Below are 99,029 nucleotides of genomic sequence, written 5' to 3'. Positions count from 1 at the left end.
CAATCCCATTTTCATGCGCGTCTGGGGGGCGCGTATTTTTTTATAATACACCGCTGGTGTGCCCCCCACGGGGAATTTTAAATTTATTGGGTGGCGCGGGGGTAAAACCGCCGGGCGCCTTTGCCGTTTCAAGCTTCAGGGATTTCGCCATGACCGCTTCATCAAGCCCGCAAGCCGGCCCGCTCGATTTCTTCTGGTTCATCCCGACGCATGGCGACGGCTCCTATCTCGGCTCCGAACAGCAGCAGCGGCCGCCGGAGTTCGCTTACTTCAAGGAGATCGCACAGGCCGTCGACCGGCTCGGCTTTCCCGGCGTGCTTTTGCCGACCGGGCAGAATTGCGAGGATTCCTGGATCACCGCCTCCGGCCTTGCAGCGCTGACGGAAAAGCTCAAATTCCTGGTGGCGCTACGGCCCGGCGTGACGTTGCCCACCTTCGCGGCGCGCCAGACGGCGGCGCTCGACCGGCTGAGCAATGGCCGCCTGCTGCTCAATGTCGTGGTCGGCGGCAACCCGACCGAGCTTGCCGGCGATGGCGTGTTCCTGCCGCATGATGAGCGCTATGCGCAGGCGCAAGAGTTCCTGACCATCTGGCGCGCGCTGGTGTCGGGCGAGAGCGTCAACTTCAACGGCAAATATTACCGCGTCGACAATGGCCGCCTTGACCTTCTGCCGCAACAGGAGCGGCCGCCGCTCTATTTCGGCGGCTCGTCCGATGCCGGCCAGGAGCTCGCCGCCGATCTCGTCGATATGTACCTGACCTGGGGCGAGCCGCCGGCGCAGGTGGCGGAAAAACTCAGCGCGGCGCGCAAAAAGGCTGAACGGCGCGGCCGCAAACTGCGTTTCGGCATCAGGCTTCATTTCATCGTGCGCGAGACCGAGGAAGAGGCCTGGCGCGCCGCCGACCGGCTGATCAGCCACGTCACCGATGCCCAGATCGAAAATGCCCAGGCCCGCTTCACCAAGGAGATGGACTCTGTGGGACAACGGCGCATGGCCGAACTGCATGGCGGCCGCCGCGACAGGCTGGTGGTTTCGCCCAATCTGTGGGCCGGCGTCGGCCTGGTGCGCGGCGGCGCCGGCACCGCGCTGGTCGGCTCGCCGGAGCAGATCGTCGAGCGCATCCGCGAATATCAGGCGATCGGCATCGACACCATCATCGGCTCTGGCTACCCGCATCTCGAGGAAGCCTACCGCGTCGCCGAGCTTCTGTTCCCGCGTCTCGGCCTGGGCACCAGGCGGGCACGGGCGCATGAGAACATCGCCAATGAATTCGCCGTCGGCTTCCACGGCGCCAACCGCCTTCAGGCGTCGTCATGAGCCTGGCTCAACGGGCCAAACAGAACGGCATCGGCTGGCTGCTGCCGGCGTTGGTCATAATTGGCTGGGAAGCCGCCAGCCGCGCCGGCGTGATGCCGGCCAATGTGCTGCCGGCGCCGAGCGCGGTGGCCGAGGCCTTCTGGCGGCTGACGCTATCGGGCGAGCTGATACAGAACATCGGCGTCAGCACGCTGCGCGCGCTGGCCGGCTTTGCCATCGGCGGCTCGATCGGCTTTGCACTCGGCCTTGCCAACGGGCTGTCGGCGCTCAGCCGCGGCCTGACCGACACGACGCTGCAGATGATCCGCAACATCCCGCATCTGGCGCTGATCCCGCTGGTCATCCTGTGGTTCGGCATCGACGAGGAAGCAAAACTGTTCCTGGTGGCGCTCGGCGTGTTCTTCCCGATCTACGTCAACACGCTGCTCGGCATCCAGAGCGTCGACCCGCAGCTGGTCGAGATGGGCAGGGTCTACGGCATGGACCGCCGCGCGTTGTTTTTTCAGGTGATCCTGCCCGGCGCGCTGCCGGCGATCTTCGTCGGCCTGCGCTATGCCTTAGGCATCATGTGGCTGACGCTGATCGTTGCCGAAACCATCTCGGCCAGTTCCGGCCTCGGCTACATGGCCATGCAGGCACGCGAATTCCTGCTGATCGATGTCGTCGTGCTGTCGATCCTGATCTATGCGCTGCTCGGCAAGCTTGCCGACAGCTTCGCCCGCCTGCTCGAGCGGCTGTCGCTCGGCTGGCATCCCGCCTTCCAGAACGCCTGAGGGTTCGATGCCAACCGCCAGCCTGACCGCCATCCGTTCCTTCGTCGCCGCGCCGGAACCGTCACGGCCGGAGGAGGCCGTCGAAAGGCAGCGCGCCTTTGCCTTCAAGGGCGTGGAAAAGCGCTTCGGCGACAAGGTCGTGCTCGACGGCATCGATCTCGATGTGCCCGTCGGACAGTTTGTGGCCGTCATCGGCAAGAGCGGCTGCGGCAAGAGTACGCTGTTGCGGCTGCTGGCCGGGCTCGATCGGCCAACCGCTGGATCCCTTACATTCGGGCCGGAGGCGAAGGCCGGCGCCGGGGAAGAGAGCCGCTTCATGTTCCAGGAGCCGCGGCTGTTGCCCTGGGCCAGCGTGGTGAAAAACGTCGAGGTCGGGCTGACCGGGCTTGCCACCGGTGCGGAAGCCAGGCGGCGCGCGCTCGCCATCCTGGGTGAAGTCGGCCTCGCCGACCGCGCCGACGAATGGCCCTCGGTGCTGTCGGGCGGCCAGAAGCAGCGCGTGGCGCTGGCGCGTGCACTGATCGGACAGCCAAAGATTCTGGCGCTCGACGAGCCGCTCGGCGCACTCGATGCGCTGACCCGCATCGAAATGCAGCAGCTTCTGGAACGCATCTGGCTGGAGCAAAAATTCACCGCCGTGCTGGTCACGCATGACGTCGCCGAGGCGGTTGCGCTCGCCGACCGGGTGGTGGTGATCGACGAGGGCCGCATCGCGCTCGATCTCGACGTGTCGGTGGCGCGGCCGCGCCGGCGCGGTTCGGTCGAGCTTGCCAGGCTGGAGGGCAGGATTCTGGATCAGCTGTTCGGGTAGAGCCTATCGCGGGCAGGGCATTCTATCCGAACCGGATAGATAGGTAACAGAATGGACCGGCAATATGGGGTGGCTGTTTTCTTGCTCGCCGGGTTGGCCCTGTTTGCGACTGCGGGTTTGACCAGCGCCTTCCCCCACTCCGTCACCGCTTCGCGGCGCCACCTCTCCCCCCTCCGGAGGGAGAGGAAGGGAGCCAGGCCGCATGAGTTCGCGCCCCTGCAAGGCTCGCGCCTTTCCTCTCCCCCGTCGATCGGGGGAGAGGTGTCGAGCGAAGCTCGACGGAGTGGGGGTCGATCTGTGTGGGTCGATTTTTCGTCGCAACTCACCCCCGCGAACGGCTCGCCCATACCAGCCCGGCGAAACCGACCAGCATGGTCACGATGCCGATATAGAGCCATTGCGACTGGCCGGTCATGAAACTGCCGCCGACCACGCCAATGCCCTGCAGCGACCACAGCGCGCCAATGGCGAGCACGATCAGCGCCAGCAGATATCTGAACAGTCTCATCGCCAAGATTCCTTTCCGAAGTCGATCGTCAACTGCGCCATGACAGTGATGACAGAGCGAAAGGACGGCGCCCAATCGCGCTCTCTTCTACTTGTACTATAACGTCCTGCCTTGCTCACGGAATCTGTGAAACAGCTCGCAATATCGCTGGCGATACGGCCGCGCCACACGAAAGATGCCTGACAAACTGTTTCCCAGCGACTCCAAACGTGTGCCAGTGCCACGGAACTGCCCGATGCTTGCCGCATTTCCTGCCTTATTCGACACTTAACGGCTGGGGTCTGTCGAAAACGGAGCCAATCCCCCCAACATGAAGAAAACAAACCAGACCGCGCTTGTCGCGCTAACGGTCGCGGCTGGCCTGATGGTCGGTGCATCCGCCTCCTCCGCCGCCGGCCAGTGCGGCCGCGCCTCCTGGTACGCACTGCATTCCAGGACCGCCAATGGCGAACGCATGAACCCGTCGGCGCTGACCGCCGCGCACCGCAGCCTGCCTTTCGGCACCAAGTTGAAAGTGACCAACCAGAATAATGGCCGCAGCGTCATCGTGCGCATCAACGACCGCGGCCCGTTCATCAAGGGGCGCGTGCTCGACCTGTCCAAGGGCGCCGCCGGCCAGCTCGGCTTCATCGGCTCGGGCCATACCTCGGTGTGCATGGCGCGCGTCTAGATCTGTCCAAGTCCGGCCCGATCGGGCCGGACGCATCCTGCCCCCGTTGTCCAACAGCCTTCCATTTTGCAGTGCACATTGAGCCGGCTGCACCCGCCCAACGCGGTTTCTCAAGGCCTCGGACGAAAGATTGGCATATGTCACGCCACGTGACGTATTGCATCGCAGCAATATCTTGTTAACCTCCGCGCGAGACATTCAAGGCTCGGCGCTGTCCGTCGTCCCTTCGGTCACGGCAGCTGCGGAGTACCTGATGTTCTACCAGCTCTACGAAATGAACCATGCCGCCCTGCAGCCCGCGCGGCTTTATGCCGATGCAGTGCGGCTGTTCTACACCAACCCGCTCAATCCGTTTTCGCATACGCCGTGGGGCCGCTCGGTCGCTGCCACCGCCGAACTGTTCGAGCGCACGACGCGCCGCTACAGCAAGCCGCATTTCGGCCTGAGCAAGACCGTGGTCGACTGGAAGAGCGTCGAGGTCAGCGAAAAGACCGTGTGGTCGCGGCCGTTCTGCAATCTCACCCGCTTCGAGCGGTCGGTGCCCGCCGGGCGCAAGGCCGACCCCAAGCTTCTCATTGTGGCGCCGATGTCGGGCCATTATGCGACGCTGCTGCGCGGCACGGTCGAGGCGATGCTGCCCTATGCCGACGTGCACATCACCGACTGGGTCGATGCCCGCATGGTGCCGGTGACCGACGGCCATTTCGACCTCGACGATTATATCGACTACATCATCGACATGCTGCATGCGCTGGGGCCGGACACCCATGTGATGGCGGTGTGCCAGCCTTCGGTGCCGGTGCTGGCGGCGGTGGCGCTGATGGAAAAGCGCGGCGATCCCTTCGTGCCCTCGACCATGACCTTGATGGGCGGGCCGATCGACACCCGCCGCAATCCGACCGCGGTCAATCTGCTGGCCAAGGAAAAGGGCATCGACTGGTTCCGCGACAACGTCATCATGCACGCGCCCTGGCCGGTGCCGGGCTTCGGCCGCGAGGTCTATCCGGGGTTCCTGCAGCTGTCGGGCTTCATGAGCATGAACCTCGACCGCCACATCACCGCCCACAAGGACTTCTTCATGCATCTGGTCAAGCATGACGGCGACAATGCCGAGAAGCACCGCGATTTCTACGACGAATATCTGGCGGTGATGGACCTGACGGCGGAATTCTATCTGCAGACCGTCGACACGGTGTTCGTGCGCCATGCGCTGCCCAAGGGCGAGATGACGCATCGCGGCGAGGTGGTCGACACCAAGGCGATCCGCAATGTCGCGCTGTTCACGGTCGAAGGCGAGAACGACGACATTTCCGGTCTCGGCCAGACCCAGGCCGCCCACGATCTCTGCCCCAACATCCCGGCTGACCGGCATGCGCATTACATGCAGCCGGCCGTCGGCCACTACGGCGTCTTCAACGGGTCGCGATTCCGCTCGGAAATCGTGCCGCGCATCGTCGATTTCATCACCAGCTACGGCCGCCAGAACCGGGTTGCGGTGAAACCAAGGCTGGTCCGCTCCGCCAAAAGCTGAGGCTCGATCCGGCTGCAGCGTGCATTGCCCACAAAAGCGGGGCGATTTTGCGCGCCACCGGCGTTCTGTTGCACAATAGACGCTGTTGGGCGGGCGCGGGTAACCATGCCGAAGAATCTGGCTCCCCTTATAATTGACACGGAGTGTAAATCCCCTTTAACCTTTCGTTAAGAACAAGGGCGAACGGGGACAATGACTTCCTCACCGATGGCACGGACGCTGCGCTTGTGGGCGGCAGCAGGGCTGGCGATCTCTGCGTGCTGGGCAGTGCCGGCACTTGCAGGCGGCGCCATGGCGACGGGCGGCATGACCTCGCAGCCGATCGGCCACTATGATTTCTGTAAAACCCAGCCCGGCGAATGCTCGATCCGGCCGAGCAACCTCAACCCCGCCGCGATGACCGACGCCTTCATGCGCAAGCTGATCAACGTGACGTCAAGGGTCAACGCCGCCGTCAAGCCGATGAGCGACTACGACATCTATGGCAAGGACGAGGTCTGGGCCTATCCCGACAAGGGCGTCGGCGATTGCGAAGACTATGTGCTGGAAAAGCGCCGCCAGCTCTCGCGCTCTGGCGTGTCGCTGGCCGATCTCTTGATCACCGTCGTGCGCAAGCCGGACGGCGAAGGCCATGCCGTGCTGACCGTGCGCACCGACAAGGGCGACTACGTCCTCGACAATCTGACCGACAAGGTGAAGATCTGGGACGCCACCGGCTATCGCTTCCTCAAGCGGCAGGCCATCGACAACACCGGCCGCTGGGTCTCGATCCGCGGCGGCCAGCAGGTACTGGTCGGCGCGGTTCAGTAAATAAGGACGATGCATGTGAGCGCGTCGCTGCGAACAGCTTCGTCGGAAGCCCGCGGCTAATAACTTTCACGAGATAACCGCAAGTCGGCGCTGCCCCTCATTGCCCTGCCGGGCATTTCTCCCCGTATAGTGACGGGGAGAAAGATGCTGCCATCGGTGATTTCGACAATGGTCAACGCTGCGGAATAGGTGCCGGCGCAGCGGCTATCTCCCTTCTCCCCGTCACTACGGGGAGAAGGTGCCGGCAGGCGGATGAGGGCAGCGCTGCCCTCGAAATCTTATCTCTCGAAACGCCTCCTCAAAAAATTTCGCTACCTGCGTGAACCAAACCGTCTCCAGCGGCGACACACAGCCGTAAACAGAAACCCAACCATGGAGACTTCAAATGACTGCTTTCCTGCGTAGTGCTTTCCTCGCCGCCATCGCGGTATCGTCCCTGGCCGGATCCGCTATGGCCGACCAGACCGGCTGCGCCAAGAACAACCAGTGGGGCAATCGCTGTTGCGATCTCACCTCGGACTGCCTGGGTGGCGGTCGCGGCGGCGATCATGACAGCACTGGCGGCCGTGGCGGCCAGGCCGGCGCGAAGTAATCTCGCCATATGCCCGCTGGCTAACGGCCGGCGGGCATCGCCTTCAGGATGAAATGCCGGCGCTATTGATGAGCATTCGTGGCCTTGGCGCCGCCCTACTTACGCCGCTCCAGTGCCGCCCGGATCGAGCCGGTGATGCGGGCAAGCTCGGCTTCGTCCAGCTTCTCGATGTTTTCGGCCAGGAGATTGGCCAACTCGGTGGCGGCAGGACTGAGGCCGGACGTATCGAGTCTCACCCGCGGATGTGAGGCCTCGGCCAGACGCGCCAGCTCTTCGGCATCGTCCCAGATGACGTTGAAATAGCCGATGATCTTCTGGATCAGCGTCCAGGTCGGCGCGCCGCGGCGGCCATGTTCCAGCGCCGACAGATAGGCGGCGCTGACTCCGATCGCCTGCGCCATGTCCTTCTGGCGCAAGCCGCGCTCGGCTCGAAGCGCCCGCAGTTTTTCGCCGAACGGCGTCATCAGCGGGTTCGCCTGAGTCGAACGTAGAGCGCGCCCGAACCGCCGTGGTTGCGGGCGGCGTGATCGTGGCTGGAGACCAGCGGCCGGAAGGCAGGCGTCGACAGCCAGGCAGGCACGGCGCGCCGCAAGACGCCGTCGCCGCCCGACGACGACCCTTTTCCCGTAATGACGAGGACATAGCGGACCCCGCCGGCATGGGCCCGGTGCAGGAACGAAAACAGCAGCGAATAGGCCTCGTCCTGGGTCATGCCATGCAGATCGACGCGGCCTTCGATCGGCAGCCGGCCCTTCTTCAGCTTGTCCAATGTCGGCTCGTCCAGCGCGTGGGATACATGCTGCGCCTTCGGCTTGGCGGCGAGGACCGGACCGACAGCGACCGGCGTCTGTGCCGGCTTAGGGTCTACGACGATGTCGGGAATCTCGACCGCGGTCCGGCCCTTCAGCGGTCGGGCGGTACGCGCCACCAGGTTCCACAGCACCCGATCGTCTTCGTTGAGTTTATCGGGGCGCTTGCTCATCGATTCGATTCCGAAACGAGAGCGCGTGGAACCAAGGCATAGAAATCGGCCGCATTGCGAACGACGCCGGCGATCTCGCCGGCCGCATCGCCGGAGCCGGCGAACAGATCGCCCCGCGCCGGTCCGATGATGGCCGAGCCGGTGTCCTGCGCAATCATCAGCCGCCGGAACGGTTTTCCGTCGAAGGCGGTCAGCGACGGAGCGTCGATGTAGAAGGGGGTACCGAATGTGTGCAGCAGCCGGTCGACCGCGAGCGAACGGCCCGGCGTCAACGGCACCTTGGCGGCGGCGATTGGACCGGATGCGGCATCGTCGACATCGGCTTCGCGAAAGAAGATGTAGGAGCGGTTCTGCCAGAGGATCTCGTCGACGCGATCCGGATGCGCCCTGAACCAGGCGCGGATAGACTGCATCGTCACTTTTTCCAGTGGGATTTCGCCGAGTTCGGCGAGAATCTTCCCCGGACCGCTGAAACGTTGGCCGGATTTGGCGGCGTAGGAGACGCGGCAAAGCCGGCCGTCGGTCATCTTCAGCCTGGCCGCACCTTGCACATGGATGAAGAAGACGTCGACCTTGTCGGCAAGCCAGGCGATTTCCAGGCCTTGGCCGGCCAGCGCGCCTCTCTCGATCTCACTGCGGTCGAAATACTCCACCAGGCCCTGCGGCGCATCGCGGGCGAAGGCGAGATAGTCGTCCATCCCTCGAGGACGGTTGGCATCATCGATGTCGACGAGATCGGAAGGCCGCGCCAGCAGCGGCACCGTGAATTCATCCGTGCGCACTGGTGAGGCCTCGGCCTCGGGCTCGTAGAAGCCGGTGACCAGGCCGGGGTTTTCGAATCGAATCTGGACTGGGGCGAAATGGCGCTCGAAAAAACCCTTGGCCGCCGACCGATTCGCCGGCGAAACGGTGCGCGCCTCGTCATAAGCGCCGGCAAACGCGTCGAACCGGACGCCCAACGAACCGGTGCGGTAGGGCTTGTTCAGGACATGAAAGGCCGAACGGCGGAAGGCTTCGAAAGCGGGCAGATGGTCATCGAAATTCCAACCGGGAAGATCATCGAAGGACTTTTCCACGAAAAGCGGCGAGAGCGACACCTCAGCCTCGCCACTGCCGATGTTTGCCTGCATGTCGCTATCCCAAAAAAGCTGCCCGCACCGGGCGACATGCATAGGCTCAGTCTTCTTCCTCGGTGGCGACCAGCTTCCAGTTCGGATCGCGCGAGCGTGTGTCGCGGGCGAAGGTCCAGACATCCTTGACCTCGGCCACCGTCTCGGGATCGCCGTCGATGACGGCACCCGCCTTGTCGCGGGTCGCCGAAATCAGTTCGCTCACGATGCGCAGCGTGATGTGGGCCTCGCCGCCCTTCATCTCGGCCGAGACGATGTCGGCCTTGTCGATGCCGACGAAGGAGGACTGGATCTTTTCGGCTTTCGCCTCGCGGTCGCCAATCGCGGCAACGAAGCCGTCAAAAACCTCGCGCGACAACAGGTTCTTCAGCGTTTTTCGGTCGCCATCGGCATAGGCCATGACGATCATCTCATAAGCCATCTTGGCGCCGTCGACGAAGACTTTGGGGTCGAAGGAGGGATCATTGTCCTTGATCGCGCGCAGGCCCTTGTTGAGGTCGGTGTCGGGCTTGGCGAAGGCATCGATGGCCGCATAGGTCTCGGCAGCCGTCTCGCCCGGCATGCGCTTGCGTGGCAGCGAAACCACATTTTCGGGCTTCTGGGTCGCGTCCTTCTCGGTGCGGCTGGCCGTGTACGGATCGAAGGGCGGGCGCTCGCTGCCCGTGCGGCGGCCAAGCACGTTGCGCAGCTGGAAAAAGATCACCACCGCCGCAATCAGAAAGAAAATGGTGCCGAAGTCGAAGAATCCCATATCTTTCGCCAATCATCCCTGACCTGGCCGGGACCGCCAGCCAATCGGGCGGCGGTCGCATGGCGTTAAACATGCAAAGCATATAGAACGCATGGCGCAATCATTCAAATCAAAGGCAGGCATACCTATCTAACGGCCTCAGTGCCAGCGGCGATTATGCGCCGCCCGGCAAACATGGAAACGATCGGTCAAGACTTGCGCATTTCCTTCCTTCCTCTGTTCCTGCTTGCGCTGCCGCTGCTGGAAATCGCCGGTTTCGTCATTGTCGGCCGCGAGGTCGGGGCGCTGGCGACGGTCGGTCTGGTGCTGGCTTCAAGCATTGCCGGCGTGCTTCTGCTCCGGCACCAGGGTTTTGGCGTCATGGCGCGGGTCCGCGCCGAGATGGCCGGCGGCGGCGACCCCAGCCGCCAGCTCGCGCATGGCGCCATGATCGTGGTCGCCGCGATCCTGTTGATCATCCCCGGCTTCATCACCGATATTGTCGGCCTGCTGCTGTTCCTGCCGCCGGTGCGCGACCTTGCCTGGCGCAGGCTCAAGGGCCGCATCGTCGTCGCGACCGATTTCACCGCCGGCGGTTTTCGCGGCAGGTCGCGTGACAAGGTCATCGACCTCGACGACCGCGACTATTCGCGCGAGGACGATTTCAAGCGCGGTCCCGACCATAACTCGCCGTGGCGCCGCCTGAAGGACGACTGAACGTCACCTTGCCAACGACTGACTATTGACCCCTTTCGGCCTGAAGGCGGCAAACCTTGTCTTGTCTTGCCGACCATGCTAGCCAACGCCCGATTTCAATTCGGTCAGCGCTGCTGTCCAGGCAAAAGGAACAAGGCTCATGGCCAGCAAAGATGACGCGCCGGTCGGCGCCGCCAACGGCAACGGCGAAACGGCGCAGCCCTCGCTCAACGTGCTTGCCCAGTATGTGAAGGACCTGTCCTTCGAAAGCCCCGGCGCGCCGAACTCGCTGCGCGGCCGCGACAAGGCCCCAGGCATTGCGATCAACGTCAATGTCAATGCCAACCCGCTCTCCGACAAGCAGTTCGACGTCAATCTGACCTTGAACGCCAAGGCGTCCTTCGACCAGGAAGTGCTGTTCAATGTCGAACTGGTCTATGGCGGCGTCTTCGCCATCGCCGGCTTCCCGCAGGAGCACATGCTGCCGATCCTGTTCATCGAATGCCCGCGGCTTTTGTTCCCGTTCGCCCGCCAGATCATCGCCGAAGCCACCCGCAATGGCGGCTTCCCGCCGTTGATGCTCGACCCGATCGATTTTGCCCAGATGTTCCAGCAGAAGCTGGCCGAGGACCAGGCGGCATCGAAGGTCAAGGTGAGCTGAAGGCAAGCGTCACGCGCATGAGTTGAAAGCCCGGCTTCGTGCCGGGCTTTTTGTATACTGAGATGCTGGCGGGACAGCACCCCCTCTGCCTTGCCAGGCATCTCCCCCTCATCGCGACCATCGCCAACTTTAGACGTTGCAGGAATGGGCTGGAGCGGCGAAGCTGCTGATCTCCCCCCTTGAGGGGGAGATGGCCGGCAGGCCAGAGAGGGGTGTGACGGAACGCTACCTCCGCGATCCGTTCACCCCGCCGCCACCTTCAGCCACAGCGCCTTTTCACCCAGCGTCGCCACCAGCCCCGCATGCGCCGCTCGCTCGCCCTCAGTCAGGCGCGGCGGCAGGGCGATTGGCCTGGCGGCGATCGAGATGTCGATGTCGGCAACGTCGCCATTGCTGTTGAGCTGCACCACGACCGCGTCGAGGACAAGTGCGGCCTGCTTGCCGCCGATGAGTTCGATGTAGACCTCGGCCAGGAGCTCGGAATCGAGCAGCGCGCCGTGCTTGGTGCGGTGGCCGTTGTCGATGCCGTAGCGGCGGCAGAGCGCGTCGAGCGAATTGGGGCCCATCGGATGCTTGCGCCGCGCCAGCGCCAGCGTGTCGACGACGCGCCCGGTGTCTATGGCCGGCTGGCCGAGCCGCCCGAATTCCGTGTTGAGGAAGCCGATGTCGAAATTGGCGTTGTGGGCGACGAGCTTGGCGCCGTCGGTGAAGGCGAGCCATTCCTCGGCGATTTCGGCAAAGGTCGGCTTGCCGACGAGGTCGGCGGCGCTGATGCCGTGCACGGCTTGCGCCTCGACATGGACGGCGCGCCCCTGCGGATTGATGAATTTGTGGAAGGTGCGGCCGGTCGGGAAGCGGTTGACCAGCTCGACGCCGCCAAGCTCGATGATGCGGTCGTCGCGCATGTCGAGTCCGGTGGTTTCGGTATCGAAAATGATCTCACGCATAGAATCAACTCACTCCTGGAGGAGTAGAATCATGGAGCGCAACAAAATGGCAATGGGCAATGCCGACAGCCTGCCGTCAGGAGCCTTATGGGCGCGACTTATCCCCCAGGAGTTAGCAGGCGAGCTCAGCGCCCTGAGAGCTCGGCAATGATCGCGCCGACCGCGCTGCGGGCGGCGTCCATGCCTTCACCGGTGTCGATGACGAAATCGGCCTGCCGGCGTTTTTCGGCATCGGGCACCTGCTTGGCCAGGATGGCCGCCAGCTTTTCCTCGCTCATATCAGGACGCGCCAGCACGCGGGCGCGCTGGATATTGGCCGGCGCGGTGACGACGACGACCTTGTCGACACGGTTGCGGCCGCCGGTTTCGAACAGCAGCGGAATGTCGAGCACGACGAGCGGCGCGGCGGCGGCGCGGTGCCTTGCCAGAAAGGCATCGGCATCGGCCCGCACCAGCGGATGGACGATCGCCTCCAATGTCTTCAGCGCAGCAGCGTTGCCGAGCACGCGGCGCGCCAACTCGGTGCGGTCGACCGAACCGGCAATCACGGTGCCGGGAAAGGCCGCCTCGACGAGAGGTGCTGCCTTGCCGGCATAGAGGCGATGCACGGTCTCGTCGGAGTCATGCACCGGCACGCCGGCGTCGACGAACATTTTCGCCGTCGTCGACTTGCCCATGCCGATCGATCCGGTGAGGCCGAGCACGGTCATCATTTGGCGCCCATCATTTGCGACCCATCATTTGGCGAGGATGTCGGCGACGATCATCTGTCGCAACTCAGGCGTGACCTGCGGCATCTTGCCGAACCAGCGTTCGAAACCGGGCACAGCCTGGTGCAACAGCATGCCGAGCCCGTCGACCGTCTTCAAGTTTCTCGCGCGGGCAGCGGCAAGCAGCGGTGTTTCCAGCGGCACATAGACGATGTCTGCGACAATGGCGTGAGCTGGCAGGCCGGCCGGATCGGCGGCCAGCGTCGCATCGCCATGCATGCCAAGTGCCGTCGTGTTGATCAGCAAGCCGGCATCGCCAAGCAAGTCGCCGACCGCGCCATGCGCCGAGACGCCGGCCCCGAAGCGGTCGGCGAGTTCCTGCGCCCGCGCCAATGTGCGGTTGACGATGCGGATATCTTTGATGCCGCGCGATTTAAGCGCGTGGATGACCGCGCGCGACGCGCCACCGGCGCCGAGCACCACGGCCGGAGCGTTTCTCTCCCAGCCCCGGGCATGCTCGTCGAGATTGCCGGCAAAGCCGATCCAGTCCGAATTGCCGCCCCACAGCACGCCGTCGTCCAGCCACAGCATGTTGACCGCGCCGATCATCTCCGCCGCCTCGTCGCGGCGCTCGACCCGGGCGAAGGCGACTTCCTTGTGTGGAATGGTGACGTTGCCGCCCTGATAGCCATTGGCCTGGAGGGAAGAGAGGAACTCGGGAAAATCGGCCGGCGCGACATCGATCGCATGATAGCTGCCGTCGATGCCGTATGTGTTCAGCCAATAGCCGTGGATCTTCGGCGAGCGCGAATGCGCGATCGGATGGCCGGTGACGAAAGCTTTTTTCTCAACCATCGATGGCTCCGAGCGCACGCAATTCCGCCAGCACCGGTAACAGCGGCAGGCCGACAATGGTGAAATAATCGCCTTCGATCTTTTCGAACAGCTGGATGCCTTCGCCCTCGATCTGGTAGGCGCCGACGCTCGACAACGCCTTGGCGCCGACGCGGGCCAGGTGCCGGCCGACGAAGGCCGGATCGAGCTTGCGCATGGTAAGGCTGGCGATGCCGACGTGACGCCACAGCACCTTGCCGTTGCGGCAGAGCACGGCGGCGCTGTTCAGCTGATGCGTCTTGCCCGACAGCGCCAGCAGATGGCGGCGGGCGCCTTCCATGTCGGCCGGCTTGTGGAACACTTCATCTCCCAGTGACAAAGTCTGGTCGCAGCCGAGCACCAGGGCGCCCGGTCTGCGTTCGCTGACCTCGGTCGCCTTGGCTTCGGCGAGTATCAGGGCGACATCTTCCGGCGACACACCGCTGTCCTGCAACGGCGCCTCGAGCGCACGCTCGTCGACATCGGCAGGCACCGCTTCGATGCCGAGCCCGGCATTGATGAGCATTGCTTTGCGGAACGGGCTGCCGGAGGCGAGGATGATTTTTTCGGTCATGGGTTCTGGGCCTGGTCGATAGTGGTTGATTGGGGCAGGAGGTCGCGTTGCCATCCCATCATCTATTCTTCCCCCGCAGGGCAACAATGGCTGCCGCGGTCTCTTCGATCGAACGGCGGCTGACGTCTATCATCGGCCAATTGTGGCGGGTGCAGATCTGGCGGGCATAGGCGAGCTCTTCGGCGATCGAGGCACGGTCGACATAATCGGTCGCTTCGTAGGTGCTGCTGTTGCCGAGCACGCGGTTCTGCCGGACATGCGAGATGCGTTCGGCGGTGGCGATCAGCCCGACGATCAGCGGCTTGGTAGCAGCGGCCAGGCTTTCGGGCACCGGCACGCCGAGCACGATCGGGATGTTGGCGGTCTTGATGCCGCGGTTGGCGAGATAGATGCTGGTCGGCGTCTTCGATGTCCTGGAAATGCCGATCAGCACGACATCGGCGTCGTCCATGTTGAGCGGCAGCTGCCCGTCATCATGCTCCATCGTAAAATTGAGTGCGTCGATACGGTGGAAATAATCGGCATCGAGCACATGCTGGGCGCCGACGCGGCGGCCGGCCGGCGTGCCGAGATAGGACTGGAACACGGTGAGGACCGGCTCCAGCACCGAAACGCAGGGCAGCCCCATGGCGGCGCAGCGCTCGTCAATACCGCGCGCCAGCTTCTGGTCGACGACGGTGTAGAGGATGATGCCCGGTTCCTCTTCTATGTCCTCGAAGACTTTCGCCACCTGCTTTTCGGTGCGGATGAGCGGATAGATATGCTCGATGGCGCGCGCATCCTTGTATTGCGCCGAGGCGGCTCGGCCGGCCGCCAGCAGCGTCTCGCCGGTGGCGTCGGAAATCAGGTGCAGGTGAAAGAAGCTCTGGGGTTTGTTCACAGGGGGCGCCTCAGGCTGTGGGCTTGTGTGGATAAACCGGGGCCGCAAAGGCGACCGGCTGGAGGCGACTGTATCAGAAGGCCAGTTGTCCACAATTCGATGCGCTGTCAGCTTCACTGTGCGGTTGGGGACAAATCTGGGGACGGGCGTTTTTGCCAGCGCTTCATCCACAGAGGCGGTTTTTCAGCGGCTACGTCAAACCATTGACTCCAGTGATGGAATCCTGGTCATCCACACTCTTTGACAATCCCGCGGAAGAAACACGCGACAAAATGCTGGCTGGCCTTTTCCAGGGCAAAGCGGGACAGGTGACAACCACCGATACCAACAGACTCTTAGAATCAGAAAATTCTAGAAATAGACTATTTAATTATAGAGAAGGCAGGGAAGAGAGCGCTCAATGCCCGAGAACCGCATCGTGCTGGACGTGCTGAGAGGCGAGGCAGTGTTTCCGCCGCCGCTCTGGATGATGCGCCAGGCCGGGCGCTATTTGCCGGAGTACCGCGAGACCAGAAAGCGCGCCGGGTCCTTTCTCGATCTTTGCTACAATCCTGATCTGGCCGTCGAGGTGACGCTGCAGCCGATCGAGCGCTTCGGCTTCGATGCCTCGATCCTGTTCTCGGACATTCTGGTCGTGCCGCATGCGCTTGGGCGCGATGTCCGCTTCGAGGAGGGCCGCGGGCCGCTGCTGACGCCAATCACTGCAGCTCAGATTTCGGCTCTCAACGGCGAAACGTTTCACGTGAATCTCGAACCCGTCTACGAGACGGTTCGCCGGCTGCGTGCAAGATTGCCTGACGAGACCACGCTGATCGGCTTCTGCGGCGCGCCGTGGACGGTGGCGACCTACATGATCGCTGGCCACGGCACACCCGACCAAGCGCCGGCGCGGCTGTTTGCCTATCGCGAACCGACGGCCTTCAAGCATCTCCTGAAAGTGCTCGCCGACCACTCCGCGGCCTATTTGATCCGCCAGATCGAAGCCGGTGCCGACGTGGTGCAGATTTTCGATTCGTGGTCCGGCGTGCTTGATGATGCGTCTTTCGATCAGTTCTGCGTGCAGCCGGTGGCGGAGATCGTCAGGCAGGTTCGTGCGGTTCATCCCGATGTTCCGATCATAGGCTTTCCCAAGGGCGCCGGCGCCCGCTACGAGACCTATCGTGAGAAGACCGGTGTCACGGGGCTGGGGATCGACTGGACCGTACCCCTGGCGGCGGCGAACGAACTGCAGCGCTCGGGTGCGGTCCAGGGCAACCTCGATCCCTTGCGGCTCGTGGCCGGCGGCAAAGCCCTGTCGGACGGCGTCGATGCGATCCTCAAGGCGCTGGGCGACGGACCGCTGATCTTCAATCTCGGCCATGGCATCACGCCGGAGACGCCGGTGGCACATGTCGAGGCGATGGTGAAGCAGGTGCGGAGCGCGACACGCTGATGGCTCAATCGGATAATACGCGCGGCAACAGCACTCGTGGGGCGATGATGCGCATGACCATCGGCATCGGAGTGCTGGTTGTTCTCACCGCACTTTTGTTTTTCTTTGCGCCTGAGGGTTTCTATCCCTGGGCGAAGGCAATCCATATCCTGGCCGTCATCTCCTGGATGGCCGGCATGCTCTATCTGCCGCGATTGCTGGTCTACCACGCCGACGCAGAGAAGGGGTCCGTCCAATCGGAGACCTTCAAGGTGATGGAGCGGCGTCTGCTGCGCGGCATCATCAATCCGGCGATGATCGTCACCTGGGTGTTCGGGCTTTGGCTTGCCTGGAAAGTGTTTGGCTTTCACGGCGGCTGGCTGCACGCCAAGATAGGCTTGGTGCTGTTGCTGTCGGGCGTGCATGGCTATCTGGCCGGTGCTGTCAGGAAATTCGCCGAGGACCGCAATGAAAAACCGGCGCGGCACTGGCGAATCGTCAACGAGATCCCCACATTGCTGATGATCGCCATCGTCATCCTGGTTGTCGTCAAGCCGTTCTAGGCCCATTTCGGTCGACAAAACGCAGCTTGCTCTTTCCCCCGACCGACGATAAAAGACGGGTCTTCCTTCCCGTCATGCGCCGCCCTTGATTGCTTTCGGCCGCGCCCGGCATTTATCGCATCCAGCCGATATATTTTCCCCAAAGCAGATTCAGAGTCCGTCTATGCAAGAAATGAAACTCGCAGAGTTCAAGAACAAGAAGCCGCCAGAGCTGATCGCCTATGCCGAATCGCTCGAAGTGGAAAACGCCAGCGTCATGCGCAAGCAGGAACTGATGTTTGCCATCCTGAAGAAACTGGCCGCCCAGGACGTCGAGATCATCGGCGATGGTGTGGTCGAGTTGTTGCAGGACGGTTTCGGCTTCCTGCGCTCAGCCAACGCCAATTATCTCCCGGGTCCCGACGATATCTACATCTCGCCCTCGCAGATCCGCCGCTTCTCCTTGAAGACCGGCGATACCGTCGAAGGGCCGATCCGCAGCCCAAAAGAGGGCGAGCGCTATTTCGCCCTTCTCAAGGTCAACACGATCAATTTCGACGATCCCGAAAAGATCCGTCACAAGATCCATTTCGACAATCTGACGCCGCTCTATCCGACCAAGCGGCTGAAGATGGAGATCGACAATCCGACCGGCAAGGACATCTCGTCGCGGGTGATCGACCTGGTGGCGCCGATCGGCAAGGGACAGCGCGCGCTCATCAACGCGCAGCCGCGTACCGGTAAAACGGTGCTGATGCAGAATATCGCCCACTCGATCACGGCCAATCATCCGGAATGCTATCTGATCGTACTTCTGATCGACGAACGGCCAGAAGAAGTGACCGACATGCAGCGTTCGGTGAAGGGCGAGGTCGTGTCCTCGACCTTTGACGAACCGGCGGTGCGCCACGTCCAGGTCGCCGAAATGGTCATCGAAAAGGCCAAGCGCCTGGTCGAGCATGGCCGCGACGTCGTTATTCTGCTCGATTCGATCACCCGCCTCGGCCGTGCCTACAACACCGTTGTGCCGTCCTCCGGCAAGGTGCTGACCGGCGGTGTCGACGCCAACGCGCTGCAGCGGCCGAAGCGCTTCTTCGGCGCGGCCCGCAACATCGAGGAAGGCGGCTCGCTGACCATCATCGCCACCGCGCTGATCGACACCGGCAGCCGCATGGACGAAGTCATCTTCGAAGAGTTCAAGGGCACCGGCAACTGCGAAATCCAGCTCGACCGCAAGGTCGCCGACAAGCGCATCTACCCGGCCATGGACATTTTGAAGTCCGGCACCCGCAAGGAAGACCTGCTGGTCTCCAAGCAGGATCTGCAGAAGATCTTCGTCCTGCGCCGCATCCTGGCGCCGATGGGAACCACGGATGCGATCGAGTTCCTGATCGACAAGCTGAAGCAGACCAAGACCAACGCCGATTTCTTCGATTCGATGAACACGTAAGCTTCTCGTCGGCCATCGTTTCGCATTGAAGCCCCGTTCCGGGAACTGGGACGGGGTTTTTCATTGCGGGGGCAAACAGGTCGCATTTCCGACAGGGCGTGGCCTTGGGCGGCAATTTCCACAGCTGTCGTCATGCGAGTAATCGCGTCTCGAAGATCGGAAGCCGCATGGAGAAAACAATCCCGACCCTGATCGGCTTCTCGGCCATCCTGACATGGTCCTTCCTGGCGCTGCTTTCGACGGCGGCGGGACCGATTCCGCCCTTTCAGCTGGCGGCGATGACGTTTCTGCTTGGCGGGTTGGTCGGCGCGTCGAGCTGGCTTGTCCGTCCGGCGGCGATCAAGTCGCTGCGCCAGCCGTGGCAGGTCTGGGCGCTCGGCACAGCGGGGCTGTGCATCTACCACTGCGCCTATTTCTTCGCCATCCAGTCGGCGCCGCCGGTCGAGGTCAGCCTGATCGCCTATCTCTGGCCGTTGCTGATCGTCGTCTTTGCCGCCTTCCTGCCTGGAGAAAAGCTGAGGGCCCATCACATTGCCGGCGTCATGCTCGGCCTTGCCGGCGCCATTGTGGTGATCACCAAGGGCGGCACGATCGGACTGGCCAATGGTGTGATGAAGGGGCATGTCATCTCGCTGTTCTGCGCTTTCATCTGGGCCGGCTATTCGGTTTTATCGCGCCGCTTTGGCAAGGTGCCGACCGATGTGGTCGTCGGTTACTGCTTCATCACGGCTGCGGTCGCCTTGGTGCTGCACCTCACCCTTGAGACCACCGTCTGGGCACAGACGGCGACGGAGTGGAGCGCCATCGTCATCTTGGGCGTAATACCGCTAGGCGCCGGCTTTTACGCCTGGGACTATGGCTGCAAGCACGGGGACATCATGATCCTCGGCGCCCTCTCCTATGCCGCGCCCCTCTTCTCGGTCATCGTGCTTCTGCTGGCAGGCTTTGGTGTGTTTCACTGGTCGGTGGCTGTTGCTTGCATCCTGATCACGGTCGGAGCGGTGGTCGCGGCCAAGGATTTGCTGTTCGGGCCGCGGTCGCCATCCATTGATGCGACGCCGCTTCCTTCGGCGTTGGACGGAAACACCGGTTGACCTGCCGTCGCAACAGCGGCTCGGTTCCTACGGATCCGGCGCCACGGGCAGGATAGCCGGTGCATAGCTCCGGTCTGCCGGTTGGCGGCCGGATGCCACTGGCCAATGTTCGATCGATTCGCATGCGTTCCGATCGGGGCGACAATATCGGCGTGACGCGGGTCGGGATTCTGATTCGCAGCCGGAACGAAGCTTGCTTGTCGGGGGCGAAGGATCCAGCTTCACGGCTCCGGGCCAGGCACAAGCGTTAACGATGCGGCCTGCGTAGGGCTTGCTGGCCCGCCCAGAACTGCTCGGCGTCGGAATTAGGACCCGCCTGCTCGCACATGGATGACAAGGCGGCTATACAGATTTGGTAATGTCCGGCCGCTCCTCGCGATCGACCTTGATATTGACGAACAGCCGGTTCATGACGGCCGCATACTGTGGGATTGTTGACCGGACAGCTAGGCGACCGGTGAGAACGGGCAAATGATTTCAGGCGATTCGATTGTTGCGCTGTCCAGCGGCCGCCTGCCTGCCGGCATCGCTGTCATCCGCATCTCCGGACCAAGAACTCGATTCGCTGTCGAAACGGTTGCCGACGGCATGATCAAGGACCGGGTTGCGACCCTGCGCAAGCTCCGAACAGTGGACGGGTCGCTTATCGACAACGGCCTGGTGCTGTTTTTTCCGGGGCCGAACAGTTTTACCGGCGAGGATGTCGCCGAGTTCCACGTCCATGGCGGCCGCGCCGTCGCCAGCAAGATGCTGGAGATCATTGCCGGGTTTGACGGCGTGCGTCATGCGGAACCTGGTGAATTTACGCGCCGGGCTCTTCTCAACGGCAAGCTGGATCTGGTCGAGACGGAGGCGTTGGCCGATCTGGTCAACGCCGAAACCGAAGCGCAGCGGCGCTTTGCCGTGCAGAATGCCGAAAGAGTGCAAAGCGAACTCTATCTTGGCTGGCGCCGTCGGCTGATCCATGCACGGGCGATGATCGAGGCGGAAATCGACTTCGCCGACGAAGACGACGTGCCCGGTTCGGTTTCGGACACGGTTTGGTCCGATGTGCGCGCAATGGTGGGCGAGATCGGCCGGCATGTCGATGGCTTCCATGCCGCCGAGATCATCCGTGACGGGTTTGAGGTTGTCATCCTCGGTGCACCGAACGCCGGAAAATCCAGCCTTTTCAATGCGCTGGCAAGGCGTGAGGCGGCGATTGTTACCGACGAGCCCGGCACGACGCGGGATTTGCTCGAAGTGGTGCTGGATCTCCACGGAGTGCGGGTCAGGGTAACCGACACCGCGGGCCTGCGCGAGGCGCCCGGCAAGATCGAAGCGATCGGTATCGAAAAGGCGCGGGCCAAGGCGCACACGGCTGACCTGGTGCTGTTGCTGGAAGATCTGGCGGACCCGACTGCGATCGGCAACATGCCTGTCGACGCCCCGGCTTTGAGAATCGGCACCAAGGTCGATCTCTTGAAAGGTTCGCCGCGATTGGAGGCGTATGATGCGTTGATCTCGACGGTGGACGGCACTGGGTTGGCTGAACTCCTGGCCGAGATCGGCAGGCGCGCCGCAGCTGCTATCGGCGATGCCGGTGACATCCTGCCGTCTCGGTTGCGGCATGTGGAGCTGCTCAATGAGACCAGGCACTTTCTGATCTCGGCTTTGTCCGGGCAAGAGCGCGGCCAGGAGCTGCGGGCGGAGGAGCTGCGTCTTGCGGCGGACCGGCTTGGCCGGATTGTCGGCGCGGTGGATGTCGAGGACCTGCTGGACGTGATCTTTTCGCAGTTTTGCATTGGCAAGTGACTCACGTGAAACATGACGGGGCGCTGGTATGAGTGACTCACGTGAAACATAGGGGCCGCCCAAGTGCGTTTCACGTGAAACGAGACGGTTGGCAAAAGGGCAAGTGGCCGAAAGCCTGCACCGCCCCTCATTGTCCCCGTTCATGGGGAGAAGATGCCGGAAGATAGATAAGGGGCAGCGCCAAACGAGGCTTCGCCGCTTCCATGACTCACGTGAAACACCTCTGCGGCTTTCAGCACTCCGGTCCACGTGAACGAATCAACCTGCAATCCTTGACAGCGTCCTCTCGTGGGGACATGTGTCGGGAAATCTCTGGAAGGGACAATGATCGATCACTATGACGTGGTTGTGGTAGGCGGTGGCCATGCCGGGTGCGAGGCTGCGAGCGCTGCCGCGCGCGCCGGCGCCAGGACCGCGCTGGTGACGCTGCGCTTCGACACGATCGGTGTCATGTCCTGCAATCCAGCGATCGGCGGCCTCGGGAAGGGCCATCTGGTGCGTGAGATCGACGCCATGGACGGGCTGATGGGCCGCATCGCCGATGCTGCCGGCATCCAATTCCGCCTGCTCAATCGCCGCAAAGGCCCTGCCGTGCGCGGGCCGCGCACGCAGGCCGACCGCAAGCTGTATCGGCTGGCCATGCAGGAAGCGATTCGGCAGCAGAACGGTCTCGACGTCGTCGAAGGCGAGGTTCTGGACTTCGACATCGTGGATGGACGGGTCGCCGCTGTGCGCCTGGCCGGCGGGCGCCGGTTGGCGTGCGGCGCCGTGGTGCTGACCACCGGCACCTTTCTTCGCGGCCTCATCCACATTGGCGACAGGAAGATTGTCGCCGGGCGGATGAACGAGCAGGCGAGCCTTGGCCTGTCGGCGACGATGAGCCGCGCCGGTTTCGCGCTTGGACGGCTGAAGACCGGCACGCCGCCGCGGCTCGATGGCCGCACCATCGACTGGGCGTCGCTGGAAAGCCAGGCGGCCGACGAACATCCAGTGCCGTTCTCGCTGCTCACCGACACAATCAAGAATCCGCAAATCCATTGCGGTATTACGCGTACGACGCCGGCGACGCACGCGCTGATCCGCGCCAATCTCGGCCGCTCCGCCATGTATTCCGGCTCGATCGAAGGCGTAGGTCCACGTTACTGCCCGTCGATCGAAGACAAGATCGTCAAGTTCGGCGATCGAGAAGGTCATCAGATATTCCTGGAGCCGGAAGGGCTGGACGATGACACCGTCTACCCCAATGGCATCTCGACCTCCCTGCCCGAAGACGTCCAGCTCGACATTCTGAAGACGATCCCGGGCCTGGAACGCGCGACCATGCTGCAGCCCGGCTACGCCATCGAATACGACCATGTCGATCCGCGCGAGTTGGAGCCGACGCTTGAGACCAAACGTATTGCGGGGCTTTTCCTCGCCGGTCAGATCAACGGCACCACCGGTTATGAAGAAGCCGGAGCGCAGGGCCTGCTCGCCGGGCTCAACGCCGCGCGCAAGGCGGCGGCCGACGACCAAATCGTGCTCAGCCGCACCGAAGCCTACATCGGAGTGATGGTCGACGACCTCACCAGCCGCGGCATTGCCGAGCCCTACCGCATGTTCACTTCGCGGGCGGAGTTTCGCCTATCGCTGCGCGCCGACAATGCCGATGAAAGGCTTACGCCTCTGGCAAATCGGCTTGGTATCGTGTCGCCGGAGCGGACGCAGCGGTTCAATCAAGTCACACAGGATCTTGGTAGGGCGCGCGAACTCGCAGTTGCGACGACGATGACGCCCAACGAAGCGGCGCGGCATGGGCTGGAGATCAACAGGGACGGCGTGCGCCGCTCCGCTTATGAATTGCTCGCTCATCCCGGCGTCGATATAGCCTGGCTGGCCCGTGTTGCGCCGGCCTTTGGTGCAATCGACGTCAAAACCGCTGAGCGGCTCGAAACGGAAGCGAAATATTCGGTTTACCTTGATCGCCAGCAGGCGGATGTCGGACAGATCCGCCGCGAGGAAAGCCGGCTGATCCCGGCGTCGGTGGATTTCGCCGATGTTCCTGGCCTGTCCAATGAGCTGAAGCAGAAGATGCTAACGCGTCAGCCCCGGTCGATCGCTGACGCGCAGCGTATGGAAGGCATGACGCCGGCGGCGCTGGCCATCATCGTCGCGCACGTCCGCAACGCCGAATCGGCTGCCCAAAGGGCCGTTGCGTGAGCGCTGCCTCATGGGCGAGCCTGCAAGAGGCCGCGGGACCGGTTTCACGTGAAACATTCGATCGGTTGGTGGTGTTCGAACAGTTGTTCCTGAAATGGAACCGCAGCATCAATCTGGCCGCGCCGTCGACGCTGGACGATGTCTGGGGCCGCCATATTCTGGATAGCGCGCAGCTGGCGCGAATCGCTCCGCAGGCCAAACGCTGGGCCGATCTCGGTTCGGGCGGCGGTTTTCCGGGCCTGGTAATGGCCTTCCTGCTGGTCGAACGCGATGGCGCGTCGATCGATCTGGTCGAGAGCAACCGCAAGAAAGCGTCCTTTCTCCAAGCGATGATAGGCCAGTTCGGCTTGCCGGCGCGGGTTGTCGCGCGGCGCATTGACGACAGCTATGCGCTTGTTTCCTCACCGGAAATCATCACGGCGCGGGCGCTTGCCGCTCTACCTGCGCTGCTCGATCTGTCGGCGCCGTGGCTGACCAAGGGATCGCGGGCGCTGTTCCACAAAGGCCGGGATTACCGCTCCGAGGTGGAAGAAAGCACTCACCGCTGGGCTTTCGATCTGGTAGAACATCCGAGCATGACCGACGCCCATGGCGTCATCCTCGAAGTGACCGATCTGCAGACTGCGTAAGCTCTCCTTCGCAACCTTGGCGACGCAATGAATACCTGGCCCACATGAATACCTGGCACAGACCCATGAAAACCGGACCTCGCATCATCACCGTCGCCAACCAGAAGGGCGGCGTCGGCAAGACCACGACCGCCATCAATCTGGCCACGGCGCTGGCCGCCATCGGCGAAAAGGTGCTGATCGTCGATCTCGATCCGCAAGGCAATGCCTCGACCGGTCTTGGCATCGACCGCAAGGACCGCACCGTCTCGTCCTACGATGTGCTGACCGGCGAACTGGGCCTGGAAGAGGCCGCCATTCCAACGGCGGTGCCCGGCCTGTCGATCGTGCCGTCGACGCTCGATCTGCTCGGCATCGAGATGGAAATCGCCTCGGCGCCGGATCGCGTGCTTAAGCTGCGCAACGCGCTGCGCGCCGCCACTGAGCGCGGTGCGCCGTTCGGCTATGTGCTGATCGACTGCCCGCCCTCGCTCAACCTTTTGACGTTGAATTCAATGGCGGCAGCCGATTCTGTTCTTGTGCCGCTGCAGTGCGAGTTCTTCGCGCTGGAAGGGCTAAGCCAACTCCTGGAAACGGTGGAGCAGGTGCGCCGTTCGATCAATCCGGACCTGATCATCCAGGGCATCGTGCTGACCATGTATGATGGCCGCAACAACCTCGCCAACCAGGTGGTGCAGGACGTGCGGGCACACATGGGCGACAAGGTCTACGAGACGATCATTCCTAGGAATGTGCGGGTGTCCGAGGCGCCGTCCTACGGCAAGCCGGCAATCCTCTACGATCTCAAGTGCTCAGGCAGCCAGGCCTATCTGCAGCTGGCGTCCGAAGTGATCCGCCGCGAGCGTAAATTGCGCGCCGCATGATTAGGCAGGGTCGATAAACAAAGCGATCCGGCCGAAACGATCAAGAATCTGGAATTGAGATGAGCGAAGACCTTTCGAGAAAGAGACTGGGGCGTGGACTGGCGGCGCTGATCGGCGAGATCGACCGCCCGGTGGCAGCCGAAAAGCCGGGCTTGAATGCGGACGGCAAGGTGCCGATAGAGTTCCTGAGCCCGAACCCGAAAAACCCGCGCCGGCACTTTGGCGACGCCGACCTCACCGATCTCGCGCAGTCGATCCGCGAGCATGGCGTGGTGCAGCCGGTGGTGGCGCGGCCTTCGCCCACGCAGGCCGGGCGCTACGAGATCATCGCCGGCGAGCGCCGCTGGCGGGCGGCGCAGCGAGCCGGGCTGACCGAGATCCCGATCATCGTGCGCGACGTCAACGACCGCACAGCGCTGGAACTGGCGATCATAGAAAACGTCCAGCGCACCGATCTCAACCCGGTCGAGGAGGCGCTCGGCTACCAGCAGTTGATCGACGACCACGGCTACACACAGGCCGACCTCGGCAATGTAATCGGCAAGAGCCGCAGCCACGTCGCCAACACGCTGCGGCTGCTGAAGCTGCCCGACGTGATCCGCGACATGCTGGTCGACGGCGCGCTGTCGGCCGGCCATGCCCGGACGCTGGTGACGGCGCAGGATCCCGCCGGGCTAGCCAAGCAGATCGTCGAAGAAGGGCTTTCGGTGCGCCAGGCCGAGGCGCTGGCGCAAATGCCGGCGGGCGGCACGCCGCCCAAGGCAAAACCATCACACGGCGTATCGGGCAAGGATGCCGACACGCTGGCGCTGGAAAAGCTGATGACCAACACGATCGGCATGATCGTGACCATCGAGCACAAGGGCAAGGGCGGCGCGATCCGCGTGGACTACCGCAGTCTGGAGCAGCTCGACGAGCTATGCCGGCGGTTGAAGGACGAGCGGTAGAAAGTTGAGGTTGCGCCATATTTAGCCGGCGAATGAAGTTCTGGCTTAGGATGAAGAAAGAGCTTGGCGGTTGCCGGCCCTTCTTTTTATTGGCGATTGCCGAAGGGATCGAACTGCTGATCTCCCCCCTTGAGGGGGAGATGGCCGGCAGGCCAGAAGGGTCGTCTCCCATCAAGCGCCGACCTCGTTTGTCGTTGCGAAAGGCGCCAGCGCTCCACGCGCGGCGACCCCCTCTGTCGCCTTTGGCGACATCTCCCCCTCAAGGGGGGAGATCACCGCTGCGCCAGCCTCGCGCTCTCCACCGCAATGCCGAGCAGCGCCTGCCGTGCCAGCGCTTCCGACAAATCCGGCCTGCGCCTGGTCTGCAGCACGGCCGATTGCAGCCGGTTCAGCGCGCGGCTGAGCGCCTCGACGTTCCAGCGCTCCAGCGCCTTCTCCACCAGCTTGCGCCGCGAGAAAAACACCGGCGGACGGGCGCCGGCCATGGCCGAGGCGGCGTTGCGGCCGGCGGTGTCCATCTGGCCGCGCATGACCTGAAGCTGCTGCAGCTGCCGCATCGCCGAGGACAGCACCAGGAAAGGATGGCCGCCGGACAGGCAGTGGCGGGTGAAGGCGGTGTCGAAGTCACCAACCTTGCCTTCCAGCACAGCATCGACCGCGTCGTCGAAGGAGGAGCCGGAGACGTCGCCGGACATCGCCCTGACGTCGTCAAGGCCAATGTCCTTCTGGCCGTGGGCGTAAAGCACCAGCTTTTCGATTTCACCGCGCGAGGCCAGCCGGTCGCCGCCGAGATTGCGGCGCAGCGCCTGGCGTGCGTCGAGCGCCATCGACATCCCGGCCTTGCGCAGCTCGTCGTCGATGACGCTGTCGATGTCGCGGGCTTCATCGGCATAGCAAGGCAGCGCCATGGCGGTGTCGGCCGCCTCGACGATCGCGCGCAGTCCGATGCCCTTTTTCAGGTCGCCGGCCTCGATGAGAATGATGGCGTCGCGCGCGGGCTCGGCCGTCAGTGCCTTGACGTCGTCGGCCAGCGCCTTCTGACCGCTGGCGTTGCGCACCCATAGAAGCCGCCGGTCGGAGAACATCGGCACGGTGCGGGCTTCATCGAGCAGCCGGCCCTGGTCGCGATCGACCTCCGCGCCATCGAGCCGGACGACGGAGAACGGATCGTCGAGCGGCAGGCCGGTTTTCGCGGCAAAGGCCTTGGCCCGCTCGGCGACCAAGCCGCGGTCGGGACCGTAAAGCAGGACGATCGATATGCGCGCGTCAGGCTTCGCCAGCCACGAATCGACCTCGTATCCTTTTTTCTGCGCCATGGAGGGTGGTTAGCATGATGCGGTCGCTGAGTGAACGTTCTCCAAAGCGTTCGAGACCTTGGCGCCCTTCCTCGCCTCCGGAGGGGGAGAGGTGGCTCGGCGAAGCCGAGACGGAGTGGGGGAACCACCTGGCAATCGCCGCGAACGAACAAAGGAAGGGCACTCAAGCATTGCCTAGCGCCCAAGGGTCGACCCCCACTCCGTCGAGCTTCGCTCGACACCTCTCCCTCGATCGACGGGGGAGAGGAAAGCGCGAGTTCGCCGACCTTGGTGCCTTCATCTCTCCCGGAGGCCGTGAAGTGACTATCTGCCGGAAATCCTGCAAAACTTTGCGCCTAATTGCGCGCCGCTCCCCAACATCGACAAGAAATTTCGCCGACATATCTGCATCTTGCGGTCGCCTGCCGGCCGGGACGCCGGATCGGTTTCGGCGCCCCATGAATTGGCGCTGTGCCGGGCGCGCGGATGTGCAAATATCACCGCCGCAAATGGGAGGACCATGGTCATGACCGATGCTGGGATGTTGCGGTTTCATGTGCCGGAGCCGGAAGTGCGGCCGGGCGGAACGCCCGACTTCTCCAACGTGCCTATCCCCAAGGCCGGCTCGGTGCCGCGACCGGACATCGATGTCGATCCGCGCACCATCCGCGACATGGCGTTTTCCATCATCCGTGTGCTCAACCGCACCGGTGAGGCGGTCGGGCCGTGGGCCGGGCTGCTCACCGACGAGGAGCTGCTCGAGGGATTGCGCCACATGATGACGCTGCGCAGCTTCGATGCCCGCATGCAGATGGCGCAGCGCCAGGGCAAGACCTCGTTCTACATGCAGCATCTGGGCGAAGAGGCGGTGAGCTGCGCTTTCCGCAAGGCGCTCGCCCCGGGCGACATGAATTTCCCGACCTATCGGCAAGCCGGCCTGCTCATCGCCGACGGCTATCCGATGGTCACGATGATGAACCAGATCTATTCCAACGAGGCCGATCCGCTCAAAGGGCGGCAATTGCCGATCATGTATTCGTCGAAGGAGCACGGCTTCTTCTCGATCTCCGGCAATCTGGCAACGCAATACATCCAGGCGGTCGGCTGGGCGATGGCTTCCGCTATCAGCAACGATTCGAAAATCGCGGCGGCGTGGATCGGCGACGGCTCGACGGCCGAATCCGATTTCCATTCGGCCTTGGTGTTCGCCTCGACCTACAAGGCGCCGGTCATCCTCAACGTCGTCAACAACCAGTGGGCGATCTCGACGTTTCAAGGCATTGCGCGTGGCGGCTCCGGCACCTTTGCCGCGCGCGGCCTCGGCTTCGGCATTCCGGCGCTGCGCGTCGACGGCAACGACTATCTCGCCGTGCATGCCGTGGCCAAATGGGCGGCGGAGCGGGCGCGGCAGAATCTCGGGCCGACGCTGATCGAATATGTCACCTACCGTGCCGGCGCGCATTCGAGCTCGGACGATCCGTCGGCCTATCGGCCGAAGACGGAATCCGACGCCTGGCCGCTCGGCGATCCGGTCATGCGGCTGAAGAACCATCTGATCCAGCGTGGCGTCTGGTCGGATGAGCGCCATGTACAGGCCGAAGCGGAAATCCTCGAGACGGTGATCGCGGCGCAGAAGGAAGCTGAAAGCCACGGCACGCTGCATGCCGGCGGCAAGCCGTCGACGCGTGAAATGTTCGAGGGCGTGTTTGCCGAGATGCCGCCGCATCTCAGACGCCAGCGCCAGCAGGCGGGGGTCTGACCATGCCGAGACGAACCATGATCGAGGCGATCCGCGACGCCATGGATGTGTCGATGGCGCGCGACGAACGCGTCATCGTCTATGGCGAGGACGTCGGTTTCTTCGGCGGTGTTTTTCGCGTGACTCATGGCCTGCAGGCCAAATACGGCAAGAGCCGCTGCTTCGACGCGCCGATCAACGAATCCGGTATTGTCGGCTCGGCTATCGGCATGGCCGCCTACGGCCTGAAGCCGTGCGTCGAGATACAGTTTGCCGACTACATGTACCCGGCTTACGACCAGCTGACGCAGGAAGCGGCAAGGCTGCGCTACCGCTCGAACGGCGATTTCACTTGCCCGATCGTGGTCCGCATGCCGACCGGCGGCGGCATCTTTGGCGGCCAGACGCACAGCCAGAGCCCGGAAGCGCTGTTCACCCATGTGTCGGGACTAAAGACGGTGGTGCCGTCCAATCCGCACGACGCCAAGGGACTGCTGATCGCGGCGATCGAGGATCCCGATCCGGTGATTTTTCTGGAGCCGAAGCGGCTCTATAACGGACCGTTCGATGGCCATCACGACCGACCGGTGACGCCATGGTCGAAGCATGAACTGGGCGAGGTCGCCGACGGCCATTACACGGTGCCGCTCGGCAAGGCGGCGATCCGCCGGGCGGGCTCGGCCGTCACCGTGCTCGCCTACGGCACCATGGTCTATGTCGCGCAGGCGGCTGTGGAAGAAACCGGCATCGATGCCGAGATCATCGATTTGCGGACCCTGCTGCCGCTCGATCTCGACGCGATAGTCGCTTCGGTGAAGAAGACCGGACGCTGCGTCGTCGTGCACGAGGCGACACTGACCTCCGGCTTCGGCGCCGAGCTGTCGGCGCTGGTGCAGGAAAATTGTTTCTACCATCTGGAAGCGCCGGTGGCGCGCGTCACCGGTTGGGACACGCCCTACCCGCATGCGCAGGAATGGGACTATTTCCCGGGGCCGGCCCGTGTCGGCCGCGCGCTTCTCGAAACCATGGGAGCCTAGGGATGGGCGAACACATCATCAAGCTGCCGGATGTCGGCGAAGGCGTCGCCGAGGCCGAACTTGTGGAGTGGCACGTCAAGGTCGGCGACCTCGTGCGCGAGGACTCGGTGCTTGCCGCCGTGATGACCGACAAGGCGACGGTGGAAATACCTTCGCCGGTCGATGGCGAGATCCTGTGGCTGGGCGCGGAGATCGGCGACACGGTGGCGATCGGCTCGCCGATCGTGCGGCTGAAAGTGGCGGGGGAGGGCAATGTCGGCGAAGGCTCGAAATTGTCAGAGGTCACGGCGGCACCGACCCCCACCCCTGCCGGGGCGAGCCACGGGTCTCGCCCGTCCTCCGGACCCCCACAAGAGGGAGGCGTTTCGGCCACGAAATCCGACGCCAAGTCGCCACCACCTGCACCAGCAGCCAAAAGCGCACGGGCAGCTGAGACTGAATCCCCCTCCCCCTTGTGGGGAGGGGCCAGGGGTGGGGGTACTGCGCCGACATCTAAAGGTGCGGCACCCACCGGCGCGCCGCGCCCGGAGGGCGAAAAGCCCTTGGCGTCGCCCGCCATCCGGCTCAGGGCGAAGGAGGCGGGGATCGATCTGCGCCAGGTGTCGGGTACCGGCCCTGCCGGCCGCATCAGCCACGAAGATATCGAGGCCTTTCTCGCGCGTGGGCCGCAGGTGGCGAAGGCGTCGGGTCTGGCGCGCAATGACAGCGTCGAGGATATCAAGGTCATCGGACTACGGCGCAAGATCGCCGAAAAAATGTCGCTGGCGAAGTCACGCATCCCGCACATCACCTATGTCGAGGAGATCGACGTCACAGCACTCGAGGAGTTGCGCGCGGCGCTCAACAAGGAAAAGCGCAAGGGTGTGGAGAGGCCGAAGCTGACGCTGCTGCCGTTCCTGATGCGGGCGATGGTCAAGGCGATTGCCGACCAGCCCAACATCAACGCGCTGTTCGACGACGAGGCGGGCATCATCCACCAACATGGCGGCGTCCATATCGGCATTGCCGCGCAGACACCGTCGGGCCTGGTGGTGCCGGTGGTCAAGCACGCCGAGGCGCGCGACCTCTGGGATTGCGCGGCCGAGCTCAACCGCCTGGCCGAAGCGGCGAAGTCGGGCACGGCGAGCCGCGACGAGCTGTCGGGATCGACCATCACCATCACCTCGCTCGGCGCCATGGGCGGCGTGGCGACGACGCCGGTCATCAACCATCCTGAGGTGGCGATCGTCGGCGTCAACAAGATGATGGTGCGGCCGGTGTGGGACGGCACCCAGTTCATCCCGCGCAAGATGATGAACCTGTCATCGAGCTTCGATCACCGGGTGGTCGACGGCTGGGATGCGGCGGTGTTTGTGCAGCGGATCAAGGCGCTGATTGAGACGCCAGCGCTGATATTCGTGGATTGAGGGGCGGAACGACCGAGATGACGGCGGGACAGCGCCCCCCTCTGCCTTACCAGGCATCTCCCCCAAAAGGGGGGAGATTGGACGTCACGCAGGGTTTCGCCAATCTCCATCGTTGCAGGAATGAGCGAAGCGAAGAAGCTGCTGATCTCCCCCCTCGTGGGGGAGATGTCCGGCAGGACAGAGGGGGGCGCGAAGGATCGCGACGGAACATTCCCTCGCATCAAAGGGTCACGCCATGAAAGAAATCTCCTGCAAGCTGCTGGTCATCGGCGCCGGGCCCGGCGGCTACGTCTGCGCTATCCGTGCCGGCCAGCTCGGCATCGATACGGTGATCGTTGAAGCCGGCAAACCGGGCGGCACCTGTCTCAATGTCGGCTGCATCCCGTCCAAGGCGATGATCCATGCGGCGGAAGAGTTCGAGAAGGTCGCGCATATGGCCGGCGGCAGCAGTCCGCTCGGCATCTCGGTAGCAGCGCCCGTGCTCGATCTCGGCAAGACGGTTGCGTGGAAGGACGGCATTGTTAGCCGGCTGACCGGGGGCGTTGCCGGGCTACTGAAGAAGGCCAAGGTCAAGACCGTCTATGGCTGGGCGACGTTCCGCGACGGCAAGACCGTCGCGGTCGAGACCGAGACCGGCACCCAGATCATCCGCGCCGAAACGGTTGTGATCGCCACCGGCTCGGCGACGGTGGAACTGCCGTTCCTGCCGTTCGGCGGCCCGGTGATTTCATCCACAGAAGCGCTGGCTCTCGGCGAGGTGCCGAAAAAGCTCGCCGTAGTCGGCGGCGGCTATATCGGGCTGGAACTCGGCATGGCGTTCGCCAAAATGGGCGCCGCGTTGACCGTGGTCGAGGCGCTGCCGCGCGTGCTGGCGCAGTATGATGCGGAACTGACCCGGCCGGTGGTGAAACGGCTGGCCCAGCTCGGCGTCGAGGTGATGCTTGGCGCCAAGGCCAAGGGGGTCAAGGGCGACGCGCTGCTGGTCGAGACCGCGGACGGCAAGAGCACCAAAATCGCGGCAGACAAGATCCTGGTCACGGTCGGCCGCAAGCCGGTGACGGAGGGCTGGGGCCTCGATCAGATCGATCTCGACATGGCCGGCAAGTTCATCAAGATCGACGACCAGTGCCGCACCTCGATGCGCGGCATCTATGCCATTGGCGACGTCACCGGCGAGCCGATGCTGGCGCACCGGGCGATGGCGCAAGGCGAAATGGTGGCCGAGATCGTCGCCGGCCACAAGCGCAGCTGGGACAAGCGCTCGATCCCGGCCGTCTGCTTCACCGATCCGGAGCTGGTGACGGCAGGGCTAACGCCGGAGGAGGCGAAGGCTTCAGGCGAAATCAAGATCGGCCAGTTCCCCTTCGCCGCCAACGGCCGGGCGATGACGAAACTCGGCGAGGACGGGTTCGTCCGCGTCGTGGCGCGGGCCGACAATCATCTGGTGCTCGGTATCCAGGCGGTCGGGCAGGGCGTGTCGGAACTGGCGGCGGCATTCGGGCTGGCGCTGGAAATGGGCGCGCGGCTGGAGGATATCGCCGGCACCATCCATGCGCATCCGACGCAAGGCGAAGGCTTCCAGGAAGCGGCGCTGAAGGCGCTGGGCCACGCGCTGCATATTTGAAGTGCGCTTACCCTCCCCCTTGTGGGGAGGGTCGATCGCGTAGCGGAGCGGGGTGGGGGTCCTCGCCGACCGTCAGCGCTCACCCCCACCCCGTCTCGCCATCTCCGCTTCGCTCCGACCGCGAGCCGACCCTCCCCACAAGGGGGAGGGTGGCCGCTCAGCCGTTGGTTGTCGCAGATCAGCGGAATGTACTAAGTGTCGGTCCATGGACACCGGCCTGAAGAAATACATCGCCATACGCTACAACATCGCCGCTGGCTTCAAGCCAAGCCAGTGGGACGGAAAGGGCCGCGCCAATCTCGACCCGGTCTGGCTGGTCGAGCGCCTGGCGTTGTTCGACACCTATTGCGCGTCGTCGCTCGAAGGCCAGTCGCTGAAGGATTTTACCGTCCTTCTGGCGTTCGATGCCGATACGCACGAGAACTATATTCGCACCGTGTGCAGCTGCGTGGCCGGTGTCGACGTCAGGCCGATCCTTGTCGAGGCGGGCGAGGATTACAATGATCGCTTCAATGCCTTCGTCCAGGCCGATACCGATGCCGACTATGTTTCGCTCACGCGGCTCGACAGCGACGACGCGCTGGCGCCGACCTTCATGGAGCGCGTCGAGCACTACGCGCGCCGGGAGATCGAAAAGCGTGTGGTGGACCTGCAGCCGCTCTACATTGCCTTTCCGGACGGCCAGAATTTCGACACGGCAAGCGGACGCTACACGCACCACGACTATGTCACGTCGGCGTTCGGCACGCTGGTCGAAAGGAGATCGCCGGCGATGAGCGGCGTCTACGCGAGCACCACGCAAAAATGGCGACGCGCTTCAACACCGTCGTGGCGGCATCGAAGGGCGCGCAATGGTGCATCGTCATCCATGACAACAACGCCGCCAACGTGTTGAGGGGGAAGCCGGTCTCGGGGCCCTCCTTCACGGTGGGCCGACCGGGTGTCGAACCCAAGGTGCCAGCGCGAAGGCAAAGCGCGCCACGACAGGCGACGCAGCCCCGCATGGCGCCGCGGACCGCAGGCAACTTCATCCGGTTTCTGCTCGGACGACCGATGGCTCTGCGGAAGTAGCGGGCGCTTCACCCTCCCCCTTGTGGGGGAGGGTCGATCCGCGTAGCGGAGCGGGGTGGGGGTCCTCGCCAACCGTCGGCGCTCACCCCCACCCCGTCTCGCCATCTCCGCTTCGCTCCGATTGCGCGCCGACCCTCCCCACAAGGGGGAGGGTGAAGTAGCTCAGCTTGCGAGCCGGCTCACCATCTCGTGCTGCGCATAAGCGCGCCCAAAACGATTGGCGAGAAACGCATCCAGCGCGATGTCTTCCTGCTTGACGAAACCGGTCGCCGGCAAGGTGCCGTCGGCCAGCATGTCGAGCACGGCGCAGATGCCGGAGGCGGTGGTGATCTGGATTGCGCTGCGCACCTGGTTGCCGATGCGCTGCGAATAGATCTTGTTGGCGTAGGTTTCCTGCAGCAGGCGGCCATTGCGGCGGCCCGAGACGGTGACGAAGACGATGACCACGTCCTGCAGCGTTGCCGGCAGGGCGCTCTCGAAGATATCCTTCAGCACGTCGCGGCGGTGGCGCAGGCCGAGATCGTTGAGCAGCGCCTTCATGATCGCCGCGTGGCCGGGATAGCGGATGGTGCGGTAGTTCAGCGTGCGCACCTTGCCCTTCAGCGTCTCGGCCAGCGTGCCGAGACCGCCAGAGGTGTTGAAGGCCTCATAGGTGACGCCGTCGAGCGAGAACTCTTCGCGCTCCTCCAGCGGCGGCACCTCGATCAGCTCGCCCTCGACGATCGCCTCGCAGGGTTCGCAATATTCGTTGATGACGCCGTCGGTGCTCCAGGTCAGATTGTAGTTCAGCGCATTGGACGGGTATTGCGGCAGCGCGCCGACGCGCATGCGAACGCTTTCCAGCGTGTCGAAGCGGCTGGCGAGATCGTTGGCGACGATCGAGATGAAGCCCGGCGCCAGGCCACATTGCAGAATGAAGGCGCTGTTGCCCGACTTGGCCAGCTCCTTGACGCGGCGGGTCGAGACGACATCCTCGGTCAAATCGAGATAGTGCACGCCGGTGGCGGCGGCCGCTTCGGCGATGCGCGTGGTCAAATGGAAGGGGGCGGCGCTCAGCACGGCGAAGGCGCCGGCAAGGGCGGCCTCGAGTGCGCCCGGCGCTGCGATATCGAGCTCCAGCCCCTCGACGCCGGCGGGAAGTTCGGCCGCGGCAAGCTGCGCCGCCGCGCGGTCGATAACGGTGACGTGGTAGTCGCCGCTGTCGGCGAGCATGCCTGCAATGGTGGAGCCGATCTTGCCGGCGCCGACGACGATGATTTTCTTCATGACCTTGCCCCTCGTGAAAACTCTTTGGCCCAGACCGCCGCGCGGTGGACGCGATGCCTTCAAGAATCGCAGCTTGCCTGTCGAAAGGAAGCGTGGGATCGTTCGAAATGAACCCTGCAATTGAACGATACGCCGACGAGGTTCGTCGAAATGCTCAGTGACGCCGAACAAAAACTGCTTTCCCTGCTGCGCGCCAATGCCCGCGCGTCGACCACTGAGCTGGCGCGCCAGCTCGGCGTTTCGCGCACGACGGTGCAGAGCCGGATCGAGCGGCTGGAACAGCGCGGCATCATCACCGGCTATGGCGTGCGGATGGCGCCGGACTACGAGCAGGGGCTTGTGCGGGCGCATGTGCTGCTCACCGTCACGCCCAAGCTCGCCGACAAGGTGGTGCGGGCGCTGCAGGCGCTGCCGCCGGTACGGACGCTGCACTCGGTGAGCGGCAATTTCGACATGATCGTCATCGTCGACGCGCCGTCGATCAGGGATCTGGATGCGTTGCTGGACGAGATCGGGGCGATGGACGGGGTCGAGCGGACGTCGTCGTCGATTATTTTGTCGACACGGATCGATCGGTAGGTGGAACGCATGAGCCGCTAATCTCCCCCGCAAGGGGGGAGATCAGCCTTCGCCTTGGCTTTCGCCAACCTCCAAACTCTGAGCTTGCTCCCTAAGCCCGCCGCCTTTCCGGCCCGCTATCCAGCCACGCCACATCCTCCGCCGACAGCTTGATATCCAGCGCCTTCAAACTGTCCTCCAACTCGTCCAGCGTGCGCGGGCCGATCAACGGCACCGACGGAAAAGGCTGCGCCAGCACATAGGCGAGCGCGATGTGGATCGGACTTTTGCCCAGGCGCTGCGCCAGCTCGATGGCGCGGTCGCGGCGGCCGAAATTTTTCTCGGAATACCAGACCCGCACCAGCTCCTCATTGTCCTGCTTGTCGCGGCCGGCGCGGTCGGTGAAGAAGCCGCGGCCCTGGCTCGACCAGGCGAAGTTGGGCATCTGCCTTTTCGTCAGCCAGGATTTCCAGTCGTCGGTGGACGAGGTGATGCAGCCGGCCCAGATCGGCTCCAGCATCTCGGCCAGCGAGAAATTGTTGGAGAGCACGCCGGGCTTCTGCTTGCCGGTGCGCTCGGCATAGGCAATCGCCTCGTCCATGCGCGCCATCGTCCAGTTCGAGCCGCCGAACGGGCCACGGATGCGGCCGGCCTTGACCTCGGCGTCCATCGCATCGACGAATTCGCCGACCGGCACATCGGGGTTGTCGCGGTGCATGAAATAGAGGTCGACATGGTCGGTCTGCAGCCGGTCCAACGACTGGGCGAGCTGCTTGCCGATGACATCGGGATAACAGAGCGGCGAGTGCGCGCCCTTGGCGATGATCACCGACTGCTCGCGCACGCCGCGATTCCTGAGCCACTGGCCAAGCAGCGTTTCGGTGTAGCCGGCGCCGTAGACATAGCCGGTGTCGAACAGATTGCCGCCGGCCTCGAAGAAGGCGTCGAGCAGGATTGCGCCCGACGAGAAGGTGCGGAAATCCTCGAAGCCGAGCGCCACCACGGAGGCCGGCTTCGACAGGCCCGGAATCTTGCGCTTGCCGATGGCGGTGCCGCCGGTGCGCAGCGGCCGGCCCGAAAGGGTGTTGGTTCGCTTAGCCGGCTTTTCGATTTCATATTCGAGCCCTACGGCAGCGCGCCATTTGTCGAGCACACGCAGCGTGCCGAGACTGTCGGCCCAGCCCATGCCCGGCCAGGCGAATTCCTGTTTGCCGGCCAGGATCGCCTCGCCGGCGGCGTCGACCTCAAAGGAATAGAGATGGCGGGTTTCGTTGAGGCTGATGGTCTCGCGCGTGTCGTCGGCGAGAATTACATCGATCCGGCCAGGGCCGCCATCGCGGTTGCCGCCGCCGGCGAACCAGAAATCCGGCACCTCGATGCGGCCCTTGGTGCCGAGGATGCGCAGGACATTGTCCTGTTTGAGCGAGATGCTGCAGGATACCTCGGCAACGATTCCACCGGGAAAATGCAGCAGCGCCGAGGCCCATTCGTCGACGCCGGACTTGCCGAGATGGGCGGTGCCGACAACCTTGTCCGGCTCGGCGAAGGGTTTGCCTGTGGCAGCGCCCGCGATCAGCCGCACCATGGAGACGGGATAGCCGCCGACGTCGAGAATGCCGCCACCGGCGAGATCGTTGGCGTAGAGCCGGTGCTCGGGCATGAAGCCCGGCATGGCGAAGCCGAAGCTCGACTTGATCAGGCTGACATCGCCAATGACGCCCGACTGGATCACCTCGACCAGCTTCGCCGTCTGCGGGTGCAGGCGGTACATGAAGGCTTCGCCGAGGAAGGTGCCGGCCTTGCGCGCGGCATGGATCATGGCGTCGGCCTCGAAGGCGGTCAGCGCCAGCGGCTTTTCGCACAGCACATGCTTGCCGGCTTCCGCCGCCTTGATTCCCCATTCGGCATGGCCGGGATGCGGGATGGCGATATAGACGGCGTCGACCTCGGGGTCGGCGAGCAGCGCGTCGTAACCGTCGAGGATGCGGGCGCCGGGAAACGTCTCGGCCAGGCCTGCCTTGCCGGGATTGCGGGCGCCGAGCGCCACGATCGTGCCGGTGCGCGAGCCTGCCACGCCGCGGGCGAACGCTTTGGCGATGTCGCCGGGCCCAAGTATCCCCCAGCGGAGGGGCGCGGTTGCAGTCATGATCATTCTCCTTGCAAGGCTGGAAGCGCTCAGCGCAGCCGCTGGCCGTCTTCATCGAACAGATAGGATTTGCGGATGGACACGGTGATCTCCTGGGTGTCGGGGACCTTTGCCGCGTCGCGCTGGATCACCAGGTCTTCGCCATGGGCGGTCCTGGCATAGATGAAGCTGGTGCCGCCGAGATGCTCGACCACGTCGATGCCGACGGTGAGGTCGGCTTCGCCTTCGCCGCCATTGCCGAAATGTTCGGGCCGCACGCCGACAATGACCTTGGCTCCTGTTTCTGGCACGGCGCCGGTCAACGGTTGCATAATGCGGGTCTTTTCCTCGCCTACCAGCTCGACGGTGACGCTGCTCGTGTTGCGCCCGACGACGCGGCCCTTGATGAAATTCATCTTCGGCGAGCCTACAAAGCCGGCGACGAACTGGTTGTCGGGATTGTCGTAGAGATCGAGCGGCCGGCCGATCTGCTCGACATGGCCGCCGCGCAGCACGACGATCCGGTCGGCCAGCGTCATCGCTTCGGTCTGGTCGTGGGTGACATAGATCATCGTCGTGCCGAGCTCCTTGTGCAGGCGCGAGATCTCGACCCGCATCTGGACGCGCAGCTCGGCGTCGAGATTGCTCAACGGCTCGTCGAACAGGAAGACTTGCGGTTCGCGCACGATGGCGCGGCCAATGGCGACGCGCTGGCGCTGGCCGCCGGACAATTGCCTGGGCCGCCGCGTCATCAACTCTGTGATGCGCAGGATTTCGGAGGCCCGCTTCACCCGCCGCTCGGTGTCCTCCTTGGGGTTGCCGGTCATCCTGAGGCCAAAGCTCAGATTCTGCTCCACGCTCATGTGCGGGTAGAGCGCGTAGGACTGGAACACCATGGCGATGCCGCGCTCGGCCGGCTCGACATCGTTCATCACCTTGCCGCCAATGGCGATCTCGCCGCCGCTGATATCCTCCAGCCCGGCGATCATCCTGAGCAGCGTCGATTTTCCACAACCCGACGGGCCGACAAAGACGACGAACTCGCCATCGGCGATATCGATGTTGGCGCCATGGATGATCTCATAGACGCCGAAGCGTTTTACGACATTGGTGAGGGTGACTGCCGCCATATCGCTCTAGTCCTACTTGACGGCGCCGGCGGCGATGCCGGCGATGAAATGGCGCTGCAGCAGAACGAAGACGACCAGCATCGGCACGGTCAGCATGACGGCGCCGGCCATGATGCCGCCCCATGAGACCTTGGTCAGGCCGATCAGCGTGCCCAGCGCCACCGGTGCGGTCATCGCGCCGGGCTGGCTGTTGATCAAAAGCGGCCAGAGATAATTGTTCCACGAAGCGAGGAACAGAATGATGGCGAGCGCCGCCAGCATCGGCCGCGCCAGTGGCAAAGCGACGAACAGGAAGATGCGCCATTCCTTGACGCCTTCGACACGTGCTGCGTCGAAGAGGTCGGCCGGCATCATCGAGAAAGCCTGGCGCATGAACAGCACGCCCAGCGAATTGAACAAGGGTGGCACGATCAACGCAATCCAGGTGTTGGCGAGCTGGAAGTCGCGCGCCACCATGATGAATTGCGGGATCAGCACCACCGCATAGGGCAGCGTGATGGTGCCGAGGATGATCGCCACCACCGCGCCCTTGCCGAAGAACTGATAGCGGGCGAGCGCCCAGCCGGCCATCGAGGTCAGCAGCACCGAGAAGAAGGTGTAGGTCACCGCCACCGCCACCGAAATGCCGATGGCGCCGACGAAATTGGTGTCGCGCTGCAGGTTGTTGAAATTGTCGACGAAATTGCCGTGCGGCAGAAGCTCGATGCCGGGGCTGAAAATGCCGTTGTCGGGCATGGTCGAAAACACCACCATCATCCACAGCGGAAACAGCCAGATCACCGCCAGCGGCGTCAGGACCAGATGCAGCAGGACGCTACGGCCGAGCCGGCGTTGCGAGAGCGAACTCACTTCGGCTCCCCTCTCATTTCGGCTCTCTTGTCAGCCACAGCTGCACCAGCGTGATGGCGATGGCCAGCCCCGCCATCGTGTAGGCGACGGCCGAGGCGTAGCCGAAATTGAGCGAGCGAAAACCCTGGCGGTAGAGCAGCAGGCCAAGCGTCTCGGTGCCGCCGCCGGGGCCGCCGCGCTCGGTGATCAGGAACGGCTCGGTGAACAGCTGCATGGTGCCGATGATCGACAGCACGGCGCAAAACACGATGACCGGCTTGAGCAGCGGCAGCGTTATGTAGAAGAACTGCTTGAGCTTGCTGACGCGGTCGAGCGTCGCTGCTTCATAGACATCCTCGGGGATCGACTGCAGGCCGGCGAGCAGGATGATGGCGTTGTAGCCGGCCCAGCGCCAGGTTACCGCGATCATGATCAGCGCCATCGCCGGTGTGACGTTGGAGAACCAGTCGATCTTGGCCAGGCCGACGCCGGCGAGCAATTTGTTGATGATGCCGAAATCGAGATTGAACATCAGCCGGAACACGGCGGAATAGGCGACCTCGCCGACCACCACCGGAGCGAAGAAGGCGAAGCGGTAGAGGCCACGTGCTTTCAGCAGCGGCGAGTTCAGCAGCACCGCCATGATGATCGCCAGCGAGATCATCACCGGCACCTGGATGACGAGGATGAGCAGCGTGTTCTTCAGCGCGTTGAAGAAAGCGGGGTCGCCGATCAGGCGGCCCCAGTTGAACGTCGGCGCAAAGCGCCAGGGCACCGTGCGCGTCGCCTGGAAGGAAATCATGAACGAGGAGATGATCGGCCACACCCAGAAGATGGCGAAGATCAGGAGGTAGGGCGTGAGGAAGCGATAGGCCGTGGCGTTCTGGTAGCGCATGGTTTCCTCCTCCTTCCGCTTTCCCGGTTGATCCGGTGTGTTGTTGGCTGGCGTCAATTATTAAGGCTTGGCGCCGCCCCTCATCCCCCTGCCGGGACCTTCTCCCCGTATAGTGACGGGGAGAAGGGGCTTGTTGGGACGCCGCCGGCGATTGGCGAACTGTTGGGCGAGAGCGTCCCCTCTCCGTCACTATACGGGGAGAGGATGCCGGCAGGCAGGTGAGGGGCAGCGCCAACGGTCCGGCAAATTGCCCTATATCTGGCCCGCCAACATCTCCGCCTTGGTCACTTGATCGGCAGTCCCGTCGCCGAAGCGATCTGGCTGGCGGCGTCGTCGAGGGCGGCCTTGGCATCGGGATAGCCGCCGCCGAGATATTTGGTCTGCACGGCGCGCATGATGATTTCGGCGTCGCTCTGGAACGGCGTGCCGCGGCTCGGCACCACCTTGGGCAGCGTGGCGAGAATGTCCTTCCACACTGCCTGGCCGCCCCAATAGGGCAGGCCCTGCGAGACGTAGGGGTCGTCGAGGGCCGAGATCAGTGACGGCACCAGGCCGAAATCCCTGAGCATGGTGATCTGGCCTTCATTGGTCTCGAGCGTGTATTTCAGATAGGCGTAGGCGGCCTCCTTGTTCTTCGAGGCTGAGGTGATGGCGAGCGACGAGCCGCCGAGATTGGCCGCGCGCGGGCCGTCGGCGGTGAGGCTCGGCATCAGATAGACACCCCATTTGCCGTTTTCGCCGGCCGATTCGGTGCGGATGGTGCCCTCATACCAGCCGCCATAGACCTGGGTGGCGACGGTGCCGGCGGTGTTGTTGGTGATCTTGGTGCCCCAGTCGGCCGACGAGATGATGCCGGCGTCCTTCATGTCCTTGATCTTGGCCAGCGTGTCGACGCATTTCGGCTGGTTGACGGTGATCGACTGCCCATCGGCGGCGAAATAGCCGCAGCCCTGTTCGTTGGAAATCATGCGGAAGAATTCGGTGTCGCCGTTGAAATCGGCATTGGTCATGGTGACGCCGGGATTGGCGGCCTGGACCTTCTTGCCGGCGGCGATGAAGTCGTCCCAGGTCTTGATCGAGGCCGGATCGACGCCGGCCTTCTCGTAGAAGTCGCGGCGGTAGAAGGCGGCGACTGGGCCGGAATCCCACGGCATGGCATAGGCCTTGTCGCCGACCTCCAGTTCGGTGCGCTTGAAATCCGGGAATTTCTTCTGGTCGTCGGCGGTGTAGCCCAGCGTGTGCAAATCGACGAAGCAATCGGGGAACTGGCTCCAGTAGTTCTCGGCCTCGCCGTTTTCGATCGAGACGATATCGGGTAGGCCGACGCCGCCGGCCGCACAGCCGGCGATCGACTTGTCATAGGTGGGCTGGTTGCCGAGATCCTGAACGGTGACCTTGATGTCGGGATACTGCTTGTTGAAGCCGGCCACCGTCGCCTTCAGCGACGAAGCGGCGATATTCCAGCTCCAGATCGTGATTTCGCCGGACTGCGCCAAAGCCGGGGCTGAGCCCAGGCCAAGCGCCAGCGCGGCACAGATCAGTGTCGTGCGCATTGAAATCCTCCCATTTCATTTGCTCTCTCTTCGCGAGCATGGCTAGACTAGGCGGCGCGGAAGGCTTGTCCCTGACAACGGGAATAAAAGATGGGCGGAAAGTAAGATGCCGGAACGGCCGTTTTACCAGCCTGGCGCCAGCAGCGTCGAAGGCCTGCCGATGGCTTTGCAGATGTTTCACAACCATCCGCTGGTGATGCTGAAGCCGCATTGGCATGCCCAGGTCGAGGTCAATTTCATCGTCCGCGGCAGCGTGCATTACCGCATGAACGAGCACGAGATTTCGCTGTCGGCCGGCGACATGTGCCTGTTCTGGGGCGGGCTGCCGCACCAGATGGACGATCTCTCCGACGACGCCATCTATGCCGGCGCGCATCTGCCGCTGGTGCATTTCTTCCGCCTGCACCTGCCGACGGATGTCCGCCACCGGCTGATGACGGGCGCCACGCTGGTGACATCGGCGACCGACCAGGCCGACCATCACAATTTCGAACGCTGGAACCGCTATTTCCGCTCGGGCGATCCGGCGATAACCGAGCACGCCGTGAACGAGCTGCTGCTGCGGTTGGAGCGGGTGCGCTTCGAGCCCTACCAGCTGGTGCCGGAAACCGCCATCGGCCAGGAACCCGGCGGCCCGTTCGACCAGCAATCGCTGCGCAATGTCGGGCGCATGTGCGACTTCATCGCCGGGAATTTCCTCTACGAGATAGACTGCGTCGACATCGCGGCGGCGGCCGACATCCATCCCAAATACGCCATGAGCATTTTCAAGAAGTCGACCGGCATGACGCTCAACGAATATATGAACCTGTTGCGGCTGAGCTATGCGCAGGCGCTTTTGATGCATGAAGACGCCAATGTGCTGCGCGTCGCCATGGATTCCGGCTTCGGCTCGCTCAGCGCCTTCAACAAATCCTTCCGCAAACTGGCAGGGATGTCGCCCTCGGATTTTCGCCGGGGTGCGGTGGGCCGATAGGTTCGACGGTCGTCTTGATCAACCCGCAGCCGTTCCGGGTGGAAACATGTGCAAGGCTAATCGCGACCACCTTTGTCGGCTGCGATCATCAACTTGGAGAAATTGTCAGCGACTTCGCGTTTCATGAGCGCCTTCCCCCACTCCGTCGCTGCTTCGCAGCGCCACCTCTCCCCCCTCCGGTGGGAGAGGAAAGGCCAGCCGGAGGGCGCCAGCCGGAATCGTTTCGCGCCCTTCCTCTCCCCCGTCGATCGGGGGAGAGGTGCCGAGCGAAGCTCGACGGAGTGGGGGTCGACCTGGCTCGGGCGGTGTCATTTCAAGCCGAGGCCGGTGCCCTGCGCCCGAGGAAACCCGACAATTACCGCCAGCCCAGGTTGGCAATCCTCCAGCGCAATCGTTGCACCATGCAAATCGGCGATGGCCCGTACCAGGCTCAAGCCCAGCCCGCTGCCGGGCGTGGTGCGGCTGGAGTCGAGCCGGTAGAGCCGCTGGAACACTTTTTCGCGCTCCTGCGCCGGGATGCCGGGGCCATTGTCGGCGACCTCAGCCAGAATGCGGTCGCCTTGCCGCCGCACCGATAGAAGGATTGCCGTGCCATCGGGGCAATGCCGCAGCGCGTTCTCAACCAGATTGGCAAACAATTGCGTCAGCAGGTCGCGGTCGCCGTGGACCAGGCATGGCGTGCCGTGGACGATCGTGGCCGACAGCGACTTGCCGTCATCCTCGGCGACACCGGCGTAGATTTCGGCAATGGCATCGATGACGCCGGTGAGGTCGAGATCGACAAAGCGCGCCTTGCGGGCGCCGGCCTCGATCTGGGCAATACGCAACAGCGCATCGAAAGTATCGTTGATCTGCAGGCTTTCCCCACGTGCCTCCGCCAGCTCATCGGCAACGGCCTCACCCCGCGCGGTCCTGTCGGCCGCAGCTTCCAAAATCATCTGCAGCCGGTTGAGCGGCGTCTTCAGATCATGCGCGATGTCGGCGCTGACCTGGCGCATGCCGTCCACCAGCGCCGCCAGCCGCTCCAGCGCGGCGTTGACCTGGCGCGAGACGCCGTCAATGTCGTCGCCATTGCCGAGCAGTGGAATGCGGGCGTCGAGCCGGCCGTTGGAGACATCGTCCATGGTGGTGGCAATGCCGTCGAGGCGACGCTGCACACGCGACGCCAGCAAGGCGCCGCCAGCCACCGCCAGCCCTGAAATGATCAGGGTGGCCCAGCCGAAGTTCATCAAAACGATGCGTTCCAGCTCCTCGGTTTCGGAAAGCGAAAAGGCAATTGTCAGGCTGTTGGGCCCGACCGAACCGGTCCAGGCGCGGTACATAGTGTCCGGCGCAACGCCTGGCAGGGAAGCGGCAAAATCGGAAAAGCCATCCGGAAGGTCGGCGGCGGTGAAATTCCCGGCCAGATGATTGCCGGCGGGATCGGTGAGCGAGAACAGCTGTTCCTTGCTCGGGCTGAGCGCGGCGTGGCTGTCGACTGCCGAAACCAGATCCTCCCGGTCGTTTCCGGCATAGGTCACCGCCACGACCGAATAGGTCTCCTTGACCGACTGGTCGAGCTGCTCGGCAAGATCCGCGCTCATCAGCTGGTAGACGATGGCGCCTGACAGGATGAAGGCGAGCACGAACAGCAAGGCGAAGGTCAGGGCCAGCCGAAACGGCGTGCTGCGCAGCAGGCGAGAGCCTGTCTCAGTCATAGTGCGTTTCAGTCATTGCAAGCTTCAGTCATGGCAAGTTTCTGTCATGCCGCGCCTCAGTCGTGAACACTGTAGCCAGTGCTGCGCACGGTGTGGATCAACGCGGTTTCGAACGGCCTGTCGATCTTGGCGCGCAGCCGGCTGATATGGGTTTCGACGACGCTGGTCTTGGGGTCGAAGTGAAAATCCCAGACCCGTTCCAGAAGCATGGTGCGGGTGATGACGCGGCCCTCGCCGCGCATCAGCACTTCGAGCAGGCTGAATTCGCGCGGCTGCAGGTCGATCGCCTGGCCCTGCCTGGTGACGCGGCGCTGGATCAGGTCCATTTCGAGGTCGGCGATGCGCAGCGTCGTCTTCAGCTCCTGCACCGCAGGGCGACGGCCGAGCGCGTTGATGCGGGCGAGCAGTTCGGAAAAGGCGAATGGCTTGACGAGATAGTCGTCGCCGCCGGCCTCGAGCCCTTCAACCCTGTCGTCGACGCCGCCGACCGAGGTCAGAAAGATCGCCGGCGTACGCACGCCCGCTGCCCGCACCGCCTTGATCATCGACAGGCCGTCGAGGCCGGGCAGCATGCGGTCGACGACGATCACGTCATAGGCGTCGCGTGTCGCGGCAAACAGCGCGTCATGCCCGTCGCGCAGCAGATCGCAGACATGCCCGGCTTCGCTCAGGCCCTTGACGACATAGTCTGCGGTCCTGGGATCATCCTCAACAAGGAGAAGTCGCATCTCTGTTCCGGTCTGTTGCCGAGGCTTTGCCAGAGCGGCATGCTAGCACCGGCGGCGGTCCGTTCCTAGAATATCCGCCGGCGCCTGGTCGCTCGTGGTCGTTGCACATGTCCATAAGTGTCATCCGACCGGATCGCGCGCAGGGACAAGCATCCTGCGCAGCACGGCGTCTTTCAGAATAAAATGATGGAAGAGTGCCGCACCGGCATGAATGCAGATCAGAACGATGAATACCGGCTTTGCCCAAGTATGGACATCGCCCATCCAGCTCCAAACATAAAAGGCCAGAAGCCCGGAAACAGGAGCGGCAACGAGAAGGCCATAGAACAGCGCATGCGTTGTGCGTGAGGCGAAAGCCATCCATTTCGGCATTGTGGATTGCGGCTTGGGCGCACCGATGAAGAGGCGGACGGCCAGTCGCACGAACACCAGCAACAGGATCGCCAGGCCGACCCAGTAATGGGCGGACCCCATGGTCTGCCCGTAGGACGACAGTTGGCGTCTGTCCGCTGCCGCATCGACATAGATTGTCATGTTTTCGCCGAACAGGAGCTGGAACAGGACAAGCGCCGCTATCATCCAATGCAGGCTAATTTGGAGGCCGCTATAACCGGATTTCCTGGAGTTCATTCTTCCGTCCATGAGGTGAGCGCGATAGCTGCCCAGGGCGACCCACGGCAGGGATCCATTGACGTTTTGGCGCGTTCTCGTCGCGTCAGGCGGGCGTGCAGGTGCTTGCATCTACTCCGATTCAAGCAGGATTTTGTCGGCCTCGCCGGTGCCCTTCTTCAGACTCATATAGAGAACGAGGGCGACGATGCAGCCCAGGAAGATCATGCTGGTGAAGGTGGTGCCGAAGCCGAGGCCGCCATATTCGACCGGCTGCGACAGCAGGTCGCCGAACGAGGCGCCAAGCGGCCGCGTCAGGATGTAGGCCAGCCAGAAGGCGAGGATGGCGTCGAGGCCGAAGGCGAAATAGCCGAGGGCGACGAAGACGATGACCGCGCCGAACAAGAAGCCAGTCGTGAGATAGCCAATGTCGAACGTCTCGGCGACAAGGTCGCCGGCCGCGGTGCCGAGCGAAAAGGTGAACAGGATCGCCAGCCAGTAGAAGATCTCGCGCCTGGTGGTGACGATCGTATGGATGGAGAGCGTTCTTTCGCTGGCGTACCAGACCGCGAATGTCGCGGCGAGCAAGACCGTGAAGGCAATCGTGGTGGTTTGCAGACGGACGCCGAAATTGTCGACCAGATTGTCGGTAATCAAGGTGCCGACGACGCTGATCAGCACCACCGCCAGCCAATAGGCCCATGGCACATAACGCTTCTGCGCGAATTGCAGCGCCAGCGCGACGACAAGGATGCCGGTCATGATCAGCGAGGTGACGGTCAGTCCGAAGCCAAGATTGACGGCCAGATAGTCGGCCGCCGTCTCGCCCATGGTGACCGCCAAAAGCTTGATCAGCCAGAATTCGACGGTGACATCAGGGACCCTGTTGGGTGATGCCAGTGCGGCGGGTGCAGTGCTTGCAGACAAGAGCATGATGGGATCCTTGTCGTTTCGGCGGGGACGGGCCTATTCCCCGGTACGTGCGGCGAGGCTTGGTCTTACTTCCCCATGATCTTCATGGCCTGAGCGAAGAAGTCGTCGGCGCGCTTGTCGTCGTCGGCATTGCAGCGCTCGACGCCTTTGGCCTCGAGATCGGATAGTTTTGTCTTGTCCGCGGCGCTCAGCGCCGCCAAGGCTTCCGCCGCGCAGGTCCTTCAGAGCGTCTTCGCAAGGCGTCGCAGCGGAAGCGGCTGAAAAGACCGGGTTGGCGATGGCAATGGCGCAGAGCGAGAAAGCGAGGGTTAGCTTTTTCATGCTGGTGTTCCTGTCTTGCGCCGATATCCAGGCGGTGATGAAACGATGTCCGGCAGGTCGGCCGGCATAAGGACTATGGGCAGGCGACCTCGCCGCAATCTGTCCGCCCGCTTACAAATTCGTAAGAATGGCTGAAATTCCTGCCGGTTGCCTCGCCATCGCCGCACGGAAGCGCTAGTGGGTGGCGAGACACCGGCGCTATGAGCCCTGCCGGAGAGCAGGAACTATGATGAGCTACGCTCCCCCCAAGCCGGCAGCGAAGGCGTTCGACCAGCACAAGCGCCTGCTCGTCATACAAGTGGCGGCAGCCCTCGCCGTCATGCTGTTGCTGTTCACCAAGCCCTTTCTCGTCGAAGGCTCGGACGGGCACGAATACATCGAGGCGCTGGGCATCGGCTTCGTGCTGGTCTGCTTCCTTGGCCGTCTGTGGAGCATTCTCTATGTCGGCGGCAGGAAGAACGACGAGCTGGTCACCATCGGCCCGTTCTCGATGAGCCGGAACCCGCTCTACTTCTTTTCCACGGTCGGCGCGGCGGGCGTCGGGTTGATGTACGGCTCGGTGCTGGTGGCGGCGGCGCTGGCTCTGGTGAGCTACCTGGTGTTCCGGGTGACGGCGCGCAAGGAAGCCGAGTTCCTGTTTGGAAAGTTCGGCCCCGCCTACAGCGTCTATGCCGAACGCACGCCGCCTTTCTGGCCGAACCCGCTGCTGTTTCACGATCAAGCCGAACGCCGGTTCTCGACAAAGGCGTTGCGGCGGACATTCACGGACGGGCTCTATTTCCTGGCGCTGTTCCCGGCCATCGAGACGATTGAGCAGTTGCGGATCAGCGGCATGCTGCCGGTGTTTTTCACCCTCTACTGACCGGAGCGCCGTGCCGCGCGGCGCACGCTGTAGAGCAGGATGACGAGGCAGCCGGGCAGAAGCAGGACGCCGCCGGCAAGCGGCGGCAACGCCAGCAGCTTCACTGCCGCGGCAATCGCCACGATCAACAGCAGCGCCAGCGTCGCAAGGCTGCCGTCGTCGATGAACATGCCGACGAGCTCCTTTAGAATGAGGCGGACGACGTTCATCGAGCAACTCCTTGTGCAGCCTTGGGGTAGCTGGCGCGCAACCAGCGCACCATGGCGAAGCACGCGACGGCGATGATTGCGAAGATGGCCAGCAGCGCCAGATCGGCGCCCGGCCAGTCGGCGCCCAGGCCTTCGCCGGTCCAGAAAATGCCGAAGCTTGTCAACATCAGGCCGACGGCGAATTTGAGCGCGTTTTCCGGCACCCGCGCCAGCGGCCTGTGCACCGCAAGACCGATGATCGTTACCAGGACGAAGGCCGCCAACGCGCCAAGGCTGGCATAGAAGGTCTGTGCATGCGCGGCGCCGACGGCGATGACGATGAACACCACCTCGACGCCTTCGAGCAGCACCGCCTTGAAGGCTGCGAGCCCGGCCAGATAATCGGCGCGGCGGTCATTGGCCTGCTGCTGCAAAGCGGCGGTTTCCTTGGAAAAGGCTGCTTCCTCGTCATGCAGGGCGATGACGCCGACACTGCGCAAAATGGCCTTTCTCAACCAGCGCATGCCAAACAGGACCAGGAGCACGCCGACGACGAACTGCAGCACCGTAATGGGAACCAGCGCCAGCAGCGGTCCGAAGGCCAGCACCAGAGCCGCCAGCACCGCCAGCGCCAGCGCCGCGCCGATCAGCGCTGGCCGCCAGCTGCGGGTGACGCCGACCGCCAGCACGATGGTGAAGGCCTCGACCACTTCGACGAAGGAGGCAAGGAATGAGGCGGTCACGGTGGAAAGTATGGGTGTCAGGCCATTCATGAAGGTTTCCTGTCTGCGGGAATCACTGGGCTGAGAAGGATACAGCGCTCCGGCGGAAGGGAGAACGCGCCGGCATTCTCGCCATACTCTATCTGTTGCGTCTCACCATCGGTGGCCCGATCGCCGGCGTTCGCTACGAGCTGCTCGGCGTCGGCGACAATTTCAAGCCGATCGTGCTAGGCCTTGTCATTGTGCTTGCCGTCATCCTGGACGCCTATCGGGAAAAGCTGTTGAGGGTGATCCGATAAAGCGCGTCGCGCTTTTTGGTTTTTGTTTTATGGATGTCATTTTCCCAGATCCGCCGGACACTCCGGGCGACATGCACTAGGGGACAAGAAATGACGACGATTGCCGATGTCGCGCGCCATGCCGGAGTGTCGGTCGCAACCGTCTCGCATGTGATGAACCGCACGCGCCATGTCGAGCCTGAGACGGCCGAGCGCGTCCATTCGGCCATCGCCGCCTTGCGCTACAGTCCGAACACGCTGGCGCGCAGCCTGAGGCGCGGCGAGACCAAGACCATCGGCCTGCTGCTGCCGGACAATTCCAACCCGTTCTTCGCCGGCGTGGCGCGCCAGATCGAGGATGCCGGCTTCCTTGCCGGCTATACTGTGATCCTGTGCAACTCCGACGGCAGCGCCGAGAAGGAGGAGCGCTACCTCCAGGTGCTGATGGCCAAGCAGATCGACGGGCTGATCTTCGCCGGCTCATCGGATCATGCGCGGGTGTTCTCCAGCCTTCTGCCCGGCGTGCCGGCGGTGCTGATCGACCGCGAGATCCATTCGGTCAATGTCGATTCCGTGCTGGTCGATCACGATCATGGCGGCTATCTCGCCGGCCGCTATCTGGCCGGGCTCGGCCACGAGAAGATCGGCGTCATCGGCGGCCCGCGCGATTCCAGCTCCAGCCCCGCCCGCCTGCGCGGCTTCGCCAGGGCGCTGCAGGAAGCCGGCCTCGACCTGCCGCCGGCCTCGGTGGTGGATTCCGACTATCACTTCGCCGGCGGCCGCACGGCGATGGAGCGGCTGATGGCGCAGGAGCCGGGGATCACGGCGCTGTTTGCCTGTAACGATCTGATGGCCATGGGGGCGCTGACAGTGCTGCGCGGGCGCGGATTGCGGGTCCCAGGCGACATGTCGATGATCGGCTTCGACGACATACCCTATGCCGTCACCACCTGGCCGCCACTGACGACGATCGCACAGCCGGTCGAGAAGATCGGCACGCGGGCGGTGAGCCTGCTGATCGAGCGAGTTGCCGAGCCGGCGGCGCATTCGCGCCGCGAAGTGCTCACCCCGGTGCTCGTCGAACGGGAGAGCTGCGCGCCGTTGCGCGGCTGAAGCCCCTCAGGCGGCTGCCGGCTGCAGCGCTGCCCTGAGCAGCATGCCGAAGAGGTCGCGCGGCTCGTCGGGATCGGCGAGCAGGTCGAGCTCCTCGTAGAGGCCGGTGGCCTGAAGCTGGTCTCTGATATAGCGCAGCGCCGAAAAATCCTCGGTGGCGAAGCCGACGGAATCGAACAAGGTGATCTGTTCCGCCGCCTTGCGGCCTTCCGCCTTGCCGGTCATCACCTGCCACAACTCGGTCACCGGATGGTCGGCGTGGAGTTGCTGGATTTCGCCCTCGATGCGCGTCTGCGGCGAGAACTCGACGAAGATGTCGGAGCGCAAAAGGATGTCGCGGTGCAGTTCCGTCTTGCCGGGGCAGTCGCCGCCGACCGCGTTGATGTGCACGCCGGAACCGACCATGTTGTCGGTCAGAATGGTGGCGGACAGCTTGTCGGCGGTCACCGTGGTGATGATGTCGACTCCTTCCACAGCATCCTGGCCGGTGGCGCAGATGGTGATGTCAAAGCCTTTGCCGGCGAGGTTGCGGGCGCATTTTTCCGAAGCGGAACGGTCGATGTCATAGAGCCGCAACCGGTCGATGCCGAGCAGCGCTTTGAAGGCGACAGCCTGGAATTCGGACTGGGCGCCATTGCCGATGATGGCCATTGAGCGCGCGCCCCTGGGCGCCAGATATTTGGCGGCGACGGCGGAGGTGGCCGCGGTGCGCAGCGCCGTCAGGATCGTCATTTCGGTGAGCAGCATCGGATAGCCGGAACCGACATCGGCGAGCACGCCGAAGGCGGTGACGGTCTGGCGCCCCTCGCGCATGTTCTTGGGATGGCCGTTGACATATTTGAAGCCGTATAGCCGGCCGTCGCTGGTCGGCATCAGTTCGATGACGCCGTCATGGCTGTGCGAGGCGATGCGCGGCGTCTTGTCGAACAGCTCCCAGCGGCGAAAATCCTCCTCGATATAGGCGGCGAGTTCGGTGAGGAACCGCTCGACGCCGATGGTCAGCACCAGCTTCATCATGCGGTCGACGCTGACGAAAGGGACGATGGCAAGGCGGGAAGGCTGGGTCATGCAATGCTTCCGGAATGGCTGCGGGTCGGGCGGTCCATGATGCGCCGGCCCATCAGGCTGGCGGCGAGGTCGACAATCAGCGTGGCGGTGCGGCCGCGCTCGTCGAGGAACGGGTTGAGTTCGACCAGATCAAGGCTGGAGACCAGGCCGCTGTCGGACAGCATCTCCATCACCAGATGCGCCTCGCGGAAGGTGGCGCCGCCGGGCACGGTGGTGCCGACGGCCGGCGCGATGGAGGGGTCGAGGAAGTCGACGTCGAGGCTGACATGCAGCAGGCCGTTTGCCTTTTCGACGATGGCCAGGAAGGCGCGCAGCAAAGGTGCGACGCCGTGCTCGTCAATGGTGCGCATGTCGTGCACGGTAACCCCCGCTTCCCTCAGCGCCCGGCGCTCCGCCGGATCGACGCTGCGCAGGCCCATGACGCAGATGTGGGCAGGGTCGACGGCGACAGGCAGGTCCGGGAAATAACCGTTGAAGCCCGGCCGGCCGCTGGCATAGGCGAGCGGCACGCCGTGCAGATTGCCGCTGACGGTGGTATCGAGCGTGTGGAAATCGGGATGTGCGTCGAGCCACAGCACGAAGAGCGGCCGGCCGCGTTCCGCGGCGCGGCGGGCTATGCCCGACACCGTGCCGGCCGATATCGCGTGGTCGCCGCCAAGGAAGATCGGCATGGCGTTCCGCGAAGCCGCATAGGCGGTCTCGGCTATCGCCGCCGTCCAGGCGGAAATCTCCGGTAGGGCCTTCAGCGCGAGATTGCCATGGACGATTGCGCGCACGGCGGCCGGTTGCACCGCGCCCCAGTCCTCGACCTCGTGGCCAAGTTCCGACAGCACCGAGACAAGCCCGGCCGTGCGCAGCGCGCTTGGCCCCATCTCGCATCCCATCCTGCCGGCGCCGTCCTGCACCGGCGCGCCAACGATCCTGCAGCGCATGGTTCTTGTTGTCCTTGTAAATTGATTGGGCGGTTGATGCGTGGAATGAACCATCCCGGCCCGGCAGTATGAACAGGCGAAATTGGCATTTCGAGAAGAATGATTTATCATTCCGAGAAGTCAGCTTGATCAAAACGGACAATAGTCATGGACGCACTCGACGAAAGGCTGGTCACGCTGCTCAGGCATGATGCCCGGCGCAGCATCTCCGATCTCGCGGTCGATCTCGGGGTGTCGCGCGCCACGGTCAGGGCGCGCATGGAGCGGCTGGAAAAAACGGGCGAGATCATCGGCTACACGGTGGTGCTGCGCGCCGACGCGGTCGACCAGCGGATACGCGGCGTGATGATGATCGAGATCGAGGGCCATGCCGCCGACCGCGTGGTCCGGGCGCTCGGCGGCCTCGCCGAGGTTTCGACCATTCACACCACCAATGGCCGCTGGGACCTGGTGGTCGAACTCGGAACGGCGTCGCTCACCGATTTCGACGCGGTGCTTAGGCGGATACGGCTCATCCCGGGGATAACCGGCAGCGAGACAAGTCTGCTGCTGGCAACGCCGAGGACGACAAGGGCAAGGTTGGCGTAGCCGTCCTTTCGGCCGGCGTGTTCACGCAAAGCTTTGTGACGGATCTGGCGAATGGGTCGCCTGGCTGACGAATCTCATTGGGGCCGCACCTATCCTCCACATGACGGAGGAAGCCGGCATGACGCGAGATTGCACCAGCTTCAACGGTGCAAGGACCGGACGCTTGCCACAGGCCAAGGCTGATGGCAGGATAAAAGGCCGCAACGTGCGGCCTCTGGCGGCCGTTGTGTTTCGATGGATTATGAAGCATTTTCCCAAGGTGCGGGTTCTCCTCACAATGTGCGGCAGCCTCGTTTCGCCTTGGTCGCCCTTGATTTTTCGCAATGTGCGCTTTGCCTGCCTCAGGCCGCAGGGCATTTAATTCCACGGGGTCAAGCCTCATGACAGAGATTTGTGCTCGGGCCGTCTATCGTCGGCGAAGACAAGGCACGGCGCCACAATCAGCGCCCCTGGCATTCGTGACCTGGTGAAGAATGCCGTTGCGTACCTCTCGCCCCCATGTTTCAAAACAGGTCGATAGACCCGCGAGAATGGTTTCGAAGCCTGCGGGGTTGCCCACGGTCCGGCGAGAATTCTAAAAGACGTTCACAATGACACAGCACGCAAAAGACGCACGAATTCTCATGTACAGCCACGACACGTTCGGGCTCGGCCATCTGCAGCGCTGCCGAACGATCGCGCATTCGCTGGTCGGGGATTTCCGCGGACTTCAGGTGCTAATCATTTCGGGCGCCACCATCGCCGGCGCCTTCGACTACCGCGCCCGCGTCGACTTCGTGAAGATCCCCAGCGTCATCAAGCTGCGAAACGGCGAATACACCTCGCTGGAAAAGGACATCGATCTGCACGAGACGCTAAGGATGCGGCAGTCGATTATCCGCCACACGGCCGAGAGCTTCCGGCCGGATATCTTCATCGTCGACAAGGAACCGCTGGGGCTGCGCGGAGAGATCGAGGATACGCTGTCCTACCTTAAGACGCGGGGCACCACGCTCGTGCTTGGCCTGCGCGAGGTGATGGACGCGCCGCATTTGCTCGAAGCGGAGTGGGCACGCAGGGATGTGATGCGCAAGATCGGCCTGTTCTACGACAAGGTCTGGGTCTATGGCCCGCCGGATTTCTACGATCCGCTGACCGGCCTGGAGGTGCCGCCGGCGGTCAGGGCAAAGATGAAGTTCGTCGGTTTCCTGCAACGGAGCCTGCAGCAGAACCAGTTGCCCGGCCACCGGCCCGAGGGCGACTATATCCTGGTTACCACCGGTGGCGGCGGTGACGGCGCCGACCTGATCCACAACGTCATCGAGGCCTATCAGCAGGATCCGCGATTGCAGCACCGGGCGCTGATCGTGCTTGGGCCCTACATGCCGGCGCGCAAGCGCAACAAGCTGGTCAGGAAAGGGGCCAAGATCCCCTACGTCAAGATCATCGAATTCGACAACCGCATGGAAGAGCTGATTGCCGGCGCCAAGGCGGTGGTGGCGATGGGCGGTTACAACACCTATTGCGAGATATTGTCTTTCGACAAGCCGGCGCTGATCGTGCCGCGCGTCACGCCGCGCGAGGAACAGCTGATCCGGGCACGGCGCGCAGCCGAACTCGGCCTCATCGAGATGCTTTTGCCTGAGGAAGCCGAGGATGCCCAGCGGTTTGCCGATGCGCTGCAGGTTTTGCCGGGCCGGCCCCGCCCATCGCAGAGCAATGCGCATCTGACGCTGGAAGGGCTGCCTCATATTTCCGAAATCGTCGCGGAACTGCTCGACCGGCGGGCCGGCCATCACCTTTCGGTCATTGAAGGCATGAACTGAGTTGCAACACCGCAAGATCGTCGTGGTTCTGAAGGGCTACCCGCGGCTGTCGGAAACCTTCATCGCGCAGGAGCTGCTCGGTCTGGAGCGTGCGGGGTTCGACCTGATACTTTTCGCGCTCAGGCGGCCGACCGACGCAAAACGTCATCCCGTGCATGACGAGATCAAGGCCCCCGTCCATTATCTGCCGGAATATCTGCACAGAGAGCCGCTGCGCGTGCTTCGGTCGCTGTTTGCCTGTCTGCCGCGGCCTGGCTTCTGGCGCGCGCTCAAATCGCTCGCTGCCGATATCCGCCGCGACTTTACCCGCAATCGCGCGCGCCGCTTCGGGCAAGCGCTCGTGTTGGCCGCCGAATGGCCGCAAGACGCGGGATGGCTGCATGCCCATTTCGCGCACACGCCGGCATCGGTGACGCGCTATGCCAGCCAGCTTCGTGGCTTGCCCTGGAGCTGCTCAGCCCATGCCAAGGACATCTGGACGTCGGCGGACTGGGATCTGGCCGGCAAGCTTTCCTCGGCGCGCTGGACGGTCACGTGCACGAAAACCGGCTTCGACCATCTGAAAAAACTCGCCAACGGCAGTTCGTCCGTGCATCTGAGCTATCATGGGCTCGACCTTGACCGCTTCGGCAGTTTCGGCGAGGCGCGAAAACAGCGTGACGGCTCGGCGCCGGCCGAACCGGTCATGATCTTGAGTGTCGGACGCGCCGTTGAAAAGAAAGGCTATGATACGTTGCTAGAGGCTCTTGCCCTCTTGCCTGGCGATCTGGCGTGGTGTTTCGAGCATATCGGTGGCGGCGAGGAACTGAAACGGCTGAAGGCGCTGGCGCAAAGGCTCGGGCTGGAGGGGCGCGTCTCCTGGAAAGGCGCGCTGGCGCAGGAGGAGGTGCTTGAGCACTACCGCAGCGCCGACATCTTCGCTTTGGCCTGCAGGATCACCGCGGATGGCGACCGGGACGGCCTGCCGAATGTTCTGGTGGAGGCGGCCAGCCAGCGGCTTGCCTGCGTGTCGACCGATATATCCGGCGTGCCGGAGCTTTTATCGTCGGATGAAACCGGGCTGCTGATTCCCTCGGAAAACCCGACTGCACTGGCACAGGCGCTGGAGCGCCTGATCCGCGATCCCGTCCTGCGCGCCCGCCTCGGCGACGCCGCGGAGCGGCGCGTGCGAAGCAATTTCGACCATGTGGCAGGCATTGGACAGCTCAAGGAACTGTTCGAGCGGGAGTGGCGGGCCGCCGAATGAAGCGGCTGCGCGCTTTCTTCTATGTTCAGCACCTGCTCGGCATCGGCCATCTCGCGCGCGCCAGCCGCATTGCGGCGGCTCTGGTCGATGACGGGTTCGACGTCACCGTCGTGACCGGCGGAGCGCCGATCGCGGGATTTCCGGGATCGGGTGTAAAATCCGTGACCCTGCCGCCTGTCACCTCCGGTGACGAAGGGTTTTCCGGACTTGTCGACCTGCAGGGCAAAGCCGTCGACGATGATTTCAAGACGCGGCGCTCAGAGATGCTGCTGCAGGCTTTCCGGAATTACAGGCCCGACATCGTCATTATCGAGGCGTTTCCCTTTGGACGCCGGCAGATGCGTTTCGAACTCTTGCCACTGATCGAGGCCATCGAAGCGACATCGCCCAGACCGCTGCTGGCGGCGTCCGTCCGCGACATCCTTCAGGAGCGCGTGAAGCCGAGCCGAAACGAAGAAACGGTCGATCTCGTCAACAGGCATTTCGATCTTGTCATGGTCCATGGCGATCCGGCTTTCGCAACCATCGACAAGACATTTCCGCTGGCTGGGGCGATCAGGGCCGAGGCCGCCTACACCGGGCTCGTTGCCGCGCCGCCGGCGAAAGCGGCCTCAGAGCGCTTCGACGTTCTGGTGTCGGTTGGCGGCGGGGCGGCCGGAAAGAGCCTTGTCAGATCCACCGTCGCGGCGGCGCGAAATGCCGATAACGCCTGGACATGGTGTTTGATCACCGGCCCAAACCTGCCGAAGGACGAGTTTGACGCGATTTCACGCGATGCCTCCCCACGCCTGTCCATCTTCCGGTTCCGCGAGGATTTCGCCAGCCTGCTGACCGGCGCCCGCCTGTCGGTCTCGCAGGCGGGTTACAACACGGTCTGCGATGTCATGCGCGCGGGGTGTCGCTCGCTGCTCGTTCCATTTGCAGCCGGCGGGGAAACCGAGCAGACGCGTCGCGCTCTGATGCTCGAAGAGCTCGGTCTTGCAACGGTGCTGACGGAACAGGACCTGACGCCTGAAGGTCTGGCGCATGCGATCGAGCAGGCGCTTGCCGGACCGCCGCCAACCGCGCATCGCCTCGATCTGGAAGGGGCGCGGCGCTCGGCGCAAATCCTGCGCGAGCGCTTCAAACAGTTCCGATCAGCATGAAGCGTGTATAATTTTTTGTCGGCAATTCGCCGGAGAACCTGATCTGCCGCAGCGCCGCCATGGCTTCGAAGGCTGCAAGTGACGCCACGCAGTTGATGTGCGTCGGCTCGCTGAAATAATCGTTCGATTGCAGCAGGACATTCGTGCCCTGCGGAAGCAGGGCAAGCCAGGCGCTGAGATCGGCTATGTGTTCGCAGCTCGTATTGACCACCAGGTCGGGCCGCGCGGCGGCATAGTCGAGCTTGTACATATCTGCCGTCAGCGCTTGAAACCGGTCGCCGGCTTGCCGGTTGAGTGTCCGGGCGACCGCGCCGACTTCGGGATCGATGTCGATGCTGTCGATCGCCGCGATGTCGAAGCGGGCGTCGTTGAAAAGCATCGCCGGCAATACGCCGTACCATCCACCCAGAACCCATATGCGCTCGAACCGGCCGCCGCAGCTTTCGAACAGCCTGTCGAGCGCCCACATCTTGCAGGCGACCTGCTTGTGGTTGAAGGCGTTCGCGATATTGGCCTGCGGATGCTTGGCGATGACGCGCGCCAGCCCGGCCACGAGAGGGTGGTCGACATAGGCGGCAATTCCCCGCGTGAGGTCCAGGACTTGCTCATGCCCATCCATGCCGGCATTGCGTGGTTGCGTGACATCCATCATATTCGTCTTCTATGTTGGGATTTCGGGCGACACAACGCAATCTTGCCTCTTGCAAGCCTGTTCGACTTGCGGACGCGACTGTGCCGCAAGCCGTTTCGCCATTGCCCGGAGGAGGCCGATTGAATTTGTCCGGACCATCGGCGCCCATCCGCCTGGCGCGCAGCTGCCGCTTCGAACTGGTCGTTGGCAGCGAAGACATGGCCGATACACCATTCGCCAGCAGGTGCCTTTACATTCCGCATCCTTCAAACTGACAATCGCATATGGAAACCAGCCTAGCCCGCTATATCTGGACGCACACCAGGAAGCAGCAGCTCTGGATATTGATGATCGTCGTGCTTTCGATGGTCCCGTATTTCATGTCGTTCGACCTGCCGAAGCTGATCGTCAACGGCCCGATCCAGGGCAAGGGGTTCGAGCAACCGGGCGCGACCCTGCCATTCATGAGGTTGCACTATAACCTGCCGTTCATCGGCGAGGTTCAGTTCTTCTCCGGTTTTCAACTGGACCGCACGTCGACGCTGCTTGCGCTCAGCCTTGTTTTCCTCTTGCTGGTCGTCATCAACGGCTTGTTCAAGCTCTACATCAACACTTACAAGGGCCGGCTCGGCGAACGCATGCTGCGGCGTATTCGTTTCGATCTGGTCGATCGTGTGCTGCGGTTTCCGCCGATTTACTTCAAGCGGGTGAAATCCGCCGAAGTGGCGACCATGGTGAAGGACGAGGTGGAGCCGCTGGGCGGCTTCATTGGCGATGCCTTCCTGCAGCCGGTGCTGCTCGGCGGCCAGGCGCTGACGGCCATGCTGTTCATCATGGTCCAGAACGTCTGGCTCGGAATGATAGCGGTCGTGATCGTGGCGATCCAAATTGTGCTTATCCCGCGAATGCGGCGGCGGCTGCTCGTGCTGGGGCGCCAGCGGCAGTTGACGGCGCGCGCGCTTTCAGGCCGGGTTGGCGAAATCGTCGACGGCATCGGCGCGGTTCACGTCCACGATACGTCGAACTACGAGCGCGCCGACATAGCAGCCCGGCTCGGGCTCATCTTCAAAATCCGCTTCGATCTTTACCAATGGAAATTCATGGTAAAGTTCCTCAACAATTTTCTCGCGCAGCTCACGCCCTTTCTGTTCTACATGATCGGTGGCTATCTGGTCATCCAGGGGCGGCTGGATGTCGGCCAGCTCGTGGCCGTGATTGGCGCCTACAAGGACTTGCCCGGACCGATGAAGGAACTGATCGACTGGGATCAGGACCGGCAGGATGTCCAAGTCAAATATCAGCAGGTCGTCGAACAGTTCACCGTCGAGAATATCATCGCGCCGGAAATCGGAGCACTGACGATCGACGATCCCGATCCGATGACCAAGCCGCTGTCGGCGATCAGCCTGTCGATAGCCGACGATGGCGGCGCAATGCTCCTCAATCGCATCTCGCTCGAGGTCAAGCCGGGTGAGACGGTGGCGCTGGTCAGCACCGCAACAGGGGGAGCGGAGGCGCTTGCGGAAGCCTTTGCGCGGCTGACCTGGCCGGATAGCGGAAGGATCGTTTCGGGCTCCGATGACTTGCTCGATCTCCCCGAAGCCGTGACCGGCCGGCGCATGTCCTACGCTTCGTCGGATGTTTTCCTGTTCCAGGCAAGCCTGCGCGACAATTTGCTCTACGGGTTGAAGCATGCGCCGCTGACATCGGTGACATATGACGGCGCCGCGGCGGACCAGCACCGTTGGAACATCGACGAGGCGCGCCGGTCGGGCAATCCGGATCTCGATATCCGCAGCGACTGGATCAACTATGCCTCCGCCGGCGCCACCGGCCCGCACGACCTCTTCGAAGCCGTGCGCCGGGTGCTCGACGCGGTTCTTCTGTCGCGCGACATTCTGGATCTTGGCTTGCGCTCTTCGGCCGACCTCAAGCGCCACACGAAGCTTGCCGAGCGGATCGTCGAATTGCGTGCGGCGCTGCGAACCCGGTTGGAGGAAGAAGGCCTGAGCGCGCTGGTGGTTCCTTTTGAACCGGGCGCCTACAACAAGGAAGCGACGATCGGCCAGAACCTGCTCTTCGGCGCCGCGGCCGGCCCCGAACTGGCTCACAAGGCACTGGCGTCCAATCCCTATTTTGCTTCCGTCCTGAAGCAAGCCGGCCTCGACCGCACGCTCTACGAAATGGGCATGGAGATCGCCGAACAGGCGATCGAGCTGTTTGCCGACCTGCCGCCCGAACACCAGTTCTTCCAGCAGCTCGCCTTCATGAGCGCCGAGGAGATACCCGCCTACGAAACCTTGCTGCAACGGCTCAAGAATCGCCCCTACGATGCGGTTTCGGAGAACGACCGCGCCATGATGGTCACCTTAAGCTTTGCCTATATCGAGCCCCGGCATCGCTTCGGCCTGTTGACCGACGAGCTGATGAGCAAGATCATCGCTGCACGCAACCAGTTCTATGAAAACCTGCCGGCCGAGCTGGAGAAAGCTGTCGAACGGTTTGACCCTGCCAAATACATCGCCGCGGCCACCGTCATGGACAACGTCCTGTTCGGGCGTGTCGGCAACAACCATCCCGACGCGCCGGACCGCATTCGCTCCATCGTCTATGATATTCTTGACGAACTGGGGCTTTATGCCGAGCTTCTGGATGTCGGCCTGGACTTCAACGTCGGCGCCGCCGGCAGGCGGCTGACCGGCGGACAGCGACAGAAGCTCGATGTTGCCCGCGCCTTGCTCAAGCGTCCCGATTTCCTCATTCTCAATCGGCCGCTGTCGGCGCTCGACCAGCGCGTGCAGGACAAGGTGTTGCGGAATGTGCTCGACGAAGCCAGACGCGACGGCCATTCGCCGGCAATAGTGTGGGTGGTGACGAATCCGGCAATGGCGGCGATGTTCGATCGGGTTGTGGTCTTTGACTCAGGCCAATTGGTGGAAGACGGAACACACGAGACACTCTTGGCGGGAAACGGTATCTTCAAGGAACTTGTGTCATAGTCTGGCAAACGCGAATTCAGGAAGGTTTGCGACAATGCTGCTCAAGGATGAAGTTGGAATGCTGCAACGCGTTCCCTTGTTCTCTGGCATCGAGCCGACAAAGCTCAAGCTGCTCGCGTTCACGTCCGATCGCGTGAACTACAGTGCCGGCCAGATTCTTTTCCGGCAGGGCGACGAGGCAGACGCCGCCTATGTCATCCTTTCGGGCAGCGCGGATATTCTGGTCGATTCCGACAATGGGCCGATCAAAGTTGCCGAATTGCTGCCAAATTCGATCGTTGGCGAGATTGCCATATTGTGCAACAGCTCCCGTACTGCCACCGTCAAAGCGGCAAGTGAGCTGGAGGCCTTGAGAATCCGCAAGGACCATTTCCTGAGGCTTATGAAGGAGTTTCCCGAAATGACCATCGAGATATTGCGGGTTCTTGCCGATAGGCTAAGCAGTACGACCGCGGACCTGATCGACGCACGAACGGCCGAGAGCGATTCACAGTTGCACTGAAGCGGCGAGCCGCTCTGTTTCTTTGTTTTGATGCAGTTTCCGGAACCGTGTCACACCTTTCCTGGAACGACTCTGGCAGCAGTTGGTTGGCTACGATGGGCGAAAGGGTGCATGGACGACGATTTCTTCCTTGTCAGGTTTTGGGGCGTGCGCGGCAGCATTGCGGTGTCGGGGCCAGAATTTGCTCGCTATGGCGGCAACACGATCTGCATCGAGATGCAATGCGGCAAGCATACGCTTCTGTTCGACGCGGGCTCCGGCTTGCGGCCTGCCGGCAGGACGCTTCGGGCGGCGGGCGTCACCGATTTCGACCTGTTTTTCACCCATTGCCACTACGACCACGTCATCGGGCTGCCGGCTTTCAAGCCTATTTATGAACGAGGCATCAAAGTTACGCTTTGGTCCGGGCATCTGGCTGGACGCATGACGACGCGGCAGATGGTCGATGAATTCATTCGGCCGCCATGGTTTCCGGTGACACTCGGTGTCTGCAAGGCGAGCCTCGACTGCCGCGATTTCGCATCCGGAGACGTGCTTCGGCCGCGCGAAGGAGTTGTTGTGCGGACCGGTAGTCTTCTCCATCCGGGCGGCTGCATCGGCTACCGGGTCGAATGGGGTGGCCGCGTCGTGGCGGTCATCACAGACACCGAGCACGAGCCGGGCAAACTCGATCCGGCGGTGCTCGGCCTGATCGAGAATGCCGACCTCGTCATCTACGATTGCACCTACACCGAAGAGGAAATGGAGCGCTACCGCGGCAACGGGCACTCGACATGGCAACAGGGCGTCAAGCTCTGCGAGGCGGCCGGCGCGCGCGGGCTTGCGCTGTTTCACCACGATCCGGCACGCACCGACGATGAGCTGGACGAGATGGAGAAACTGGCCAAAGACAGGTTTGCCGGCGCTTTTGCGGCGCGGGATGGCCAGACGCTCACATTTCCAGTCTTGCACAAAAAGCGCTGAGCTATTTTCCGGCGCTGCGTTCTGTCAGTGTGCTGATCGGAAGCCATGCGCAGGCTTCTGCCCGCGCGGTGATCGTGAACAGCCGTTCGAGGAAAAGCCAGGCCGATTCATCATGGACGAGATGGTGGGTGAGCAGGCCGGCCGGTTCGCCGCCGTCGAATGCACGCTGCAATTGCGCGACGATGGCCTGAACCAACAGACCATGATCGCGGCAGCCGCGCGTGCCATGCCAATCCATGATGTCGACATTGCTGTTGATGACCGCCAGGGAAGCCGGCCTTGGCGGCCCGAACACCGACAATGCCGCAAATCCTATCGATCGGAGGTCGGGTACCAGGCCGGCGTCGATCCGGTTCCAGGGCGGCACCAGCATCGGAACCGCACGTGCGCCGTGCAGGCCGGTTACGCGCGACAGGCCGCCGGCCAGCTCATTCAGCACCACCTCGCGTGGCCGATGCGCGCCGAGCTCCTGCTTTTTTTGACCCTCGGGCGCATGATTTCGGTGCGCCCAGCCATGAATGACAACCGTGGCATGCGGCGCCGCGTCAAGCCGGACGACAAGCTTCCCGTCGGTCTGGGCCGGAATGACGGCCAGAGTGACCGGAACCGCGAAGTCACCGGTGAGGTCGAGCAACCGATCGAGCGCCGGCGTAGGATCCACGGCGTCATCGTCGCGCAGCCAGAACTCTGCCTTGCGGCCCGCCCGTTGCCGGTGCGCCAGCTCGTCCACCAGGGGCTGCCAAATCGGGTCGGATGTCATGACAACGGGATCATCTTGAGAAGTTCCGCCAGACGGGCCTTTGCAGCACCGAGAGAGCGTTCTTCGAGAACGAAACGTCTGGCCTCTGCAGCCATGATGGTTCTTTCGTCATTATTGGCCAGAAGCCTTGCAATTGCGGAAGCGAACGCCGCCAGATCGCCCGCCGGGGTGAGAAGCCCGGTCTGGCCATGCCGCACGACCTCCGGCACGCCGGCAATGTCCTGAGCCACCACCGGAAGGCCGGCGGCCTGTGCTTCAAGATAGGCAATGCCATAGGCCTCGCCGTAACCCGGCCAGACGTAGATTCCCCCGCGATAAAGGACATCCGGCACGGCGGCCGGCTCAATCGCGCCAAGCCATTCGATACGGTCGGCGGGCAAGCCGGCGAATTGCGCCTTTACCTCGTCACGGGCAGGTCCGTCCCCGACGACCGACAGCGTCCAGGGGAGATGGCCGATCAACCCGAGCGCCTGCGCCAGCATGCGATAGCTCAAGACCTTGTCGCCCGGGCGCATCATGGCGACGGTCACGAGGCGCGTCGGATAATCCAGTACCGGCATTTCGTGGAATGCCGATGTGTCGATGAAGGGTAAAAGCATACCGAGAGCGGCGTGGGGAACAGCATCCGCCAGCCCCTGGCGATCCCTTTGCGTGAAGCAGATGTTCAGCGCCGCCTGTTCGATGGCTCGCGCCACCAATGCCTGGCTATCGGCCCACGAACCGGCGTTGCGCCGTTCGGAATAAGAGGCTTCGGCCGTCACATAGGGGACAGCAAAGGCCAACGCCAGCTCGGGCCCGATCAGGTCGGGCGCCTTGTAGTAGGGGTGATAGGAGAACCAGAGATCGGGCTTGCCGTCACGGTCCCAAAGCCTTGTCAGTCGCGCGGCTTCGTCCCGGGCCTCGATCATGAGCGCATCGAAACTTTTCGGTTCCGGCTGGCGTAGATAGAAGCGCAACTCCGATGCCAGTTCGACGCTATGCCCGCCATGCTGCAGCGCCTGGACCAGCATCCGTGCCATCTGGCGGTCGCCGGAGACAACGGGATGATTGGGCGACTTCAGCGGGGCGTAGAAGGCAATTCGCATCGCGCGATCCTATCATCGTAAAGCCTGCCCAAGTCAATTTCGAGGCATGATCGACTTCACCTTCAAGCGCTGGAATGTGCTATCTGATGCTTATGGAAACAGCAGTCGCGTCCGACCCGTTCGTCGCTTCTTTGCCGGTCTTCGCAAAGTTCGAAAGCGTTGCCGATATCGATAACTATCGGCCTCTCCCCGATGGCTGGGCGCTGGCCACCGCCGACATCGTCGGCTCGACCAAGGCGATCGAAGCCGGGCGCTACAAAACCGTCAATATGGCCGGCGCCAGCGTCATTTCGGCGCTGCTCAATGCACTCGGCCGGCAAGATCTTCCCTTCGTCTTCGGCGGCGACGGCGCGCTCGTGGCGTTTCCCGGCTCGGCGCTGGAGATCGCCCGTAACGCGCTGGCTTCTGTCCAGAGATGGGTGGCGGACGAACTGGACCTGACCTTGCGTGCCGCAATCGTGCCGATAAAGGACATAAGAGCGCAAGGCCTCGACGTTCGCGTGGCGAGGTTCCAGGCCTCCGAAGCAGCCTTCTATGCCATGTTCGCCGGCGGTGGCGGCAGTTGGGCGGAAGCCGAAATGAAAGCCGGGCGCTACCGCGTCGACCCCGCCCCGGCCGGCGCGCGGCCGGATCTGACCGGCCTCTCCTGCCGCTGGAACCCGATCGAAGCCCGGCATGGCGAAATTGTCTCCATCATAGCCGTGCCGGGGGCATCGCGCGACTTGCGTAGTTTCCAGTTTCTGGCTTCCGACATCATCGCCCTTGCCGGCAGGCAGGAGCGCGATGGCCACCCGGTGCCGGTGGACGGTCCGGCCTATAGTCTCTTGCCCGCCGGTCTCGATGTCGAGGCACGGGCCACGGCGCCGCCGGGGCGGCGGTGGCTGGCCAAGCTGTGGGTGATCTTCCTGATGACGCTTACGGCCGTCACCGACAAATTGGGCTGGACGATCGGCGGTTTCGATCCGAAGGTCTACAAGCGCGAGGTGGCCAGCAATTCGGATTTCCGCAAGTTCGACGACGGCTTGAAGATGACCATCGACGTCGACGCGGATGTGTTGCAGCGGATCGAGAACCGGCTGAAACAAGCGGAAGAGGCCGGCATCTGCAACTATGGCCTGCACCGCCAGAAGTCGGCCTTGATGACATGCCTCGTCATCTCGCCGCTGCAGCGCGATCATGTTCACTTCATCGATGGCGCCGCCGGCGGCTATGCAATGGCTGCCGCAAGCCTGAAGGCGAAGGCGCCGGTCTGATGACGGCTTGGGGAATCGATTTTCCGCAATGCGCCGCGGCCATGGTTCTTGGGACCCGGCGAGGCCAACGGTGCCTGAGCCGACCGATTATTTGCGCGATGTCAGGATCGGGATTGCACTTCGCCGGCAGCCTCGCCACATAGTGTTGCAGGTGATTTGTGCGGTCGACGTCTGCTTGCTTCCTGCAAGGACAGTCATTCGGGATATTCTTCGCCGGCTTCTGCCCCCGAAGCCGGCTTCATTGACTTCGAGAATTTTGCGGATCAAAGGAGATGGCTCGTCTTCGACGGGTTTCGAGATAGCATGAGCACAGCGCAAGCAGAAATTTCCAACATTCTCATGGATAAGGTTGCCGATTGGCTGACCCAATCGGCGCTGGCGGGCGACGACCTGGAAACATTGGTCAAGGGTTTTTGTGAACGGCTGGCTGCTGCCGGCCTGCCGCTGAAGCGGGTGCATTTGAGCTTTTCGATGCTGCATCCGCTTTATGACGCGCTCGGTTTCACCTGGATTCGCGGCCAAGGCCTGGAAGTGGAAGGCTTCCGGAGTGAGAACGGCGTCCATTCCGACAGATTCCTAACCAGCCCATACTACCATCTGCTCAGCAACAAGCTCGACCATCTGCGGCGCCGGCTCGACCCGTCGGTGCGGTCGGAGTTTCCTGTTTTCGATGAGCTCAGGCTTATGGGCGTCACCGATTACATGGCTTTCGTCCATCCCTTCAATGGCGATACAAGTCAGGGCATGTTGGGGTCCTGGTCCACCGACAGTGCTTCAGGCTTCAGCGACAGCATGATTTCGGCGCTGCTGCGGATCCAGAACCATCTCGCCATAGCAAGCAAGATGGCGGTGCTCACCAAGCTCGCCGACAACATGATGACCACGTATCTCGGCGGTGACGCCGGCAGGCGCGTGCTGGACGGCCAGATCAAGCGCGGCGAGGGCGACACAATCCGGGCCGCGCTGGTGATGGGCGATATGCGCGGGTCGACAAGGCTCGCCGAAACCTCCGGCCGCGAAGTCTATATCGATACGCTGAACCAGTTTTTCGATGCCATCGCAGCACCATTCAATCGCAAAGGCGGGCAGATCATGAGTTTCCTGGGGGATGGATTCATTGCCGTCTACCCCTGCGAAAGGCACCGCGCGCAGTCAGAGATCGCCTGCCAGGCTGCTCTTGCGGCTGCGCACAAGGCCAGCATGCGCATGATGGAGCTCAATCTGCGCAGAAAAGAGCAAGGACTGGGCGACATAAAATTTGGTATCGGCCTGCATGTCGGCAATGTGATGTTCGGCAATGTCGGGCTTACCGACCGACTCACATTCTCGGTCTTCGGCTCGGCTGTAAACGAGGTCCAGCGTCTCCAGACCCTGACCAAGAAATATCCGCACAGCGTTCTCGCCAGCAAGGACTTCGCCGGCTATTGCGGGGCCAACAGTTGGCTGACGCTCGGCGAGGAGGAACTGGCGGGCAGCAAGCAGAAGCTGACGGTGCTTTCACCCGATCTGTCGGGTGCTCTCGCACTCGATGAAGACGCTGCGCTGCAGCCGTTTCACGATCGGATATCGGACGCCGAGCAGGTCATGCTGCTTCATCGCGATGCCGCGCGGCTGTCGGCGGGCGACCGGAGGAAGCTCCAGTAGTCACCACCATCCGATCTGGACGCCCTGGTATGCTGTCCGGCCGCCGGTCGCCGGGGAATTCGTTTCGAATCCAAGTTGCTCTGCGCTGACAATGCGCTAGTCTTGCTTTTTTGGGGCCGGTCGGGAGGCGCCAGATTGGGGCTGGTGTGGGAATGGATGCAGGCGTTGATCTGCTGCGGATCGAGGATGTTGGCATCTCTTTTGCCATTGTCGGGGGACCGTTGCATGCCGTCAGGCGGGCAAATCTTCGCGTCCTGCCCGGCAAGGTCACCGCACTTGTCGGTGAGTCCGGTTCCGGAAAATCGGTTCTCAGCCAGGCCGTGATGGGCATCTTGCCGAACACGGCCCATGTTCGCGGCCGTATCCTGTTTTCCGATCCCAAAAAGCCCGGCACGACGCAGGATATCCTGCAGATGCCGCGCGACGGACCCGAAATCCGGGCGTTGAGAGGCAGCCGCATCGGCAAGATCTTTCAGGAGCCGATGACATCGCTGTCGCCGCTGCACACGATCGGCAACCAGGTCAGCGAATCCCTGCAGATTCATACGCACATGGATCGGACGGAGCGCAAGGCACGGACCGAGGAAATGCTCGGCCTCGTCGGGTTCCCCAATCCCAAGCGCGCCTACGACATGTATCCGTTCGAACTTTCGGGAGGATTGCGGCAACGCGCCATGATCGCCATGGCGCTTATCTGCCGGCCCGCTCTGTTGATCGCCGATGAGCCGACGACGGCGTTGGACGTCACCATCCAGGCGCAAATCCTGCAATTGCTGCGCGGGCTTCAGACCAAGCTCAACATGGCAATGCTGCTGATCACGCACGACCTCGGGGTGGTTGCCAATGTCGCCGACGAGGTGGTGGTCATGTACCATGGCGAGATCATGGAAGCGGGCCCTGTGGAGGCAATATTCCGCCGGCCAGGCCACCCTTACCTGAAGGGCCTCATGGCAGCCGTCCCGCATTTCGACCTGAAGCCTGGCGAAAGGCTGAAGGCGCTCCGCGAGGTGCCGGTGAATGTCGGGACCCTGCTGGGCAAGCAGACGGCGCCGGAAGCGAAGGGGCCGGACGACATTCTGCTGTCGGTCAGGGATCTGAAAAAGGTCTACACCATCCGCAACTCCGGATGGTTCAGCGGGAGCCATCAGATCTCTGTTCGCGCCGTGGACGGCGTCAGCTTCGACATCAGGCGAGGTGAGTGCCTGGGCCTGGTTGGCGAAAGCGGCTGCGGCAAAACCACCGTCAGCAAGATCCTGATGCGGGCCGTCACCCCTACCGGCGGCTCCGTGATCTTCAACGGCCGCGACGGACCGATCGACGTCCTGGAAGCCGAGGGAGACGCCCTGCGCTTGCTGCGGGCGAAACTCCAGATGGTTTTCCAGGATCCGGTCTCGTCGCTTTCGCCTCGCATGACCGTGGAAAACATCTTGAGCGAGCCGCTGGAAATCCATCAACGTGGCAATGCCGCGTCCCGGCTAGCCACGGTCAAGAGCCTGATGCAGGCAATCGGGCTCGATCCGCGCTTCATCCAGCGTTATCCCCACAGCTTCTCCGGCGGGCAGCGTCAGCGTATCGGCATCGCGCGCGCGTTGGCGCTGGGGCCTGAACTGCTGATCTGCGACGAGCCGGTTTCGGCGCTCGATGTCTCCGTGCAGGCGCAGATCCTGAACCTTCTGAAGGACCTGCAGAAGGAACTGGGCCTGACCTACCTGTTCATATCCCACAATCTGGCGGTGGTGGACTACATGGCGGACCGCATCGCGGTGATGTGCGGCGGGCGTATCGTCGAGCTTGCACCGCGCGAAATTCTGCTCAGGAAACCGATCCACCCCTACACGCGCTCACTGCTCGCCGCAGTCCCCTTCCCCGATCTCGACCGGCCGATGGATTTCAAGACGCTGAAGCTCGGCGGCGCTTCCGACACCAGCGCATGGGGCCCGCAATTCCGCGACGAGGGCGAAGAGGATATGCTGTCGCCGCTCGATCTCGGCGGCGGCCATCTCGTGCTGGCCCGACGTTCGGCCGATGTCAGCGAGTTACGCCATTGATCAGCCGCCGCACTGTCCTTGGTCTCATGGCTTCGGCATTTCTGCCGGGCACGGCGCGCGCCGGCGATCTGGAGCCGGATTTTCTTCAGCCGCAGCTGAAAGCCAGGGCTCTGCCGCCACTCGCGGAGCGCCTGCCCAAAAGCCCGCGCGCGTTGAACCTCGCCGCGATGGGCCGGCAGCCCGGCCAGTATGGCGGCACGCTGCGTACGATCATCGGCAGCCAGAAAGATATCCGGATGATGACGATCTACGGGTATTCCCGGCTGGTCGGCTATGACGAAAAGCTTAACTTTCAAGCCGACATTCTCGAAAGCTTCGACGTAAAGGATGATCGCGTCTTCACGTTCAAGATTCGGGAAGGCCATAAATGGTCAGACGGCAGCCTGCTGACGCCGGAGGATTTTCGTTATTGCTGGGAAGATGTGTGGCTGAACGAGGAGCTTTCGCAGGGCGGGCTCGCCCCTGCCCTGCTGGCGGACGGCAAGCCGCCACGTTTCGAGATCGTCGATCCGTTGACGGTGCGCTACAGTTGGGATGCGCCCAATCCCGACTTCCTGCCCAAGCTTGCCGCTGCTTCGCCGACACCGCTTGTTTTGCCGGCCGCCTATCTCAAGCAGTTCCACAAGAAATATCAGGATCCATTCCGGCTCGCCGGCCTGATGAAGGAGAACCGGACCGCAAAATGGACGCTCCTGCACATCCGCATGTCGCGGCAGTATCGCCCGGAGAACCCGGATCTGCCGACACTCGACCCCTGGCAGAACCGGACCAAGCCGCCGGCCGAGCAGTTCATCTTCGAGCGCAACCCGTTCTTTCATCGAACAGACGAGAACGGCCGGCAACTGCCCTATGTCGACCGGATCATCATGAATGTCAGCTCGTCGGCGATCATCTCCGCCAAGACCGGTGCGGGCGAGAGCGACCTGCAATGCATGGGAATCGACTTCAGCGATTACTCCTTCCTGAAGGACGCGGAGAAGCGCTACCCGGTGAAGATGCATCTGTGGAAACGCACACAGGGTTCGCGCCTGGCGCTGATGCCCAATCTGAATTGTGCCGACCCGGTGTGGCGTGGCCTTTTGCGTGACGTGCGCGTGCGCCGCGCCCTTTCGCTCGCTGTGGACCGGCGCGAGATCAACATGGCCGTGTTCTACGGATTGGCGCAGGAAAGCGCCGACACGGTCTTGCCGGAGAGCCCGCTCTACCGGCCGGAATTCGCGAAAGCCTGGGTCGCCCACGATCCCGACCAGGCCAATGCCCTGCTTGACGAGGTCGGCCTTCAGGCCCGTGACGATGACGGCCTGCGGCTACTTCCCGATGGACGCCCGGCGCAGATCATCGTGGAAACGGCCGGCGAAAGCACGCTGGAAACTGATGCGCTCGAACTCATCACTGATCACTGGCGCAAGATCGGCATCGCTTTGTTCATCCGGACTTCGCAGCGCGACATCTTCCGCAGCCGCGCGCTGGGCGGCCAGATCCTGATGTCGATGTCGTCGGGCATCGACAATGGCGTGCCGACCGCCGACATGAATCCATACCAGTTGGCCCCCACCATCGACGACCAGCTGCAATGGCCGCTCTGGGGCGCTTACTATCTGTCGCATGGCAAGATGGGTGAGGCGCCCGATGTTCCTGAAGTGGTCGAGTTGATGGCTTTGCTCAAGCGCTGGAACGGATCGACCCAATCCAGCGAGCGCGCCGAAATCTGGAACTCGATGCTGTCGATCTACACCGATCAGGTGTTCTCTATCGGTACGGTGAACGAAACACTTCAGCCGATTCTGGTATCCTCGCGGCTGCGCAACCTGCCTGACAAAGCACTCTACGGCTACGACCCGACCTCCTATTTCGGTGTCTACATGCCGGACACATTCTGGCTTGGAGGCTCCTGAGCGTGCTTCGATATCTTGTCTGGCGCATCGCCGTGATGGTTCCAACGCTGCTGGTCATATCGGCGCTTGTGTTCACCATCATCGAACTTCCGCCGGGCGACTATTTCGACAGCTATGTCGCCGAGCTTCGGGCCCAGGGCGAAGCGGTGGATTCCGACCGCATCCAGATGATGCGCAAGGAATATGGTTTCGACCAGCCGCCGGTCATTCGCTACTTCTACTGGGTGGGCGGGATGCTGCACGGCGATTTCGGCTATTCCTTCGAATATGAGCTGCCGGTTCGCGACGTCGTCGGCGACCGAATGTGGCTGACCGTGCTGGTTTCCTTCGTCACGATCATCTTCACCTGGCTCATCGCCTTTCCGATAGGCATGTACTCCGCCACGCATCAATACAGCTGGGGCGACTACGGCCTGACTTTCTTCGGCCTTCTCGGCCTTGCCATTCCGAATTTCATGCTGGCGCTGATCCTGATGTATTTCGCCAACATCTGGTTCGGCACGTCCATCGGCCACCTCATGGACCAGCAATATCTCGGCGAGCCGATGAGCTGGGCCAAGGCGAAGTCGATCCTCGCCCATCTCTGGATCCCGGTCTTGATCATCGGCACCGGCGGCACGGCGAGCATGATCCGGCGGCTGCGCGCCAATCTGCTCGACGAACTGCACAAGCAATATGTCGTTACGGCGCGCGCCAAGGGCCTGCATCCGTTCAAGGCGCTGGTCAAATATCCGCTGCGCATGGCGCTCAATTTCTTCATTTCCGACATCGGCTCGATCCTGCCGGCCATCATCTCCGGCGCTGAGATCACGGCTATCGTTTTGTCTTTGGAAACGACCGGGCCGATGCTGATCAAGGCGCTGCAAAGCCAGGATATGTATCTGGCAGGGTCATTCCTGATGTTCCTTGCCTTCCTGACGGTTATCGGCGTGCTGATTTCCGACCTGGCGCTGGCGCTGCTTGATCCACGAATTCGTTTGCAGGGTGGCAGCACCAAATGAAGCAGGACTCGCCGCTGCCCGCTCCGGGTGCTCCACTGCAACACTACATTTCCGGCGCGCCCTTCGACCTGCAGTCGGTCGAGGCGATGACGCCGGAGCAATCGAAGGTCTTTCAGGCATCGCAGTTGCGGCTGATGTGGTGGAAATTCCGCAAACACCGGCTTGCGCTTATATCCGGCATATTCCTGGCAGTGCTGTATTCCGGGATACTTATCTGCGAGTTCCTGGCGCCCTACAATCTGCACTCGCGCAACATGGACTACATCTATGCGCCGCCGCAGCACGTGCACCTGTTCCACAATGGCGAGTTCGTCGGGCCGTTCGTCTATGGCCGCCAGATGACGCTGGATATGGACACGCTCAAGCGGAACTACATCGAGAACCATGACGACGTTCAGCGGCTCCGTTTCTTCTGCCAGGGCGACACTTATCGGTTCTGGGGCCTGATCGAAGGTGACAGGCATTTTGTCTGTCCTGCCGAAAACGGGCAACTGTTTCTGGCCGGCACCGACAGGCTGGGGCGCGACGTGCTCTCGCGCATGATCTATGGCGCACGCATTTCACTGACTATCGGCCTCGTCGGCATCAGTTTCAGCTTCCTGCTCGGCATCGTCATCGGCGGACTGGCCGGCTATCACGGCGGTATCTTCGACCTGATCGTCCAACGGATAATCGAAGTCCTGCAATCGATTCCCAGCATTCCGCTATGGCTGGCCCTGGCGGCGATCATGCCGATAACCTGGAGTCCGATCCTGATCTATTTCGGCATCACCGTCATCCTCGGGCTGCTCGACTGGACCGGACTGGCGCGCGCCGTGCGTTCAAAGCTTCTGGCCTTGCGCGAGGAGGATTACGTTCTGGCGGCGCAATTGATGGGCGCCGGAAGCAGCCGCATCATCAGGCGGCATCTCATTCCCGGCTTCATGTCGCATCTGATCGCGACGGCGACGCTCTCCATCCCTGGCATGATCCTGGGCGAAACGGCGCTGAGCTTCCTCGGGCTCGGCCTGAGAGCGCCGATCACCAGCTGGGGCATCCTGCTCACCGAGGCGCGCAGCGTCAGCGTGATCGCGTTCTATCCATGGCTGCTTTTGCCGATGCTGCCCGTCATCCTCGTCATCATGGCGTTCAACTTCCTCGGCGACGGCTTGCGGGACGCCGCGGACCCCTACAAGTGAGATCGCCATTCCGCCACGCATAGTGCCGCCGACGCCACCCGGAATGTCGCTTGCCGGCCTCCTGTACGGTTGTTGCACTGTTTATTGTCCGCCCCTATATGTGCCGACTCGCAATCGAGCTTAGCGCGTCAGCTTCGGGATTCACCCGTGAACAGTTCTTGTCGCGGGCGTTACCGATCTCTTGATCTGGTTCAGGACACACAATCGCATATGAGTCGCCTCGATAATTTCATCAGCAGGATGACCGCGCAGCGCGACATTCTCAATCGAATCTGCCCCGAGGTGGCGAAGATGGAGGGGCTTGTGCTTGAGCTCGGCCTCGGCAATGGCCGGACATTCCACCATCTGCGCGAGCTTCTGCCCGGGCGCCGGATCGTGGTGTTCGACCGCGAAGTTGGCGCGCACACTAGCTCAATTCCCGAAGCTGAAAACCTCGTGCTCGGCGAAATACGCGAGACGGGCCGCAAGTTCATTGGCATCGAAGCCGCCCTTGTTCATGCCGACATTGGCACCGGCTATGACGATCGCGATGCAGTGACCGCTACCTGGCTTCCCGATCTGATTGCGAGCCTGCTTCGCGTCGGCGGCTTCGCGGTCAGTGGCACGCCGCTCGATCACCCGCTGCTGCAACACCTCCCGGCGCCCACTTCGGAGCCCGCCGACCGTTATTTCCTCTGCAAGCGCGTGTGAGCGGTAGAGAACTCTTCAGGGGATCGTATAAACCGCAATCTCCCGCTCGATGCCGCGCAGCGAGACCTCGTGCGGCACGGGCGTCAGCGCGTTCCTGTGCAACAGATCGGCGGTGAGATTATCGTCGACCACCGCACGCGTGGCGAAGATCGCCTGTGCGTTGGCGAGGTTCTGGACCCGCGAAGCAATGTTGACCGTCTGGCCGAAATAATCCTGCCGCTCGTTCATGGACACGGCTATGCAGGGGCCGGCATGAACACCGATCTTGAGCAGAAGGTCCTCGCGCCCGCTTTTGTCATTGAGCGCCCGCATGGCGTCGCGCATCCGCAGCGCCGCGGCAATCGCACGGTCAGGCGTCGCGAAGGTCGCCATCACCGCATCGCCGATCGTCTTCACAACCGCGCCTGCCTCCGCCGCGACGATCTCGTGCAGAACCTGGAAATGCTCGCGCACGAGATCGAAGGCTGAAAGATCGCCCACCCGCTCGTAAAGCTCGGTCGATCCGCGCAGATCGGTGAACAGGAAGGTCAGGCTGGTGATCTTCAGGCGCTGGTTGATATCGAGCGTATCCGTGCGATAGAGATCCCGGAACGTCTGGTTGGTGAGCAGGCGCTTGGCGGTCACGAAGGGCCGGCGCTTGCCCAGGAAATCATGCAATACCGGGCAGGCGATGAAGACCGTCGGCAGCACGCGCGTGTCGGTCCTGTTTTCCAGCGAAATGCGCAATGGGCCGGGTTGCATCTCCAGCGTCTGGCTCTGGACATGGTCGCGGTCGAAGGCCAGAGAGAGGTTTCGCCGCTCTTTTGCCGGTTCGCCCTTCGCGTCGATGAACTGGGCCGAATGCGTGACCGGCTCGAAGATGATGATGAATTGGGGCGGAAGCTGGATGTGCAGAACCGCCTTTTCACCGGGCGCAAGCTCGATATCTTCCAGCGAGAACGCTTCCATCTTTTCCGCCAGATCCTCGTCCGGCAGATCGGCCCCGGACGCCCAGTAGATCTGGCGGTAATATTCCACCAACGGCAGTTCGTGTGGATTGTGGGCGGCAATCCTGCGCACGCGGGGACTGACGGTGAATGTCACCTCGACCATCTCGTCGAGGGTCGGCGAATAGCCCTGGGAGCACAGCGCGCAGGTGTATTCGTCCTTCTGCATGGTTTTCAGCGTGGCGTTGGTGTCGAGCACGCCGCCACAGCCGGGGCACAGAACATTCCAGGAAATGTCGAAGATGCCCACCCGCGCTGCATGGAGAAAGGCGCTTATGGTGCGTTCCTCGTCGAGGCCATGCTTGCTGGCGAAGGCCAGCGCATTGATGCGGCAAAGTTCGCGGTCCTTGCCCTCGGCGATGGTTTGCCGGATTGCGTCGATTGCCTGCGGATCGACATCGGTCGATTGCCGCAGAAGCGAGAACAGATCCTGAGCTTCGGTCATCGTGCAGGCTCCGGAAATTGCGCCGCTAGAGCATGATGCCGAAAGGTGTGAAGCGGTTTTCGGACGACATCATGCTCTTCCTGATTCAGAGGCGGATTCAGATTTCAGGTCGGACAGACCTGAAATCATCCGGCTCTAGGCGTGTTGGCCGGACCGATCTTCGACCCGAACGCTCCATCATACTGCTAAACGGACCGGACGGCCATTCGAATGGACAAGCCTGGTGACAGGTCAATTTCCATTTGTTGAATTCCAAACTATGATAGCCCATGGGGCATTCATCTCTGGGGTTTTCTCCATGCCGACACGCGACAACCCGCCATTTCCGGCGGCCCTGCGCCTTTTCTCGGCGGGGGTCATCATCGTCCTGATCGTCGGGGCCGGCCTGTTTTTCGCGCCTGCGCTGGTCAAGCCGCGCTGGCCCTGGGCCGTCACGCCGTTCAATGCCCGCTTCCTCGGCGGCTTCTACACCGCCGAAATGGCAGTGATGGCGGCGCTGCTGGTCTGGAATCGCTGGTCGCCCGGCAGGCTCGTGCTGGTCATGGCCTTCATCTTCACCGTCATCGTGTCGGCGGCTTCGTTCATCAATCTCGGTTATTTCAACTTCGAGCGCAAAGCCCCCTGGCTCTGGTTTCTGGTCTATCTTGCGTCAGCCGCGGTATCCGGGCTGTTCCTGTGGCGGGCAAGGGCCCGCCCTTCTGCAAAAGGCGTGATCTTGAACCCCGCATGGCGCGCCTACCTACCGGTGGAAATGACGATCCTCGGGGCCTACGGCGTCGGCCTGTTGCTGTTTCCCCTGACATTCGGTGGCTTCTGGCCATGGCCGATCGATGCTTTTCACGCCCAGGTCTACAGCGCCATCTTCCTCGCGGGTGCAGGCGGCACCTATCTCGTCTGGAGAAGTGCGCCGCGTGAGGAATTGCTGGTGCTCGGCCTGGCGCAGTTTCTGGTTGGCCTGCTTGCCGTCCTTGGCCTCGTCATCACCGACGCCGCCGTGCACCGGATCGACTGGACGGCGGCCGGGACATTGTGCTGGCTCGCCCTTTTCGGCTGGATCGGCGTCAGCGGTATCCTCAAACTCTACGCCGCCCCCCGGCATTTTGCCGCGCAATCGGCATAGGTCGCAGAGACGGCTGGATTTTCAGGTGACGTCCGGTGCATCGTTCCGGGCATATTGCCTCTGTCCTTTGTTCTGACGCAATTCCGGACGGAAAACCGCTCACACTTTTCCTGGAATTGCTGTAGCCGGAAAAGCCATGACCAGCACGCCACCCCTAGAGAAAATCCAGCCGCAGCTCCGGGCCGTCCGGCCAAGCGATGCCGAGGCGCTTTGCGCTATCTTCAATATGCCGGGCTTCCGCTGGGGCACGCTCAGGATGCCGTTCGAGATGGTGGAGCAGGTGGAGCGGCGCATCGCCAAGTCCGGCCCGGAAACCACCTGGATCGTTGCCGAGTTGGACGGCAAGGTTGTCGGCCACGGCAGCCTGGTCGCGCAGGGTTCGCCGCGCCGCTCGCATATCGGCGAGATCAATATCGGCCTCGACGATGGCTTTGTCGGCAGAGGCATCGGCTCTGCCATCCTTGGCGCGCTGCTCGACGTGGCCGACAATTGGCGCGCCCTGAAGCGGGTCGAATTGAGCGTCTATGCCGACAACGAACCGGCCATCCGTCTCTACACAAGCCACGGCTTCGAGGTCGAAGGCCGGCATGTGAAGGCCGGTTTTACCGACGGGCAGTACCACGACCTCCTGAGCATGGCCCGGCTGCGGTTCTGATGACCACCGTCCCTGCCCTTGCCCCTCCGGTGGACATTTTGGCCGTGCTGTCGCTGCTCTGCCCGGAGGTCGTGCGTGACATCGAGCAGAACTGGAATGCACCGGTTTCCGATTACGCCCGCCATCTGTGGCGGCCGGTGGCAAGGCCTGGATCGGCCCCGTCGATCGCTGCCCGCTCGATCCTGCGCGACGTCCTGCAGCAGCGCCTCGGTGCGATCATGCAGCCTGAAGCGATCGGCAAGGCCCTCGACGAATTCGACCACAGACCGGTTATCCAGTCCGGCCTGCACTGCCTGCTTCTGATGGATCGCATCACCTTCGATGCCCTGCTGCTTGCCTGGCTCGGCGCGGTCGAAAACGGGCTGTCGGCTTTTTTCGGCTTCATGGGAACGACCATGACCATGGAGACAACCGGCCGGGAGGGGCCGGGATGGCTCGATGTCGGCGACGACAAGGTCAATTTGTTTGGCATGGGGCGCCACAAACTGTGCCGCAAAAGCGCCTGCGCGGCCGGTCCCGTCACCCTCAACGGGCGCGCGCTCGAAACGGTGGGCAATGAGACGGATGCCAGAAGCTGGCTGGGCACGCTGCTTGCCAGCCAGGACAAGGTGTTTGCAACAGCCGCCGATGCGCTGACAGAACTCAACGAGCATCTGGTCGCCGATTGGGATCGTTCCGGCATGGCCCGGCCGGTTTTCATCGATGATAGGCTGGCCGCGACTGTCGTGGCGCGGCATCTGGAAGATGAAGGCAGTCTTCTTTCCAGGCTGCTCCTCGAGCCCGCAAGGCGCCGGCGTCTCGACCATGCCTTGCAAGAAGCCGCATCGGGCCCATTTGGCAGGTTCCTGCCCAATGCCACGGCCTATTTCTGGGGCATCCGCGAGCAGCGCGTGCGCAAGCTCGTCCTCGAGAACGGGCGGCTGATCGAGCCTGACAGGCCGCATGGTCTTTCCATCCCGTTCGAGCGGCCGCATCTCCAGCAGGCACTGCTGGACGGCATGCTTTTGCCGGACTTGTTCCTGATGTTCCTTGCCCTTGCCATATTGCCGCGCGTGCGGGTTGTGGGCGGCCTGAGACAGATTGGCTATGTCGCGCTTTTTCACTCGATCCTGCTGGCTGCGCTTGATGAAAACGCGCCAGAAGAGCGCGATCTGGCCGCCGAGCTGCAGGTTCGGGAAAATGCCTGGGGCATGCGGGTCATCGATGAACAAATCTCGGTCCGCGAGCAGCTTGCCGGACTGCCGGAAGGGGCGCTGTTCCCCGACCTGCTGCGGCAATACCGGTTGCGGACATTTGCCGAGACGACCGATGACCTGAAACCGGTTCGCGAAAACGCCCGATGGCGCAAGATCGGCCGGGCCTCAGGCCTCTGATCCGGCCGGGCTTTAGCCCGTCATTGCACCACGCCGGCCTTGCGGAGCCCCTCGACCATGAGTTCGAAATCGGCAGGGTTCTTGTAAGGCAAGACTTTGCGACGGTGTTCCAGCGAATAGGCGGGATTGACGCGAAGCAGGTCCTGCCATGCCGCATGGGCCTGCTCCAAACGGCCCAGATGGCCGTAGCATGCCGCCAGAAGCGCACGCGAGACGTCGGTGACAGCGTTGCGAGCCAGCCGTTGCAGCAAGAGGTCGACGGCCTCTTCGTACCTTCCCAGTTGAAACGATGCCAAAGCCTGGAAGTGCAGAAGCACATCCGGAAAGTATGGATTCAAGGTCTTTCCCCGGGCGAAACTCTCTAGCGCCTCCGCGGGTCTACCCGAATAATACAGCGCCTCGCCGCGGGCGACGTGCGCTTCGGCGAAGTTCGGATTGAGGGCTATCGCGCGCTCGACCTCGCCGATGGCTTCATCGTGCCGTCGTGTGTAAAGCTTGGCCGATGCCAGCGCCCAGTGCGCCCAGGGATCGCTGTCATCCAGCGTTACCGCTCGCGTTGCTGCCTCTTCCGCTTGCGCCATCGAGTCCAACGCACCCCACCTGTTGAGGTAATCGAGCCCGTGCGTGAGGGCTAGGAAAGCGTGGGCAGAGGCAAATTTCGGGTCCAGTTCGATGGCCCGCTGCAAGAGCTCGCGGGCCGCGACGTTCGTGTCCTTCGTCAGCCGGTGCCACAGCTCTCGGCCCCGCAGGAAACAGTCATACGCCTCCGGGTTTCGCTGGTGTTCGGGCGCCAGCCGCAGACGGTCATCCTCGGTCAGATTGAGCGCCAGCGCACCGACGATGTGCTGCGACACGTCATCCTGCACGGCGAATATGTCGGTCAGATCGCGATCGAACCGCTCCGCCCAAAGATGGCCGCCTGAAATTGCATCGATGAGCTGCGCGGTGATGCGTACCTTGTTCCCCGACTTGCGTACGCTGCCTTCAAGGACATAGCGCACGCCGAGCTTCGTGCCGACATCCTGCACATGGACGTTCTGGCCCTTGAAGATGAACGACGAATTGCGAGCGATGACGAAGAGCTGTGACAGTTTGGACAGCGCCGTGATGATGTCTTCGGAGATGCCGTCGGCGAAGTAGTCCTGTTCGGCATCACCGCTCATATTGGCGAACGGCAGCACGGCGATCGACAGTTTCGGCGGCGCTGCCGCAGCCGGAGGGCTCGTCGGGGTTTGCGAGGTCACGGCCACCTTGGCCCCGGCGCCGACCTGCAGCGAATACACCCGGATCGGCTCGGCGATGTTCTTGAGCTGTGTGCTGCCGAGATCGCTGACCGAGAGGTCAAGCCTGGCCTTGACCTGGCGATAGGCATCCTCGGACAGGCAGATGGCGCCGGGCGCCGCAATGCCCTCCAGACGCGAGGCGATGTTGACGCCGTCACCCATCAGGTCGCCATCGCTCTCTTCGACCACGTCGCCCAGATGGATGCCGATCCTGAACTCGATGCGGCGCTCCTGCGGTACGCCGGCATTGCGCTCAACCATACCGTTTTGAATCTCAACGGCGCAGCGCACGGCATCCACCACACTGCGAAACTCAACCAGCGCCCCATCTCCGGTACGCTTGATAACCCGCCCGTGGTGCACTGCAATGATCGGATCGATCAGGTCGCTGCGCAGTGCCCGCAACCGCGCCAAGGTACGATCTTCGTCCGCGCTCGCGAGCCGGCTGTATCCGACCACATCTGCAGCCAGGATTGCGGCCAGCTTACGGTTCTCGCTCATGGGTCGCCTCCTCATCTCCATCATAGCAGGAAGACGGCGGGACGAGGGAATTTTCGCAAACCACGGCCACGCAGCCGCGCTACCGGCAGCGCTCTGACACCAGCCCACGCGGATGCCCATTTGCGCTGCCGCTTGCCGGTTGACGACTATCGGTTCATCCTTGTGAATACCCCGGCCGTGACGAGCGTGGCGAGATCACGCGTCATGGCCCAAGGTCAAAGAGATAGAGCATGATGTCGTCCGAAAACCGCTTCACACTCTTCGGCATCATGCTCTGGTGAGGTGTCCATGAACTGCTCGGGCTGCGGTTTCGAGATCGAGGGCGGTTACGCCTTCTGTCCGAAGTGTGGCCGCCGCCAGCCCGTGCCATGCGCCAGTTGCGGCTACGCCTGCGCACCTGATTTCGAGTTCTGTCCTAAATGTGGGGCAAGCGTCGGTGCGTCCGCAAAAGCTGCCGAACGGCCTGCTCCGACACCAAGCCGCACCATTGCGCAGCCCTCTCGAGCTCCATCGCCGAACATCGAAAGCGAAGAGGGGCCGCATTCCGTCTCCGACGCCGATCGACGAACGGTAACGGTGCTGTTCGCCGATCTCTGCGGCTTCACGACACTCAGCGAGCAGCTCGACCCCGAGGTCATGCAGGCGCTGCAGAACGAACTGTTCAAGGAATTGACGGCGGCCGTGCAAGGCTTTGGTGGTTTCGTCGACAAATTCATCGGCGACGCTCTGCTCGCCTTGTTCGGTGCGCCGGTCGCGCATGAGGACGATCCGGAACGTGCGCTTCGAGCCGCTCTCGACATGATCGCCCGGACGGCGCGGCTCGGTGAAAGCACCCGCCACTCCGGCTCGCCGCTGCTGCTCCACATAGGCATAAACACGGGTCCGGTCGTTACTGGCGGATTGGGCATCGGCACCGCCAAATCCTATTCGGTGACCGGCGACACGGTGAATACGGCGCAACGCCTGCAATCGCTGGCTGCACCGGGTGAGGTGCTGGTGGGCGAACTCACGCACAGGCTGACCCGGCATGCCTTCTCGTACGAGTCGCTGGGCGATGTCGTCTTTCGCGGCAAGGCTGGCAGTGTGCTCGTCCACCGACTGGATGCACCGCTTGCGGCTCCGCGTGCAGCGCGCGGGCTCGAGGCGCTCGGCCTCAGTGCGCCCATAATAGGTCGTGATGCGGAGCTCAACAGAATGCTGGCGAGCCTTGACTTGGCGTGCGGCGGCTCGGCCCAGCTTGTCCGCCTCGTCGGCGAAGCCGGTATCGGGAAGTCGCGGTTGGTGAAGGAGTTCGTCGCCCGCGTCGGCGACGAGGATCGTTTTCGCAACGTCGCCGTGCGGCAGGCCACGTGCTCACCGCTGGGTGAACAATCATTTGGCGCCCTGGGTGCAGTGGTGCGCAGCGCTGCCGGGATGATGCAAAACGACAATGGGGACGAAATGCGGGGCAAGCTCGCAGCCTTGCTTGCCGATCTCGGCCTGCAGGGCGAGGAGGCGAAGCGGCTGATGCCTTTGCTCTACCATGTGCTTGGCCTCGGCGACCCCGATGCCACCTTGCAGCATGTCGAGCCCGAGCAGCTGCGGCGGCAAATTCTCTACGCGGTCCGCACAATCATGGAACGGCGGCTTGCGTTGTCGCCGCTATTGATTGTCGTCGAAGACCTGCACTGGGCCGACTCCGTCTCGCTCGAGGCACTGCGTTTCGTGATGGACAGACTGGAACGCACGCGGCTGATGTTGCTGGTCACGCATCGTCCGGCGTCGGACAACGACCAACTCGACTCAAGTCGGGTCAGCCACACAGCGCTCAGGCTTTCGCCGCTCGACAGCGATGACGGACGCCGCCTGGTGGCGGCGCTTTTCGGCGAGAGCTGGGTAAACGCCGCAGGAGGGCTTCTCGACCAGATCCTCGAGCGCGCGGGCGGCAACCCGCTTTTCTTGGAGGAGATCGTTCGCGGCCTTATCGATCGCGGTGTATTGGTGCGCGAGGGCCAGCAATGGCGGACCGTGGCAGGCGAAGTCGCAACCGGCATCCCCGCCACGATCCAGGCAATGTTGCTTGCTCGCGTCGACCGGCTGCCGCAAGAGGTGCGCCGGTTGGCCCAGGAAGCCGCGGTAATCGGCCCGCGCTTCGATGCCACGCTTCTGAAAGCCGTGGCAGCCGACCCCGGCCGACTGGAAGCGGGCTGCGAACTGCTTTGCGATGCGGAAATCATCGAGGAAGTTGCCGGATCAGGCTCGGTCTCGTCGCAAAGCTACCGCTTTACGCAAACATTGCTGCAGGACGTGATCTACCAGAATCTGCTCCTGCAACGCCGGACCGACATCCACCGCCGGGTAGGTGCCGCCCTGGAGCAACTGTGCGGCGACAAGCCGGAACGGTTCGAGGATCTGGCCGTGCTCGGTCATCATTTCGCTCAGAGCGCCGAGCGGGAGAGGGGCGCGCATTACCTGCAGGCGGCGGGAGATCGCGCTCGCATGATATACGCCAATGACGACGCCCTTCGTTTCTACGAGCGAGCACTGACTGCGTTGGGCGCGATCGGGCAAACACCGCTCAAACTGGCAATTGCAGAGCGCATTGCCGATTTGAGCGGCCCGGCAGGCCGCCGCGAGATTGCACACCGCCACTACGAGGCGGTGCTGCAGGCCTATCGCGAGTCAGCCGATCGTGTCGCGGCGGCGCGCGTTTTGCGCAAGATCGGTCGGCTGTTTTGGGACGTGGGCAAGCGGGACGACGCGGAATCGCGCTACGCTGAAGCGGCAGCGCTCCTCGATGGAGCGGATGCCCCGATCGAGCAGGCGCATCTCTGGCAAGAACGTGGCCGACAGGCGTTCCGCAGCGGAGATCACACTCTCGCGGCAAAATGGGCAGACGCGGCGCTGGATTGCGTACGCTCTCTGACAACGGAACATGTCTCCGATGATGCCACCCTCGTGACCGCCGAGGCACTTAATACCAAGGCTGTTGCGTTGGCTCGCCTTGGGCGAAACCATGAAGCCGTGCGTGAGGTTGAGCGCAGCATTGAATTGGCCGAAGCCGCCGGTCTGCTGGGCGCGGCCTGCCGCGGCTACACCAATCTCGGGGTGCTCTACACGACCATCGATCCGGCGAAGGCGATGGAGGTCTGTCGGCGCGGTCTTGAAGTGGCGCGCCGTATTGGCGATTTGGGTTTCCAGGCGCGCCTCCTCGCCAATCTGGCGGTAGCTTGTTGTACTTTCACGGATCGCTGTCCAACGGAGGGCGTGCCTGCTGCCGAGAAGGCCATCGAAATTGACCGGGCGCTCGACCAGCGCGAGCACCTGCCAGTGCCGTTGATCGTGCTTGGGCAGATCCACCAGTGCAACGGCCATCCGGAACTGGCGATCGGCTTGTTCCACGAAGCACTGGAGGTAGCCCGCGAAACGGGCGAGCCCCAACTGCTGTTTCCGTGCTATGATGGACTCGCAACGCTTAATCTCGACCTCGACAATCTGGCCGAGGCCGAACGCTACTTTTCCCTGGCGCAGGGTATATGCGCCCAGCACGGGCTCGACCCGGAAGCGCTTGTGGTGCTGCCTTTTCTCGACTAGCCGGGATAGGGGGTTGGACATGTCCGCGCCTAGTGGATTGATACCGCTTCAACCGGGCGACCGGGCGCCGAACCTGATACTCGACGCCATTACCCAGGAAGGCAAGATTGCGCTTGACGACTTTCGCGGGCAAAAACCGGTGCTGGTCGGCCTGTTTCGAGGTCTGCATTGTGCGTTTTGCCGGCGCCACATCGCCGCTCAGGCGCGTCTCGATCCGGAGCTGCGCGAAAAGGGCGTGGAGAGCCTGACGGTGGTCAACACGCCGATCGAACGGGCGCGGCTCTATTTCCGCTACCATCCAATGCCGAACCTGCTTGCGGCGTCGGACCCGGAACGCGCTTCACATCGTGCTTTTGGACTGCCCAATCTCGAATTCACCGAGAACGAGACGAACTGGCCGTACAAGGTCGCGATGGCAGCGGCACAGGACATGCGGGTCGACATACCTGGCGAATTGCCCGGTCCCATGGATCCGATGACAGCCGCCGCAATCCTCGACAAGAAGGACCACTACGAACTGACCGAAGCCGACGAGCAGATGATGGCCACGGGACACGGACAACTGGTTGGTCAGTTCCTGCTGGACCGGCAGGGGATCGTCCGCTGGAGCTTCACGGAGGTCCCGGAGGGTGGGCGATACATGTTTGGCGCCCCAAACCCGAAGGAGCTGATGTCAGCCGTGTCGCAAGTCGCCCAATAATGAACTGACAAGTTCACCGTTTATCCGAGCACGGCCTCGACAGTGGCGACAAAGTCATCGAGCGAGCGGTCGCCGCGAATCTCGATGCGCGGAAGGTCGATGAGATCGCTATGGAGGTCCGCCGGCCCGTGCCTGCGGCCGAAGCCTACTCGATAGCCGCACTCCCTAGCCAGCCGGCCAAGCCGTCGGTCGGTGACGGAGAAGGGGGCCGCGAACGCCCTGGTTGGCCGGCCGGTCCAGCGTTCGATGAACAGACGAGAGCGCAGGAGCTCGGCGGCCAGGTCAGCGCTCGACAGACCATCTATGGCGCGATGCGTCGCCATGTGGCTGCCGAAGAAGGCGCCTTCGGCAGCGAGGCGTCGCACCGTCCCGGCGCCCATAAGCGGCGTCGGCGGACCGATGTCGGTGTCCCACTTTGCACTTTCGCCCACCAGGTCCGTCACCAGGAACACTTCCGCGTTCAGGTCGTTGGCGCGCAAGATCGGCCAGGCATGGTCGGCGAAGTTCTGGAAGCCGTCATCGAAAGTGATGAGCACCGGGCGGCCGACGAAAGGCTGACGGTTGGCGATGGATGCTTCCAGCTGCTCGGAGCCAATGGCGTGAAAGCCATTGGCGCGCAGCCATCCCATCTGGCTGGCGAATGCGGCGGGCGTGAGCCGAAAGCGAGCGAGCGCGGCCGGACCTTCATCGGCAACGCCGTGATACATGAGGACAGGGATATGCTGGCGCTGCTCGTTACGTGCGACGTCGCGGCGCAAGGCTCGCGCCCCACCCCAGACGATATTTCGCGCGACGCCGATTTCGATGGGCGCGCGGATCGGCACATGATCGATCACCGGGTCCGTCGCCACATCGCCCGGCGATAGGCGGCGGAAGCGGTCTATGCGGTAGAGTTCGGTCTGGATCGATTGCTCGAGCACCAGGCCTTCGGTCGCTGCCAGCGTCTCGGAGATCGCCTGGGCACCGAATGTGTTCCAGTCGAAGCCCGTCTTTTCGACATTGTCACGCAGCACGAATGCGTGTGCGCTGATGAAACTACCGCCAGGCGCCAACGCCTCGGCAAATTTCTTGGCGATGCGCCGCAACTCGGCGAGATCGTCCAGATAGTAGAGCACCTCCGAACAGAAGATCAGATCCATCTCACCCGGCAGCGTGTCGGCAGCGAAATCGAGTACGCCGAACTCGACATTCGCCTGATTGTTGCATCGGGCGCGGGCTCGCTCGATGGCTATGGCGGAGATGTCGGTTGCGGTCAGATGGCCCACGCGCGGCGCCAGCTGCCGCGTGAAATGGCCCTCCGCACAGGCCAGCTCAAGCGCCCGGCCGATGGGACCGGCAGGCAGGATCTCGATCTGCCGCTCATATTTTTCCTGCTCATAGAGCGAGCTGTAGTTCCAGGGATCCTCGGTCGCGAAATAGCTGTTCCAGAACGCCGTGCGATCCTTGTCGTGCTTGTCCGCGACCCGTGCGCGGCGCGGCGTAACAGGCTCTGACGGTTCAGCGCTCGACCGAACCAGGTCATGCGCCTGTGCGGCCAATTGCGCGAGTTTGCCGAAGTGGCTGTCCTGATCGGGCTCGCTTCCCGCCATGGCAAACGATACCTCGGCTGCAGGCGTGTTTGACGTGGTCGCGCCGGCGCCCTTTTGCGGTGCAGGCGATCCTCCCGCAAGCCGCTCAGCAGGCACTACATCCAGGATCAATTCAATCCAATGATCGCTCGTCACCGTCCCGAGTGCACCGAACTGCACGACAGCCTCGATCCGGCCATCCAGCATCAGATGGGCATAGATCTGATCGATGCCTTCCGGCAGTTCGGTCGCGGTCGGATTGCGAGCGTCGACGCGAATTCCGAGCGTTCGCGCCAGCCTGCGCGGCGTGGCAAGATCGTCGGGTTCGAGAAGCATTTGCTCAAGCTGGTACTGGACGCGGCGAGCCGCTGCGGGATTGTCCCAGATCTTGCCGAGTTCGATGATCAACGCGGTGGTTGCGCTGCCGAACCTCGCCCATCCGGCAGCCAATTGCGCCGGCACCGACAGGCTTCCTGCCATGAGGCCATCGAAGATTACCTTGGCAATCTCATGCGCCCACTTGCGTCCCGCCGGGAGTGCGCGCAGGGGCTGCGGGTCGATCAAGCGCGAGCCTGAGCCGCATTCGGACGCGGCGTTCCGCAACGCCAGCCAAGCAAGCGCTTCAGATGCGGTGCCGCCTTTCGCCGAAATTGAACCCGAGGGATTGTGCGCCACGCCGTCTTACCTGCGCCTGGTTCTGAGGGAGAACAAGTGTCCCGCAACGCGCTTACATCGCCGGTCTGGAAAAAGCAAAAGGCGCCCCGAAAGGCGCCTCTTCATCGCTTGATTCCCCTAGAGGAAACTGGAGCGGGTGAAGCGATTCGAACGCTCGACCCCAACCTTGGCAAGGTTGTGCTCTACCCCTGAGCTACACCCGCTCACACGGCCCTCGGGGCCGCAAGTCGGGCCTATATGGCTGAAGAGCGCGGCGATTGCAACAGGGAAATAACACGCTTTTTAGCCGCGCCAAATCGCCTGGCCGAACCTTGTCGGCCACGCGGGTGGTTCATCGACTTCCCGCATGACGGTCTTGTCTCGGCGGCATCATTGGCCGTAAACGGCTTTGCCGCACGCCGACACAAGGGAAGACCACCAATGCCGAAGACCGAAGCCGAGCTTTTCGCCTTTCTTGCCGATCTCGGCATATCAGTGTCGACCGTGCGCCATCCGCCGCTCTATACGGTGGCAGATTCGCGGTCGCTGCGGGGCGAGATACCGGGCGGGCACACGAAAAATCTGTTTCTCAAGGACAAGAAGGACAATTTCTTCCTGGTCAGCGTCGGCGAGGAGGCGGTCGCCGACCTGAAGCAGATCCACACGATCATCGGCGCCGCCGGCCGGGTGTCGTTCGGCAAGCCGGAGATGCTGATGGAGCTGCTCGGTGTCATTCCGGGCGCGGTCACCGTGTTCGGGCTGATCAACGACACCGAAAGACGGGTCAAGGTGGTGCTCGACCAGGATTTGATGGCACATGCGACAGTCAACGCGCATCCGCTGACCAATGAGGCGACGACGTCGATCGCGTCCGCCGACCTCATCAGATTCGTCGAGGCAACCGGACATGATGCTGCTATCTTGAAAGTCTCGGCTTGATCGCCACATGGATGGCGAAAACTGACCTCTAGTTAAGGACGTCGCGCTGCTCCGCTGGGCGCGACCGGAAGGGCGACGACATGAGCGACAACAACAATCCGTTTGGCGGCCAATTCGGCGGCAATTCTGGCCAGTACACCACGTCCGTGCAATATGGCGGCGCCGAGCCGGCCAAGTCGGCACTTGGCCCGACACCCGGCGCAGCACCTGCCGCTGGCGAGCTGATCAAGGACACCACGACCGCCACTTTCGCCGCCGACGTCATCCAGGAATCGCGCAAACAGCCGGTATTGGTCGATTTCTGGGCGCCGTGGTGCGGGCCCTGCAAGCAGCTCACGCCGCTTCTGGAAAAGGCGATCAAGGCCGCCGGCGGCAAGGTCAAGCTGGTCAAGATGAACATTGACGATCATCCCTCGATCGCCGGCCAGCTCGGCATCCAATCGATCCCGGCGGTCATCGCCTTCAAGGACGGCCAGCCTGTCGACGGCTTCATGGGCGCCATCCCCGAGAGCCAGATTGCCGAGTTCATCACCAAGGTCGGCGGCAAGGGCAATGGCGCGCCGCCCGTCGCCGAAGCACTGGCCGCGGCGGCAGAAGCGCATGCGGCGGGCGATGCGCAGACCGCAGCCGACATTTACGACGCCATCCTGGCGCAGGCGCCGGAGACGATCGAGGCGATTGCCGGGCTGGGCGAGCTTCTGTTCGAGGCCGGCGACAGCGACGGCGCCGAGGCGCTGCTGGCAACGGCGCCGCAGGCCAAGAAGAATGCGCCGGCACTTGCCGCGCTGCGTGCCAAGATGACGCTGGCTGCGGAAGCGGCAGCACTTGGCAATCCAGCTGAATTCGAGCAGCGACTGGCCGCCAATCCCGGCGACCACCAGGCGCGTTTCGACCTCGCCATGATCCAGAACGCCAAGGGCGAGCGCCATGCGGCGGCCGACAATCTTCTGGCGATTATAAAAGCCGACCGGACGTGGAACGAGGACGGCGCCAGGGCGCAGCTGCTGAAACTGTTCGAGGCCTGGGGCATGACCGACGAGGCGACGCTGGCGGCACGGCGCAAATTGTCGTCGCTGCTGTTTTCCTGAGCCGTTTGCCGGCCAAATTGCCGGGGCGTGGCTGTCGGGCCTTGCGGTCGGCGGCCGCCGCGCCAGATTAGGCCGATAACATCGCGCCCGAAGCGGGTCGGAGGAGTGAAGGTGCAGGTCGGAAACGCATTTTACCGGGTCGGCAAGGATCTGCCGGCAACCATTCCGGTGTTTCCGCTTGCCGGCGCGCTGCTGCTGCCGGGCGGGCGCATGCCGCTCAATATTTTCGAGCCGCGCTATCTGCAGATGGTGGATGAGGCGATCGCCGGCGCGCGGCTGATCGGCATCGTCCAGCCCAGCCTCAATGGCGCGTTGCGCGCCGACGGCGAGCCGGAACTGTGCAATGTCGGCTGTGCCGGGCGCATCATCTCGATGGCCGAGAGCGGCGACGGCCGCTATCTGATTTCGCTGCAGGGCGTCTGCCGTTTCCGCATCACCAGCGAATTGCCGGTGAAGACGCCGTTCCGGCAATGCAAGCTGGCGCCGTTCCTCACCGATCTCGCCGAAGACCAGGCGGCAAGCGAGATCGACCGGCCGGCGCTGTTGAAAGCGTTTCGCGCCTATCTGCAGGCCAACGATCTTGAAGCCGATTGGGAAAGCGTCAGCCGCGCCGAGAACACCATGCTGGTCAATGCGCTGTCGATGATGGCGCCCTACGGACCGGCCGAGAAACAGGCGCTGCTGGAGGCGCCCGACCTGAAAGCCCGCGCGGAGACGCTGATCGCGATCACCGAAATGGCGCTGGCGCGCGAGAATGAGGACTTTGGTTCCAGCCTGCAATAAGGGCTGAGCCGATGGCTGAAGGGGGATCCAATGGCTGCGGATGGGCGTGACGGCAAGTCGGTCAATGTCGATCCAAAATTGCTGGAACTGCTGGCCTGCCCGCTGACCAAGGGGCCGCTGGCCTGGGACCCGGTGCGCGGCGAGTTGATCTCGCGGCTTGCCAAGCTCGCTTATCCCGTGCGCGACGGCATCCCGATCATGCTGCCCTCGGAGGCGCGGACGATTTCGGCGGAAGACGTGCTGTCGCCGCCGCGATTGGGTGGGTCGGGCTGAAGGGCCAGGGGTGGTTCAAACGGACCTCAGCCTAAGAAGCCATTCTGTTGGCGATCCTTCGCGCCCCCCTCTGCCCTTGCCGGCATTAATGTCATGGGCTCCCGACCGCCCTGCACTTGCCTACTGAAAATTCCGCCCCTTGGGCATGACCCTTTCAGCTTTGTCCGAGAGGGTGGCAATGTCGGGCCGGGCAGCCGGCGTCATCTCTTCCAGCAGCACCGTCAGCCACGGCGTCAAATCCTCGATCTTCTCGGCGACGATGTGGATGACGTCGGATTCCGACTGCAGCTTGCCGGTGACCTTGACGAAGCGCGCGCCCATGACGATGGGCCGGAAACGGGTAAAGGTCCGCTCCCAGAAAATGACGTTGGCGACGGCCTTGTCGTCTTCCAGCGTCAGGAAGATCGCATTGCCCTTGCCGGGCCGCTGCCGCACCAGCACCAGGCCGGCGACCGAGACCCGCCTGCCGTCGCGCACCGAGCCGAGATTGGCATTGGGAATGACGCCGGCGCGGTCGAGCCGCTCGCGCAGGAAGGCGACCGGATGCGCCTTCAGCGACAGGCCGAGCGCGCGGTAGTCGTGGATGACGTGCTCGCCGAGCGGCATTGTCGGCAGTTTTGTCTCGGGCTCGAGTTCGCGCAGCCGGATCGCCGGCTGGTCGAACAGCGGCAGCCGTTCGGCGGCGCTCTTGCCATCCAGCGCGCGCACCGCCCACAAGGCTTCACGACGGTCGAGGCCGAGCGAGCGGAAGGCGTCAGCCTGCGCCAGTCTTTCGATTTCGCCGACATTGAGGCCCGAGCGCAGCCAGACATCCCTGACGCTTGTATAGCCGGCGCCGCGCCGCGCGGTGAAAGCTTCCATACGCTTCTCGGCCAAGCCCTTGATCTGACGGAAGCCAAGCCGGACGGCGCACCGGGTCTTGATGACACCGCGCATTTCGGCATGGCGCGCAAGGATGCGGCCCGGATCGAATTGGGCTTTCTCCAGGGTGCAGTCCCAGTCGGAAAAATTGACGTCGACGTCGCGGATATCGACGCCATGGTCGCGCGCGTCGCGCACCAGCTGGGCCGGCTGGTAAAACCCCATCGGCTGCGAATTCAGGATCGCGGCGCAGAACACGTCGGGATAAAAGGTCTTGAACCAGCAGGAGGCATAGACGAGCAAAGCGAAGGAGGCGGCGTGGCTTTCGGGAAAGCCGTATTCGCCGAAGCCTTCGATCTGCTTGAAGCAGCGCTCGGCGAAGTCCTTGGTGTATCCCTTGCCGACCATGCCGTCGATCATGCGCTGGCGGTAATTGCCGATGGTGCCGGTGCGCTTGAAGGTGGCCATGGCGCGGCGTAGTTCGTCCGCCTCGCCCGGCCTGAAGCCGCCGGCGACGATGGCGATCTTCATCGCCTGTTCCTGGAACAACGGCACGCCCAGCGTCCTGCCCAGGATTTCTTCCAGTTCCGGCTTGGGGTACTCAGGCATTTCCTTTTTCTGCCGGCGGCGCAGATAGGGATGCACCATATCACCCTGGATCGGACCGGGCCGCACGATCGCCACCTCGATGACCAGGTCGTAGAATTCGCGCGGGCGTAGACGCGGCAGCATAGACATCTGCGCGCGCGATTCGATCTGGAAGACGCCGAGCGTGTCGGCGCGGCAGATCATGTCGTACACGTCGTTCTCTTCCGGCGGCAGGGTGGCCAGCACATAGGGTCGGCCGTAATCATCCCGGGCCTTCGGATAATAGTCGGTGAGCAAGGTGAAGGCGCGTTTGAGGCAGGTCAGCATGCCGAGCGCCAGAATATCCACCTTCAGGATCTTCACCGCGTCGAGATCGTCCTTATCCCACTCGACCATCTTGCGCGCCTCCATCGCCGTCTTGACGATGGGGACGATCTCGTCGAGCCGGTCGCGGGTAATGACGAAGCCGCCGACATGCTGCGACAGGTGCCGGGGAAAGCCCATGATCTCGTTGGCGTGGGCGATCACGCGACGGGTCGAGGTCTCGTTGCGGTCGAGGCCGCCGGCATGCGCCTCCTTCTCGCCGAGCTCCGAGGTCGACCAGCCCCAGATCGAACTGGAGAGCGCACTGCGGACATCGTCCGACAGGCCCATGGCCTTGGCCACCTCGCGCAGCGCCGAGCGGCCGCGATAGCTGATGACGGCGGCAGCCAGCGCGGTGCGCTTGGCGCTGTATTTGGAGTAGATGTACTGGATCACCTCCTCACGCCGCTCATGCTCGAAATCGACGTCGATGTCGGGCGGCTCGTTGCGCTCCTCGGAAATGAAGCGCTCGAACAACGTGTCGATGCGCTCGGGGCCGACCTCGGTGATGCCGATGCAGTAGCAGACGATCGAGTTGGCGGCCGAGCCTCTGCCCTGGCACAGAATGCCCTCATTGCGGGCGAACTGGACGATGTCGTAAACGGTCAGGAAATAGCGCGCATAATTCAGACGCTCGATCAGAGCGAGCTCCTCACTGATGCGCTGCAAGACGGAAGCGGGGACGCCCGCCGGATAGCGCGTGGCGGCCCCCTCCCTGGCCAGACGCTCTAGCTCGGCCTGCGGCCCAAGCCCTGATTGCGTCGGCTCGTCGGGATAATTGTACTGGAGGTCGCTGAGCGAGAAGGTCAGTTCGCCGGCAAAGCGCAGCGTCTCGGCCAGCGCCCGTGGATGGCGGCGGAAGAGACGGGCCATTTCCAGCGGCGGCTTCAGATGGCGCTCGGCGTTGGCCGTCAATTCCAGCCCGACCTCGGCGACCGGCAAATTGAGGCGGATGGCGGTGAGCACATCTTGCAGCGAGCGGCGCTCGGCGCTGTGATAAAGCACGTCGTTGGTCGCCATCAGCGGCACGCCGGCGATGTCCGCCATGCCCGCCGCCTGCTCGATGCGGAAACGGTCATTGCCGCGATAATCCGGCGCCATGCCTAGCCGCAAATTAGCGCCGAAACGGTCTTTCAGTTGACGGACCAATGCCAGGGGATCGTCGGCATTCGCCGAGAGATCCGGCAGCACCGCCAGCGACAGCAGGTCGCCCCATTCGAGCAGGTCGCTGCGCTGGAGAAGGGTCGCGCCCTTCTCGTTTTCATCGCGCAAATTGGCTTGCGTCAGCATGCGGCAGAGATGGCCCCAGCCCTTGCGGTTCTGCGGATAGGCGAGAATGTCCGGCGTGCCGTCGCCGAACACCAGGCGGCAACCGGGGTGATAGGCGAGCTTCTCGACCTTGGCCTGCTGCCAGGCGCGCACGACGCCGGCCACCGTGTTGCGGTCTGCCAGTCCGATCGAGGAAAAGCCGAGGAATTTGGCCGCCACCACCAGCTCCTCCGGCTTGGAGGCGCCGCGCAGGAAGGAGAAGTTCGACTGGATGCCGAATTCCGCATAGGGGATGACGGTCAGCGCGTTCATGCGAAGACTCCATGCATGAACCAGCGCGGCGGCACCTGCGGGTTGCCATAGAGGCCTTGCCGGTAGAGCCAGTAGCGGCGGCCGTCGGCATCCTCGATCCGGAAATAGTCACGCGTCGATGTGAGCGGATCGCTTGACGTTTCACGCCACCATTCCGGCGCGATGCGTTCCGGCCCCTCGGCGCGCGCGACCCGGTAGAGCGCGCGGCGCCAGCGGAAATTCATCGGCGGACCCTCAGGCATTTCGGTGGCCGGCACCTCGATCGGCTCGGGCGAACGGAACAGCCGGATCGGCCGTTCCGGCGGGAAGATGGTTGCGCGCGGCGCGTCTTTCGAGCCCGGCTTCCTGAGCGGTGTTTTGCGTTGTGGCGCTTCCGAGAACGGGATGGTGGCGATGGCGCGCTCCGGCAGATGGCTCTCGAGGGCGACCGGTTTCAGCACCGCACTGTCGCCGAGCCTGGCGCGGATGCGGTCGGCAAAGAGTGCCATGTCGGCGCCGTCATCCTCGGTCTCGCCGGTCAAATCGGCCTGCTGCATGTCGAAGCCGGCGGCCGCCAGCACCGAAAGCCGCACCAGGTCGAAGCCGTAGCCGGCATCGATGTCCTGTTCGAGCGCGGCCAGCCGCTCATGGAACAGGCGCTGGATAAGCTTGGGTTCGCGCAACGGTCGCGAGGTACCGACAGCGATGCGGCTGACGGCGCCGTCGACGCGAAACAAAAGCAGCGCCAGCATCCTTGCGCCCTCGCCGCGGCGTTCGAGATCGGCCTTCAGCGTCACCGCCAGCAAGAGCACCAGCCGTTCGATCTCGGCGGTCAGCACGACCGGCTCGGCCAGGTGGCGTTCGACCGAAAGCGGGGCCACGGGCAGGCGCGGCGATACCGCCTCGTCGAGGCGGCCGAGCGCCTGGTCGAGCCGCAACAGCAAGGTCGCGCCGAAGCGACGGGCGAGCGGCGCGCGCGGCGCTGCCATGACCGCGCCGGCGGTCCGCAGGCCGACGCTTTCCAAGCTGGCGCGGATATCGGCCTCGATGCGCAGTGCCGCCAGCGGCAAGGGGGCGAGCAGCGCTTCCTCCTCGCCGGAGACAACGATGCGGTTGCCGCAGAAGCGCGCCGCCGCCCAGGCTGCACCCGGCGTCGCGGCCAACCCGGCGCGGACATCGAAACCCTGCTGGAAAAACCGCGCAAGGATGTCGTCCAGCATGGCGCGCTCGCCGCCGAACAGATGCGTGCAGCCGGTGACGTCGAGATAAAGGCCATCAGTACCGTCGAGCGCCACCAGCGGCGTATAGCGATCGCACCAGTCGGCGAGGCCTTCGAGCAGCCGGCGATCGGCGTCCGGATCGGCCTCGACGATGTCGATCGAGGGATGCATGGCGCGCGCATCGGCAATGCCCATGCCAGGCTTCAGATGCAGCGCCTCAGCCCGCTCGTCGAGGGCCGATATGCGCTGGGCGTTGCGGTCGCGATGGCTGATCACGAGCGGTGGGTGAGATGGCGGCAGATGATCCGAAGGCCGGGAACGCCACGACCGTCCCAGGCGCTGGCGCAGGATCCGTTCTGCCGCCAGATGCGGGAACCACAGCGACAGAATTCTCTGCCCGTTTTTCGCGGGGCTTTCTTTCTTCGAATGCGTGTTCATCGGGGTTCCACTCCAGTGTGAATTGTCCAGGCAGAGCGGTGCGGCTCTTGCCGATGCTGACGGTGAAGGCAGGCCGGCCGATCGAGCCGGCGAGCGACCCGGCGATCGTCCGGCGGCTCGCCGCTGGTGCAGCCGACACGATGAGGCGCACCGGGGCGGCGGTCGGCTCGGCTTCGCCGGCCTGGCGCAGCAGGAACACCGGCCGGCCGGCGTTTTGGGCGCGCGCGTGCAGCCGGCGCGTCGCGGTGAGGTCGAGCCGCTGCGGGCTGCCACGGATTTCGAGGATGATTGCGGCGAGCGCCGTCATCTTCGCGGCCTCCTCGGCTACCCACAGCGCATCGGTGAGTTTCGGCGCCTCGGAAAACAGCAACTGCTCCGGTGCGATACCGAACATGCCCTGCACTCCCCTGGCATAGGGAAAGCCGGCCTCGCGAAAAATCTCCGACGTGCCGATCCACAGCACGGGCAAGGGCTGGCCCTTGAGGATCAGGCTGACCAGCGACAGCACAAAGCCGGCGACGGCCCCGGCATTGCGGGTCTCAAGGCCATGGATTTCGCTCAAGGCGGCTTTCGGAAGGCCGCCGCTCAGCGCCGCATCGAGGCGCTCGACGCCGGTGGCCAGGAAAGCATCCGGCGAAGCCACGGCAAGCCCGCGCCGGATGATGGTGACATCGGCATCGGGTTCAGGCGCGGCGTCGAGACCGCCGCCAGGACCCGCGCGCAGCCCCTCGCCAGCCGGCGCGGCCAGGCGCTCGGGCAGCGTTCCCTCGATCTTCGCGATCTGGCGGCGCAGGGCAAAAACAGTCTCCCGCGCCACGGCTGATGTCGCCATGACGGTCAATTTCTCTCACAACTGTTCCTGTTATGTTCCTATAGATTCCAGAGGGTGCCGGAAGAGTCAAGCGGAGTCAGAAGGAATTTATTCCTTGATCAAAGGTGACGAGGCCAACCTTGGACTTTGGTCGCAGCCATTCGGCGCAAAGAAACAGTCATTGGCCAGGTACCCGGTCCATTTGCCGAGTCCGGAGGGAAAGCCTATATGCCGGATCAAAGGACAAAGCATGGCCCGCATCTACAAGACCCGCACCTGGCACGATGAACTCTCGCCTTCGATCGAGGAGATCGAGTTTCTGGCGCTGGAGGCGTACGCACATCTGCCCGACGATTTTCGCAAGCTGACCGGCGAGATCGTCATCATGATCGCCGAATTCCCGACCGACGAGATCATGGACGATCTGTCGCTGGAGACACCGTTTGATCTGCTTGGCCTGTTCGAGGGCCGCGGCATCGCCGAGCGCTGGAACCCGCAGACCGGCGAAGGCCCGAACCGCATCACCCTCTACCGCCGCGCCATCCTCGACTATTGGGCCGAAAACGAAGAGACGCTGGGCGACATCGTCACCCACGTGCTGATCCACGAGATCGGCCACCATTTCGGCCTGTCGGACGACGATATGGAAAAGCTTGAAGAGGCGGCGGAGTAAGGCTGTGCGATATTCAGGTGGCGAGCCTGCTTGTGAAATTATACAAGTTTTGATATAAAGTCTGTATGCCGACCAAGCGACTGGAGTTTCTTGGAGATTCTCTTGCCAAGCTCCGGGCTTTTCCAGAGGCGGTGCGCAAGGAAACGGGCGTTCAACTGCACAAGGTTCAACTCGGATTTGAGCCAAGCGATTGGAAGCCGATGACGACGATAGGCCTAGGCGTACGGGAAATCCGTGTCCGAGACGATGCTGGCGCGTTCCGGGTGCTTTACGTCGCCAGCATAGGTGACGCCGTCTTTGTCTTGCACGCCTTCCAGAAGAAGACGCAACAGACGGCGAAACGAGACTTGGCTCTTGCCGCATCGCGGTTCAGGCAAATTCAGTGAGACATGCTCATGGAACGTCAAAGCTTTGAAAATGTCTGGGATGCGCTGGAAGACACCCCGGCTCAGTCCGCCAACATGACTATGCGCTCCAATTTGCTGATCGCGATCGAACAGCGGGTGCGGAGTTGGGACGTTACCCAAGCCGAAGCAGCCAACCGGCTCGGGATTACCCAGCCACGCCTTAGCGATCTTCTGCGGGGCAGGATCGCGAATTTTAGTCTGGACACCTTGATCAATCTGGCCACACAGGCCGGACTTACAGTGCGTCTTGATATTGCCGAGGCAGCCTAGCGCTGTCTTAGACAGGCTGGCAAAGCTCGCCTACCAATCACTCAGCTTCGTATCCGGCCCGTATTCCTGGCCGTCGATATCCTTCACCACCGCCTGGCCGCAGCGCATCGATTTGGTCTTCTTGTCATAGGCGTAGGTCGGTGAGCCGTACAGGTGCCATCCCTTGTTCAGCGCCGCGGTGACCTTGTGGCAGAAGGTTGAATCGTCGGGGGCGGACAGAAAGCGGTAAAGTCTCATGGGTCAGATCCTGTCGTGAGTTCGTCTTTTCGGGGCGGATCATGCGCCGATGGCGGCGGCCTTCGCCAGCAGTTTTTCGGCTTGCACCAGGTGCAGCCGTTCGACCATCCTGCCATCCAGCGCAATCACGCCCTTGCCGGCATTTTCGGGCAAGGCGAAAGCCTCTTTCACCGCGTGCGCCTCGGCCAAGGCTTCGGGCGCGGGCGCAAAGGCGCGGTTGGCGGTTTCGATCTGGGCGGGGTGGATCAGCGTCTTGCCGTCGAACCCCATGGCGGCGGCTTCCGTGCATTCGCGCGCAAACGCGTCGAGGTCGCGAAAATCGTTGGAGACGCCGTCGAGTATGTCGATGCCGCCGGCTCGCGCCGCCAGCACCATCTGCATCAGCCAAGGCACGAGGTAGCGCCGATCAGGCGTCGCCAGAATGCCGGTTTCCTTGACCAGATCGTTCGTTCCGGCAACGAAACAATTTAGCCGCGAAGCGCGATCGCGGCCGAGTTCGGCAATGGCGCCGATATTGAGCATGGCCTTGGGCGTCTCGATCATCGCCCAGAGCTTGACGCTGTCGGGGGCAAAATTGTCGTCGAGCACGTCGCCGACTTCGAGGATATCGCGCGGCGTGGCGACCTTGGACAACAGGATGCCGTCGGGCTCGAATTTCGCCGCGGTCAGCAGGTCATCGTTGCCCCATTCGCTGGACAGCGCGTTGACGCGCACGATCATCTCGCAGCGGCGTTTCGGTCGGCTGGCGAAAATGCCGGCCAGTTTGTCCCGCGCGGCGATCTTGTCTGAGGGCGCGACGGCGTCTTCGAGGTCGATGATCACGGCATCGCAGGCCAGCGTCGCGATCCTGGCCAGCGCCTTGTCGTTGGAGGCGGGGACGTAAAGCACCGAGCGGCGCGGGCGGTAAGGTTCGCTTGTCATGGCCGATCTATGCCGCGTGGGGGCGGGTGAGGCAAGCGTCCGACCGGTACCTGATGACGAGCCAACTGCGAAAGCTTGCGCTGCCCCGCCCGTCCCGCAGCAGTTGCGGAAGGGGGGCCTTTCCTCTCCCCCGTCGATCGGGGGAGAGGTGGGGCGCCCACCGAGACCGAGGCGGGGGGGGGCCCCCGGCGAGGAGCGCGGACGGAGGGCCGGGGGGGGGCGCACCC

At 63.1% G+C, this 99,029-nt stretch carries 91 protein-coding genes, 1 tRNA gene and 1 pseudogene; 54 read left to right on the top strand and 39 right to left on the bottom strand.

Annotated features, from left to right (window positions below; genetic code table 11):
* Positions 1-149: 149 nt before the first annotated feature.
* From ssuD to NKI10_RS26010, 3 genes are read left to right on the top strand one after another with little or no spacing between them, the layout of a single operon-like run.
* Positions 150-1,319 carry an FMNH2-dependent alkanesulfonate monooxygenase gene (gene ssuD / locus NKI10_RS26020; protein WP_023687583.1) on the top strand — a complete coding sequence of 390 codons (1,170 nt, stop codon included), beginning with the start codon at positions 150-152 and terminating at the stop codon, positions 1,317-1,319.
* A complete protein-coding gene (locus tag NKI10_RS26015; protein WP_023692926.1) occupies positions 1,316-2,092 on the top strand; it encodes an ABC transporter permease subunit in 777 nt (258 codons plus the stop codon). Before ssuD ends, NKI10_RS26015 begins: the two co-directional genes overlap by 4 nt.
* A 7-nt stretch (positions 2,093-2,099) precedes the next feature.
* Entirely contained in the window at positions 2,100-2,903 is an 804-nt protein-coding gene (locus NKI10_RS26010; RefSeq protein ID WP_023742008.1) for an ATP-binding cassette domain-containing protein, read from the top strand.
* Positions 2,904-3,225: 322 nt separating this feature from the next.
* Here NKI10_RS26010 and NKI10_RS26005 read toward each other — a convergent pair whose 3' ends face one another.
* Positions 3,226-3,411 carry a hypothetical protein gene (locus tag NKI10_RS26005; protein ID WP_023710328.1) on the bottom strand — a complete coding sequence of 62 codons (186 nt, stop codon included), beginning with the start codon at positions 3,409-3,411 and terminating at the stop codon, positions 3,226-3,228.
* A 310-nt stretch (positions 3,412-3,721) separates the two neighbouring features.
* Here NKI10_RS26005 and NKI10_RS26000 point away from each other — a divergent pair, with 310 nt between their 5' ends.
* The 4 genes from NKI10_RS26000 (at position 3,722) to NKI10_RS25985 (ending at position 7,014) form a co-directional block, all read left to right on the top strand.
* Positions 3,722-4,081 carry a septal ring lytic transglycosylase RlpA family protein gene (locus NKI10_RS26000; RefSeq protein ID WP_352862262.1) on the top strand — a complete coding sequence of 120 codons (360 nt, stop codon included), beginning with the start codon at positions 3,722-3,724 and terminating at the stop codon, positions 4,079-4,081.
* Between the two features lie 253 nt (positions 4,082-4,334).
* Positions 4,335-5,612 (top strand): polyhydroxyalkanoate depolymerase, encoded by a 1,278-nt coding sequence (locus NKI10_RS25995; RefSeq protein ID WP_023672097.1) that lies wholly within the window; start codon positions 4,335-4,337, stop codon positions 5,610-5,612.
* A gap of 192 nt (positions 5,613-5,804) precedes the next feature.
* Entirely contained in the window at positions 5,805-6,422 is a 618-nt protein-coding gene (locus tag NKI10_RS25990) for a transglutaminase-like cysteine peptidase (RefSeq protein ID WP_023672098.1), read from the top strand.
* 385 nt (positions 6,423-6,807) lie between these two features.
* A complete protein-coding gene (locus NKI10_RS25985) occupies positions 6,808-7,014 on the top strand; it encodes a hypothetical protein (protein ID WP_352862261.1) in 207 nt (68 codons plus the stop codon).
* A 95-nt stretch (positions 7,015-7,109) separates the two neighbouring features.
* Here NKI10_RS25985 and NKI10_RS25980 read toward each other — a convergent pair whose 3' ends face one another.
* From NKI10_RS25980 to NKI10_RS25965, 4 genes are all read right to left on the bottom strand, one after another.
* Positions 7,110-7,478 (bottom strand): helix-turn-helix domain-containing protein, encoded by a 369-nt coding sequence (locus NKI10_RS25980; RefSeq protein ID WP_023672100.1) that lies wholly within the window; start codon positions 7,476-7,478, stop codon positions 7,110-7,112.
* Positions 7,478-7,996 carry a Smr/MutS family protein gene (locus tag NKI10_RS25975; protein WP_023819319.1) on the bottom strand — a complete coding sequence of 173 codons (519 nt, stop codon included), beginning with the start codon at positions 7,994-7,996 and terminating at the stop codon, positions 7,478-7,480. Before NKI10_RS25975 ends, NKI10_RS25980 begins: the two co-directional genes overlap by 1 nt.
* A complete protein-coding gene (gene mltA / locus NKI10_RS25970; protein ID WP_352862265.1) occupies positions 7,993-9,093 on the bottom strand; it encodes a murein transglycosylase A in 1,101 nt (366 codons plus the stop codon). Before mltA ends, NKI10_RS25975 begins: the two co-directional genes overlap by 4 nt.
* Before the next feature lie 79 nt (positions 9,094-9,172).
* Complete coding sequence (locus NKI10_RS25965) at positions 9,173-9,877, bottom strand: Tim44/TimA family putative adaptor protein (RefSeq protein ID WP_023672103.1); 705 nt, start codon at positions 9,875-9,877, stop codon at positions 9,173-9,175.
* A gap of 195 nt (positions 9,878-10,072) precedes the next feature.
* On the opposite strand from NKI10_RS25965, the gene NKI10_RS25960 reads away from it, so the two are divergent.
* Entirely contained in the window at positions 10,073-10,573 is a 501-nt protein-coding gene (locus NKI10_RS25960) for an FxsA family protein (protein WP_023687591.1), read from the top strand.
* A gap of 139 nt (positions 10,574-10,712) precedes the next feature.
* On the top strand, positions 10,713-11,213 hold the full coding sequence (secB, locus tag NKI10_RS25955; protein WP_023672105.1) for a protein-export chaperone SecB: 501 nt from the start codon (positions 10,713-10,715) through the stop codon (positions 11,211-11,213).
* 242 nt (positions 11,214-11,455) lie between these two features.
* Here secB and dnaQ read toward each other — a convergent pair whose 3' ends face one another.
* The 5 genes from dnaQ to NKI10_RS25930 all read right to left on the bottom strand — a co-directional run bounded on the left by dnaQ (position 11,456) and on the right by NKI10_RS25930 (position 15,314).
* Positions 11,456-12,160, bottom strand: coding sequence for a DNA polymerase III subunit epsilon (gene dnaQ, locus NKI10_RS25950; protein ID WP_023672106.1), 705 nt, complete (start codon positions 12,158-12,160; stop codon positions 11,456-11,458).
* 125 nt (positions 12,161-12,285) lie between these two features.
* Positions 12,286-12,870, bottom strand: coding sequence for a dephospho-CoA kinase (gene coaE / locus NKI10_RS25945; RefSeq protein WP_352862264.1), 585 nt, complete (start codon positions 12,868-12,870; stop codon positions 12,286-12,288).
* Between the two features lie 27 nt (positions 12,871-12,897).
* Positions 12,898-13,725, bottom strand: a complete 828-nt coding sequence (locus NKI10_RS25940; RefSeq protein ID WP_023827716.1) for a shikimate dehydrogenase — start codon at positions 13,723-13,725, stop codon at positions 12,898-12,900.
* Positions 13,718-14,317 (bottom strand): Maf-like protein, encoded by a 600-nt coding sequence (locus tag NKI10_RS25935; RefSeq protein ID WP_023685039.1) that lies wholly within the window; start codon positions 14,315-14,317, stop codon positions 13,718-13,720. Before NKI10_RS25935 ends, NKI10_RS25940 begins: the two co-directional genes overlap by 8 nt.
* A 58-nt stretch (positions 14,318-14,375) precedes the next feature.
* On the bottom strand, positions 14,376-15,314 hold the full coding sequence (locus tag NKI10_RS25930) for a pyruvate, water dikinase regulatory protein (RefSeq protein WP_488505159.1): 939 nt from the start codon (positions 15,312-15,314) through the stop codon (positions 14,376-14,378).
* A 283-nt stretch (positions 15,315-15,597) separates the two neighbouring features.
* Between NKI10_RS25930 and hemE the strand changes: the two genes are divergently transcribed.
* From hemE to yddG, 4 genes are all read left to right on the top strand, one after another.
* A complete protein-coding gene (gene hemE, locus NKI10_RS25925) occupies positions 15,598-16,629 on the top strand; it encodes a uroporphyrinogen decarboxylase (protein WP_023685041.1) in 1,032 nt (343 codons plus the stop codon).
* Positions 16,629-17,171 carry a protoporphyrinogen oxidase HemJ gene (gene hemJ, locus NKI10_RS25920; protein ID WP_023685042.1) on the top strand — a complete coding sequence of 181 codons (543 nt, stop codon included), beginning with the start codon at positions 16,629-16,631 and terminating at the stop codon, positions 17,169-17,171. Before hemE ends, hemJ begins: the two co-directional genes overlap by 1 nt.
* A gap of 163 nt (positions 17,172-17,334) precedes the next feature.
* Entirely contained in the window at positions 17,335-18,600 is a 1,266-nt protein-coding gene (rho, locus tag NKI10_RS25915) for a transcription termination factor Rho (RefSeq protein WP_023672113.1), read from the top strand.
* 167 nt (positions 18,601-18,767) lie between these two features.
* On the top strand, positions 18,768-19,694 hold the full coding sequence (gene yddG, locus NKI10_RS25910; protein ID WP_023672114.1) for an aromatic amino acid exporter YddG: 927 nt from the start codon (positions 18,768-18,770) through the stop codon (positions 19,692-19,694).
* Between the two features lie 277 nt (positions 19,695-19,971).
* Here yddG and NKI10_RS30935 read toward each other — a convergent pair.
* A pseudogene (locus NKI10_RS30935) lies at positions 19,972-20,114 on the bottom strand (DUF255 domain-containing protein); the annotation flags it as partial.
* Positions 20,115-20,165: 51 nt separating this feature from the next.
* Here NKI10_RS30935 and mnmE point away from each other — a divergent pair.
* From mnmE to NKI10_RS25880, 5 genes are all read left to right on the top strand, one after another.
* The gene (gene mnmE / locus NKI10_RS25900; RefSeq protein ID WP_023829876.1) at positions 20,166-21,488 is read left to right on the top strand and encodes a tRNA uridine-5-carboxymethylaminomethyl(34) synthesis GTPase MnmE; all 1,323 of its coding nucleotides are present in this window, start codon (positions 20,166-20,168) and stop codon (positions 21,486-21,488) included.
* Positions 21,489-21,812: 324 nt separating this feature from the next.
* Positions 21,813-23,687 (top strand): tRNA uridine-5-carboxymethylaminomethyl(34) synthesis enzyme MnmG, encoded by a 1,875-nt coding sequence (gene mnmG, locus NKI10_RS25895; RefSeq protein WP_352862260.1) that lies wholly within the window; start codon positions 21,813-21,815, stop codon positions 23,685-23,687.
* Positions 23,684-24,316 (top strand): 16S rRNA (guanine(527)-N(7))-methyltransferase RsmG, encoded by a 633-nt coding sequence (gene rsmG / locus NKI10_RS25890; protein ID WP_352862259.1) that lies wholly within the window; start codon positions 23,684-23,686, stop codon positions 24,314-24,316. The genes mnmG and rsmG overlap by 4 nt, the downstream gene beginning before the upstream one ends.
* 65 nt (positions 24,317-24,381) lie before the next feature.
* Positions 24,382-25,179 (top strand): ParA family protein, encoded by a 798-nt coding sequence (locus tag NKI10_RS25885; RefSeq protein ID WP_023672118.1) that lies wholly within the window; start codon positions 24,382-24,384, stop codon positions 25,177-25,179.
* 59 nt (positions 25,180-25,238) lie between these two features.
* Positions 25,239-26,126, top strand: a complete 888-nt coding sequence (locus NKI10_RS25880; protein ID WP_023805865.1) for a ParB/RepB/Spo0J family partition protein — start codon at positions 25,239-25,241, stop codon at positions 26,124-26,126.
* 272 nt (positions 26,127-26,398) lie between these two features.
* On the opposite strand, the gene holA is transcribed toward NKI10_RS25880, so the two are convergent.
* Entirely contained in the window at positions 26,399-27,442 is a 1,044-nt protein-coding gene (holA, locus tag NKI10_RS25875; RefSeq protein ID WP_352862258.1) for a DNA polymerase III subunit delta, read from the bottom strand.
* 505 nt (positions 27,443-27,947) lie between these two features.
* Here holA and NKI10_RS25870 point away from each other — a divergent pair.
* From NKI10_RS25870 to NKI10_RS25850, 5 genes are all read left to right on the top strand, one after another.
* Entirely contained in the window at positions 27,948-29,180 is a 1,233-nt protein-coding gene (locus tag NKI10_RS25870; RefSeq protein ID WP_352862257.1) for a 3-methyl-2-oxobutanoate dehydrogenase (2-methylpropanoyl-transferring) subunit alpha, read from the top strand.
* Between the two features lie 2 nt (positions 29,181-29,182).
* Positions 29,183-30,196 (top strand): alpha-ketoacid dehydrogenase subunit beta, encoded by a 1,014-nt coding sequence (locus NKI10_RS25865; RefSeq protein ID WP_352862256.1) that lies wholly within the window; start codon positions 29,183-29,185, stop codon positions 30,194-30,196.
* A 2-nt stretch (positions 30,197-30,198) separates the two neighbouring features.
* Positions 30,199-31,602, top strand: a complete 1,404-nt coding sequence (locus NKI10_RS25860) for a dihydrolipoamide acetyltransferase family protein (protein WP_023754589.1) — start codon at positions 30,199-30,201, stop codon at positions 31,600-31,602.
* 235 nt (positions 31,603-31,837) lie between these two features.
* Positions 31,838-33,226, top strand: a complete 1,389-nt coding sequence (gene lpdA, locus NKI10_RS25855; protein ID WP_352862255.1) for a dihydrolipoyl dehydrogenase — start codon at positions 31,838-31,840, stop codon at positions 33,224-33,226.
* Positions 33,227-33,431: 205 nt separating this feature from the next.
* Complete coding sequence (locus NKI10_RS25850) at positions 33,432-34,121, top strand: glycosyltransferase (protein WP_023726715.1); 690 nt, start codon at positions 33,432-33,434, stop codon at positions 34,119-34,121.
* Between the two features lie 338 nt (positions 34,122-34,459).
* Here the strand turns inward: NKI10_RS25850 and NKI10_RS25845 are convergent, their stop codons facing one another.
* The gene (locus tag NKI10_RS25845) at positions 34,460-35,563 is read right to left on the bottom strand and encodes a saccharopine dehydrogenase family protein (protein ID WP_352862254.1); all 1,104 of its coding nucleotides are present in this window, start codon (positions 35,561-35,563) and stop codon (positions 34,460-34,462) included.
* A 150-nt stretch (positions 35,564-35,713) separates the two neighbouring features.
* Here NKI10_RS25845 and NKI10_RS25840 point away from each other — a divergent pair, with 150 nt between their 5' ends.
* A complete protein-coding gene (locus tag NKI10_RS25840) occupies positions 35,714-36,142 on the top strand; it encodes an Lrp/AsnC family transcriptional regulator (protein ID WP_023672167.1) in 429 nt (142 codons plus the stop codon).
* 91 nt (positions 36,143-36,233) lie between these two features.
* On the opposite strand, the gene NKI10_RS25835 is transcribed toward NKI10_RS25840, so the two are convergent.
* The 5 genes from NKI10_RS25835 to NKI10_RS25815 all read right to left on the bottom strand — a co-directional run bounded on the left by NKI10_RS25835 (position 36,234) and on the right by NKI10_RS25815 (position 42,652).
* Positions 36,234-38,267, bottom strand: a complete 2,034-nt coding sequence (locus tag NKI10_RS25835) for an aldo/keto reductase (protein ID WP_352862253.1) — start codon at positions 38,265-38,267, stop codon at positions 36,234-36,236.
* Between the two features lie 29 nt (positions 38,268-38,296).
* Positions 38,297-39,376, bottom strand: a complete 1,080-nt coding sequence (locus tag NKI10_RS25830; protein WP_023687606.1) for an ABC transporter ATP-binding protein — start codon at positions 39,374-39,376, stop codon at positions 38,297-38,299.
* Between the two features lie 12 nt (positions 39,377-39,388).
* The gene (locus NKI10_RS25825) at positions 39,389-40,225 is read right to left on the bottom strand and encodes a carbohydrate ABC transporter permease (protein WP_023672164.1); all 837 of its coding nucleotides are present in this window, start codon (positions 40,223-40,225) and stop codon (positions 39,389-39,391) included.
* A gap of 13 nt (positions 40,226-40,238) precedes the next feature.
* On the bottom strand, positions 40,239-41,099 hold the full coding sequence (locus tag NKI10_RS25820) for a carbohydrate ABC transporter permease (RefSeq protein WP_023672163.1): 861 nt from the start codon (positions 41,097-41,099) through the stop codon (positions 40,239-40,241).
* A 284-nt stretch (positions 41,100-41,383) separates the two neighbouring features.
* Positions 41,384-42,652, bottom strand: coding sequence for an ABC transporter substrate-binding protein (locus NKI10_RS25815; protein ID WP_023687608.1), 1,269 nt, complete (start codon positions 42,650-42,652; stop codon positions 41,384-41,386).
* Positions 42,653-42,758: 106 nt separating this feature from the next.
* Between NKI10_RS25815 and NKI10_RS25810 the strand changes: the two genes are divergently transcribed.
* Positions 42,759-43,628, top strand: a complete 870-nt coding sequence (locus NKI10_RS25810; protein WP_023687609.1) for a helix-turn-helix domain-containing protein — start codon at positions 42,759-42,761, stop codon at positions 43,626-43,628.
* Between the two features lie 308 nt (positions 43,629-43,936).
* Here NKI10_RS25810 and NKI10_RS25805 read toward each other — a convergent pair whose 3' ends face one another.
* From NKI10_RS25805 to NKI10_RS25785, 5 genes are all read right to left on the bottom strand, one after another.
* Complete coding sequence (locus NKI10_RS25805; protein WP_352862252.1) at positions 43,937-45,325, bottom strand: HAMP domain-containing sensor histidine kinase; 1,389 nt, start codon at positions 45,323-45,325, stop codon at positions 43,937-43,939.
* A gap of 56 nt (positions 45,326-45,381) precedes the next feature.
* Complete coding sequence (locus NKI10_RS25800; protein ID WP_352862251.1) at positions 45,382-46,053, bottom strand: winged helix-turn-helix domain-containing protein; 672 nt, start codon at positions 46,051-46,053, stop codon at positions 45,382-45,384.
* A 120-nt stretch (positions 46,054-46,173) separates the two neighbouring features.
* The gene (locus NKI10_RS25795; RefSeq protein ID WP_245260308.1) at positions 46,174-46,794 is read right to left on the bottom strand and encodes a cytochrome b; all 621 of its coding nucleotides are present in this window, start codon (positions 46,792-46,794) and stop codon (positions 46,174-46,176) included.
* Positions 46,795-47,595 carry a COG4705 family protein gene (locus NKI10_RS25790; protein WP_352862250.1) on the bottom strand — a complete coding sequence of 267 codons (801 nt, stop codon included), beginning with the start codon at positions 47,593-47,595 and terminating at the stop codon, positions 46,795-46,797.
* Between the two features lie 65 nt (positions 47,596-47,660).
* On the bottom strand, positions 47,661-47,795 hold the full coding sequence (locus tag NKI10_RS25785) for a hypothetical protein (protein WP_352862249.1): 135 nt from the start codon (positions 47,793-47,795) through the stop codon (positions 47,661-47,663).
* 350 nt (positions 47,796-48,145) lie between these two features.
* On the opposite strand from NKI10_RS25785, the gene NKI10_RS25780 reads away from it, so the two are divergent.
* Entirely contained in the window at positions 48,146-48,778 is a 633-nt protein-coding gene (locus tag NKI10_RS25780) for a methyltransferase family protein (protein WP_023685059.1), read from the top strand.
* On the opposite strand, the gene NKI10_RS25775 is transcribed toward NKI10_RS25780, so the two are convergent.
* Together NKI10_RS25775 and NKI10_RS25770 are read right to left on the bottom strand one after the other, a co-directional pair.
* Positions 48,772-48,987 (bottom strand): hypothetical protein, encoded by a 216-nt coding sequence (locus NKI10_RS25775; RefSeq protein WP_023672157.1) that lies wholly within the window; start codon positions 48,985-48,987, stop codon positions 48,772-48,774. The genes NKI10_RS25780 and NKI10_RS25775 overlap by 7 nt on opposite strands.
* Positions 48,984-49,739 (bottom strand): COG4280 domain-containing protein, encoded by a 756-nt coding sequence (locus tag NKI10_RS25770; protein WP_352862248.1) that lies wholly within the window; start codon positions 49,737-49,739, stop codon positions 48,984-48,986. The genes NKI10_RS25775 and NKI10_RS25770 overlap by 4 nt, the downstream gene beginning before the upstream one ends.
* 95 nt (positions 49,740-49,834) lie before the next feature.
* On the opposite strand from NKI10_RS25770, the gene NKI10_RS25765 reads away from it, so the two are divergent.
* On the top strand, positions 49,835-49,987 hold the full coding sequence (locus tag NKI10_RS25765; RefSeq protein ID WP_023831912.1) for a hypothetical protein: 153 nt from the start codon (positions 49,835-49,837) through the stop codon (positions 49,985-49,987).
* 90 nt (positions 49,988-50,077) lie between these two features.
* Positions 50,078-51,079, top strand: a complete 1,002-nt coding sequence (locus NKI10_RS25760; RefSeq protein ID WP_023831911.1) for a LacI family DNA-binding transcriptional regulator — start codon at positions 50,078-50,080, stop codon at positions 51,077-51,079.
* A gap of 6 nt (positions 51,080-51,085) precedes the next feature.
* Here NKI10_RS25760 and ocd read toward each other — a convergent pair whose 3' ends face one another.
* Both ocd and rocF read right to left on the bottom strand, forming a co-directional pair.
* Entirely contained in the window at positions 51,086-52,147 is a 1,062-nt protein-coding gene (ocd, locus tag NKI10_RS25755) for an ornithine cyclodeaminase (RefSeq protein ID WP_352862247.1), read from the bottom strand.
* Entirely contained in the window at positions 52,144-53,079 is a 936-nt protein-coding gene (gene rocF / locus NKI10_RS25750) for an arginase (protein ID WP_352862246.1), read from the bottom strand. The genes ocd and rocF overlap by 4 nt, the downstream gene beginning before the upstream one ends.
* Before the next feature lie 147 nt (positions 53,080-53,226).
* Between rocF and NKI10_RS25745 the strand changes: the two genes are divergently transcribed.
* From NKI10_RS25745 to NKI10_RS25730, 4 genes are all read left to right on the top strand, one after another.
* Entirely contained in the window at positions 53,227-53,667 is a 441-nt protein-coding gene (locus tag NKI10_RS25745) for an Lrp/AsnC family transcriptional regulator (protein ID WP_352862245.1), read from the top strand.
* Positions 53,668-54,257: 590 nt separating this feature from the next.
* On the top strand, positions 54,258-55,472 hold the full coding sequence (locus NKI10_RS25740) for a glycosyltransferase family protein (protein ID WP_023672150.1): 1,215 nt from the start codon (positions 54,258-54,260) through the stop codon (positions 55,470-55,472).
* 1 nt (position 55,473) lies between these two features.
* On the top strand, positions 55,474-56,718 hold the full coding sequence (locus NKI10_RS25735; protein ID WP_352862244.1) for a glycosyltransferase: 1,245 nt from the start codon (positions 55,474-55,476) through the stop codon (positions 56,716-56,718).
* On the top strand, positions 56,715-57,863 hold the full coding sequence (locus NKI10_RS25730) for a glycosyltransferase family protein (RefSeq protein WP_352862243.1): 1,149 nt from the start codon (positions 56,715-56,717) through the stop codon (positions 57,861-57,863). Before NKI10_RS25735 ends, NKI10_RS25730 begins: the two co-directional genes overlap by 4 nt.
* Here the strand turns inward: NKI10_RS25730 and NKI10_RS25725 are convergent.
* Positions 57,841-58,512: a class I SAM-dependent methyltransferase gene (locus NKI10_RS25725; protein WP_352862263.1), complete on the bottom strand. Its 672-nt coding sequence runs from the start codon at positions 58,510-58,512 to the stop codon at positions 57,841-57,843. The two genes, NKI10_RS25730 and NKI10_RS25725, sit on opposite strands and share 23 nt — an antisense overlap.
* A 266-nt stretch (positions 58,513-58,778) precedes the next feature.
* On the opposite strand from NKI10_RS25725, the gene NKI10_RS25720 reads away from it, so the two are divergent.
* The 3 genes from NKI10_RS25720 (at position 58,779) to NKI10_RS25710 (ending at position 62,958) form a co-directional block, all read left to right on the top strand.
* The gene (locus NKI10_RS25720; protein ID WP_352862242.1) at positions 58,779-61,493 is read left to right on the top strand and encodes an ABC transporter transmembrane domain-containing protein; all 2,715 of its coding nucleotides are present in this window, start codon (positions 58,779-58,781) and stop codon (positions 61,491-61,493) included.
* 34 nt (positions 61,494-61,527) lie between these two features.
* Entirely contained in the window at positions 61,528-61,995 is a 468-nt protein-coding gene (locus tag NKI10_RS25715; protein WP_023672144.1) for a cyclic nucleotide-binding domain-containing protein, read from the top strand.
* A 111-nt stretch (positions 61,996-62,106) separates the two neighbouring features.
* On the top strand, positions 62,107-62,958 hold the full coding sequence (locus NKI10_RS25710; RefSeq protein ID WP_352862241.1) for an MBL fold metallo-hydrolase: 852 nt from the start codon (positions 62,107-62,109) through the stop codon (positions 62,956-62,958).
* A gap of 1 nt (position 62,959) precedes the next feature.
* Here the strand turns inward: NKI10_RS25710 and NKI10_RS25705 are convergent, their stop codons facing one another.
* Together NKI10_RS25705 and NKI10_RS25700 are read right to left on the bottom strand one after the other, a co-directional pair.
* The gene (locus tag NKI10_RS25705) at positions 62,960-63,718 is read right to left on the bottom strand and encodes a polysaccharide deacetylase family protein (RefSeq protein WP_352862240.1); all 759 of its coding nucleotides are present in this window, start codon (positions 63,716-63,718) and stop codon (positions 62,960-62,962) included.
* Positions 63,715-64,803, bottom strand: coding sequence for a glycosyltransferase family 4 protein (locus tag NKI10_RS25700; RefSeq protein WP_352862239.1), 1,089 nt, complete (start codon positions 64,801-64,803; stop codon positions 63,715-63,717). The genes NKI10_RS25705 and NKI10_RS25700 overlap by 4 nt, the downstream gene beginning before the upstream one ends.
* A gap of 74 nt (positions 64,804-64,877) precedes the next feature.
* Between NKI10_RS25700 and NKI10_RS25695 the strand changes: the two genes are divergently transcribed.
* The 7 genes from NKI10_RS25695 (at position 64,878) to NKI10_RS25665 (ending at position 74,512) form a co-directional block, all read left to right on the top strand.
* Positions 64,878-66,056: a DUF3095 domain-containing protein gene (locus NKI10_RS25695; protein WP_352862238.1), complete on the top strand. Its 1,179-nt coding sequence runs from the start codon at positions 64,878-64,880 to the stop codon at positions 66,054-66,056.
* A gap of 303 nt (positions 66,057-66,359) precedes the next feature.
* On the top strand, positions 66,360-67,700 hold the full coding sequence (locus tag NKI10_RS25690; RefSeq protein ID WP_023672139.1) for an adenylate/guanylate cyclase domain-containing protein: 1,341 nt from the start codon (positions 66,360-66,362) through the stop codon (positions 67,698-67,700).
* Positions 67,701-67,852: 152 nt separating this feature from the next.
* Positions 67,853-69,748: an ABC transporter ATP-binding protein gene (locus tag NKI10_RS25685; RefSeq protein WP_023736727.1), complete on the top strand. Its 1,896-nt coding sequence runs from the start codon at positions 67,853-67,855 to the stop codon at positions 69,746-69,748.
* A complete protein-coding gene (locus NKI10_RS25680) occupies positions 69,745-71,643 on the top strand; it encodes an ABC transporter substrate-binding protein (protein ID WP_023736728.1) in 1,899 nt (632 codons plus the stop codon). The genes NKI10_RS25685 and NKI10_RS25680 overlap by 4 nt, the downstream gene beginning before the upstream one ends.
* Positions 71,644-71,645: 2 nt before the next feature.
* Positions 71,646-72,644 carry an ABC transporter permease gene (locus NKI10_RS25675; protein ID WP_023672136.1) on the top strand — a complete coding sequence of 333 codons (999 nt, stop codon included), beginning with the start codon at positions 71,646-71,648 and terminating at the stop codon, positions 72,642-72,644.
* The gene (locus NKI10_RS25670) at positions 72,641-73,822 is read left to right on the top strand and encodes an ABC transporter permease (protein ID WP_023702557.1); all 1,182 of its coding nucleotides are present in this window, start codon (positions 72,641-72,643) and stop codon (positions 73,820-73,822) included. The genes NKI10_RS25675 and NKI10_RS25670 overlap by 4 nt, the downstream gene beginning before the upstream one ends.
* 210 nt (positions 73,823-74,032) lie before the next feature.
* Positions 74,033-74,512, top strand: coding sequence for a class I SAM-dependent methyltransferase (locus NKI10_RS25665; protein ID WP_023672134.1), 480 nt, complete (start codon positions 74,033-74,035; stop codon positions 74,510-74,512).
* Positions 74,513-74,527: 15 nt separating this feature from the next.
* Here the strand turns inward: NKI10_RS25665 and NKI10_RS25660 are convergent, their stop codons facing one another.
* On the bottom strand, positions 74,528-75,943 hold the full coding sequence (locus NKI10_RS25660) for an adenylate/guanylate cyclase domain-containing protein (protein ID WP_023698120.1): 1,416 nt from the start codon (positions 75,941-75,943) through the stop codon (positions 74,528-74,530).
* 298 nt (positions 75,944-76,241) lie between these two features.
* On the opposite strand from NKI10_RS25660, the gene NKI10_RS25655 reads away from it, so the two are divergent.
* The 3 genes from NKI10_RS25655 (at position 76,242) to NKI10_RS25645 (ending at position 79,091) form a co-directional block, all read left to right on the top strand.
* Positions 76,242-77,063 (top strand): hypothetical protein, encoded by an 822-nt coding sequence (locus tag NKI10_RS25655; protein ID WP_023706798.1) that lies wholly within the window; start codon positions 76,242-76,244, stop codon positions 77,061-77,063.
* 136 nt (positions 77,064-77,199) lie between these two features.
* Positions 77,200-77,718, top strand: a complete 519-nt coding sequence (locus NKI10_RS25650; RefSeq protein ID WP_023698122.1) for a GNAT family N-acetyltransferase — start codon at positions 77,200-77,202, stop codon at positions 77,716-77,718.
* Positions 77,718-79,091: a hypothetical protein gene (locus NKI10_RS25645; RefSeq protein WP_031196757.1), complete on the top strand. Its 1,374-nt coding sequence runs from the start codon at positions 77,718-77,720 to the stop codon at positions 79,089-79,091. Before NKI10_RS25650 ends, NKI10_RS25645 begins: the two co-directional genes overlap by 1 nt.
* 20 nt (positions 79,092-79,111) lie before the next feature.
* Here NKI10_RS25645 and NKI10_RS25640 read toward each other — a convergent pair whose 3' ends face one another.
* Complete coding sequence (locus tag NKI10_RS25640; RefSeq protein WP_352862237.1) at positions 79,112-80,875, bottom strand: adenylate/guanylate cyclase domain-containing protein; 1,764 nt, start codon at positions 80,873-80,875, stop codon at positions 79,112-79,114.
* Positions 80,876-81,163: 288 nt separating this feature from the next.
* Here NKI10_RS25640 and NKI10_RS25635 point away from each other — a divergent pair, with 288 nt between their 5' ends.
* Positions 81,164-84,448: an adenylate/guanylate cyclase domain-containing protein gene (locus tag NKI10_RS25635; RefSeq protein ID WP_023672128.1), complete on the top strand. Its 3,285-nt coding sequence runs from the start codon at positions 81,164-81,166 to the stop codon at positions 84,446-84,448.
* 19 nt (positions 84,449-84,467) lie between these two features.
* Positions 84,468-85,148 carry a redoxin domain-containing protein gene (locus tag NKI10_RS25630; RefSeq protein WP_023672127.1) on the top strand — a complete coding sequence of 227 codons (681 nt, stop codon included), beginning with the start codon at positions 84,468-84,470 and terminating at the stop codon, positions 85,146-85,148.
* Between the two features lie 20 nt (positions 85,149-85,168).
* Here NKI10_RS25630 and NKI10_RS25625 read toward each other — a convergent pair whose 3' ends face one another.
* Both NKI10_RS25625 and NKI10_RS25620 read right to left on the bottom strand, forming a co-directional pair.
* Positions 85,169-87,391 (bottom strand): SAM-dependent methyltransferase, encoded by a 2,223-nt coding sequence (locus tag NKI10_RS25625; RefSeq protein WP_023805884.1) that lies wholly within the window; start codon positions 87,389-87,391, stop codon positions 85,169-85,171.
* A gap of 128 nt (positions 87,392-87,519) precedes the next feature.
* Positions 87,520-87,594, bottom strand: a tRNA-Gly gene (locus tag NKI10_RS25620).
* Positions 87,595-87,811: 217 nt separating this feature from the next.
* On the opposite strand from NKI10_RS25620, the gene NKI10_RS25615 reads away from it, so the two are divergent.
* The 4 genes from NKI10_RS25615 to NKI10_RS25600 all read left to right on the top strand — a co-directional run bounded on the left by NKI10_RS25615 (position 87,812) and on the right by NKI10_RS25600 (position 90,453).
* Complete coding sequence (locus NKI10_RS25615) at positions 87,812-88,309, top strand: prolyl-tRNA synthetase associated domain-containing protein (protein ID WP_352862236.1); 498 nt, start codon at positions 87,812-87,814, stop codon at positions 88,307-88,309.
* A gap of 80 nt (positions 88,310-88,389) precedes the next feature.
* A complete protein-coding gene (gene trxA, locus NKI10_RS25610) occupies positions 88,390-89,397 on the top strand; it encodes a thioredoxin (RefSeq protein ID WP_352862235.1) in 1,008 nt (335 codons plus the stop codon).
* 111 nt (positions 89,398-89,508) lie between these two features.
* Positions 89,509-90,180 carry an LON peptidase substrate-binding domain-containing protein gene (locus tag NKI10_RS25605; protein WP_023703197.1) on the top strand — a complete coding sequence of 224 codons (672 nt, stop codon included), beginning with the start codon at positions 89,509-89,511 and terminating at the stop codon, positions 90,178-90,180.
* A 30-nt stretch (positions 90,181-90,210) separates the two neighbouring features.
* Positions 90,211-90,453: a Trm112 family protein gene (locus NKI10_RS25600; protein ID WP_352862234.1), complete on the top strand. Its 243-nt coding sequence runs from the start codon at positions 90,211-90,213 to the stop codon at positions 90,451-90,453.
* A 120-nt stretch (positions 90,454-90,573) separates the two neighbouring features.
* On the opposite strand, the gene NKI10_RS25595 is transcribed toward NKI10_RS25600, so the two are convergent.
* From NKI10_RS25595 to NKI10_RS25585, 3 genes are read right to left on the bottom strand one after another with little or no spacing between them, the layout of a single operon-like run.
* Entirely contained in the window at positions 90,574-93,846 is a 3,273-nt protein-coding gene (locus NKI10_RS25595; protein WP_352862233.1) for an error-prone DNA polymerase, read from the bottom strand.
* Positions 93,843-95,321 carry a DUF6504 family protein gene (locus NKI10_RS25590; protein WP_023816098.1) on the bottom strand — a complete coding sequence of 493 codons (1,479 nt, stop codon included), beginning with the start codon at positions 95,319-95,321 and terminating at the stop codon, positions 93,843-93,845. Before NKI10_RS25590 ends, NKI10_RS25595 begins: the two co-directional genes overlap by 4 nt.
* Entirely contained in the window at positions 95,263-96,315 is a 1,053-nt protein-coding gene (locus tag NKI10_RS25585; protein ID WP_023745942.1) for an ImuA family protein, read from the bottom strand. The genes NKI10_RS25590 and NKI10_RS25585 overlap by 59 nt, the downstream gene beginning before the upstream one ends.
* Before the next feature lie 229 nt (positions 96,316-96,544).
* Between NKI10_RS25585 and NKI10_RS25580 the strand changes: the two genes are divergently transcribed.
* The 3 genes from NKI10_RS25580 (at position 96,545) to NKI10_RS25570 (ending at position 97,644) form a co-directional block, all read left to right on the top strand.
* Complete coding sequence (locus NKI10_RS25580; RefSeq protein WP_023673918.1) at positions 96,545-96,967, top strand: metallopeptidase family protein; 423 nt, start codon at positions 96,545-96,547, stop codon at positions 96,965-96,967.
* A gap of 65 nt (positions 96,968-97,032) precedes the next feature.
* Positions 97,033-97,353 carry a type II toxin-antitoxin system RelE/ParE family toxin gene (locus tag NKI10_RS25575; protein ID WP_023673919.1) on the top strand — a complete coding sequence of 107 codons (321 nt, stop codon included), beginning with the start codon at positions 97,033-97,035 and terminating at the stop codon, positions 97,351-97,353.
* A 9-nt stretch (positions 97,354-97,362) separates the two neighbouring features.
* The gene (locus tag NKI10_RS25570; RefSeq protein WP_023673920.1) at positions 97,363-97,644 is read left to right on the top strand and encodes a helix-turn-helix domain-containing protein; all 282 of its coding nucleotides are present in this window, start codon (positions 97,363-97,365) and stop codon (positions 97,642-97,644) included.
* 30 nt (positions 97,645-97,674) lie between these two features.
* On the opposite strand, the gene NKI10_RS25565 is transcribed toward NKI10_RS25570, so the two are convergent.
* Positions 97,675-97,881 carry a DUF1737 domain-containing protein gene (locus NKI10_RS25565; protein ID WP_023673921.1) on the bottom strand — a complete coding sequence of 69 codons (207 nt, stop codon included), beginning with the start codon at positions 97,879-97,881 and terminating at the stop codon, positions 97,675-97,677.
* A gap of 39 nt (positions 97,882-97,920) precedes the next feature.
* Complete coding sequence (locus tag NKI10_RS25560; RefSeq protein WP_023673922.1) at positions 97,921-98,802, bottom strand: HpcH/HpaI aldolase/citrate lyase family protein; 882 nt, start codon at positions 98,800-98,802, stop codon at positions 97,921-97,923.
* Between the last annotated feature and the right edge of the window lie 227 nt (positions 98,803-99,029).

The organism is Mesorhizobium sp. M0802, assembly GCF_040320115.1.
GTDB lineage: Bacteria > Pseudomonadota > Alphaproteobacteria > Rhizobiales > Rhizobiaceae > Mesorhizobium.
Note: the sequence above shows the minus strand (reverse complement) of the source record. Positions and strands in the feature narration are given on the sequence as shown.

Excerpts from the sequence above, each read along its gene's own strand:
- NKI10_RS25805 (WP_352862252.1), bottom strand. The coding sequence starts at position 45,325 with ATGACTGAGACAGGCTCTCGCCTGCTGCGCAGCACGCCGTTTCGGCTG.
- NKI10_RS25940 (WP_023827716.1), bottom strand. The coding sequence starts at position 13,725 with ATGGTTGAGAAAAAAGCTTTCGTCACCGGCCATCCGATCGCGCATTCG.
- NKI10_RS26010 (WP_023742008.1), top strand. The coding sequence starts at position 2,100 with ATGCCAACCGCCAGCCTGACCGCCATCCGTTCCTTCGTCGCCGCGCCG.
- NKI10_RS25810 (WP_023687609.1), top strand. The coding sequence starts at position 42,759 with ATGCCGGAACGGCCGTTTTACCAGCCTGGCGCCAGCAGCGTCGAAGGC.
- NKI10_RS25615 (WP_352862236.1), top strand. The coding sequence starts at position 87,812 with ATGCCGAAGACCGAAGCCGAGCTTTTCGCCTTTCTTGCCGATCTCGGC.
- NKI10_RS25995 (WP_023672097.1), top strand. The coding sequence starts at position 4,335 with ATGTTCTACCAGCTCTACGAAATGAACCATGCCGCCCTGCAGCCCGCG.
- NKI10_RS25795 (WP_245260308.1), bottom strand. The coding sequence starts at position 46,794 with ATGCAAGCACCTGCACGCCCGCCTGACGCGACGAGAACGCGCCAAAAC.
- NKI10_RS25815 (WP_023687608.1), bottom strand. The coding sequence starts at position 42,652 with ATGCGCACGACACTGATCTGTGCCGCGCTGGCGCTTGGCCTGGGCTCA.
- NKI10_RS25670 (WP_023702557.1), top strand. The coding sequence starts at position 72,641 with ATGAAGCAGGACTCGCCGCTGCCCGCTCCGGGTGCTCCACTGCAACAC.
- holA (WP_352862258.1), bottom strand. The coding sequence starts at position 27,442 with ATGGCGCAGAAAAAAGGATACGAGGTCGATTCGTGGCTGGCGAAGCCT.
- NKI10_RS25885 (WP_023672118.1), top strand. The coding sequence starts at position 24,382 with ATGAAAACCGGACCTCGCATCATCACCGTCGCCAACCAGAAGGGCGGC.
- NKI10_RS25570 (WP_023673920.1), top strand. The coding sequence starts at position 97,363 with ATGGAACGTCAAAGCTTTGAAAATGTCTGGGATGCGCTGGAAGACACC.
- lpdA (WP_352862255.1), top strand. The coding sequence starts at position 31,838 with ATGAAAGAAATCTCCTGCAAGCTGCTGGTCATCGGCGCCGGGCCCGGC.
- trxA (WP_352862235.1), top strand. The coding sequence starts at position 88,390 with ATGAGCGACAACAACAATCCGTTTGGCGGCCAATTCGGCGGCAATTCT.
- ssuD (WP_023687583.1), top strand. The coding sequence starts at position 150 with ATGACCGCTTCATCAAGCCCGCAAGCCGGCCCGCTCGATTTCTTCTGG.
- NKI10_RS25880 (WP_023805865.1), top strand. The coding sequence starts at position 25,239 with ATGAGCGAAGACCTTTCGAGAAAGAGACTGGGGCGTGGACTGGCGGCG.
- NKI10_RS25740 (WP_023672150.1), top strand. The coding sequence starts at position 54,258 with ATGACACAGCACGCAAAAGACGCACGAATTCTCATGTACAGCCACGAC.
- NKI10_RS25630 (WP_023672127.1), top strand. The coding sequence starts at position 84,468 with ATGTCCGCGCCTAGTGGATTGATACCGCTTCAACCGGGCGACCGGGCG.
- yddG (WP_023672114.1), top strand. The coding sequence starts at position 18,768 with ATGGAGAAAACAATCCCGACCCTGATCGGCTTCTCGGCCATCCTGACA.
- NKI10_RS25845 (WP_352862254.1), bottom strand. The coding sequence starts at position 35,563 with ATGAAGAAAATCATCGTCGTCGGCGCCGGCAAGATCGGCTCCACCATT.
- NKI10_RS25985 (WP_352862261.1), top strand. The coding sequence starts at position 6,808 with ATGACTGCTTTCCTGCGTAGTGCTTTCCTCGCCGCCATCGCGGTATCG.
- ocd (WP_352862247.1), bottom strand. The coding sequence starts at position 52,147 with ATGACCCAGCCTTCCCGCCTTGCCATCGTCCCTTTCGTCAGCGTCGAC.
- NKI10_RS25585 (WP_023745942.1), bottom strand. The coding sequence starts at position 96,315 with ATGGCGACATCAGCCGTGGCGCGGGAGACTGTTTTTGCCCTGCGCCGC.
- NKI10_RS25980 (WP_023672100.1), bottom strand. The coding sequence starts at position 7,478 with ATGACGCCGTTCGGCGAAAAACTGCGGGCGCTTCGAGCCGAGCGCGGC.
- mnmE (WP_023829876.1), top strand. The coding sequence starts at position 20,166 with ATGATTTCAGGCGATTCGATTGTTGCGCTGTCCAGCGGCCGCCTGCCT.
- NKI10_RS25835 (WP_352862253.1), bottom strand. The coding sequence starts at position 38,267 with ATGACTGCAACCGCGCCCCTCCGCTGGGGGATACTTGGGCCCGGCGAC.
- NKI10_RS25975 (WP_023819319.1), bottom strand. The coding sequence starts at position 7,996 with ATGAGCAAGCGCCCCGATAAACTCAACGAAGACGATCGGGTGCTGTGG.
- NKI10_RS25645 (WP_031196757.1), top strand. The coding sequence starts at position 77,718 with ATGACCACCGTCCCTGCCCTTGCCCCTCCGGTGGACATTTTGGCCGTG.
- NKI10_RS25710 (WP_352862241.1), top strand. The coding sequence starts at position 62,107 with ATGGACGACGATTTCTTCCTTGTCAGGTTTTGGGGCGTGCGCGGCAGC.
- mnmG (WP_352862260.1), top strand. The coding sequence starts at position 21,813 with ATGATCGATCACTATGACGTGGTTGTGGTAGGCGGTGGCCATGCCGGG.
- NKI10_RS25600 (WP_352862234.1), top strand. The coding sequence starts at position 90,211 with ATGGCTGCGGATGGGCGTGACGGCAAGTCGGTCAATGTCGATCCAAAA.
- NKI10_RS25715 (WP_023672144.1), top strand. The coding sequence starts at position 61,528 with ATGCTGCTCAAGGATGAAGTTGGAATGCTGCAACGCGTTCCCTTGTTC.
- NKI10_RS25705 (WP_352862240.1), bottom strand. The coding sequence starts at position 63,718 with ATGACATCCGACCCGATTTGGCAGCCCCTGGTGGACGAGCTGGCGCAC.
- NKI10_RS25775 (WP_023672157.1), bottom strand. The coding sequence starts at position 48,987 with ATGAACGTCGTCCGCCTCATTCTAAAGGAGCTCGTCGGCATGTTCATC.
- NKI10_RS25580 (WP_023673918.1), top strand. The coding sequence starts at position 96,545 with ATGGCCCGCATCTACAAGACCCGCACCTGGCACGATGAACTCTCGCCT.
- NKI10_RS25635 (WP_023672128.1), top strand. The coding sequence starts at position 81,164 with ATGAACTGCTCGGGCTGCGGTTTCGAGATCGAGGGCGGTTACGCCTTC.
- NKI10_RS25990 (WP_023672098.1), top strand. The coding sequence starts at position 5,805 with ATGACTTCCTCACCGATGGCACGGACGCTGCGCTTGTGGGCGGCAGCA.
- NKI10_RS25790 (WP_352862250.1), bottom strand. The coding sequence starts at position 47,595 with ATGCTCTTGTCTGCAAGCACTGCACCCGCCGCACTGGCATCACCCAAC.
- NKI10_RS25650 (WP_023698122.1), top strand. The coding sequence starts at position 77,200 with ATGACCAGCACGCCACCCCTAGAGAAAATCCAGCCGCAGCTCCGGGCC.
- NKI10_RS25780 (WP_023685059.1), top strand. The coding sequence starts at position 48,146 with ATGAGCTACGCTCCCCCCAAGCCGGCAGCGAAGGCGTTCGACCAGCAC.
- NKI10_RS26005 (WP_023710328.1), bottom strand. The coding sequence starts at position 3,411 with ATGAGACTGTTCAGATATCTGCTGGCGCTGATCGTGCTCGCCATTGGC.
- NKI10_RS25720 (WP_352862242.1), top strand. The coding sequence starts at position 58,779 with ATGGAAACCAGCCTAGCCCGCTATATCTGGACGCACACCAGGAAGCAG.
- NKI10_RS25840 (WP_023672167.1), top strand. The coding sequence starts at position 35,714 with ATGCTCAGTGACGCCGAACAAAAACTGCTTTCCCTGCTGCGCGCCAAT.
- NKI10_RS25760 (WP_023831911.1), top strand. The coding sequence starts at position 50,078 with ATGACGACGATTGCCGATGTCGCGCGCCATGCCGGAGTGTCGGTCGCA.
- NKI10_RS25965 (WP_023672103.1), bottom strand. The coding sequence starts at position 9,877 with ATGGGATTCTTCGACTTCGGCACCATTTTCTTTCTGATTGCGGCGGTG.
- NKI10_RS25830 (WP_023687606.1), bottom strand. The coding sequence starts at position 39,376 with ATGGCGGCAGTCACCCTCACCAATGTCGTAAAACGCTTCGGCGTCTAT.
- NKI10_RS25730 (WP_352862243.1), top strand. The coding sequence starts at position 56,715 with ATGAAGCGGCTGCGCGCTTTCTTCTATGTTCAGCACCTGCTCGGCATC.
- NKI10_RS25565 (WP_023673921.1), bottom strand. The coding sequence starts at position 97,881 with ATGAGACTTTACCGCTTTCTGTCCGCCCCCGACGATTCAACCTTCTGC.
- NKI10_RS25690 (WP_023672139.1), top strand. The coding sequence starts at position 66,360 with ATGAGCACAGCGCAAGCAGAAATTTCCAACATTCTCATGGATAAGGTT.
- NKI10_RS25660 (WP_023698120.1), bottom strand. The coding sequence starts at position 75,943 with ATGACCGAAGCTCAGGATCTGTTCTCGCTTCTGCGGCAATCGACCGAT.
- NKI10_RS25725 (WP_352862263.1), bottom strand. The coding sequence starts at position 58,512 with ATGGATGTCACGCAACCACGCAATGCCGGCATGGATGGGCATGAGCAA.
- NKI10_RS25575 (WP_023673919.1), top strand. The coding sequence starts at position 97,033 with ATGCCGACCAAGCGACTGGAGTTTCTTGGAGATTCTCTTGCCAAGCTC.
- rocF (WP_352862246.1), bottom strand. The coding sequence starts at position 53,079 with ATGCGCTGCAGGATCGTTGGCGCGCCGGTGCAGGACGGCGCCGGCAGG.
- NKI10_RS25745 (WP_352862245.1), top strand. The coding sequence starts at position 53,227 with ATGGACGCACTCGACGAAAGGCTGGTCACGCTGCTCAGGCATGATGCC.
- NKI10_RS25935 (WP_023685039.1), bottom strand. The coding sequence starts at position 14,317 with ATGACCGAAAAAATCATCCTCGCCTCCGGCAGCCCGTTCCGCAAAGCA.
- NKI10_RS25820 (WP_023672163.1), bottom strand. The coding sequence starts at position 41,099 with ATGCGCTACCAGAACGCCACGGCCTATCGCTTCCTCACGCCCTACCTC.
- NKI10_RS25655 (WP_023706798.1), top strand. The coding sequence starts at position 76,242 with ATGCCGACACGCGACAACCCGCCATTTCCGGCGGCCCTGCGCCTTTTC.
- NKI10_RS25685 (WP_023736727.1), top strand. The coding sequence starts at position 67,853 with ATGGATGCAGGCGTTGATCTGCTGCGGATCGAGGATGTTGGCATCTCT.
- hemJ (WP_023685042.1), top strand. The coding sequence starts at position 16,629 with ATGGCTCAATCGGATAATACGCGCGGCAACAGCACTCGTGGGGCGATG.
- NKI10_RS25850 (WP_023726715.1), top strand. The coding sequence starts at position 33,432 with ATGGACACCGGCCTGAAGAAATACATCGCCATACGCTACAACATCGCC.
- coaE (WP_352862264.1), bottom strand. The coding sequence starts at position 12,870 with ATGACCGTGCTCGGCCTCACCGGATCGATCGGCATGGGCAAGTCGACG.
- NKI10_RS25870 (WP_352862257.1), top strand. The coding sequence starts at position 27,948 with ATGACCGATGCTGGGATGTTGCGGTTTCATGTGCCGGAGCCGGAAGTG.
- rho (WP_023672113.1), top strand. The coding sequence starts at position 17,335 with ATGCAAGAAATGAAACTCGCAGAGTTCAAGAACAAGAAGCCGCCAGAG.
- NKI10_RS25560 (WP_023673922.1), bottom strand. The coding sequence starts at position 98,802 with ATGACAAGCGAACCTTACCGCCCGCGCCGCTCGGTGCTTTACGTCCCC.
- NKI10_RS25770 (WP_352862248.1), bottom strand. The coding sequence starts at position 49,739 with ATGAATGGCCTGACACCCATACTTTCCACCGTGACCGCCTCATTCCTT.
- NKI10_RS25700 (WP_352862239.1), bottom strand. The coding sequence starts at position 64,803 with ATGCGAATTGCCTTCTACGCCCCGCTGAAGTCGCCCAATCATCCCGTT.
- NKI10_RS25665 (WP_023672134.1), top strand. The coding sequence starts at position 74,033 with ATGAGTCGCCTCGATAATTTCATCAGCAGGATGACCGCGCAGCGCGAC.
- NKI10_RS26015 (WP_023692926.1), top strand. The coding sequence starts at position 1,316 with ATGAGCCTGGCTCAACGGGCCAAACAGAACGGCATCGGCTGGCTGCTG.
- dnaQ (WP_023672106.1), bottom strand. The coding sequence starts at position 12,160 with ATGCGTGAGATCATTTTCGATACCGAAACCACCGGACTCGACATGCGC.
- hemE (WP_023685041.1), top strand. The coding sequence starts at position 15,598 with ATGCCCGAGAACCGCATCGTGCTGGACGTGCTGAGAGGCGAGGCAGTG.
- secB (WP_023672105.1), top strand. The coding sequence starts at position 10,713 with ATGGCCAGCAAAGATGACGCGCCGGTCGGCGCCGCCAACGGCAACGGC.
- NKI10_RS26000 (WP_352862262.1), top strand. The coding sequence starts at position 3,722 with ATGAAGAAAACAAACCAGACCGCGCTTGTCGCGCTAACGGTCGCGGCT.
- NKI10_RS25640 (WP_352862237.1), bottom strand. The coding sequence starts at position 80,875 with ATGAGCGAGAACCGTAAGCTGGCCGCAATCCTGGCTGCAGATGTGGTC.
- NKI10_RS25800 (WP_352862251.1), bottom strand. The coding sequence starts at position 46,053 with ATGCGACTTCTCCTTGTTGAGGATGATCCCAGGACCGCAGACTATGTC.
- NKI10_RS25695 (WP_352862238.1), top strand. The coding sequence starts at position 64,878 with ATGTGCTATCTGATGCTTATGGAAACAGCAGTCGCGTCCGACCCGTTC.
- NKI10_RS25595 (WP_352862233.1), bottom strand. The coding sequence starts at position 93,846 with ATGAACGCGCTGACCGTCATCCCCTATGCGGAATTCGGCATCCAGTCG.
- NKI10_RS25865 (WP_352862256.1), top strand. The coding sequence starts at position 29,183 with ATGCCGAGACGAACCATGATCGAGGCGATCCGCGACGCCATGGATGTG.
- NKI10_RS25860 (WP_023754589.1), top strand. The coding sequence starts at position 30,199 with ATGGGCGAACACATCATCAAGCTGCCGGATGTCGGCGAAGGCGTCGCC.